Here is a 115,343-nt window from a genome sequence, read left to right on the forward strand (position 1 = left end):
TTCCACGAGATCGGCGCCTCGGCCGGGCGCAATATCATCACCGGCTTCGCCAGGGTGGACGGCCGCAGTGTGGGTGTGGTCGCCAACCAGCCGATGGTGTACGCCGGGGCGCTGGACGCCCGCGCCTCCGACAAGGCGGCGCATTTCGTGCGGTTGTGCGACGCGTTCGAGATTCCGCTGGTCTTCGTGGTGGATACGCCCGGCTTCCTGCCCGGTGTGGAGCAGGAGAAGATCGGCGTGATCAAGCGCGGCGGCCGGTTCCTGTTCTCCTTCGTCGAGGCGACCGTGCCGAAAGTGACTGTGGTCATTCGCAAGTCGTACGGCGGCGGCTACGCGGTGATGGGCTCCAAGCAGCTCGGTGCCGATGTCAACCTGGCCTGGCCGACGGCGCGGATCGCGGTGATGGGCGCCGAGAGCGCGGTGAGTCTGATCGGCGGCAGGCAGATCGAGGCCGCGCCGGAGGATCAGCGCGCGGCCGTGCGCCAGCAGATGATCGACTTCTACAACGCCACCATGGCCACGCCGTGGGTGGCCGCCGAGCGCGGCTACATCGACGCGGTGATCGAGCCATCGAGCACCCGGCTCGAGCTGCGCCGCGCGTTGCAGCTGCTGCGGGACAAGACCCAGGCGCGCAACCCGCGCAAGCACCACCTGCTGCCGCTCTAGCGCCTGCGGGAATCGGGCCACATCCGTTGTGACGCAGCCCGATTCTCCCGTATGGCGGGTCTCAGGCGATGCTGGCGGACTCGATCACGACGTCGTCCTTCGGCACATCCTGGTGCCCGGCGTTGCTGCCGGTGGCCACGCCCTCGATCTTGTCGACCACGCTCTGTCCCTCGACCACCGCACCGAAGACGGTGTAGCCCCAGCCCTGCGGGTTCGGCGCCTTGTGGTTGAGGAAGTCGTTGTCGCTGGAGTTGATGAAGAACTGCGCGGTGGCCGAGTGCGGGTCGTTGGTCCGCGCCATTGCCACGGTGTACTTGTTGTTCTTCAGCCCGTTGTCGGCCTCGTTCTGAATGGGCGCCTGCGTCGGCTTCTGGCGCATGCCCGGTTCGAAGCCGCCACCCTGGATCATGAAGCCCGGGATGACGCGGTGGAAGATGGTGCCGTCGTAATGGCCTGCCCGCACATAGCTGACGAAGTTCTGCACCGTGGTCGGCGCCTTCTCGTCATCGAGTTCCAGCACGATCGGGCCGTAGTTGGTCTGAAGATTCACCTTGGTCATACCCACACCTTGCCAGCTCGCGCCCGCGCGCCTTTTGCCGGTCATGTGTACAGGCTGCGAACCCCCCTTGACCATCACGGCGCGCATTTGCAAACAATGGCGTGCTGCGGGCGCGGCATATTGAACACCGCTAGCATTGCCAATCGTGCCCGACGCCGCTACCGCTGTTCTGACGAAACCGCCCGCCGTACCGGCGGACTCCCCGGCCGATTTCCGGACCGCGCGAATTATCGCGCTGGTCGCGGGTCTGCTCGGGGCGCTGTTCGCCATCGCGACCCCGTTCCTGCCGGTCACGCAGACGACGGCGGTGCTGAACTGGCCGCAATCGGGCACGTTGGGCAACGTGCAGGCGCCGTTGATGTCTCAGGTGCCGATCGACCTGAAGGCCACCATTCCGTGTAGCGCGGTCGCGCAGCTGCCCGAGCGCGGCGGCATGCTGCTGGCCACCGCGCCGCCGCAGGGCGACCGGGCCGCGCTGGAGGCCTTGTTCATCCGGGTGTCCGAGACCTCGGTCGACGTGGTCGACCGCAACGCGGTGGTGGTGTCCGCGCCGCGGGCGGACATGGAGCAGTGTTCGTCGCTGGTGCTCACCTCCGATCACGACCGCACGCGCGCGGTCTTCGAGGGACTGACCACCACGATCACCAAGCCGGTCCCCGGCGGCGGCGAGGAGCAGGTCCAGGTGCCGGTCGAGGGCGCGCTCAACGGTGACCTGCGTCCGCAGGTCGTCGGCGTCTTCTCCGAGCTCAAGGGCGCCGCGCCGGCCGGCCTCGGCTTCACGATGACGGTGGACACCCGGTTCTCCACCAGCCCGACCGCGATCAAGCTGATCGCGATGATCGCGGCGGTGCTGTGCACCCTGATCGCGCTCGCGGCGCTGGCCCGGCTCGACGGCAGCGACGGGCGCGGGCACCGCCGCTTCCTGCCGTCGAACTGGCTGAAGCCGACCTGGGCCGACGGCGCGGTGGTCGGCACGCTGCTGGTGTGGCATTTCGTCGGCGCCAACACCTCCGACGACGGCTACATCCTCAGCATGGTGCGGGTCGCGCCGCACGCCGGCTACATGGCCAACTACTTCCGCTGGTACGGCGTCCCGGAGGCGCCGTTCGGCTGGTACTACTACGTGATCCAGCTCTTCGCGGAGATCTCCACCGCCAGCGCCTGGGTCCGGGTGCCCGCGCTGCTCTGCGCCGTGCTCTGCTGGATGGTGATCAGCCGCGAGGTGGTGCCCCGGCTCGGGCGCGGTGTGCGCCAGAGCAAGGTGGCGTTGTGGACCGGCGGTCTGGTGTTCCTGGCGTTCTGGCTGCCGTTCGACAACGGCCTGCGGTCCGAGCCGATCGTCGCGCTCGGCGCGCTGCTGACCTGGGTGTCGATCGAGCGGGCCATCGCGACCGGCAGGCTGGTGCCCGCCGGTGTCGCGGTGCTGGTCGCGGCGTTCACCCTCGCCGCGGCGCCGACCGGTCTGATGTGTGTGGCGGCCCTGCTCGCCGGTATTCGCCCGCTGGTCTGGATCGTGGTGCGCAAGCGCCGTCAGTTCGCCGAGCACGGCGGAAAGTGGTGGGCCACACTGCCGTTGCTCGCACCCATCGCGGCGGCCGGATTGCTCGTGCTCATCGTGGTCTACAGCGACCAGACGTTCGCGGGCATCCAGGAGGCGAACCGGGTCCGTCAGGCGACCGGACCGAACCTCGCCTGGTACGAGGACTACCTGCGCTACTACTACCTGTTCGTGGAGACCGTCGACGGCTCGCTCTCGCGCCGGTTCGCGTTCCTGGTGATGCTGCTGTGCCTGTTCACCACCATGCTGGTGTTGTTGCGGCGCAGGCGTGTTCCCGGCATCGCGAGCGGGCCGACGTGGCGGTTGATGGGCGTGGTGTTCGGCACCATCTTCTTCATGATGTTCAACCCGACCAAGTGGACCCACCACTTCGGCGCGTACGCGGGCATCGCCGGATCGCTGGCCGCGGTGACCGCGGTCGCGGTGTCGGCCTCGGCCCTGCGCGCGCGCAAGAATCGGGCGATCTTCCTGGCCGGGTTGTTGTTCGTGCTCGCGCTCGCCTTCTCCGGCATCAACGGATACTGGTACGTCTCCAGCTTCGGCGTGCCATGGTTCGACAAGCGCATCTCGCTGCACGGCTACCAGTCGAACACCCTGATGCTCGGGCTGTTCGGGCTCGCGCTCGCATTGGTCGCCTGGCATTCGTTGCGGGAGGGCTACGCGAAACCGGAGGCCTCGCCGCGCTCGGCGCGGGGCAGGCGGATCCGCAAGTTCGCCGCGATCCCGTTGACCGTCGTCGCCGCGCTGATGGTGGCGCTCGAGGTGCTCTCGCTGGTCAAGGGCGCGGTCGCGCAGTACCCGGCGTACTCGCTGGCGCGCTCGAACTTCGACGCGCTCAGTGGCAAGAGCTGCGGGCTCGCCAACGACGTGCTGGTGGAGGCCGATCCGAACGGCGGGCGGCTGCAGCCGATCCCCGATCCGGCGCTCACCGATCCGAATGATCCGCTCGCCGGTGTCGACCCGGTCGGCTTCGATCCGAACGGTGTGCCCAACGACCTGTCCGCCGACAGCGTCGAGGTGAAGCCGGGCACCGGCAACACCTCCACCCAGTCGGTCGGCGCCGCGTTCGCCGAGGGGCAGAGCGCGGGCACCGGCGGTGGCCAGGGCGCGCGTGGCGTCAACGGCAGCACCGTGGCGCTGCCCTTCGGGCTGGACCCGGCGACCACCCCGGTCCTCGGCAGCTACCAGAACGGGGTGCAGCAGCCCGCGCACCTGACGTCGAGCTGGTACGGCCTGTCGCCGCGGTCCGCGGACAGCCCGCTCGTGGTGATCAGCGCGGCGGGACGCATCCTGTCCGTCGACGACACCGGTGACACCCGCTATGGGCAGTCGCTCACCGTCGACTACGGCAGGAAGCTGCCGGACGGCAGCGTCGAGAAGCTCGGCACCTACCTGCCGCGCGATATCGGCCCGTTCCCGTCCTGGCGTAACCTGCGCGTCCCGCTGGCCGAGATCGCGCCGGAGGCCGACGCGGTCCGCATCGTCGCCAACGACCCGATCCTGATCGGGGACCAGTGGCTGGCGTTCACCCCGCCGCGGATGCCGAAGTTGCAGTCGCTCAACACCTTCATCGGCTCCGAGCAGCCGGTGCTCGAGGACTGGGCCGTCGGTCTCCAGTTCCCGTGCCAGCGTCCGTTCAACCACAAGAACGGCGTGGCCGAGGTGCCCGGCTACCGCATCCTCCCGGACCGCCCGCTCGCCATCAGCTCCACCAACACCTGGCAGGCGGAGGAGTTCGGCGGCATTCTCGGCTTCTCCCAGATGCTGGCGAAGTCGGTCACCGTCCCGACCTACCTGAAGGACGACTACGCCCGCGACTGGGGCTCCCTGGAGCGCTACGACCAGTACGACCGCAGTGCCACCCCTGCCAAGCTCGACACCGGCACCGCAACCCGCTCCGGCTTCTGGACCCCCGGAAGGCTCCGCGTCTTCTAACCCCGCACCCAACCACCCGCAGGCCCGCCGAGCCCAGCTCGCCGGGCCTGCGGTACCGCCGAACTCGGCTCGGCTGCGGGTGTGTGGTGGGTTGGCGGTGCGGGCCGATGACGTGTTTGGGACCTGTGGCGTGGTGGGGCGGGTGTGGCCTGAAAAGGGGGCTCCCGCATCGGGTTCGGGCTGGGATGCGGGGCCGGTGTCCTGGGTGCCGGTAACTGACGCCGGGTGTGGGGCGGCGGGGGCGGACAAGGGGTGGCGCGAGTTGTTCGATCGGGGCCGGTACGGGCGGGCGGCGCTGGTCGCGGGGCCGATCGGGCTAGCCGGGGAGTTGCTCGGGTCCGTGGGCGGCCGGTGCTCAGACCTTGGTCATCCGCAGGCCGAGTTCGCGGCGCAGCACTTCTTGGGAGGGGAGGCGGTTGAGTACGCGCAGGATCGCTGGGCGCAGTTCGCGTTGCTCGTCCTCGGTCAGGAGGCCGACGAGATCGCGCAGATCCATCTGATCAAAAGCCGACGTCATAGTGCACAGATTACGGTTTTTCGCTGAACTCGTCCTGTGATCGCGCCGTGAATTTGCCGTCCAACCGGTCTGTTTACGATATTTTTTCGCCGCCGCAACACCCAACCGGTTGGTTCGGGTGGTGCGGCGGCGACCATTTATCCCCTGGCGCGGATCGGATCGTCCTTGGCGAAACCGCTGCGCGTTTCGACCGTGCCGCCGATAACGGCGGGACGGGCATTCGGGTCATACGGGGTGTATTTCTCGAGCGAACCCCAGTCCCGTGCCCAATCGTGGTCGAGATAGCTGGGGACGGTCTCGGATGCCAGCAGCAGCCCGGTCCAGCCGAGCGGCCCACCGCCGATGTCGTCCTGCCAGGCGTTGGAGGCATCGGAGCCGACCCGGTCGGGCAGGATGCGCCAGCGCGGCACCTCGGCGACCCCGTCGTGGTGGTCGAACGGCCGCTGGCACGGGAACGCGAGCCCGACGTGCCAGTCGAGCAGGACCGGATTCGTGTTGCCGACAACGGAATTCAGCGTTGCCAGTTTGGGCAGCCGGGGCGGGGTGACGGCGAGCCACTGCTTCGGCGTGATGTCGTTGTCCACCGCGACCAGCCGCACCGCGTTCGCCTCGGTGGGCAGCTGGTCCAGTGGCACCCGCAGGTTGCGCCAGGACGGGGCGGGGCCGATGTCGAGCGGGTCGATCGAGCCGAGCTTGCGCACCGCGCCACCCGCCTCGCGCACGCCGTATTCGAGGTGCAGTTCCTGCCCGTAGGTGAGCACGCCGTCGGCGTCGACGTGCCGGATACGGCCCGCCGCGGTGATCGCGAGCACCTGGTAGGCGGGATCGTGGCGCATGCTGTCGGTCAGGTCGAGGCCGTACCACTGCGAGGTCAGCGCCGCCTGCTGCTGCTCGTTGTCCTGGTAGCTGCCCATGACCGGGGTCGTCGCCGGGTCGAGGCCGAAGGGCAGCGCGACCGTGCTGCCGTTGATGCCGGTCGCCGCGGTGGTGCCGCCGCCGGTGCCGGCACCGGTGGTCTTGGTGGTCTTGTTCTTCGCACCGGAGTTCACCGAGTTCGCGCCGCCGGAGACGGTCTCCTCGGCATCGGCGGTCAGGTCGTCGGCGACGCCGTTCGGGGTGAATCCCTTTGTCTCGGCGGCCAAACCGTCGGCCGGGGCACCCGCCAGCGGCAGCAGCAACGAGTCCTTCGTGTCCGTCTCGACCAGCACCTCGTTCGCGAGGGCGCACGAATCACCGGCCAGAGACTGGAGATTCGACTTCGCGATGGAGTAGGCCGGGTACTGTGCCACCGCGGCCTTGGCCAGCGACGCGACCTCGAACAGCACCAGCGCCGCGGCCGCGATGGTCAACGGCGCGCCGGCGAACCGATCGAACCGCGTCGGCGTCGACCGTTCCCGGCGATAGGGCTCCCGGTAGTGCGCCCACACCGCGACCAGCAGCGCGACGCCGCTCAATCCGAGGAACAGCGTGGAGAATCCCTTGCCCGCCACCAGCGGCGCCTTGTCCCACCACGGCACGCCGTAGCTGGACACGTACCACCAGCCGTTCGATCCGGTGAAAGTGATCGCGAGCAGGAACAGCACCGCGGCGGCGAACAGCGCCCGATTACGCGGCGAGCGAATACCGTTGGTGCCCACCGCGACGGCCGCGAGCGCGGCCAGCGAGCCCGCCAGGCCCGCGTACACGCCGAAATGGTGGGTCCACTTGGTCGGGGTGAACATCATCAGCAACAGCGAGCCGAAGACGATGCCGAGAATCCGCACCGACGGCCCGCGCGAGGTGCCGGGAATGCGGCCCTTGCGCAGCACCTGCAGCACGCAGACCAGCAGGCACAGCAGCATGACGAGCACGCCGAAGCGCCGGGCCAGCGAGCCGTCGGGGGAGAGCATCAGCAGCGAATCCCAGCGGGTGCGCTCGTCGAACCAGGCCACGTTCGGCCCGACCAGGGTGCGCACCCTGGTCGCCTCCAGCACGGTGGACAGCGTCTGGTCGGCGAAAACCACCACGAGCACCAGGGTTCCGGCGCAGAGGCCGGGAGCGAGCAGGGCCAGGTAGCGGAAGATCGAGGCGGGCAACGACGTTCGCCGCGCGACCTGCGTCGTTCCCGTATCGGCCGCGGCCGTCGGGCTTTCGGCGACACCACCGCCCGGCGCCGGCACCACGCCGCGCGCCCGTTTGACGATGAGCTGCAACACCGGCCGCGATCCGGCGATCAGCGCCGCGATGCAGATGAGCCCGGTCGGACCCGCGGCAAGCGAGAATCCCGCGATCAGCACGGCGACGGCGGCGGGCAACAGGCGTCCGGTGGCGATGGCGCGTTCGATCGAGCACCAGGTGAGCAGCGCGCCGGCGGCGATCAACGGCTCCGGCCGCAGGCCGTTGTCGTAGGGCAGCCAGAAGGCGAGGAACACCAGGCCTGCGGTCCACAACGCGACCCTGTCTCGCCGGACCCGAGCGCCCAAGCGGGGCAGCACTTCCCGGCTGATCACCAGCCAGCAGGTGATGCCGGCGAGCAACGCGGGCAGCCGCATCCACGGGCTGGCGTCGGAGATCCGCGTCATCCACGCGAGCACCTCGTAGGACCAGCCGAACGGCGCCTCGGGCACCCCGAACCAGCGGTAGTAGTTCGCCATGAACCCGGCGTGCTCGGAGGCCCGTGCCATGTTCAGGATGTAGCCGTCGTCGGAGGTGTTGGCGCCGATGAAATGCCACAGGCCGAGGGTGCCGAGCACCACCGCGTCGGCCGGGCCGAAGCGCCACCAGCCCGCGGGCAGGAAGCGCCGGGCCCGCCGTCCGTCGCTGGTGTCGAGCAGGTGCAGCGCGAGCAGCGCGACGACGGTGCTCAGCGCGGCGACGATGATCGCGGCGAGTTTCAGCACGGTGGGGGAGGAGGAGAAGCGCGAGTCGATATCGGCGTGCACCCGCGCGCCATCGAGGCGTTCGGCCGCGAGATCGGTGAAGACACCGACGATTTGCGGCCGGATATCGCGAGTCACGGTGTTGCGGAAGGGCGTACCGTCCTGGCGGGTCGCGCCGGTGATCTCGGTGCTGGTCGCGGCGGCGGTCGAGTCGATGGTCAACGCGGTGCAGCCGGGCCCGGCGGTGATCTCCTCGACCGGCGCGGACAGCAGTGGCACATCGCGCAGGATGACCGACAGCACGCCGTCGGCGACCGAGACCACCAGTCCCTTGGTGGCCGCCTGACCCGAGGCGACCGGCACGGTCGACACCACGGTCCCGGCCGGCCCGACCGCCTGCACCAGCGTGCACGGCAGCGTCGCGTGCATCCGCAGCGGCACATAGGACACCAGCGGCGCCTCGACGCTGCTCGTCCCGGCCTGCGGCCAGTCCAGTGTCGCCCGGTCCTGTTTCACCGGCAGCACGGGCGTGAGCAACGCCAGCACGAACCCGAGCAGCCCGGCGACGATGGCGATCAGGCGATATCGAGCGGCCCGATCCCGGCGCCGACCATCGTCGGCCCCCTCGCTGTCGTCGGGTCGGGTGAACGCTCGAGTTGCTCGGTCCGCTCGCACGGTCGTTGATGCTAGCTACTCGACCGGCCGGTGCCGATGATCACCATCGATACAGCGGACGTGCCCGCGCGTTCGACCAGGCCGCAGCGGTTCCCTGACGCCGGCGCGGCACACGAGGCGACCGAGCCACCGGCGTAGTTCACCTAACCGGCCTGCTGAGCACGCGGGGGCAGCTTCCATACCCAGACGTCGTCGACCCGGGCCGGGGCGAAGCCGAGCAGTTGGGTCACGGTGGTGCGCAGGGTGTCGCCGTTCCGCGTTGCGGGCAGCACCAGCACGTCGGCCTGCCAGAACTTCAGGTCCTCCTGCGCGGCGGCGCGGGTTTCGTCGGTGATCGGCGGCACCGTGCCGCTCTGTTGCGCCTGCACGAGCAGCTCGGTGGTCGGACGCAGCTCCGGCCCGTAGATCCCCTTCTTCTGCGCGCCCGTCGGACCGACGAAATACCCTCCGGCGAGCGGGAACTCGAAGTCCGCGTCGGCCTGCCAGCGCAGCGCGCCCGCGTCGAGCGGCCGCGGCGGCGGCACCATGACCACCGACCCGTCCGCGACGTAGTCACGCACCGTCCCGTTCGCGAAGAACGCGGGCGTCGCCGGGCGCTGCACCACCGGCAGGATGGTCGGCGTCAACGGCACCAGCGCGCACAGCAGCGCGCCGAACCAGGCCAGCGGCCGCCAGTCGCCCGGCGATGCGCGCCACCAGTCGATCGCCCGCTGGGTGGCCAGGGTCAGGATCGCCGCGATGGCCGGGATAGCGGCCATGGTGAGCCGGGTCTCCAGCACCGTGCTCAGCAGCGGGACGTGTTCGGCCCAGCGCCAAGGCAATTCGACCCCGGTGTCGGCCTTGCCGAACCTGGCCACCGCGCCGAGGGAGAGCACACCGAACACCACGATCACCACGCCCGCCGCGCGCACTACCCGATGCCGCCAGTACAGCCCGAGGGCGGCGATCAGCACCAGTAGCAGCGGCCAGCCGAAGTAGGCGTTCTGCTCGGTCTCGTTGATCGCGACGTTCTGTCCCGGCGCGAAGAGCCCGCCCAGCGATTCGGACGGGAACTGCACGATCGCCTTCAGGTCGTTGCCCATCGGCCCGTGATCGATGGAGCGATAGCTCTGCGGCCCGAAAAACTGCCACCACAGCGGGATTTCGGTCAACATGAGCGCGATCACCGCCGCCAGCGTCAGCGCGGGCGCGATGCCGCGCAGCACGCGCAGCCCGTGCCGTGGCGTGTGCAGCAGGTAGACCACCGAGAACAGGCCGAAGGCGAGCGCGAAGATCAACAGCGGTTCCTCGCCGAGCGCGATCTGCAGCGCGGCAAGGAATCCCAGCCAGACCGCGTCCCTGATGCGCCAGCGCCGCCCGGCCGTCGCGCGCCCACCCGCACGCCGGGCCATCCGGATCAGCAGCCCGGCCATGATCGGAAGCAGGAGCAGCACAACGAAATTCGGGTGCGCGTTGGCATGGGAGATCATCGCGGGCGCGAAACCGCAGAACAGGCCGCCGATCGCGGCCGCGGCCCTGGATTCGACCAGTTCCCTGGAGAACAGCCAGTACCACGCCGCGGCGGTGGTGGCGAGGCCGAGCGTGAGCACCAGGACGAAGGTCACTGTCGGCCCGAACAGCAGGGTGATCGGCGTGAACGGCACCCCGACCCCGAACATGGCCGTATTGGCCATCATGTTCACCCCGGCGGGGAAGTTCTGCAGGTTGGTGCCGAGCGGGTTCTCCAGGTGCGCCACCGAGTGCGCGGTGACCGCGAAGAACCATTCCCACATGGTCTGGTCCTGACCGCTCTTGATCAGGTAGCCGCTCTGGGTGTTGCGCCACTGCCCGGACAGGACCGTGGCGGCCAGGGCCAGGTAGCCGACCGTGACGAGCAGGTCGGCCCGGCTGACCCGGATGCGCGGCAGTCTTCGGCGGCGCGCCGGAGCCGACGGCTCCGCGGTGAGCACTCCGATCGCGCTGGCTTCCCGTTCCGCGATCCCTACCGCCGACCCGTCGGTGACGACCGGGTCGGCCTGCCGTGCCCCTACCACCTGCAAACTTCTCCTCGGCATAGCTGAAACTCAGCCGCCGACCCTACCCAACAACACTGTGCTCTGCCTGGCAGTCGGGTATGTAAGTGATGAACGGGACCCGGCCGCTCCGGGTGCCGCCAGGTCGCTTCCGTCCCTACTTGTGCAGCGTGACCAGGGTGAACGGACCGATAGCCGTGCTCGTGAAGCGTGGATCGGCGAAGAGTTCCTTGGGGAAGGCCACCGAATAGCGCCGCACGTTCGGATCGTTCGGGTAGACGTCCTCGGCCAGGCGCAGGGTATAGGTGTCCCCGCTGCGCCGGAACAGGAAGGCGTCCGGCGCCCGCCACGGACAGGCCGCCAGCGCGTCGAGCAGGGCCGCGGACGACTTCAGCTCGCTCCAGCTCTTGATGGTCGCGGCGCGGCCGGGGAAATCGGCGAGCATGTTCGCGTAATGCGAGGTGAGCGCCTGGAAGCCGTAGTACGGGTAGAAGGAAAGGAAGCTGGTGTCAGCGGTGAGCAGCACCGTGTCCGAGCGCGGCCTGCCGGTCTGCGCGAGCAGCGCGGCGTCGATCTCGCGGTAGTGCGCGACCGCCGATGGGTCGCGTTTGTCGGCGCGTTTTCCGTCACCGTCGGTGTCGGTGTAGGCGGTGGTGATCTCCGGCGCGAGGATGCGCGGGATGTGCTGGGCGAACGCGAGTGCGCCGACGATCGCGACCGCCACCGCGGCGATCCGGAACCGGCGCGGCTCGTTCATCGCCTGATAGATCGCCCGCGCGCCCTCGGCGAAACCGAACGCACCGGCCGCCGCGAGCAGCGCGAGCAGCACCGACTCCAACCGGAACGAGAGCAGCGTGGTGCCCGCGGCCGTCGCCGCCATGGACAGCAGCGTCCACAGGTACACGGCGAGCACGCCGATGCCGAGCGCCTGCGCCCGCCGCGACGAGCCGGCCCGCACCACCAGCCAGATGAGGCCGACCAGGCACAGCGCGCCACGCAGCGAGAACTCGGCCATCGGCAACGGCAGCTCGGCACCGGATTCAGGCAGATAGTGGAACGCCGAACCCGAGGTCGCGACCTTTCCGCTCAGCGTCTTCAGCAGGTAGGGCAGCCAGACGAGCAGCGCGACCAGTGCCGCGATGGCCGCGATCAGCACCAGCCGGGCCAGCGGCGGCAGCGCGGCACGCCACGGCGGCCGCGTCTCGGCGCATTCGCGCGTGCGCCGCGGCCGCGCGGCCCGTCGTTCCCGCACCGCGAGCCCGGCGGCGAGCAGACCCATCAATCCGACGGCGAACGCCGCGAAGGCCGCGTACAGCGTGTAGAACGTGGCGGACCAGCCGAGGAACAGTCCGGTGCCGAGCGCCGCGCCCCAGCCACCGAGGGTCGTGCCCGCCGCGGCGGGCCGGTGCAGCGCACCCCAGGCGAGCACGAGGGCGGGCGGCAGCAGGATCACGATCACCGCGCTGTAGGCCTCCGGCGAGGCGTAGGCGAGCGCGAGCGCGGTCACCGCCGCCGTCACCGCCACGGCCCAGTCCGCGCGAATCAGCTTGGACCACAGCACGAGCGAGATCACCGCGGCCACCGCGATCGAGCCGATGGCGTAGGGCTTGAAGGTCTCCCAGCCGGTGAGGCCGAGCACGTTGGCGACCCGGCCGCCGATCCAGAACCAGCCTGCCGGGTAGAACGGCGGCAGGTCGGCGTAGGTCATATCGCGCAGCGCCGCGGTGTCGGTGAGCCGGGTCAGGTACTCGGTGCGGAACTCCTGGTCCACCGAGACCCCGAGCAGATACAGCTTGGTCGCGGCGAGCGGCATCCCGAGGGTGAACGTGACCAACGTCGAAATGCCGACCCAGGACAGTGCTTTCGCCGCCAGCGGCCAGATCCGACGCCGGATCAGGACGATCGACACGATCAGCATGACCGCCGCGACGACCTGTCCGACGGTGGTCAGCGCCCGAGTCACGTTGGACGAGTTGAACGCAGGCCACTGCACCCGCGAGAACGCCACCAGCCCAACGCCGGTCACCACGGTGGCGACCAGCGCCGCCAGCAGTGCCTCGCCCACCCCGGCGCCGAGATAGCGGGCGAGCAGTGCCGCCTTACCCGGCGTCGGTTCCGGCGTGCCGTGTCCGGTCGATGCACCGCTCGGTGCGGTCGCGGTGGTCACCGCGGCCCGCCGCGGTCGTCACGGTCGAACACTCGCATGGCATCTCCGGCTTCGTTCGGGCTCGGCTTTCACGTCCGCGAACATGCTGCCAGGTCCGGTGTCGGATGTGTCGACCCATGCCGGTGACGCCTGATTACGCGCACGCTCGGGCGATCCGCACGGCCCGCCCGTCGCCGGTCCGCGACAAAGCCGCGCGGACCGGCCGGGGTGCGTCAGATGGGGAGCTTGCGGAAGATCGGGCGCGGGATGTGGCGCAGGATCATCATTACGTAACGCCAGGTGCCCGGCGCCCAGATGAGCTCCCTGCCCTTCTGCGCGGCCGAGACCGCCAGCTCGGCGATGACTTCCTTGTCTACGGTGAGCGGGGCCTCTTTGACGTGCGCGGAGAACTTGGTGCGCACCATGCCGGGCCGGATCACCAGCACGCGCGGCCCGTGCGGGCGCAGCGCCTCGCCGAGTCCGAGGTAGAAGCCGTCCAGGCCGGCCTTGGTCGAGCCGTAGACGAAGTTCGTGCGCCGGACCCGCTCACCGGCGACCGAGGACATCGCGATGATCCGCCCGAAGCCCTGCGCCTTCATCTTCTCGCCGACCAGCACGCCGACGGAAACCGATGCGGTGTAGTTGATTCCGGCGACCTGCACGGCCTTGCGCTGGTTCTGCCACAGCTCTTCCGGATCGCCGTCGAGCGCGAACGCGACGATGGCGATGTCGACGTCGCCGCCGCTCCACGCCGCGTCGATCACCTTCGGATGCCCGTCGGTGTCGAGCGCGTCGAAGTCGATCAGCTCGACGCTGCTCGCGCCCGCCGCCCGCATCTGGGCGACGGCGTCCTCGCGCAACGGATCGTTCGGTAGCGCGGCCAGGATGATCCGCGCGGGGCCCTTCTTCAGGTATTCCGCGCAGATCGCGAGGCCGATCTCGGAGGTACCGCCGAGCAGCAGAATGGCCTGCGGGTTACCCACGGCATTGATCACTGAAGCTCCAGCCTTCTCGCCATATCGGACATGAAAACGCCTGTGGGATCGACACTTCGGCGGATCTTGATCCACTCGTCGATCCGCGGGTACATCTGGTGGAAGGTCTCCGCGCTGGTGCGCGAGTCCTTCGCGGTGTAGAGCCGCCCGCCGAATTCGAGCACCCGCCGGTCCAACTCGCTGACCAGCTCGTTGAGGCCGGGCTTGATCGGGAAGTCGACGCAGATGTTCCAGCCCGGCATCGGGAAGCTCAGCGGCGCCGGGTTGCCCGCGCCGAACAGCTTGAACACGTTGAGCGCCGAGTAGTGACCCGAAGCCTGGATGTCGATGATGATGCGCTTGAACTCCTCGACCGCCTCGGTCGGCACCACGAACTGGTACTGCAGGAATCCGTTGGATCCGTAGCCACGGTTCCACTCCGCGATCATGTCGAGCGGGTGATAGAACTGCGTCAGGTTCTGCACCTTGCCGGTGTAGTTCCCGCCCATCGCGTAGTACGCCTCGCCGATGGAGCGCAGCGTCAGCTTGTTCATCGTCCAGTTCGGGAAGATGTCGGGCACCGTCATCAGTTGCGGCGCATCGAATTTCAGCGGCTTCTTCCGCAGGCGCTTGGGTAGCTCGTCGGCCTTGGCCAGCCGCCCGCGGGTGATGGTCGCGCGGCCGAGCTTGGGCAGCGGGCTGATCACGTCGAACCACGCGCTCGAGTAGGTGTAGTTCGCCTCGCTGCCGTCGCTGTGCGCGGCGATGGTCTCGTCGAGGGTGGTGGTCTTCACGCCGTCGTTGAGGAAGTACGCCGACTCGGTCGGCGTCATCTCGATGGTCGCGCGCAGGATGATGCCGGTCAGGCCGTTGCCGCCGACGGTCGCCCAGAACAGCTTGGCGTTGCGCTTGGGCGTGAGGTGTTGCACCTGCCCGTCGGCGGTGAGCAGCTCGATCGAGCGCACGTGGTTGCCGAAGCTGCCCTCGCTGTGATGGTTCTTACCGTGGATATCGGAGGCGATGGCGCCGCCGATCGTCACCTGACGGGTGCCAGGCAGCACCGGCACCCACAGCCCGAACGGCAGCGCCGCCTTCATGAGCTGGTCCAGGCTGACCCCGCCGTCCACGTCGACGATCCGCGTGTCGCGATCGATCCGATGGATGTTGTTCAGCGCGGTCATGTCGACGACCAGGCCACCGGCGTTCTGCGCGTGGTCGCCGTAGGACCGGCCGAGCCCGCGCGCGATGACGCCGCGGCGCAGGTGTGGCGGCTTGCTGTCGTTGTCCTCGGCGACCATGGCGACGGCCTTGGCGATCAGTTCCGGATCGCCGGTCGAGAGCACTTCGGATGAGGTTGGTGCGGTGCGACCCCACCCGGTCAACGTGCGGGTTCGCGTCGGCAAAGCGAACGCGGTCCCGGCGTCGGCGTCGCCGTTCGTGGCGGTGGCGCCGCTCTCGTTCCCGGTCGTCGTGGTGGCGGTCGGAGCTTTCGTGGACATCGGCATAGAGGCTACAGGCATGACCGGACATCCGGTCGATGTCGCCTACTCCTGAGTAGTGACATATACGTCGCTATGGCGCTGGACACGCCCGCCGCCCACATCGCGGGTTCGCGGCCGTGGCCGGTCCACGCGCCGCGGCGGCGGCGCCCGGCTACGCTCGTGCGCGTGCATGCCGAACCCCACCTGCCGCTGCCGGCCGAGCTGCCGCTGGTCGACGAGCCGGGCGGTACCGATGTCGACCTCAAGACGCAGGTCGTCCGGTTCACCCTGACCGGCGGCCTGTCGGCGATCGTCGACTTCGGGCTGTACAGCCTGCTGTTCAACCTGATCGGCCTGCCGCGCGAGGCGGCCAAGTCGCTCAGCTTCATCGCGGGCACCACCACCGCGTACCTGATCAACCGGCGCTGGACCTTCCAGGCTCCGCCGAGCCGGGCTCGTTTCGTCGCGGTCGTGCTTCTCTACGCCGTCACCTTCGCCGTGCAGGTCGGCATCAACGCGGTCCTGTACGAGGCGCTGCCGGACGCGCCGTGGCGTCAGCTGCTCGCCTTCGTGGTGGCACAGGGCACCGCGACGGTCATCAACTTCGTCGTCCAGCGCCTGGTGATCTTCAAGATCAAGTGACGGTGCCGCGCATCGGGGGCAGGGTCGCTCAGCGGTTCGTGAGCAGTGCCTCGGCGAGGTCGCGGCCCTGTGCCTTGGCGCCGAAGTAGTCCCCGCCCTTCGCGCGGGTGCTGTCGGTGCCCCATTCGCGCTGTTCGCGGGCGGCGGGCACGAGGTGGGGAATGTGCTTGCGGCAGTGGATATACGCCTCTTCGATATCGACGACCACCCAGCGCTGCGCGGTGCGGCCCTTGGCGTTGGCGGGCAGCGCCGGGGTGAGCTTGCGCAGCGTATCGTCGGCGACGATCCGGGCCGAGCCGTTGATGTGCAGGCCGATCAGATCGCGCACGAAATCGATTAGCAGGATGCCTACGTGCGGATTCTCCAGGATGTTGCCCAGACTGGCGAGCACGCCGTTGCCGCGGTATTCGGGATAAGCAATCGTGCGTTCATCGATGACGTGCAGGAAACCGGGTTCGCCCGCGCGGAAGCTGGCATCGCACTCGCCGTGTTTGTCCGCGGTGGCGATGAACGCCATCTCCATCCGGCCGATGAACTCGATCATGGTGGGGTTCAGGTGATCGAGCACCTGATCGTTGTAGAAGCGTGCGGCTCTGTCCTGGGTGCCGTACCTATCCTGTAGCTCGCGTTCGCCGTCGCTGCCGTGCTGGGCGCCGGGCATTGGTGCTCCCTCTGGTAGGCGGAATCGGGCTCCGTCGAGGGTTGAGATCGCGCCCCGCGACTAAACCGAAATCCTGCCCATCCTATTCCGATTCGGCTCGGCAAAACTACGAAATCCACGTTGAGAATGCACTGAATGCCTAATTAGCGCAAGGGTTTCCATGAGATAGCCGCATTCCGACCGGCCGGAATTCTTCGTCCGAATCGGGCTGCGGGAACGGGTGTTTTCTGCGCGTGGTTCAGGCCGGCGTCAAGGTGACGGGCACGCCGTTGAAGACCGCGTTGCCGGACGGGACGTCGACCACCGAGTCGTCGGTCAGCACGTTCGCGTTGACCCCGGCGTGCTCCTTGGCGACACTCTGCGTGCTGTCGATGTGGCCCCAGCCGTGCGGCAGGCTCACCACCCCGGGCATGATCGTGTCGGTCGGCTCCAGCGGCACCGTCAGCATGCCCGCCGCCGACTTCACCACGGCGTGCTCGCGCAGTCCGAGCCGCGCGACATCGACCGGATTGATCTGCAGCGTACAGCGATTCGAGCCGCTCACCAGCGTCCCGATGTTGTGCATCCAACTGTTGTTCGAGCGCAGCTGCCGCCGCCCGATCAGGACCACCTCGGGTGCGGCGTCGGCCAGCCGGGCGTGCATCCTGGCCACGTCGTCGAGCAGTTGCCGCGGCGCGAGTTCCACCTTCTTCGACTCGGTCCGCAGCGCGCCCGGCAGCTTCGGCCGCAGCGGACCGAGGTCGACGCCGTGTGTATTATCAAGCAGCACTTGCAGATTCAGATGTCCACCGGCCCATTCGCCGTAGGGCCCGAGTCGCAGCATCAGGTCGATGCGCTGCTCGGTGGTGTCGGCTCCGATCAATTCCGCGCGCCGATGCGACATGCCCGCCTTGTGCAGCATGCCCGCGATGATCAGCTCGTCGACGCCGGTCAACGGGTCGACCCCGTCGGCGCCCGCGTGCGGCATGCCCGATACCGCCGCGGCCAGCCTGGTGAGCACCGCCGACTCCGACAGCTGCGCGCCGAGCGGCACCAGCGGCCGCGAGTACCGCGCATAGTTGTGCACCGCGAACTGCAACAGCGCGAAGTCGTAGTGCGGCGACTGCACCGGACGCGGCGGCGGCAGGATCACGTCGGCGTGCCTGGTGGTTTCGTTGAGATACCGATCGACGCTGACCATGAAATCGAGCTGGGCGAAGGCGACGTCGAGCCGGGCGCCGCTCGGCGCGCACAGCACCGGATTGCCCGCGACCGTCACCAGCGCGCGGATCTGTCCCTCGCCCGGGGTCAGGATCTCCTCGGCCAGGGTCGCCACCGGCAACTCGCCCATCGCCTCGGGCAGGCCGCGGACCCGGCTGGTCCACCGGCCGGGCCGGAACGGCTTGCTGCGCGCGATGCCGCCCGCCGCCGCGGTCGCGAACATCGCCCCGCCCGGCGCGTCCAGATTGCCGGTCAACACGTTGATCGCGTCGACGAGCCACTGCGTGATGGTGCCGAATTCCGCTGTGCAGGTGCCGATTCGGGCGTAGACGGCGGCGCTCGGCGCGGCGGCGAGTTGGTGGGCGAGCCGGATCACCGTCGCGGCGGGCACCCCGGTCCGCGCCGCCACCGCGTCCGGGCTGAACGCGGCCGCGGCCGTGCGCAGTTCGGCCAGGCCCGCGACCTCGAGCCGGATATCGACGAGCTCCTCGGCGAACAGCGTGTGCACGATGGCGAACAGCAGGTAGGCGTCGCTGCCCGGCCGGATGAACAGGTGCTCGTCGGCCAGTTTCGCGGTGCGCGTCACGCGTGGATCGACCACCACGAAGCGCCCGCCGCGGCGCCGTAGCGCCTTGAGCCTGCCGGGGAAATCCGGTGCGGTGCACAGGGATCCGTTGGATTCGAGCGGGTTGGCGCCGAGCATCAGCAAGTAGTCGGTGCGATCCAGATCCGGCACCGCGACGGTGAGCGGATCGCCGAACATCAACCCGCTGGCCACCTGTTTCGGCATCTGGTCCGCGGTGCTCGCGGAGAAGATGTTGCGGGTGCTCATCGCCCGCAGCAGCACCGGGACATACAGCGCGCCCGCCACGGTGTGGGCATTGGGATTGCCCAGATACGCCGCCGCGGACTGCTTTCCGTGCTCGGCGACGACCTGCGGGAAGCGCTCGGCGATCAGATCGAATGCCTCGTCCCACGTGGCGGTGCGCCAGGTGCCGGTGGCCCGATCGCGGATCATCGGCTCGCGCACCCGGTCCGGGTCGTCGTCGAGATGGCCGAAGCTGGCGCCCTTGGGGCAGAGGAATCCCTTGCTGAACGGGTCGGCCTTGTCGCCGCGCACCGAGGTCACACGGTCGTCGGGATCGAGCGTGAGCTCCAGTCCGCACACCGCCTCACACAGGGGGCAGGTGCGCAACAGGTTGCGGTGATCGCTGACGTCGGCCATGCTCGTGCGCCTCTTTCGAGAGTTCCGGCTGGACTCGAGCGTCGCGGCGTGGCCGCGGTGCGCGGCGGGGTGGCGCATCGGCCGGGCTGACCCGCGTGCGCGCGAATTCAGTCGTGACGTCCCGAGTGTCTCAATCCATAGCGTAATCGAGATCGCCGTCACACCGGGGCGGCAACGCGAAACGACCGATATCCGCACGCCGGTGCAGGCCGGCTGGTTGGCGGATATCGGTCGTGCAGTCCGGGCAGTCCCAGTCCCGGTCTGTGTTCAGCAGGTAGTGCGGTTCAGCAGGTAGTGCGATATGTCAGCAGGCGACGCTGGTGAGCTGCGTCTTGCTGCCTGCGGTCGCGGCACGAACGGCCGCGCTGAGCGCAACCACCGGCGGAACCCAGCGGGCCTCGGTGGGTGCGACCCCCCAGCAGGCCGAGCCTGCCGAGAGCTGGGTGGGCGGCAGCGGGACGCCCGCGCCGTCGGTGTGTACAACGGCACCCGCGGCGGTCAGCGCCGCCAGCGCCATGGCGGCCTTGCGGACGCCGGTGACCAGGTGGATCTCGCGACGCTCGGTGCCGGGGATCTCGATGACCGGTCCGGACAGGTTGTTCGCTCGCAGGAAGCGGCGGACCTGGCCGGCCAGGTCGCCGCTGACCTCGATGGCCGAAAGGTCGTCATCGGTGATCAGGCAAAGACCGTTGGCCGTTTCGGCGACCGTCCATCCGCGCTGGGTGTATTCCTGCGCTGCGGCGGTCATGGCAGCCGCCGAGACGGAAGTCGGAAACGTGGTGCGCACTGTCTTTCTCCATTCCCCGGTAGATCTGGGTCCTGCATTCATGGGTCGTATCGGTGGTGGCCATCCACTGCGTTACGCGATCTTCAAAACTTCTTCACGACTGTTGCTCACGTCTCTTCCAGAGGTATCTGAAAGCCGCTCGCTATAACGTGGGTTTTTCCATCCGGAATCGTTGTCCCACCACCACTTTCGGTCGCTGACCTTTCCTTTCCCTGGGAGCTCCCTGAGTGAATCCTGGGTATCGGGTGACGGTGGTGTGAGGATGATGTGACGTATCGGCAGGCCCGGGAATCCCCGCTGGCCCGTGCGCGCGATTGCGGGAAGGATTTCCTGCCATGAGTGATGGACCCCACGGCACTCCGCTGCCGGACCCGGCGGAGTTCGACGCCGAATCGCGCTCGATCACCTGGCGGGAATCCGCGGCACGGAAGTTCGCGCGCACCGATCCCGTCGCGCCGGAAGTGGCGCCGGAACCCTTCGAGAGTCCGCGCGCGTTCGGGCAGTGGAGCGTCGCGGCGGCTCGCGGTTTGCTGGACGTGCAGTTCCGGCGTCCCGCCACCCGCACCCTGCTGCCGCTGGCCTACATGCTCGGGCTCGTGTTCGCCTTCGCCGTGCCCATCGCGCTCACCGTGCTCATGTGGCGGGTGTCGGCGGTGCTCGGCGTGCTGGCCGCGCTGCTCGGCGTGCCGCTGGGGCTGACCATCGCCGCGACCGTCCGGCTGCTGCTCGAGTTCCTGGTGAACGCCTCGCGACTGGCGACCAGGGTCGAGCACATCAGCGAGCTGGCCGACGATCTGTTCCAGGCGCTCTCCGATGTCGCCGAGCCGGTCAATCAGCTCTCCGAAGACGTTCGCGCGGTGCAGTTCTGGCGATTCCGCAAACGCGGCACCCGGCGATAAGCCGCCGCGCCGCGCCGCGCCGCGGCCGCGGTCTGCCGGTTCCCCGGGTTGTGGTGTCGCCCATGCTGACCCGGGCTTGTTTCGCTGTGAAACAATGCCGTTTGGACGCCACGGCCGCGGCCGGATGGTTGTCTGATAGTGCGGGGCACGCTGCCGGTCATTCGGAGTGGATCGGCCGGGGTGCCCGATGCTCGGCGACAAGGGGGGAACACCTATGGCATTACCGCAGGGGACAACTGGATCGACCATGCCCCGGCGGCAACTCGGCCGCCATCTGCGCGATCTGCGCAATCGCGCCAGGATGACCACGAGAACCGCTGCCCAGCAACTGGAATGGTCGGAGGCGAAGATCTGGCGGATCGAGACCGGCCAGACCTCGCTGCGCAGCCTCGACGTCGAGGCGATGTGCAAGGTCTACGGCGCCCCATCCGATGTGATCGGACCGCTCACGGCCCTGGCGCGGGAGACCAAGGCCCGTGGCTGGTGGACCGCGTACGGCGACGTGATCCCGGAGGGGTTCGAGGTCTACATCGGGCTGGAGGAGGCGGCCGCGCGGCTGTCGACCTACGAGAGCGAAGTCGTGCCAGGCCTCTTGCAGACCGAGGCCTACACGCGCGCACTGCTCAGCGCGGCGCGCCCCGACATGCCGGCGAACGAGATCGACCGGCGGGTGCAGCTGCGCATGGCGCGCCAGGCCATGGTCACCCGTGCCGACGCGCCACTGCACCTCGACGTGGTGATCGGCGAGTCGGTGCTGTGGCGGCGCATCGGCGGCGACGCGGTGACCGCGGCTCAGCTGGAGCATCTGCGGCGCATGTGCGACCTGCCGAACGTGCGAATCCAAGTGGTGCCAACGGATTCCGGCTATCACGACGGCATGGACTCGGGACGGTTCGTCCTGCTCGAGTTCCCCGAACTGCGCGCGGGTCAGGCGCCGGAGCCGCCGGTGGTCTACGTCGAGGCCTTCACCGGACCGGTCTACCTGGACAAGGAAAACGAGATCGACCGCTACCGAAGGGCTTTGGCGAACATCAAAGCGGCCGCGGTGGACGCGCGCGAGGACATCGAGCAGGCGCGCAGCAGTCGCGTGTTCTGACGGCGGGGCGGGCACGGCGCCGAATCGTGCGGCGGCTCAGCACTTTCGGCCGGGCTTGCCCCAGCTCTCGGCCAGCACGCTGCGATGGGTCGGCAGCGCCCGCTCGTACACCGCGCGGCCCTTGTCGGTGAGGCAGACGAACACGGCGCGCCGATCCTCGCGGCACATGGTGCGCTTGACGAGGCCGTCGCGCTCCAGCCGGGCGACCGCCCGCGAGAGTGCGCTCTGACTCAGATAGATGTCGTTGGCCAGATCGCTCATTCGATAGTCGCCACAGTTGGCATCGATCAGCCGGTCCAGCGTCTCGAACTCGCTGAGCCCGATTCGATGCTGTCCCTGCAGCGCTTTTTCGAGCGCGCAACTCACCGTCGCATGCCGGTCGAGCAGTACACGCCACTCGTCCACCAGCCCGGACGGCGCGACGGTGCACCGGGCTGTCTCGATTGCCGACGGCTTCGACATGGCCCCATCCTAGTGACCCCGGGCGATCTATGCAACCGCATTAGATGTGTTGGCATTTAATGCGTGCGCATGTAATGTACCCCGCATGACTTCACCAGCAACCCTGGCGGCCGCACCCGCGACCGATCCGACCCGATGGACTACCCGCCTGTGGGGCATGCTGATCACGCTGTGCATCGTGCTGTTCCTCGATGGCCTCGACGTATCGATGATCGGTGTCGCGCTGCCGTCCATCGGCAACGAACTCGACCTGTCGACCTCGACTCTGCAGTGGCTGGTGAGCGGCTACATCCTCGGCTACGGCGGCCTGCTGCTGCTCGGTGGCCGCACCGCCGACCTGTTCGGCCGCCGCAAGGTCTTCCTGATCGCCCTGGCCGTGTTCGCCCTGGCCTCGCTCGCCGGTGGCCTGGTGAGCAGCGGACCGCTGCTGATCCTCACCCGTTTCATCAAGGGTCTGGCGGCCGCGTTCACCGCGCCGACCGGCCTGTCGATCATCACCACCAACTTCGCCGAGGGCCCGGCCCGGAACAAGGCGCTGTCCATCTACACCGTGTTCGGCGCGGGCGGCTACTCGTCCGGTCTGCTCTTCGGTGGACTGATGACCGGCGTCGGCTGGCGCTGGACCTTCCTGTTGCCCGTCCCGATCGCGCTGGCCGCGCTGGCCGCCGCCTGGTTCCTGGTGCCCAAGGACAAGCCCGCCGAGGAGGGCGGCCACGATCTGTTCGGCGCGCTGCTGTCCACCTCCGCCATGCTGCTGCTGGTCTACACCGTGGTCACGGCGCCGGAAGCGGGTTGGGCGTCGGCGCGGACCCTCGGTTCGTTCGTCGCGGTGCTCGTGCTGTTCGCCGCGTTCATCGCGGTGGAGCGGCGGGTCAAGCACCCGCTGGTGCGCCTGGGCATCCTGCGTAAGGTTTCGCTGGTCCGGGCCAGCCTGGCGATCGTCGCGGTGGCCGGTTCCTACTTCAGCTGGCAGTTCATCGTGACCCTGTTCATGCAGGACACCCTGGGCTGGTCGCCGCTGAAGCTGTCGATGGCGCTGCTGCCGGTCGGCCTGATGGTCGCGCTGTCCGCGGTGTTCTCCGACAAGCTGGTCGACCGGTTCGGCACCGGCCCGATCATCGGCGTCACCATGGCCGTGATGGCCGTCGGCTACCTGCTGTTCCTGCGGCTGGACACCGCGCCGTCCTACTGGACGATGCTGCTGCCCGCGATCCTGCTGATCGGCATCGGCTGGGTCGGCTTCCCCGCCATCAACATTCAGGCGACCAACGGGATCGACGACGAGGAACAGGGCCTCGCGGCGGGCGTGCTACAGACCTCCATGCAGGTCGGCGCCGCCATCGTGCTCGCGGTGACCACCGCGATCATCGCCTCGGGCGCACACGGCGGAACCTCGCCCGCCGCGATGCTCGACACCTACCGTCCCGGCCTGATCTTCGCGGCGGCGGTCTCGATCGTCGGTGCGCTGGTCGCGCTTTCGGCCTTCTTCGGCAAGCGGAGCAAGCAGGCCGAACCGGCCGCCGAACGCGAGCTCGAGCTCGTCGGCTGACCTGTTCGACCGTGATACCGCCGACCGGCGGCACCACTGGGTGCCGCCGGTCGGCTGTTTTGTGTCCAGGGTCAGGAAAAGGGCGGCGCCGCCGCGTCTTTGGCGGAACGGATGAACGTGAGCGGAGTGCCGTCCCGCCCGACGGTCGGCCAGTCGATGCCCAGCCGAGGATCGAAAGCGTCGATCTCCCTGTCGAATTCGGGCGTGTACTCCAGCGAGCACAGATAGGTCACCGTGGAGTTGTCCGCCAGCGACAGAATGGCGTGACCGAGCCCCTCGGACAGGAACATCGAGCGCCGGTCGACATCGTCGAGCAGCACGCTGTCCCACCGGCCGTAGGTCGGTGAGCCGGGGCGCAGATCGACCACTACGTCGAGGAACGCACCGCGCACACAGGTGACGTACTTCGCCTGTCCCGGTGGGTCTTCGGTGTAGTGGATGCCGCGCAGCACGCCCGCCGCGGAGACCGAGCAGTTCACCTGGCGCAGATCGAGCGCGCGGCCGGTCGCCTTCTCGAACTCCGAGGCCTTGAAGCTCTCCAGAAACATCCCGCGGTCGTCACCGAGCTGGCGCGAGGTGATCACCCATGCGCCGGGCACGGCCAGTTCACGGAACTCCATGCTCACCAATCCCGTCCACGCTGCAGCAGATCGAGCAGGTAGCTGCCGTAGCCGGAGCGCACCAGCGGTTCGGCGAGCTTGCACAGCTGTTCGTCATCGATGTAGCCCATCCGCCAGGCGACCTCCTCGGGCACCCCGATCTTGAGGCCCTGTCGTTCTTCGATGGTGCGCACGTAGTTGGCGGCGTCCAGCAGCGAGTCGAAGGTGCCGGTGTCGAGCCAGGCGGTGCCGCGCGCGAGCACGTCGACCTGGAGCCGATCCTGTTCCAGGTAGGCCCGGTTGATATCGGTGATCTCGTACTCGCCGCGCGCCGAAGGGCGCAGCGTGCGGGCGATCTCGACCACGTCGTTGTCGTAGAAGTACAGCCCGGGTATCGCGTAGTTCGACCGCGGCGCCTTCGGCTTCTCCTCGATGGACACCGCGCGGCCGCCGGTGAACTCGACCACGCCGTACGCGGTCGGATCCGACACCCAGTAGGCGAACACCGCACCGCCGTCGATGGCGGTGAAGCGATTCAGATTGGTGCCGAGGCCCGGCCCGTGAAAGATGTTGTCGCCGAGCACCAGCGCCGCGGTGTCGGTCCCGATGTGCTCGGCGCCCAGCACGAAGGCGCGCGCCAGCCCGTCCGGCTCCGGCTGCACCACGTAGCTGATCGAGAGCCCGAACTGGGTGCCGTCGCCGAGCAGCCGGGTGAACGCGGCGGCGTCGCCCGGCGTGGTGATGACGAGGATGTCCCGGATGCCCGCGAGCATCAGCGTGGACAGCGGGTAGTAGATCATCGGCTTGTCGTAGACCGGGACCAGCTGTTTGCTCACCCCGCGCGTGATCGGGTGCAACCGGGAACCGGTGCCGCCCGCCAAGATGATTCCGCGCATGCCGAGGAGTCTGCCAGGGGAGCGCGGGTTTCGTACGGGCGGCCTTTCGAATTGGTCACGGAATCGGTTTTCGTGGTTTCGCGGGCCGGTGGGGTGGTGATTCTGTTGCTTAGGTCACACAACACATGTTGTTTTGAAACAACATCGTGTGAGATGTCAGCGCCGACAGCTCGCCTGAGACCGTCCGGTCGGGAATCGGCGCGCCAGTGGGTGAGGTAGGTGCGCGATGGCTACCAGTCGAGCCGGCGATCCCGGCATGGTCATGAATCCGGAAACCCTGAGCGCGCCCGCCCGGCTGCTGCTCGCGGCGTGCCTCGGCGTCATCCGTCCCGCCCTGCGCGCGGCGCCGATCACCCGCGCCACCATCCCGATCGGTGCCGCCGCGATCGATACGCTGGCCCGGCTGCGACCGGAGCCCACCGGCATCGACCGGGAGCGGGTGTCGCTCAACGGTTTCCGGATGGAGATCGTGCGGCCCGCAGGCGCGGCACGGGCGCTGCGGCACGGGGCGGTGCTGTACATGCACGGCGGCGGCTTCGCCGTCTGCGGACTGCGCACCCACCGCCCGGTCGCCGCGAGTCTGGCCCGGCGCACCGGCCTGCCGGTGGTGAACGTGGACTATCGGCAACTGCCCGGTCGCCGCATCACCGATTCGGTCGAGGACTGTCTCACCGCGTACCGCTGGCTGCTGGCGCGCGGGGCCGATCCCGGCCGGATCGTCTTCGCCGGTGATTCCGCGGGCGGCTACCTGACTTTCGCGACCGCACTGCGCGCGCTGGCCGTCGGCCTGCCCGCGCCTGCCGGGTTGGTCGGACTGAGCCCGCTGCTCGATCTCGACTACGCGGCCAAGCGCGGGCACGTCAATGTGCGCCGTGACCCGTACATTCCGTTGCTCGCGCTGGCGGCCGTTGTCCGGATCGGCGCGGAGGTGGACGGCAAGCTCGATCCGCTGCTCTCCCCGGTGAACGGGATGCTGGCGGGATTGCCGCCGGTGCTGCTGATCGCGGCCGAAGACGAGGTGCTGCGCTACGACTGCGAGCTGATGGCCCAGCGCCTCACCGCGGCGGGCGTGCCGAACGCGGTGGAGCTGTGGCGCGGTCAGGTGCATGCCTTCATGAGCATCGCGCCGAACCTGCCGGAGAGCCGGGCCGCGCTGGCGCGGGTGTCGCGGTTCGTCCGGGCCAGGATCGAGGAGAACCAGCAGGCGCGGACCGCATAGCGCGGCCCGCCCTGTCGAGGCGAGCCCCGTTCCGCTGTGGCCGGGACGGGGCTCGTCGCCTGCCCGGACACCTTCGGTGGCAAGCGGTTTCGTGCGACGTGGCGATACCCGGACGGCGCCGGGCCGTCCGGGTATCGCGGTATTCGGTTGTGCGTGTTCGGCTTCGCCTACTTGGCGGGCAGCGGCGGCTCGTTGATGGTGGTGAAGTACTGGATGGCCGCGCCGATGGCGACCGGGGCGGTCACGAAGATCTGGCCGGCGACGGTGCCGAGCGCGCCGACCGCGATGATGCCGCCGAGGCAGCCGACCGCCGCGGCCGGGATGAACGGGCCGAACAGGCCGACGATGGTGGCCGAGGCCGCGGTGGCGCCGAGCAGGCCGCCGAGCACGCAGCCGACGGCCGCGCCGCCGAGGCCGCCGACCAGGGTGCCGATGGTGGCGCCCATGCTGATGGTGCTGGTCATCCGGCTCCAGGCCGCCTGCTCACGGTCGTATTCGGTCTTCCACGGCGCCTTGTCCTCGAACGGCAGGGCGACCGGCTTGTAGGTCGCCTGCGCCATGTCGAGCTGCGGGGTCAGCGTCGCGGTGTGCCCGGAAATGTCGGCGGCGATGGGGAATTCGAAGTCGTCGACCCGCAGGTGCAGCGGGGTGCCCGCGACCACGGTGCCGTCGGCCGCCTTGATCTTGAAGATGCCGTCCTCGACGACCATCGAGCCGGCATCGGTCTTGATGATCGAGCTCGAGTCGACGGTCTCGGCGGTGAAGTTGATGGCCTCCTCGGGGGCGGGCGCCGCGTGCACGGTGCCCGCGGTGACGCCGAGCGCGGCGATGAGCAGCGCCGAGATCGAAGCTAGTTTCTTGATGAACATTTCCACGTCCTTATCCAGGTGTCGGCGGCAGGCCGGGGTTATCCGGTTGTGCGCGTCAGGGATCGAGCTACTTCGCCGGTGGTGTGAAGGGGCTGGTGGTGGTGGCGAAGTACTGGATCGCCGCACCGATGGCTACCGGGGCGGTGATCAAGATCTGGCCCGCGATGGTGCCGAGCGCGCCGACGGCGATGATGCCGCCGAGGCAGCCGATGGCGGCCGCGGGAATGAACGGGCCGAACAGGCCGACGATGGTGGCCGAGGCCGCGGTAGCGCCCATGATGCCGCCGAGCACGCAGCCGACGGCCGCGCCGCCGAGACCGCCGACCAGGGTGCCGATGGTGGCGCCCATGCTGATGGTGTCCTTCAGCCGGTTGAAGGCGGCCTGCTCGCGGTCGTACTCGCTCTTCCAGGGCGCCTTGTCCTCGAACGGCATGGCGACGGGCTTGTACACCGCCTTGGCCATGTCGAACTCGGGCGTCAAGGTCGCGGTGCGCTCGGAAATATCGGCGGCGATGGGGAATTCGAAGTCATCGACCCGGAAATGCAGATCGGTGCCCGCGATGGTGGCGCCGTTGGCGGCTTTGATCTTGAAGATGCCGTCCTCGACGGTCATGGAGCCGGCGTCGGTGGAGATGATGGTCTGCGTGTCGGTGGCGTGCGCGGTGAAGTTGACGGCCTCGTTGTCGGCCGCGGCGGCCGGTGCCGCGTTACCGGCGCCCGCGGTGACGCCGAGGGCGGCGATCAGCAGTGCCGAGGTGGCGGCGAATTTCCTCATCAGCATTTCTTGGAGAACCTCGATGCGAAGCGTTGGAGGGGACCAGATGATGGAAATCCAGACCAGCTAACGAGTGGTGAACCGGTTGTGACGCTTAATTCAAATTGTGTTCACCGCGGCGCCTCGTGCATCGGTGCGTTGTCCGAAATGTGCACTACTGTCTGGGTTTTGGCGCTGCCGCCCGACTGGGCATCGCCTCGGGGCCTCGATGCGGGGAGACGAAGGTCACAGAGTGCAACTGTGGCAATTTTTCGCGCGGATTGCCATGTCTTCGCGTTGTGCCCGACCTGCCCCCACTGGCCGACGTAGAGTCGGGGGGTGCGATTGCTTGTCACCGGCGGAGCCGGATTCATCGGGGCGAACTTCGTCAAGTCGACCGTGGTCGATCGCCCGGACACCACCGTCACCGTTTTGGACGCGTTGACGTATGCCGGAAATAAGGCATCCCTGGACGAAGTGGCCGACCGTATCGATTTCGTCCACGGCGATATCGCCGATCTCGACCTGGTCGACGAACTCGTCAGCGGTGTGGACGCGGTGGTGCATTTCGCCGCCGAATCCCACAATGACAACTCCCTCGCCGAACCATGGCCGTTCGTGCAGACCAATATCGTCGGCACCTATTCACTGCTGCAGGCGGTGCGCCGATACGACGTGCGCTACCACCACGTCTCCACCGACGAGGTCTACGGCGACCTCACCCCCGACGCGCCTGCGTTCACCGAGCAAACCCCGTACAACCCGTCGAGCCCGTACTCGGCCACCAAAGCCTCGAGCGATCTGCTGGTGCGCGCGTGGACCCGATCCTTCGGCGTGCGCGCCACACTGTCCAACTGCAGCAACAACTATGGGCCGTATCAGCACGTGGAGAAGTTCATCCCACGCCAGATCACCAACTTGATCGACGGCGTGCGCCCCCGGCTCTACGGCGCCGGGCACCAGGTGCGCGACTGGATCCACGTCGACGACCACAACCGCGCCGTATGGGATGTGTTGGAGCGCGGCCGCATCGGGCAGACCTACCTGATCGGCGCGCAAGGCGAACACGACAACAAGACCGTCGTACGCCTGCTTCTGGAAGCCTTCGACCGCGACCCCGACGACTTCGACCACGTCACCGACCGCCCCGGCCACGACCAGCGCTACGCCATCGACGCCACCCTGCTGCGCGAGGAACTCGGCTGGACCCCCCGCTACAGCGACTTCCGCGCCGGCCTGGCCGCCACCATCCAGTGGTACCGCGACAACGAGGCCTGGTGGCGCCCCCAGAAGGCGATCACCGAACAGGCCTACGCCGCCGCGGGCGAGCAGACGGTTCAGCCCCAGACGATGTCGTAGTACTTCCAGACGGCGGCGGTCAGGGCGATGACGGTGGCGACGATGATGGTGACCGCGGGCCCGAGGGTGGGGGTGCGGCCCGCGATGTCGGTGAGGCGCAAGGACATCCAGCGCAGCAGGACCGCGAAGGCGACGATCGCCAGCGGCACGAAGTAGCGGCCCTGTACGCCGTCGATGATGTAGTAGCCGACGGGGGTGAACGACATGTACAGCGTCACATAGATCATCGCGACGCTGGCCGCGACGGTGAGGGCGACGATCAGGGTGCGGCGGAAGGTGGCCGCGGTCATCCGGTCGGCGATGCCGATGCTCACCGCGAAGGCGAACAGGCAGGCCAGCATGGTGAGCGCCGGGACGTCGATGTAGGCGAAGCCGAGCTCACCGAAGAACTGGCTGAACCACCGCTGGTCGCGCAGCGCGATGCTCTCGCCGAACACGCTGACGAAATGTCCTGGGTCGGTGAGGATTCCGTGCAGCTGATCGGCCGGTCGCACCGAGCGCCACTGGTGCTCGGGGCGCATCAGGCCCATGCCGTCGCCGGTGGGGGCCGCGATCTTCATCCACACGGCGAAGGCGATGCCGCCCACCGCCGCGAAGATCCAGGGCAGCGCGCGCTGCCAGCCCGCGAAGCCGAACCGCTGTGCAGGCACCAGCACCACCAGCATCGCGAGCAGCACATAGGTGGGCTTGCTGACGGGCAACAGCACCGTCGCGGCCAGCAGCGCACCGGTTTCCACCCGGCCGAGCCGCGCACCGAGGAACAGCGCCTTCACCAGCAGCGCCGATACCAGGATGGCCAGCGCGTTGGTCATAGTGTCGGCGGTGACGGTGCCCGCCTGGAACACCGCGATCGGCAGCACCGCGACGGTGAACGCCAGCCACTGCACCCGGTGCTCGCGCAGCGCGTACAGCCCGAAGCCGACCACGGCGAGATAGCAGAGCAGGCCGGCCAGCCTGGTCAGCGCGATCATCCCGCCGACGTCGAGGCCGAACGCCTCGGCCAGCCGAATACCGATGGCGGCGGGGATGTACGGCACCGGCGAGTACGCGGCGGTATTGGTGAACCAGACCGGTTCGGTCGCCTCCGAGACCGCCGCGGCCCCGAGCCGGTCGTAGGCGCCGGGGTCGGCGACCATGTTGTCCGGCTCGTCGGGGTTGGTGGTGTAGTCCGTCAGCGCGTAGCCCATCAGGGCGGTGATGCTCTCCGGGACCTCGCCGCCATAGGCGACACCGCGGTCGTCGTGGATGCGCTGCGGCAGGAACCCGCCGTGCGCGACCTGATAGGCGCGGCCGAACTGGGTGATCTCGTCGTGGCCCCAGAACGGTGGGGTGAGCACGGTGAACAGCCCGCCGAAGATCGCGACGAGCACGGTGAAGGCGATGGTCGCCGCCCCGCAGCGTTCGACAACGCGCGCGCCGATCGAGGACCACGCGGCCTTCGGCGCCTCGGGTGTCGACGGCGCGCCGTCGGTCGTCGCCGTCTCGGCTTGCGCCGGAGCTGGATTCGCTTCGCTGGGCGCGGCCGTCGTGCTGTCCGCCGAGGCGGTCACCGTCCGGCTCCGCCGGTGCCGCCGTCGCCGTTGGGATGGATATCGTCGGCGCTCACCGCGGAGTAGCGCAGGTACACCAGGCGCGCGGCCTCGTGCCGCGAGCGCCGGATGCCGTCCAGGATCAGGCCCGCGGTCCAGGCGAGGCTGCCGAGCAACAGCAGGGTGAAGCCGAGGAACAGTGTCGGGAACCGCGGCACCTCACCGGTGTTGTAGAACTCGACCACGATCGGGATGCTCAGGATGATCGAGACCAGCCAGCTCAGCGTGCCGAACAGGCCGTAGAACGCGACCGGCCGCTCGTGCCTGGCCAGGCCGATGATCAGCGCCAGGATCTTGAATCCGTCGTGGTAAGTGCGCAGCTTGCTCTCGCTGCCCGCGGGCCGGTCGCGGAAACCCACCGGCACCGCGGTGCGCGGCACCCGCAGATGCAGCGAGTGCACGGTCAACTCGGTCTCGATCTCGAACTCGCGTGAGACCGCGGGGAAGCTCTTCACGAACCGGCGGGAGAACACCCGGAACCCGCTCAGCATGTCCTCGACGTTCTCGCCGAACACCTGCCCGACTACGCCGTTGAGCACCTTGTTCCCGGTCTCGTGGCCGGCACGGTACGCCGACCCGCTCTCGTCCTGCCTGCGGACGCCGAGCACATGGTCGTAGGGGCCGTCGAGCAGCGTCTTGATCATCAGCGGCGCGGCCGACGCCTCGTAGGTGTCGTCGCCGTCGATCATCAGATAGACATCGGCCTCGATGTCGGCGAAGGCGCGGCGAACCACATTGCCTTTGCCCTTGGTGTTCTCGTGGCGCACGATCGCCCCGGCGGCGCGGGCGCACTCGGCGGTCTTGTCCGTACTCAGATTGTCGTAGACGTAGACAACGATCCCCGGCACGGCGGCCTGAAGGTCGGCGACGACCTTGGCGACCGAAGCCTCTTCGTTGTGGCACGGCACCACTGCGGCAATACGAAGCTCGGTGGAGTCCACCCGGGTCAATCCTCGCGATCGGTGGTGAATGTGGGAACACCGGGAGGGTACAGGGAACCTACCCGCGACGCGTGCCCGACCTCACCGCCGCGACCGAGGAATTTCGCGGCGTGCTCGGTAGCCGCGGCCCTGCGGTACCGTCGGGCCGTGCCAACCAGTGAGTCGACCGCGCGGGCGGGCGAGACCGTGTCCGCCGAGGGATCGATGGTCCGCAAGGTGCTGACCGCGCTGCGGCAGGGCAGTGCGTTCCTGGTGGTCGGCGCGATCGGGTTTCTCGTCGACGCGGGCACCTACAACCTCCTGGTCTTCTGGGGCGGCGAGGGTCTGCTGTATCGCTACCCGCTGCCCGCCAAGATCATCGCGATCGCGGTGGCGACGGTGGTCACCTACTTCGGCAACAAGTGGTGGACCTTCGCGCACAAGAAGACCGACAATCCGGGGCGCGAATATCTGCTCTACGCCGTGTTCAATGTCGTCGCGATCGGCCTGCAACTGGGTTGCCTCGGCTTTTCCCGGTATGTGCTCGACCTGTCCTCGCCACTGTCGGACAACATCTCCGGCACTCTCATCGGGCAGATCGTGGCCGTGGTGTTCCGCTACTGGGCCTACGACAAGTTCGTTTTCACCGGCGCGGACAAGCGCGCCGACGCGACCGACGGTGCCGGCGCAGCGAATTCTCAGCAATAGCATGGGGTGCGGTGGCACCCCGCCTGAGCAGGCAGCTATAGCGGGTGATTGATATTCTCACCCCCGCCGCGAACGGCATCCAGGGGCGTGTTTGTCCCGTCCGGCACGATAAACGATTTCGAGGACTTCATGGAGCAGTCGGCTACCCAGGCCGTTACCGAAACGAAAGATCGAGCGATGGCCGTTGACGCCCCGGCTTCGCTGCGCTCCGACCATCGGGCGCCGGACCGGCTGGTGCTGCAGCGCGGCATCTTCACCGGCCCGTCGGCCAAGGTCAGCGACGAGCTGTATGCCGTCGTCAAGGGACGCGCCCACCGGGAACGTCAGGTGCTGCGGTTGGAAAAGGGCGCCGCCGCGCACACCAATACCTACTTCGGCCGTTTCGCGGCCAGCTACTGGCAGCGCTGGACCACCGTCACCGAGGTGCGGGTGGACATGGTGCTGGACGTGGTCAAGAAGGCGAAGATCCGGCTGGTCGCCTCCGACATCGCGGGGCATCGCCGGATCATCGACACCGCCCAGGTCGGCGCGAGCGGGCCGGTGACGTTGGCGGCCACCCTGGATCAGTACGTCGACGGCGGCGCGATCTGGCTCGAATTCGACGCTGTCGGTGGCGATCTCGGCATCTCCGAGGTGAGCTGGAGCACCGCGGCACCCGAGCGGATCCGCCCCGTCGCGATCGCCATCTGCACCTTCAACCGTGCCGAGGACTGCGCGCACACCGTGGCGGCGCTGGCCTCCGACGCGGTCGTGCTCGGCGCGATCGACGCGGTGTACGTCGTCGATCAGGGCACCGACCTGGTGCAGGATCGGCCGCTGTATCAGGAGGTAGTGCCGACCTTCGGGGACAAGCTGCGCTACATCCGGCAGCCGAATCTCGGTGGGGCCGGCGGTTTCACCCGCGGGCTTTACGAGGTGTCGGCTGCCAACGAGCACGCCGACGTCATCCTGATGGACGACGACATCCTCTGCGAGCCCGAAACCGTGCTGCGGCTCAACGCCTTCGCCAACATGACGGTGGAACCGACCCTGGTCGGTGCGCAGATGCTGTTCCTGCTCAACCCCGACTACCTGAACGTCGGCGCCGAAGAGGTGCACCTGCAACAACTGCGGCACGGGCAGAAGGTGCCGAAGGCGTTGCGCAACACCAGCATGCTCAAGCGCAACCAGGAGCGCCGGGTGGATGCCGGCTACAACGCCTGGTGGACCTGCCTGATCCCGGCCGAGGTGGTCGCGAAGATCGGGCTGCCGGTGCCGATCTTCTTCCAGTGGGACGACGTCGAATACGGCATCCGGGCCAGGGAGCACGGCTTCGTCACGGTCACCCTGCCGAACGCGGCGGTCTGGCACGCGGACTTCTACTGGAAGGACTACGACGACTGGGCGCGCTACTTCAGCACGCGCAACTCGTTGATCGTCGGCGCGCTGCACGCCGACCTGGACGGAAAAGCGATCACCCGCAAGCTGTTCCGGGAGCTCGGCGAGCAGTTGGTCGCCATGCAGTACGGCCTGGTGCACACCACGTTGCAGGGCATCGAGGACTTCCTGCAGGGGCCGAAGGTGTTGCGGGACGGCGGTATCGCCGCGCTCGCGGCGGCGCGCACCAGCCGCGCCGACTACGCGGAGACGATCAAGCATCCGGCCGCGACCCCGCCGGTGCGTTCCGGTGACATCCAATTACGCCGCGCCACCGGCGAACCGAGCCGTCCGCTGCTCGTGCTGTTCAAGCGGGCCATCAACCAGTGGTTCGGCCGCACCCAGCACGGCGTCATCGGCGTCACCCGCGAGGACGCGCACTGGTGGCATGTCTCGCTGTTCGACCACGTCGTGGTCACCGACGCCTCCCAGTCGGGCGTGCGCGTCCGGCAGCGGGACAAGGCCCGTGCCCGTCAGCTCCTGCGCCGCACCATCCGTGTCCTGCGTCGGCTGCGCAACGAACTGCCGACCCTCCAGGAACAGTACCGCGCCGCGGTTCCGGAACTCACCAGCCGCGCCAACTGGGAACGCCTCTACGGCATCAAGCCGCAATAGCCCCTGCCCCAACCGATCTCACCCGTGAGCCGCCCGGCCCCGTGCCGGGCGGCTCGCTTCGTCTCCCGAAAGCCGGTGCTAGAGGAAGAGGTCGGTGGTCAGGGGGCCGTCGCCGGGGACTACGCGGTACTTGTCGAGGTCGGTGATGCCGTGGGCGGCGAGGACGTCGTCATCGATGAAGAAGTTGCCCGAGGTGTCCTTGGCCGGGGAGGTGAGCACGAGGTAGGCGGCGTCGGCGTAGATGTCGGGGGTGCGCGAGGTGGCGATCATCTCCTCGCCGCCGAGCAGGTTCTTGACGGCGGCGGTGGCGATCGTCGTGCGCGGCCACAGCGAGTTGACACCGATGCCGTCGTTCTTCAGTTCCTCGGCCAAACCCAGTGTGGTGAGCGACATTCCGTACTTGGCGATGGTGTAGCCGAGCGAGGCGCCCGCCCACTTGGGGTCGAGGTTGAGCGGCGGCGACAGGGTCAGGATGTGCGGGTTGCGTGCCGCGGCCGCCGACGCGCGCAGGTGCGGGATGCTCAGCTTGGCGAGCAGGAAGCTGCCGCGGCAGTTGATGTCCTGCATCAGGTCGTACTTCTTCATCGGCAGCAGGTCGGTGGGGGACAGGTCGATCGCCGACGCGTTGTTCACCACGATGTCGATGCCGCCGAACCGCTCGACGGTCTGTCGCACGGCCTCGGCCACCGACTCGTCGCTGCGCACATCGCCGACGAACGGCAGCACCTGGCCGCCCGCCTGCTCGAGTTCGGCCGCGGCGGTGTGGATGGTGCCGGGCAGCTTCGGATGCGGCTGATCGGTCTTGGCGATCAACGTGATGTTCGCGCCGTCGGCCGCGGCCCGCTTGGCGATCTCCAAGCCGATGCCCCGGCTACCGCCGGACATGATCATCGTCCTGCCCGCGAGCGGCTTCGATCCCGATTCCGTCATGTGACCTGCTCCTGTCGTCCATGCCGCAGGTGGGCCCCGCGGCCTTCCGCACTTCGCACACTAAGCGTAACCCGCATTACTATGCAACCAGTTGCATAGGGGTGGGGGCGTGAAGTTCCTCTCGCGTGACGCGACGGCCGGGCGGGTGGTAGCGATCGCCGCCGCACCACCCGCCCGGCTATGCGATCAGCGCCGGGAACCGCGTTCCCGATACATCTGCCGCTGCTGCTTGCTGATGTCGCGCCACTGGCGCTGCCGCTCGGCCTGCAACCGCCGGTCGGTGCGCGCCGCCATCCAGGCGTTCTCCTTGGCCAGCCGCTGATAGCTGTCGAGCCGGCGCTGGGTCAGCTCGCCGCTGTCGATGGCCGCCGCGACGGCGCACCCCGGCTCGCCGCGATGCGCGCAATCGCCGAAACGGCATTGCGCGGCAAGGGATTCGATATCGCTGAAGGTCTTCTCGATTCCTTCGGCGGCATCCCACAGTCCGACCCCGCGCAGCCCGGGTGTGTCGATGAGGGTGCCGCCGTTGGGCAACGGCCGCAGCTCTCGATGCACCGTGGTGTGCCTGCCCTTCTTGTCCACCGAGCGAACGGCGTTGGTGGCGAACACTTCCTGTCCGAGCAGTGCGTTGGCCAGGGTGGACTTGCCCGCGCCGGACGGGCCGATCAGCGCGACCGTCCCGTCGAGCATGGCGGCGAGCACATCAAGACCGATCCCGGTCTCGACGCTCACCGCGAGCACGGCGGCGCCGGGCGCGACGGCCCGCACCACGTCGAGCGGAAGATCCGCCGCCGCATCGGCTTTGGTGAGCAGCACGACGGGCTGGGCGTTGCTCTCCCAGACCAGCGCGAGCATCCGCTCGATCCGTCCGAGATCGACATCGCCGTCGGCGGCCGCGCAGATCAGCACCGTGTCGACATTGGCGGCCAGCACCTGTCCTTGGGAGCGCCGGGAGACCGAGGAGCGCGTGACCGCCGACCGGCGCGGCAGCAGTCGCCGCACGTTGGCGTCGGCGTCGATGCTCACCCAGTCGCCGGTGCACAGCCCGCTGACCTCGGCATCGGGCCGGGGACAGCGCGCTCGCGCCGGTCCGGTGGGTGTCGCGACATCGCATTCGCTGCGGTCCATCCGAATCACCCGGGCGGGCACGCAGTTCTCCTCGATCAGCGAGGCGTATTCAGCGGCTACGGCTTCGGTCCAGCCGTAAGGGACTAGCAGGTCGTACTCGACCATGATGGGGGAAATCCTTCGTCGGGCACTGAGCCCGCACCGGACTCAGCGACTGGAGATGGGGGTGGAGGTCCGTGCGGCGGCGTGCTTTCGCACAGCTCGTCCGGGCACGGCAATCCGAACAGTCCTTGTCACGGTCCACACCTCCTCACCTGTCTCGCAGTTGATCCCCACCATCGCACGCGCGCCGACGGCGCGCAATCGAATTAAATCCGGCTACTTGCGCGGGTCCGGCTTGCCGAACTGCTCGTGCCTGCCGAGCGAGCGCAGGTGGAACCATTCGCGCAGGCCGGCCGGGTCGCGGCGGGTCACCAGGAAGAACCAGGAGAAGCGAATCCATTCCTGCGGCAGCAGCTTGCGCATGCCGGGCTGCGACATCAGGTAGCCGCGGTTGCGGTAGGTGAAGTAGCGCTTGACCGGATCGTCGGGGTACTGGGTGTGCATCCGCCCGCCGAGGATCGGCTTGAACTCGGCGGCGCCGTTGGGGTGCAGGTACGCGGTCTGCAGACAGGTGCCGAACGGCAGCCCGGAACGGACCAGCCTGCGGTGCACCTCCACCTCGTCGCCGCGCACGAACAGGCGCAGGTCCGGCACGCCGATCACATCGACGGCCTTGGCCGAGATCAGCGCGCCGTTGAACAGCGAGGCGATACCCGGTAAGAAGTCCTCCTCGCCCAGCTCGGAGCGCAGCCTGCGCCACACGACGCCGCGGCGCAGCGGGAAGGCGAGCCGGTCCGGCTCGTCGATATCGCACACCACCGGCGACACCTCGACGAGTCCGTGCCTGCGCGCGCAATCCAGCAGGGTGGCAAGCACTTCCGCGCCCTCGGGCCTGCCGTCGTCGTCGGCCAGCCAGACCCAGTCCGCGCCGAGGCTCAGCGCGTGCAGCATGCCGAGCGCGAAACCGCCAGCGCCGCCGAGGTTGTGTGCCGAACCGAGATAGGTGGCCTCGATCGGCTGGTCCCGCACCAGGTCGGCGACCTCGGTTTCGTTGGCATTGTCGACCACGATCAGGTGGTCGACCGGACGAGACTGGGAGGCAATGACTTTCAGCGACTCGGCGAGCAGTTCGCGGCGCTTGTGCGTGACGACCACGGCAACGATGCGCGCGTCCGGCCCGGTCGGCTCACTCATACCTGGTTCCGCTCCAGTTCTCTTCCGTTTTCCATGGCCCGTTCGGCTTCCAGTTCGCGCAGCACGGTCGCGACGTGGTTGCCCGCGTCCGGACCCTCATAGGCTCGCACGACTTCTTCGATGCCGCCGCGCAAACGGATCTCTCCGTGATCGATCCACAGCGCGGTATCGCAGAGTTGTGCGAGAAATTCATTGGAATGGCTGGCGAATACCAGGATGCCCGATCGGGCCACCAATTGCTGCAGGCGCAGCCGAGCTTTCTTCATGAATTCGGCGTCCACCGCGCCGATGCCCTCGTCGAGCAACAGGATCTCGGGGTCGATCGAGGTGACCACGCCCATGGCCAGGCGGACCCGCATACCGGTGGAATAGGTGCGCAGCGGCATCGACAGGTACTCGCCGAGATCGGTGAAATCGGCGATCTCGTCGATCTTGGACATCATCTGCTTACGCGTCTGCCCGAGGAAAAGGCCGCGGATGATGATGTTCTCGTAGCCGGAGATCTCCGGGTCCATGCCGACGCCGAGATCGAACACCGGCGCCACCCGGCCGCGGATGCGCGCGCTGCCGCGCGAGGGCTCGTAGATGCCCGAAAGCAGTCGCAGCAGTGTCGATTTGCCCGCGCCGTTGTGCCCGACCAGGCCGACCCGGTCGCCCTCTTTCAGCGAAAGCGTGATGTCGCGCAGCGCCTCGACGACCACCACGTCGGACTTGTTGCGCCCGATGGCGCCGCCCGCCTTGCCGAGGAACGCCTTCTTCAACGACCGCGATTTCGCGTCGAAGATCGGGAATTCGACCCAGGCCTGGTGGGTTTCGATACTCACATGCTCGGTCATCGATCCGCTCCTAAACCCAGTACGGCACGCGCGAACGGAATTGCTTCATCGCGAAGATGGCGACGATCCAGCCGACCACGGTGATGGCGCCGACGATGAGCCAGTGATACAGGTGCTGGTCGTCGCCGAGCAACGGGGCGCGAATGATCTCCAGGTAGTGGAACGTCGGAATGATCTCGGCCAGTTTCGCGCGCTCGCTGACCTGCCCGCCCTGCGCCTCGAGGCTCTTGGTGTTCCACATCACCGGGGTCAGCACGAACAACATCAACGTGAGACTGCCGAGGATCGGGGCGATATCGCGGTAACGCGTGCTGAAGATGCCGAACACGATCGACACCCACATCGCGTTGAGGAACAGCAGGCCTAGCGCCGGAATCGCGAATATCGCGGTCCAGTGCAGCTTTTGCCACACCCCGAACGCGATCAGCACCACGAGGTAGATCAGCATGTTGTGCGCGAAGAACAGCAGCTGCCGCCAGACCAGGCGATAGACGTGCACGCTCAGCGCCGATGGCAGCTGTTTGATCAGTCCCTCGTTGGCGATGAAGACATCGGAACCCTCGAGAATGCTGGCGTTGATCACATTCCAGACGATGATGCCGACCGCCACATACGGCAGGTAGTCCTTGACCGGCTGGCCGAGCAGCGCGGAGTACAGCAGGCCGATCGCCGCCGCCTGCACACCGGTCGCGATGGTGATCCAGAACGGCCCGAGCACCGAACGCCGGTAGCGCTGCTTGATGTCCTGCCAGCCGAGCGAAAGCCACAGCTCGCGCTGGCCGAAGCCGACGCGGAAGTCCTTGAACGCCCGCCGGAAGGTCTGCGAGTCCGAGGTGATCGGCGCATCGTCGACCGGTTCGTTCGATGCGGGCGCGGCCTCGTCGGGCGCGGTCTCGTCCGCACCGGTCCGCGCCGCGACGGCGGGCGCCTCCCCGGCGCTCACCGGATCCGCTTCCGGCGCACTGTCGCCTGCGCGCGCCTCGGCGGTGTCTGGGCGCGCGGGTACGTCGGAACGCTCGGACTCATCGGAACGCTCCGGGTTTTCTGAACGCGCTGAGGTGTCATCTGAACGCACTGAGCTCTCTTCACGACGCCCCGGGCTCTGATTCGAGTCGGGACGAGCGGCAGCGGCGGGCACGGTGCCCGAGCCTACCCTTGGACATTCGTACCGGCCCGCGTGGCACACGCGGGCCGGTGCCTCTCAAAGCCGCGCTTCGGAGCTCACAAATACTGCCCGGACCCGCCCGTGACGTGATTGGGCTGCCCGCCGCGCGGGTCCGCGGCGTGGATGCCGGGCGGCAGCGCGCCCTGTCGCATCTGCTCGAGCTGGGCCCGCGCGGCCATCTGCTGGGCGAACAAGGCCGTCTGGATGCCGTGGAACAGGCCCTCCAGCCAGCCGACCAGCTGGGCCTGGGCGATCCGCAGCTCCGCGTCCGAGGGAATGGCGTCGTCGGTGAACGGCAGCGTGAGCCGCTCGAGCTCGTCGCGCAGTTCCGGGGCGAGGCCCTGCTCGAGTTCACGCACCGACGATTTGTGGATATCTTTCAGCCTGCTGCGGCTCGCGTCGTCGAGTGGAGCGGCGCGCACCTCCTCGAGCAGCTGCTTGATCATCGTGCCGATGCGCATGACCTTGGCGGGCTGCTCGACCATGTCGGCCAGCGACTCGCCCGCGTCGTCGCGGTCGTCCGACTCGTCTTTCTTGTCCTCGTCGGTCACCACCTGCGCGGTGAAGGGCGCGTCCGAGGCGACCTCCGCCGGGATGACCAACGGGCGGCCGTCCGGTCCGACGACGACGATGTGGTCCGGTGACTCATCCGATTGCGTCATGGTCCCTATCATGTCGCGTTGCCGCCGAACGCGCTAAAGGGGCTGCGCCGTGCCGTGCGCGGAGCCGGCGGACCGGTGTACCCGGTCCTCGCCCTGCCGCGGCGGCGGCGTTCTATCCTGTTCGGGTCGTGTGGTTCGGATTTGCTGAAAGTCGGTTGCCATGCTGAGTCCCAGGTCGCTGTGCCCCCGTGCGGAAGCCGAGGGGAACACGGTTACACAGGCTCGCCCGCTGCCCTTAGAGTGGCCAACATGACTTACGACGTCGCGAGGGTTCGGGGCCTGATACCGTCCCTCGGCGACGGCTGGATCCATCTCGACCCGCAGGCGGGCATGCTGGTGCCCGATGCGGTATCCCGCGCGGTCTCAACGGGTTTCCGAACCTCATCTTTTTCCCATATCGGTCGTAACGGCGCGGCCGTGCGCAGCGCCGCCATTCTGGACGCGGCGCGCGAGGCGGTGGCCGACCTCGTCGGCGGCGATCCGGCGGGCGTCGTGCTCGGACCGGACCGCGCCGTCCTGCTGGCCTGGCTGGCCGAATCGCTGAGCTCACGGCTCGGGCTCGGCACCGGCATCGTGCTGTCCCGGCTCGACGACGAGGCGAATGTCGCGCCCTGGCTGCGCATCGCCAATCGCTACGGCGCGCACGTGCGCTGGGCCGAGGTGGAGATCGAGACTTGCGAGATGCCCTCGTGGCAGTTCGAGGAGCTGATCGGCCCCACGGCGCGGCTGGTCGCACTCACCGCTGCCTCACCGATCGTCGGCTCCGCGCCCGCGGTCCGGGTGGCCGCCGACCGGGTGCACGAGGTGGGCGGACTGCTCGTCGCCGACGCGTTCGGCGCCGCGCCCTACGCGCTCATCGACATCGATGAACTCAACGCCGACGTGGTCGCGCTCAGCGCACCCGCCTGGGGCGGTCCGCAGATCGGTGCGCTGGTCTTCCGCGACCCTGCCTTCCTGGACCGGATCCCGTCGATGTCGTTGAACCCCTACGCCAAGGGCGCCGAGCGGCTCGAGGTCGGCGGGCACCAGTACGCCCTGCTCGCCGGGTTGACCACCTCGATCGACTTCCTGGCCGGCCTGGACGAGCGGGCGCGCGGCAGCAGGCGCCAGCGCCTGGAAATGTCGATCACCTCGCTGCAGGACTACCACGATCAGCTGTTCGAGCATTTGATGGACGTGCTGGAGAAGATCCCCGGCTTGACCGTCATCGGCCGGGCCTCCACCCGCATCCCGACCGTCAGTTTCACGCTGGCGGGCATGCAGGCGGAGAAGGTGGCGGCCAAGCTTGCCGACAACCGGATCGGCACGGTCAGCGGCGTGCACGGCGGCAGCAGGCTGCTCGACGCGCTCGGCGTCAACGATGAGGGCGGCGCGGTCACGATCGGCCTCGCGCCCTACACCACCAAGTTCGAGATCGACCAGCTCGGGCGCGCCCTCGTCGCGCTGGAATGAGGCTCGCAAGCCGCTGCGCGCCGCGCGCGTAATCGCCTGCCGCGCAGTTGATCTACCGACGAATTCGGGCGCGGCAGGCGGGTCTACGCGCCGGGAGTCATGGCTCGCGGATCCGCAAGATCACCTTGCCGAAGGCGTCGCCGGCTTCCAGCAGCCGGTGGGCCTCGCCCGCATCGGCGACCGGCAATTCGGCGTCGATGACGGGGACTACGCTGCCGTCGGCGACCAGCGGCCACAGCTCACGTCGTACCTCGGCGATGATCGCGGCCTTGCTGCCGACCCCGGTGGCAGGCCGATTGCGCAGGTTGGTCGCGTGTACGCTGCCCCATTTCCGCAGCAGCGCACCGAGATTCAGCTCGCCGGTCGCGCCGCCCTGCATCCCGATCACCACCAGGTGACCGAAGTTCGCCAGCGCCTCGACGTTGCGGGACAGGTAGGCCGCGCCCATCAGATCCAGGATGACGTCGGCCCCCGCGCCCTCGGCGCGCACCGCGGCGACGAAATCGTCGTCCCGATAGTTGATCAGCAGCTGCGCGCCGAGTTCCTGGCAGCGCCGCAGCTTCTCGGCCGAGCCCGCGGTCACCGCGACGCGCGCGCCGAGCGCACGGCCCACCTGGATCGCGTGGGTGCCGATGCCGCTGCCGCCGCCGTGGATCAGCAGCAGTTGGCCTGCCTGCAAGCCCGCCGTCAGCACCAGGTTCGACCACACCGTCGCCGCCACCTCGGGCAGTCCCGCTGCTGCGCTGAGATCCAATTCCGCTGGAACCGGCAACAATTGCGCCGCGGGCGCGACCACCCGCTCGGCATAGCCGCCGCCGGACAGCAGCGCGCACACCCGGTCGCCGACCTGCCAGTCCCGCACACCCGCACCGAGTTCGGCGATGACGCCGGAACATTCGAGCCCGAGCACCGTGCTGGCTCCCGGCGGCGGCGGATAGTGCCCTTGCCGCTGCAATAGATCGGCCCGGTTCACCCCGGCCGCCGTCACCTCGATCAGCACCTCGCCGGGCCCGGGTACCGGATCCGGCGCGGCGGCCCACCGCAGCACCTCGGGGCCGCCGAAACCGTTGAGTTCGATCGCATGCACGAGGTCCATACTGCCCTTCGGGTCCGTGGCGCGGGCGGCGAACCCGATCGCCGCACCGCAAACCTCGCGCTTCGATTGTGGGATAGCACAAAATCTTGCTGTGGCGAACGGCCTGCGGACCCACTCCGTCGGTTGTCGGCCACAGCTTTCCCGCACCGCGGATATCCCCAGTTCGCCCGGCTTAGAATGGGCACCGTGCACCCCGAACCGAGCAGTTCCGTTGCGGCCGAACCGAGGTGGCTCACCCCGGCGCAGCAGCGGGCCTGGCGGGCGTATATGGACGGACATCAGCGCCTGATGACCGCGCTGAACCGGCAACTGCAACGGGACAGCGACCTGAGCGTCGCCGAATACCGCATCCTCGTCCTGCTGTCCGAGGCGCCGGGCCGATCCTTGCGCATGAGCGAGCTGGCCGACGGCGTGCTCTCCTCCCGCAGCCGCCTCACCCACCAGATCCGGCGGTTGGAGGCCGAGCGGATGGTGCGGCGCAACACCTGCCTCGAAGACGGCCGCGGCGTCCTCGCCGAACTGACCGACGAGGGCATGCGCCGCCTCGAAGCCGCCGCCCCCGGCCACGTCGACGCCGTCCGCCGCGACTTCGTCGACCTGCTCACCCCGCACCAGCTCGAGGTCATCGCCGAGGTCTTCGCCCGCGTCGATCAGGAAATCGGAACGCGCCCCCTCTGACCCGTCCGCTACGATCATGGTCCTGGAGACGTGGCAGAGCGGCCGAATGCACTCGCCTTGAAAGCGAGCGTCGCGAGAGCGACCGGGGGTTCAAATCCCTCCGTCTCCGCAACAGACGCCCAGGTCACAACGTTGGCCTGCGGCGTCTTCGAGCCGAGCGCACACCGGCCGGTGTGTCACAACGGACGGCGCACGTTCCTAGCCTTCTCCCGCGCCGCCGAAGTCGCGGCGGACGAAATTGGGCCGGATATCGAGGTCGGGCGGGTCGTAGTAGCGGTGGAAGGTTGGGGTCAGGCCCGCGGAAAGAGGCGGGTTGATCCAGCTCCAGTCGGTGGGGCAGGCGCGGCCCGCGGCTTCTTCCCGTTTGACGTGATCGCAGAACTGTTTTGCCACGGTGTGGTGGTCGACCATGTACACCCCGGCTTTGCGAAAGCTGTACAGGACAGCACGATTCAGCTCGACCAGAGCCAGATCCCGCCACAGGTTGCGCTCGGATCTGGTGTCCAGGCACATCATTTCGGCGATGAGCGGCAGCATGTTGTATCGGGTGGTGTCGCTGAGGTTGCGCGCGCCGATCTCGGCGCCCAGGTACCAGCCGTTGAACGGCGCGAACGGGTAGGTGACGCCGCCGACCTCCAGGTTCATGTTGGACACGGCGGGCAGCGCGTGCCAGCGCAGGCCGAGACCGGCGAACCAGTCGAACTCCGGGTGCTCCAGCTCGACCTCACGCGCCAGTTCGGGCGGGACCTCGAACCAGCGGATCGGCTCGTCCGGTGTGCTGATCAGCAGCGGCAGAATGTCGAAAGGTGTTCTCGCGCCACGCCATCCAAGCTTCATCGCGAATTCGGTCAGCGCGATGTTGGCCGGATCGCCGGTGACCGTGCCGTCACCGTTGCGATAGCCCGCGTAGCGGATGAGCTGCGGACTGACGATGCGGAACTCGCGTCCGTCGGGCTGACGCGGCGGGCCGACGGTGATCATCGATTGAATGGCGCCGCCGTTGGTGGCGAGGCGCAGGTGTTCCCAGCAGACCTCGGCCAGGTCGCGCGCGGAGCGCACCTGGCGCGCGTCGAGTAATTTCAGTGAGCGCCAATGCTTTCGGCCGACACAGCGGGCGTGGTTGCGCCAGGCGAGCTTGGCTCCGATCAGGATTTCCTCGGCGGTCTGCAGGTAGCAGCCGGTCCGTTCGAGATGCTCCAGCACTGTGCTGCGCCGCTGTGCCGGGAGATGGGCCAGCTCGGGCAGGCGGAAGAATTCGTCGCACTCGCGCAGTCGGCGCTGTAGATCGTCTCTGAAAGACGATGTGTCCGTGTTTGTTTCGAGCGGTGATGCGGGCAAAGCAGGGTTCACGGTGTTCTCCGGTCGGGCATAGGTACTGCGGTGAAACAGACAAGTTCGAGCAGGAGAATCGCGCGGATGCGCGGCCGATACCGCCCTACTCCGGTGGCCCGCGCAGGCGGGGTGACACGCTGATGCCGTGAAATAGCTTCAGCCGTGCAACGGCGCTCATATTCGTCCTCATTCATGCCCGGATAAGGCCCGGACAGTAGCGTACGGCCCGTGTGCTGGCGGTGTGCCCGGATTTGCTGGATTTGCTGCGTCGGCCCAAGTCGGCGGCGCGTCGACGGTGTCGAGTGCCGTTGACATGGCCCGGCTTTCGCCGCCACGGCGGCTCGAAGGTCGTCCATGGCCGGCACGAACACGCGGGTGATCTGGACTACGGCACCGGCTGTGGACAGACGCGGAACCGAGCGGCGACTACGCCTGTGTACGGCTTCGCTATCGACATAACTACTGGCAGCGCTGCTAAGTCTGCTGCCTGTGGATGAACGTGGCTCTGGTCACAAATCATGGCCACCCGCTATGGCTGCGCCGGCAAACCGGGCGTTTCTGGCAGGATGGGTCGCATGCTGTCTCAGCGTGGGGTGCGGCGCTGGGTGTCCAGCGTCTTGGTCAGCGTGGCGCTGGTCTCCGGTGCCGCGGCGTTCGGCGCTCCTCAGGTGTCGGCGGAACCCGTGGACCCCCAGAAGCCCGGCACCGGTTCATCCGATGGTCCGGCTCCGGCCCCGGCCACGACGGAGCGACCCGCACGGCCGGGCATCGACCGGATCGAGCCGATCACCGATCGGTGGCTGCGCGTGTTCGTCGCCTCGCCCGCCATGAGCCGCACCGTAGAGGTGCAAGTGCTGCTCCCGCGGGATACGTCCAAGCCGCGGCCCACCATCTACATGCTCGATGGCCGCGAGGCGAACCCGACCACCAACAACTGGACCCAGAAGGGCCACGCCGACGAGTTCTTCGAGGACAAGGACGTCAATGTCGTGCTCACCGTCGGCGGGCCTGCCAGCTTCTACACCGATTGGCAGCAACCGGACCCGGTGCTCGGCACCAACAGGTGGGAGACGTTCCTGACCAAGGAGCTGCCGCCGCTGCTCGACGCGAGATTCAAGGGCAACGGCCGCAACGCCGTGATGGGTGTTTCGATGGGCGCCGAGGCCGCGATGATGCTGGCGTTCCGGCAGCCGCGGCTCTACACGGCGGTCGCGGCGCACAGCGGCTGTTTCTCGATGGGCACCGACGTCGGGCAGGCGCAAGCCAGAGCGGTCGTCGCGACCTATAACGGCGAGCCGGACAACATGTTCGGCGCGCAGGACGATCCGGCCTGGCTCGACCACGACGTCACGTTGCACGCGGAAGCGTTGCGCGGCAAGACGATCTACATGTCGGTGGGTAGCGGCCTACCCGGCATTCATGATGTGCCGGGTGAGCCGGACGTCGATCTGCCCAGTGCGATCACCTTCGGCGGACCGCTGGAGGCGGCGACCAACGTCTGCACCCGCCGCCTCACCGATCGGCTGCGCACCCTTGGCATCCCGGTGACCGCGCATTTCCGGCCGACCGGCACCCACGCGTGGCCCTACTGGGCCGACGAGTTGGCGCGGTCGTGGCCGGTCATCTCGGAAGCGCTCGGGGTTTAGGTCCGATCTAATCCAGGAAGCGCGCGACCACCGCCGGGTCGGTGGCGAAGCTCAGGAACAGGTCGTTCTCGTGCGGATCGCCGGTGGTGACCCGCACGCCGTCGGCGCCGTAAGGACGGACCAGCACCCCCGCCTCCGCGCTCGCCTCGCCGTACTCGGCGCTGCGCGCGCCGAGCGGCAGCCAGACGAAGTTGGTCTCGCTCGGTGGCACCTGATAGCCGGCGGCGAGCAGCGCCTCCCGCATCCGATTCCGCTCGAGCACCAAAGCGTCGGTGCGGTCCAGCAATTCGTGACGCGCCTCCAGCGAGGCGATCGCGGCCGCCTGCGCGACCCGGTTCACGCTGAACGGGATGTGCACCTTGTTCAGCGCGGTGATCACCGCGGGATCGCCCACCGCGTAGCCCGCGCGTAGCCCGGCCAGGCCGTAGGCCTTCGAGAAGGTGCGCAGCACAAGGACATTCGGCCGGGTGCGGCCCAGCTCGATGCCGTTCGGGTAGTCCTGCGGCGCGAGCCGCATGTACTCGAAGTACGCCTCGTCGAGCACGACCAGGATGTGGGCGGGCACCGAATCGAGGAAGCGGGTCAGTGCGGCCTTGCCGACCGCGGTGCCGGTCGGGTTGTTCGGGTTGCAGACGAAGATCAGCTTGGTGCGCTCGGTGATCGCCGCGAGCAACGCGTCCAGATCGTGCACCAGGTCCGGGGTGAGCGGCACCTGCACGGCGGTCGCGTTACCCACCTTGGTGACGATCGGGTACGCCTCGAACGAGCGCCAGGCGAACAGCACCTCGTCGGTCGGTGTGTCACAGGTGATCTGCACCAGTTCCTGGCACAGCGCCACGCTGCCGCAGCCGACCGCGATGTTGGCCTGCTCGACACCGAGGAACTCGGCCAGCGCGGCCCGCAATTCGACGGCCTGATTGTCGGGGTACCTGTTGGCCAGCTCGGCCGCCTCCGCGATGGCCTTGGTCGCCGAAGGCAGCGGGCCGAACGTGGTTTCGTTGCTGGCGAGCTTGACCGCGCCGGGATGGCTGCGGCCTGGAACGTACGCCGGAATCGCCTCGAGGTCCGGCCGGGTTGACGCTGTCACCCCCCAACCATATGTCGCAAAGTCATGGGATCTTCTGGGTATCGCACACAAAGCCGGGCTTGCGTACCGAAAAATATCTGGCCGATGGGCTCTCAACAGCAATTTCTACCGAAGATCACGAAGTCGCCCTACCCTGGATTCATGTCGGGCACTTACAACGACCTCGCCCCCCTACGCGGTGACGACCTGACACCCGAGCGCCGAGCCGGGTCCGCACAGGCGTCCACCGACACACAGGTGCCCATCATCGTGGTGGAGCCCGAGGGTAACGCGCGCGGCGGCATCGTGATGCTGCACGAGTCTCGTGAGTTCACCGGTGCGCTGCTCGCGCTGATGAGCGCCCTGGCCTCAGAGGGCTGGACTGTGGTCGCGCCCAACCTCTTTCACCGAAGCGGGCACGAACCGGTGCAGGAGGTGTTCGGCGACGAACTCTTCGACGACTTCGACGCCTGCTTCGACTGGCTGACCCGTCGTGGTGTCTTCCCCGACACTATCGGCGTGCTCGGCTTCGACACCGCGGGCACCGCCGCGTTCCTGGTCGCCACCAACCGCCCGGTCGGCGCCGCCGTCAGCGTCGCGGCGCCGGGCATCGTCGAGCCGCTCACCGAACAGGCCGACGCCCTCGTCCGAGTGGCCCCGCGCCTGCAGGCCCCGTGGCTCGGCCTCTTCGGTGCCGACGATCCCGCCACCCCGCCGGCCGAGGTGGAACGACTCCGTGACGCGACCGGCCGGGCCGCCGTCGCCAGCCTGGTCGTCAGCTATCCGGGACTGCGGCACCGCGCCGACCATCCCGACCTCGACGACGACAACACCCTCATCGACTCACAGACCCGCATTTTCGACTGGTTCGACAGCAACTTACGCTGATAACCAGCCGTTTTGCGATCTGGACAGCGGCTGCTGTAACCTTCATGCTCGGCGGTTCGAAAGGACCGGTGCCCTCGAAGAGAAGGCTCCAGGAGGCGTGCCAGAGCGGCCGAATGGGACTCACTGCTAATGAGTTGTCCCTTCACGGGGACCGGAGGTTCAAATCCTCTCGCCTCCGCCACACCCGGGAAACCGGGTACACAACTGAATAACCATGCGGCTGTAGCTCAACGGATAGAGCATCTGACTACGGATCAGAAGGTTAGGGGTTCGAATCCCTTCAGCCGCACATACGAGCAGCGGACACGCTGCAAGCGCAAACCGCGAACAGGAATCTTGTTCGCGGTTTGTTCGTGTTGTGGGCTCGATCGCCGTGTACGCCGGCCAGCTTCCAGGGCCTCGGAGTAGTTCGGTCCTCTCCTCAGGGGCGTTGCGGTAGAACCGCTCAGCGATCATCTTGGGATTGTGGCGTAGTTGCTCCGAGACAGCCGCCGAGTCTTGGCGCGCTTGATTTAGGTGTCGATCGTCATGTGGAAATTCTCCGGATCCATCCGTGCGAAATCCTCGCCCAAGCAGTACCACGAAGCTGGTGACCACGATGCTCCACTGCCGTCCTTTGGTCTTCGGCGTGGCCCATGCGACGTCTGTTCCGTGCGCCTGCCGCCACGTGCGTCGGAGTGATGTGGGCAGGATGTTGCCGTCGCGGTCCGGGTTTCGGCTGCAGGAGGGACGATCACGGCGAAGCGGGACACCGTGAGACTGTGGGTGTCTGGCTTTCGGTCCTGGCCAACTCCTGACGGTCTAGTCTCCTTGTATTCGATAGCTGCCTGAGATGGTCACCAGACGGATCATGGCGGCAAGGTCGAGGCTCGGCCACCGCTTGGTTGCGATCACTTCGGGGCGGGCACCGGTACCAACACGATCTCCGTGGTGTCGAGGAGGGTGACCCGGCGCCGCTTGGCGGCCGCTGAAGCAGGTGATGGCAGCAGTCGATCTTCTGGCCCGACAACCCATTCCATCTGTGCCGAGCAGTGTTTAGCGGCTTCCATCGGTGCGACAACAGCACTACATACCTGTGGTGCCTATGGACCGGGCTTCGCGTAGCCCATGACCGCGTCGAATTCGCTGCAATGCCAGGCGGAATCATTGACCGCGCGGTCATCTCCAAGTAGTGCGCTTACGTGCTCCGCCGATTAGCCCAGCAGGTCGCCCCTTTGCATGCGGTCGACTACGGCATCGGTGCCGAGCTCGTGCCGGGCGTCCGGATGCTGCCAGTAGAAGCGGACCAGGTGCAGAAACAACGCAGGGTCCATTCCGAGAACCCATACCGGCACATCCAAAGACCTCTCCAGCAATCCGCGTTGTAAGCGGTCGAATATACTCGTAGTGGCGACGTCGATCTGCACGCCTGAGATAGGGGTCAAGCGCACAACATGAGTATTGTTCACCATATTCGCAGACACGCTGCCGATATTGGACCACGAGATAGATTTCTTGGTATGGCCAGAGCGTTGTAAAACCCCGTGATCTGTAACCGCGACGAAACTTCGGCGATTGCGTGCAGAATGCAAATAGTAACCCAGAAAAGCGGCCATAGTTAAGGCGATGAGAACGATCGATATTCCACCGATGGCAAGTCCTGACCTTGCTGTGCTAAAGTCTCGGTCCGTCAGTTGCGCAAAGAAGGCTAGACCTCGGATGGCGAGAAAAGCCGATCCAGCGGCGAGCCACAGGTACAGCGCATTCTTCCATGAAGACAGGTAGAAGATTTGGAGCCCTGGCTCGTCGTGGACGGATGCCGCGGCATCCATATCGTGCGGCAAGGTTTTGCGTCGAACGCGAAGTATTGGTATCAGGGCAATCATGGATGTCAACCCGACAAGTGTGCCGGCTAGTCCCAGCGATACTCGTAATGAATTATCGTTTTCGGCTGCATCGACGGAAAACGGTATGAAAATTACTGTCAATATAAAAGAAAATACAAATGCGAACACCAGTTTGCCGCGAGGGCGCTCCTTGCCCCACTCGCCAGCCCATGGCAATAATGGGGCAGTCAATTTCTCCGAACGGCGCTGGAACAACAGAAATCTCCTCACTAGTCGGGCGACCTACTTGAATGGTTGCTCAGCGCCCCATGCTCCAGCGGCGCCACCGCCCAGACCTAACGCTGCCGCGCCGATACCGGCGCAGAAAGCCTGTCCGATGGGCGTAAGCGGTGTGCAGATAGCGGCTCCTAGCCAGGCACCTGTTGCGGCTCCTGCCCAGCCTCCAGCGATGCCTCCGGCAGCGTTTGCGATTGCTTCGTCCGCCGGTTTGCCGTGTCTCCAGTCGTCCCAGTTCACGTAGGTATTGACGCCGACCAGTGCCGGCCAACCGGCCAGCTTGGCATCGGCTTTGAAGACGTTGGCTAGGGTGTATTCGCCTTTCGCTATTGTGGCGGAGTCCATGGCATCAACGAATGCTCTTCCTGCGCCGGGTGTTCCTGAATCGAGCATCTGGAGTGCCCGAATCTGGTTTACGGTTGAGTCTCCCGCTGTCTTGGCCGCCTGCTGGGCCATCGGTTCGCCCATGCGCGACGCCCACTCGCTGGTCGCGGTGGCTCCTGTGCCTATCTGAGTGGCGATGGGATGCTGCTGGAAAGTTCCCTGAGTGGAATCGGCGAGACTGTTCCATTGGGTTCCCGACCAGGACTTGACGTTATCCCAGATTGTTTGCTTAGGTGCGCCGGGGGGTGCTTGGCTCGGGTCGTATTCGAGTACCGAGCCGTCTTGGAATTTGGTGACCACTCGTCCATCGGCAAGTTGTGTCGTTTGGGCTGTTCGACCGTCCGGATATGTGGTGTTTATGGTGCCATCCGTGCCCATCTCCGATCGCATCCCAGCAGAATTAGACGTCCCCGCAAGATGGGGCTGACCATCCGGACCCGGCACGTACTGCTCAAAGGATCGGAACCCGTCCGGTCGCTGCCATTGACGGTCGATGACACCGTTCTGGCCGTACATGTCGGTGGTTGTGCCGCCGTTCTGCGAGTAGGAATCCGCTATCTTCGCGCCACGTGATCCATCCGCGTTGACCGCGTAGGTGGCGGTCCTGCCATTTCCCTCCGGAACTTTCTGGAACTGCTGTTGCTTACCATCAGCCCCCGTGACCGTGGTGTCGATGATCCCGGAACCATCCGGCCGTGTCTTGGTCACGGTCGTCGTCGGCGGGCCGTCCCCGGTAGTCGAGGTCGTGACGGTCGAACCGTCCGGCCCTTGCACCGACTGAGCGACGGTGGTCGTGCCGTCCGGATTGGGAGTGATCGTGGTGACCTTCCCGTCCGGGGTCGTGGTTGTCGATGGAATCCCGTTTTCGATGAGAAGTGCGGTCGTGAGCGGGTTTCCGTTCCCGTCGAGACTGGTTGGTGCCATTGTGCCGGCCGTTCCCGGCGCGAGCCCAAGGGTCCGGAGCGCCTTCGAGGGTGCCTCCTGAGTCACGAGCGTGTTCAGCTCGGACGCCGCTGCTGCGAGCTTCGCCTGCACGCCATTGGCTACGCCCTTTGCGTGCTGTAATGCTTCCAGCATTTCGAGGGTATAGCGCCCTGCTTCAGCCATGACCGCGAAACCAGCGGATATGACCTCGGAACGGTCACCACCAGCCGCATGGATTTGCTTGACCTTCTCGTTGGCGGTGACGATGCCACGATCATCGACTTCGAAACCCGAATCAACGATGTTGGTTCGCTTGGTCAGAACAAAGGTCTTCGCGTCCTGGAGTTCGGTCTGGCCGAAGGTGAGTACTCCCTTGATGCTGTCGATCTTGCCCGCGATGTGGCTTCCCGCGGTCTTCTCGTTCACTACCCGTCTAGCGGCGGCATCGGCTCCGGCACCGTTCCATGACTCGGCGAGGTCGTCTTGCTCGATCAGCATCGACTGCATCAGGCCGTCCAGCTTGGTGACCAGCCTGCCCAACGATGCCGCGTCGAGGCCCAGATCCTCGGGCTTCCATCCGTTGACCTCGGAGATACGGAGGCCAGGACCGGTCACTGCAAGCCGCCCATCGCTTGCAATCGCGCCGCGAAGTCGACATCGGTGATCTCGTACCTCTTGCCGCTGCCGTGCGCGATCTCCGACATCTCGGCAGGCCGTGTCGCAAAGCTGCTCAGTGCGCCTTTGATGGAGTCTCGCGTGTCGGTGAGTGCGATGCTCAACTCGGTCCCGGGGAACGATGCGGCGTATCCGACGGTGACGTCATCGGCCATTTGCTTGATGTCCCCCGACAACCCATCCAGCCACTTCGACCACGCTCGTAGCGCGTCCGGATCAACCTTGAACGTCACGATAATCCCCCTCGTTTACACCGTCGCCCGGTGCGCACGGGCGCTTGCAAGCTGCACCGATGCTACACATCGGCGACACCGAACGGGCCTCCTGGCCGGTTTGGATCGCTGAGAGCGCGATAGATGGCAGTCCACGGTGAGGGTTGTGGGCATTGGGGTTGTAGCGGACTCTGGTGACCGCCTTGTGCGCGGATACGCAGATGGAGTCCTGCATCGTGACCCGATGCGTGGCGACCGTGAGGTGCCGGGCTTTCCCGGGATCTACTCGGGCCAGGTGCCGGTGAGGGATTGGTAGCCGGTGGCTCCTGCTCGGTCTATCGCGGCCTTGACGAGACCGAAGATGGCGCCCTGGAGGGCGGCGGCGAGCAGGACCTCGCGCCAGGTGTGGTTGCGGGCGGTGGCGGTGGGGGCGTGGGAGTCGCCGCTGACGGTGCGCCAGATGCGGCTGAAGGCGGCGTTCGCCGCGAGGCCGCCGATGATGCTCACCACCATGCCGAGGGGCTTGTAGAGGGTCTTCACGCGTGCCGCCTTCGAACGATCCACCACACCAGCAGGGCGGCGAACGCCGCCGCGGCGGCGACCGGGACGGGTTGCCTGCGGGCGAGATCGGCCGCTTGCCTGCCGCCGGACAGCACGGCGTCGGGGGTCGCGGATTCGGCCTTGTCGGCCAGCCTGCGGGCCTCGTTTCCGGCCTGCGCCGCGGCGATGCCCGCGACCTCTTTCGCCTCCGCGGCCTTGCGATCGACGAGTTCCGCTGTCTGCGCGGTCTTTTCGGCGGCGGCGGACTTCGCGTTACCTGCTACCGAGGCTGCCTTGGCGCGGGCGGTTTCGGCGGTGTCGTGCAGCTTGTCCTTGGTCCGCGCTTTGACGTCGAGCTTGTCGGTCAGCTCCGAAACCGTCTCGCCCAGTTGCTCTCTGGCCTCGTCGCGGTCACGGCGCAACGCTTCCTCGTCGATCGGGCCCGACACGATGGGGTCGGCTTCGGTGTGCGGTTTCGAGTCGCTCATCAGTGGCTCCCGTGCTTGATGGTTTCGATGTCACGTTTGACGCCCGCGGCGGCTTCCTGGGGTACCGGCGGCACGGCACGCTGGACGTCGTTCTTGCCGAGGACGGCGAATAGCGCGGCGGCGATCAGCAACACCGCGCCGACAATCAGCGCCGCGGCCCATCCCGGTAACGGAATCGCCAGCGCGAAGACGGCCGCCGCGACCAGGGCCGCGCCGCCGTACAGGCCGAGCAGCGCGCCCACCCCCGCAAGCCCGGCGCCACGCCCGATCAGCTTGCCTTTCCGCTGCACCTCGAGCCGGGCCAGCTGCATCTCGTCTCGCACCAGCCTGCTCACCTGTTCGGTGGCGTCGTTGACCAGCTCTGCCACGGACCGGGTGTCACCCGGCGATCCGGTATGCGTTTCTGTCATGTGAGACCTCCCAGTCGACGGCCGGGTACCCGGCCGTCGCGATGTCACACCCGGCTCGTGTGCGGCGTCTATCCGGTGTCCGACTCAGAACACCGTCGAGGAGCACGATCCGATGTTTATCGCATATGTCACCGTCACGATTTTGGCCGCCGCCTGGGTGGGTTTCTCGGCCGCGTCGATATTCTTCCGTGCCGCGTGGGTGGTGGATCCGCTGGTGCAATACGGCGTGCCGCAGAGCTGGTGGACCTGGCTCGGCGTTGCCAAAGCCGCTGGCGCGGTGGGGCTTGTTGCCGGGTTGTTCCTTCCGTTCGTCGGGATCGCCGCTACTATCGGGATCGTGCTCTACTTCGGGGGAGCGGTGATCACCAACATCAAAGCCGGTGCCTACGCGCACATTCCGTTTCCGCTGATGTACATGATCCCCGCGCTGATTGCCGCAGGTTTGGGAGCCGCCGTCTGAACACCTCTTCGCTCATCCAGCAAAGCCTCGCGCTCGGAAGTATCCGAAGGCGGGGCTTAGCTCGGTTGAAGCGATAACCGACGATAAGGAGATTTGCATGGCAGGCAGCTGGGTTCGTCTGGTCAGTGGGTCCACTCTGCTCGCGGCGGTGGTGGCCTCGGCCATCGTCACCGCCGGTCCGGCGGCGGCCGAGCCGCGCGACTGTACCCTCGATCGCTCGTTGACCGGCGCGACGGGCTTCTGTCCTGGCGGCGACGGCTTCTTCACGGTCGAAGCGGACTGCATCGGCATTTCTATCGGCCGCGATCCGGGGATCGGCCCCTACCGGCAGTCGAGCCAGCGGCACGCGTACGCGGGCCCGCACCCGGAAATGGACGCCACACAGACGCATCCGCACGCCGAATGCAATGAGTTCATCACCGGACACTTCGGCATTCTGGTCGACGCGCGACTGTACGAAACCTTCCGCTGATCGCCGGAGCCGCCGCGCTGAACTTTATTTGCACGCGTCGCTCGTGCTTGCCCTGGCCCCGGCATGCCGTCCAGGCTGGCGGGATGGTTAACGATTCCCGTATCCGCCTCGGCGTTATCGGCCTCGGCGTGATGGGCACGGAGATGCTCGAGGTGGCGCGGCGGCATCCGGAATTCGATGTGGTCGTGGCGGCGGATCCCGGCGCGGCCGCGGCGGAGCGGATTCGATCGCGGTACCCCGATCTCTCGGTCGGGTCTGATCCCGTTGCGCTGGTTCAGGACCCGCGGCTGGACGCGGTCTATATCGCGTCACCGCCGAATACCCATGCGGCCTACGCGATCGCGGCGATGAACGCGGGCAAGGCGGTGTTCTCGGAGAAGCCGCTGGCGGCCCGTCTGGCCGACGGCGCGGACATGGTGCGGGTCGCCGCGGAGACCGGCGCGGTGAACGCGCTCAATTACACGCTGTCCGATCGCGCGGCCGCCGTCGCGGTGGCGCGTGCGGTGCACAACGGTGACGCGGGTGAAATCGTCGGCGTGGACATGCGTTTCACGTTCCCGGAATGGCCGCGCGCGTTCCAGAGCGAGGCCAAGTGGGTCGCGGGTCGCGAAGAGGGCGGCCTGGTCCGCGAGGTCGGTTCGCACTACCTGTTCCTGACCGACCGGCTGCTGGGTCCGTTGACGCCGGTGCACACGCGAATCGCCTACGGCGCGGCCGCGGAACGCAGCGCGCACGGACTGTTCACCGCGGGCGATGTTCCGGTCACCATCACCGGGTTGGTTGCCGCCGTTCCGGAAACTTATGAGTGGATCCTGTACGGCACCAAGCGTTCCTATCGGATCTCGGCGTGGTCCCGCGTCGAGGTCAGCACCGGTGACGGCTGGGCGGAGCTCCCGCTCGACGGACCGCACGGCACCGAGCACACACGCTTGACCGCCTTCGCCGCCGCCATCCGGGGCGAGGCCTCGACCCTCGCGGATTTCGCGGCGGGACTGCGTGTTCAGGAAGCGGTGGAGCACTTCCATCGGGCGGGATAGGAATTGGTCGGCTGATCACCAGGTAACGGTGTTGGCATCGGCCGAGAGGCTCCCGCCACCATTACCTGGTGATCGCTTGTCCAGCTGCTACTTCCAGTCCGGGAGGGTGGGCAGCTCACCCGTCAGGTCGCTGCCGTCGGAGCGTCCGAGCAGCCAGGCGGCGAGGGCGGCGGCCGGGCCGGTGATGGTGTGCGCCGGGGTGCCGGTACCCACCAGGCCGACGAAATCGGTGTCTGTGGAACGGATTTCGAACGCGGGCAGGGGCTCGGCGGCCGCGGCGGTGAGCCGGTTCATGTCGACCGTGGCCTGGGCCAGGATGCGCGCGACGAACGCCGCGGGCCAGTCCGCGGGGGAGAACCCGGCATCGAGGTCGACGTGGTGGATCTCCACCTCTTGCAGGCGCATCCAGCGCACCTCGGTGGCCGGGATCGGGCGGCCCTGCCGGGTGCGGACTTCCGCGTGCCAGGTCGCTTCGGTCAGTGAATTCGCCACGGCCGCCCAGCGTTTCGCGGCGGCCTCGTTGTCGGCGAGCTGCGCGTCGAGTGGTCGTGGCGCGCCTGCCTCGATGTCGAAGTCGCGCAGGAACATGCTGGCGTACTGCGGGATCTCCACGCCGGTGTGCGCCCACAGCAGCAGGTTGAGCAGGCTGTCGGCATTGCGGGCGAGATGGGCGAGCACGTGGCCGCGGGTCCAGCCCGGCAGCAGCGAGGGACCGGTCAGGTCGTCCGCGCTCAGCTTGCGGAGGGTGTCGAGGAGACGGTCGGTCGCCTCGGCGAGTACATCTAGTGATACTGGGGATTGCTCAGCGTCGCTGGTCACGGTTGCGAGCCTAGTGCCGCGTTCCGGAACTTCGATACGTTTCTCGACGGCCGGGGATGCCCGTTGGCGTCGTTGCCGATACGGCCTCGGTATCGGCTGCTCCGGCTCGGCGGTGGCTGTCCTGGCCGGACGATAGACCCGTCTGGACGCGGCACCGGTGGCCGCGAGCGCGGCACACCTGCGGGCCGAGGTCTATTCGCTGATGATCGCGTCGGCTTCGATCTCGACCAGCAGTGCGGGCGTGATCAGCGCGCTGATCTCGTACATCGAGGCGGCGGGACGGATATCGCCGAAGACCTCGGCGTGCGCCTTGCCGACCTCGGCCCAGCGGGAAATATCGGTGACGAAGATGCGGGTGCGCACCACGTCGGACAGGCTCGCGCCGGCCTGTTCGAGCGCGGTGGCAATGCGGCGCAGGACCTCTCGCGTCTGCTCGCCGATATCGTCCCCGCCGACCGCGGTGCCGCCGTTGATCGAAGCGGTGGTGCCGCTCACGGCGACGGTATTGCCGACCCGGACGGCGCGGCTGTAACCGACGATGTCTTCGAATTCGGCGCCGGAGCAGATGTTCACACGAGCAGTCATGGCCACAGCATCGCATGCCGGGAACGCCGTGGGCATCGGCATTTTCGCCAGGTTCGCCGAGGGGTAACCGGCACCGAGTTGTCACCCGCTCGTCGTCCGGATTTCGGATCGGCGCGGTAGGCATACCGGGTGAAAGATCGCTTTCGTCCCAGTCTCACCGCCGTTGCCGTCCTGTGTGGCTGCGTATTGGCCACAAGTTGCTCCGCCTCGGATGCCGCGGCGGATTTCACCGCTACCGCCGGGCAGCCGCTGGTGATCTCGCTGGACGACCTGCTCGCCAAGACGGGCGGCAGTGCCGCCGTCGGTCTCGCTGACCCGCGACACGGCACGCTGAGCCGCCGCGTCGACGGCGCCGTCGTCTACACGCCGAACCCCGGCTACACGGGCGACGACGCGTTCGAGGTGACCACCACCGACGCGGTACGCCTGTACACCACCGACATCGCGGCACTCGGCGAGTTCGGTGGAACGACGGTGCAGGGCAGCGGGTTCGGCTCGGCGTGGACTCCGGTGCCGGGCAGCACGGACGAGTTCTACGGACTGACCGATCGCGGTCCGAACGTCGACGGTCCCGCCAAGAACGAAAAGCTCTCGCCGACACCGGCGTTCGTGCCGCAGATCGGACGATTCAAGCTGGTCGGCACGCGCGCGGTACGGCAGTCCGCCATCGAGCTGCGCACCAAGGCGGGCGTGCCGTTCAACGGGCAGGTCGACCTCGCCGCGAGCACCGGCGAGACGATCAAGGATCTCGCCGGAAATGTCTTGCCGCCCACCGATCACGGGCTCGACCCCGAGGGGCTGGTCGCACTGCCGGACGGCACCTTCTGGGTGTCCGATGAGTATGGCCCCTTCCTGGTGCACTTCGACTCGAACGGAACCGAGATCGAGCGCCTCGCGCCGGGCGCCGGTCTGCCCAAAGAACTTTCGCTGCGGACACCGAACCAGGGCATGGAGGGCCTGACGGTCACCCCGGACGGCAGCACCCTCGTGGGTCTCATGCAGAGCGGGCTCAACACTCCAGGCCTGAACGGCTCCGCGAAGGAGGTGCCGCTGACCCGCATCGTGACCGTCGATCTGAAGACGAAGGCGCTGAAGGAATTCGTGGTGCCGCTGGCGGATCCGAAGCGCAGCAAGGTCGCGGACTCGGAGATCACCGCGCTGAGCGCGACCACGTTCCTGGTCGATGAGCGCGACGGCAATCTGGCGCCGAAGGCGGACAAGAAGCTGTGGACGGTCGACATCGCCGCCGCGACCGATGTCGGCCCCGACTCGAAGGTCCCTGGGGCGCAATATGATCCGGAGCGCGGTGGGATACTGGTCGACGGCAAGCCACTGGAGACCCTGGTCGGCCCGGTAAGCGCCGAGCAGGGGATCGCCACGCTGACCAAGGTGGGTATCACCCCGGCCGCCAAGCCGAAGAATCTCGATCTCGGCGCCCTGGTGCGCGAACTCGACGCGGACGGAAAGTTCTTCGGCCACGACAAGATCGAGGGCGTCGCCACCACGGACGGCGGCAAGACGCTCTACATCGCCAACGACAGCGATTTCGGCCTGGCCACGAGCAGCGGCGAGCAGCCGCCCTTCGGCCTGAAGCCCAAGACGCTCGCGAATGGCGTGCAGGACAGCGGCGAGATCCTCTTCGTCGACACCACCAAGCTGCCCGCGCGGACCGCCACCCGCACCGTCAAGCTGACCGTCCGTTAGTTGGGTTCGTCTCGAATTCCATCCGGCGCCTCCGGACTTCGAGACAGACTAGGGGTCGGACTCGGTCCACTCCCGGCCCTCCAAGATCACCGCGGCGGCCAGCGTGACCAACCACAGCGACATCGAGCTGACCTGGATGCGCTGCGCGATGCCCAGCGCGTAGCTGCCGGGCAGGTTGTCGGCAACCAGCATCCACACGGTGGCCGCCGCCCCGAGTACCAGGACGACGAGCCCGAACTCGCGCAGGATCCGCCAGCGGTGATAGCGGAAAGCGGCCAGGCTGAACGCGAACGTCGCGACCGCGATCGAGGTCACCGCGATGGTGCTCGACAGCGCGTGCGGCTGGTGCAGCTGCGGGAACAACTCGCTGCCGCCCCCGCCGCACGAGCTGTCGCCCTTCGCGCAGTCGCGCAACGGCAACAGCACATCGGCAATGGTGGCGGCGCCGAAACAGAACAGCGCGACCCAGCCGACGGTGGTGAGCCTGCGGCGCGGGAACAGCAGCAGGCCGCCGATCGCCGCGGGGATCAGCAGCGCGCCGACGATCTTGTCGGCGGTCGCGAACACCTGCCGGTAGGGCTTGCCCTCGGCGTCCAGCTCGCTGAGGAACGAGTTGACGGGGTCGATATCGAGCTTCAGGAAGAACTCGAGCACCCAGGACGAATAGCAGACCCCGGCGATGACGATGGCCGCCGCGATCACCAGTGACGCCACCCGCGCGCGTCGCTCGGCGATCTCTCGGCTACCAGTCACGAAACCATTCTCCTGCCTACTGTTGGACCCTTGACCACGGTAGGTCGGCGTGTCTCGGCTGTCACACGGCATTGCCAAGCGATACACAGGCTCTTGTCAGGTTCGATGGCCACGCTGGGCAGGGAAGCGTTCCCAAGGAGGTTCCCATGATCGGCTACGCAACCGCCGCCGCCGCGATCGCGGTGATGTCACTGATGGTGGCGTCCAGCTACCTGGCCGCGCACGCGCCACGCAGCCTCGTCCGCGTCCGGCACCGCTAGTCGCGCGCAGCGATCAAGATCAGGAGGAATTGGCGGCGGCATCGCCCGAGAAGCCGACGCCACCAGTTCCCCTTGATCTTGAAACGACGCCCTGGACCCGATCCGCCGCGAGGGCCGCGTCCTCGTGCTCCCAGACGCGGATCACCTGCCAGCCCGCCGCGGTGAGCGCCGCGTCGGTGGCGCGATCGCGGGCCACGTTCCCGGCGAGTTTCGCGGCCCACCATTCGCCGTTGTTGCGCGGGTCGGTGGCGTGTTGCGGGCACCGGTGCCAGAAGCAGCCGTCGACGTAGACCGCGACGCGCAGCCGCGGGAATACCAGATCGGCCCGGCGCCGCTGTCCGCGAATCGGCGCCCGATCGACGAAATACCGCAGCCCGCGTCGATGTAATTCCTTGCGCAGAGCCAACTCCGGCTTGGTCCCGCTGCGTCGCTGCCGCGCCATCCGCGCACTGGTCGCCGCATCCGTCGTCGGCCGCCCCCGCCCATCGCCCGCATGCGGGTGCGCCGACGACTGGGCCTCGTCGTTAGTCGGCTTGTTGCCTGCGTGCGGGTGCTTCGACGATTTCGTCTCGTCGTTAGTCGGCTTGTTGCCTGCGTGCGGGTGCTTCGACGATTTCGTCTCGTCGTTAGTCGGCTTGTTGCCTGCATGGGGGTGCTTCGACGATTTCGTCTCGTCGTTAGTCGGTTCGTTGCCTGCATGCGGGTGCTCCGACGATTTGGCTTCGTCCTTCGTCAGCCGGTTCCCCGCGCGCGGGCGCCCTGGCGACTCATCCGCGGGTGCCCTAGCTCGCGTTGGCTTGTCCGCTTCGGTAGGCCGGTCGGCCCGGGACTGTCGCCGATCCGCCGCAGCCACCGGCTCGTCGTCCGCGCGCGTATCCGGCGACGCACCCCGCTCGGTGTGCCGTGTCGCCCGGTCGCGGCTCATGCCGCCCAGCCGCCCATGCGGTCGAGGTGGCTTTCCACGTCGTCGAGGAAGCCGGGGGGAAAGCGCAGGCTGCCCATGCTGGTGCGGCGCAGGAAGCCGGCGGTGGCGCGGGCGGAGAGCAGGCGTGAATCGGTGAGGAAGTACCGCAGGTCCTCGTACGGTTCGTGGACCGGCCAGGTCGACACCGGCACGCGATAGGCCACGCCGTTGTGTCCCCACGCCGCGGTCGGCCACGGGGTGCCGGGCGGCAGTGGCTGATCGCCGGGGATCGGGTCCAGCGGCGCACTGAGCCGCGACCCGACCCAGCCCGCCATCCGGACGCTCACCGCGTTGCCGACCAGCTTCCACCGATGGCCTTTGCGCACCCCGGGCACGTCCTCGGCGGGTGCGGTCCATTCCGGTTCGAAGCCTTGCAGCCGTTCCACATCCACCAGCCCGGGCGTGACGATCTCGCCGGACGGCAGCCGCACCGCGGGCGGGCTGGCGATCCCCAGCGCTGAGCCGCCCTTCAACGTCGGCACCGCGTTCACCGCCCAGCCCAGGCCGCGCACGCCCTCGGTCCAGTAGAAGCCGCACGGGTCGTGCTCGGCGTCGCCGACGACGCGCGGCCCCGCGTCGTCGCCGAACAGCACTGCGCGCGGGTCCTCGGTCCGCGAGGCGAGCATCAGCACCCGCTGGCGACGCTGTGGCAATCCGAAGGCGCGGGCGTCCACCACCCGGTAGGCCCAGGTGTAGCCGAGCTCCTCCAACGCCGCGGTGATGTGCCGCATCGCCGCGCCCCGGCCGAGCTGCAGCATGAACGGCACGTTCTCGATCAGCAGCCAGCGCGGGCCGCGGCGGCGGCGCACCAGCCGGAACACCTCGTCCACCAGGCCGGATCGCTTACCGGTGATGCCGGCGGTGCGGCCCGCCTGGGACAGGTCCTGGCAGGGGAATCCCGCCGCGACGAGCTCGGTCCCCGCCGGGATCGCGCGCAATGTGGTGATGTCCGAATGCAACGGCACATCAGGGAACCGCGCGGCAAGCACCCCCTGCGCGCCTGCGTCGATCTCGCACAGCAGCTCGGTCTGCCAGCCGTTGTGCCCGAGACCGAGCTCGAGCCCGCCGATCCCGGCGAACAGCCCGACCATCCGCGCGCCCGTCACCGACCGTCCCTTCCTCGCCTCTGTGGTCGGGTCGCGCCGACCTCGCGCCCCGTGCCCGGGGTAGCAGGTTACTCGAGTTGCCCGATGCCGTCCGCGAACAACGCGATGACGGGCAGCGGACGGCGCCGTCGGTGGCGCGCCTGGTACCGTCCGCGTGTCAGCAAGATGATCGGTCTGCTGCTCCTCGATAATGCTCATCGGCCGATCACATGCGGCCCTGATGACAGGCTCGGCGGGCGATCTGCCTGCGTTCACGCGTGCTCCGCGCGGATGCCGCCCCGGGTGCTTCCGGCGCGTCCGCGGACGAAATGCCAATGCTTCACCACGTTTTCGGCTCGACAGATTTCTTAGTCGTCACGCTAGGGAAAGTGAGCGAACATGCAGGTACCTTCGAAAAACAGGGGCTTTCCCAACGTGGTCGTCACCAGCCTGGCGGCTACCACGTCGATCGCCGGTGATGTCGATTCGACGTGGAAAGGCCTGCTCAACGGTGAGAGCGGCATCGATGTCCTAGAGGACACCTTCATCGACCAGTTCGAGCTGCCGGTGCGCATCGGCGGGCATCTGAAGGTCTCGCCCTCGGACTGCCTGACCCGCACCGAGGTGCGCAACCTGTCCTACGTGGAGCAGATGGCCACCGTGCTGTGTCGCGAGGTGTGGCGCAACGCGGGCAGCCCCGAGGTGGACAAGGACCGGCTCGGCGTGTCCATCGGCACCGGCATCGGCGGCAGCGAGTATCTGGTCGGCGCCAGGGACCGGCTGGAACACGGTGGCTACCGCAAGGTTTCGCCGCTGACCATCCAGCGGATCATGCCGAACGGCTCGGCCGCCTGCGTCGGCGTCGAGCTCGGTGCGCGCGCGGGTGTCGTCACCCCGGTGTCGGCCTGTTCGTCGGGTTCGGAGGCGATCGCGAACGCGTGGCAGATGATCGTCATGGGCGACGCCGACATGGTGGTCACCGGCGGCGTCGAGGGGTCGATCCAGGCGGTGCCGATCGCGGCGTTCACCATGATGCGTGCGATGAGCACCCGCAACGACGCCCCGAAGCACGCCTCGCGGCCGTTCGACAAGGACCGCGACGGGTTCGTGTTCGGCGAGGCAGGCGCGATGATGGTGATCGAGACCGAGGAACACGCCAAGGCCCGCGGCGCGACCATTCACGCGCGGCTGATGGGCGCCGGCATCACCTCCGACGCGTTCCATCTGGTCGCCCCCGAGCTGGAGGGCAAGGGCGCCGCACGGGCGATGACCAAGGCGATCGAGAAGGCGGGGCTGTCCAAGCGTGACATCACGCACGTGAACGCGCACGCCACGGCGACCCCGATCGGCGACACCGCCGAGGCGAAGGCGATCGCCGCCGCGGTCGGCGACCACACCTCGGTGTACGCGCCCAAGTCCGCGCTCGGCCATTCGATCGGCGCGGTCGGCGCCCTCGAATCGGTGCTCACCGTGTTGTCGATTCGGGACGGGATCGTGCCGCCGACACTGAATTTGGACAATCAGGACCCGGAAATCGACCTCGACGTCGTCAAAGGCCAAGCCAGGACCGGCCGGATCGATTACGCCGTGAACAACTCCTTCGGTTTCGGAGGGCACAACGTGGCGATCGCCTTCGGGCGGTACTGAGCAACGGAAGGCGGCGCACCTGCTAGCCTTCCCGACGCTTCGTTATCGACCTGTGTTCGGTGTAACTGCACGGCCTGAGTGCGTGCTTTGGCAAAAGGATAAGGCGATGATCGACGAGACTTTCGACGACTATTTGGATGACCAGGGCCATATCAAGATCCGCGGTGACAAGACCCTCATCGACTTCGTCGACAAACACAGTGCGGAGAACGGCGACGACCTCGCTTACCGCTATATCGACTATTCGCGGGAACGCGACGGTGATTACCACGAGCTGACCTGGCGTCAGTTCGGTGTTCGATTGCGTGCCGTCGCGGCGCGCCTGCAGCAGGTGACCGAGCCGGGCGATCGGGTGGCGATTCTGGCGCCGCAGGGACTCGACTATGTCGTGTCCATCTTCGCCGCCGTCTACGCGGGCAATATCGCTGTGCCGCTGTTCGATCCGGAGGAGCAGGGGCACACCGACCGGCTCACCGCGGTGCTCAGCGACTGCACGCCTGCGGCGATTCTCACGGTGGGTTCGGCGGCCGGCGGTGTGCGGAACTTCTTCCGGCACCTGCCCGCGCCGCAGCGACCGCGAATTATTGCGGTGGAGGCGATTCCGGACAGCGTCGGCGCGACCTGGGTGCGGCCGGATATCAACATCGACAGCGTGGCGTATCTGCAATACACCTCCGGTTCCACCAGAACGCCTGCGGGCGTGGAGATCACGCACCGCGCGGTGGGCACCAACCTGCTGCAGATGATCGACGCCATCGGCGTCACCGCGAATTCCCGCGGCGTCACCTGGCTGCCGCTGTTCCACGACATGGGTCTGCTGTGCGTGATCCTGCCTACGGTGGGCGGCGGATTCATCACGATCATGTCGCCGAGCGCCTTCGTCCGGCGGCCGTATCGCTGGATCAAGGAGCTGGCCGCAGCCTCGGATGGGGCCGGAACCTTCGCCGCCGCACCGAATTTCGCGTTCGAGCACGCGGCGGCGCGCGGTAAGCCCAAGCCGGGCGAGGAACTGGACCTGTCGAATGTGATCGGCCTGATCAACGGCAGCGAGCCGGTGTCGGTGTCGTCGATGAAGAAGTTCAACGAGGCGTTCGCCCCGTACGGGCTGCCGAAGACGACGATCAAGCCCTGCTACGGCATGGCGGAGGCGACGCTGTTCGTCTCGGCGACCAAGGCCGAGGACGAGGCGCGGGTCGTGTACGTCGATCGCGCGCAACTGAATTCGGGTCGGATGGTGCAGGTCGAGGAGGGTACGGAGAACTCGATCGCGCAGGTGTCCTGCGGATATGTCGCGCTGTCGCAGTGGGCCACGATCGTCGATCCGAGCACCGGCGTGGAGCGCGCCGACGGCGAGGTCGGCGAGATCTGGCTGCACGGCGAGAACATGGGTATCGGCTACTGGGGTCGCCCGGAGGAGACCGCGGCCACCTTCCGCGCCAAGCTGACCGCGCGGCTGCCCGAGGGCAGTCACGCGACCGGCACCGCCGAGGACGCGAACTGGATGCGCACCGGCGACTACGGCGCCTACCTCGACGGCGAGCTGTACATCACCGGCCGGGTCAAGGACCTGGTGATCGTCGACGGACGCAACCACTACCCGCAGGATCTGGAGTTCTCCGCGCAGGAATCCAGCACCGCGCTGCGGCCCGGTTTCGTCGCCGCGTTCTCGGTGCCTGCGAACGAACTGCCAGCGCTGGTCTTCGACAAGAACAGCCACTCCGGGCTCCGGTTCGACGCCGACGACAATTCCGAGCAGTTGGTCATCGTCGCCGAACGCAACACCGGTGCGGGCAAACTCGACACCCAGCCGGTCGCCGATGTGGTGCGCGCGGCGGTGTCGCAGCGCCACGGCGTCACCGTGCGGGACGTGCTGCTCGTGCCCGCCGGTTCCATCCCGCGCACGTCGAGCGGCAAGATCGCGCGCCGGGCCTGCCGCGCCGCCTATCTGGACGGCACGTTGCGTGGCGGATATCAGCAGCAGGCGTTCCCGGACGCCCCGCAGGAGCGCGAGGCCGAGAGCGCGGGCGTCGGCTAGCGCCGCGCCCCACCCCGCGACCCGGCCGGGCCGCTGTCCACATCGGACAGCGGCCCGGCCGGTTTTCTTGACCTCGAGGTTACTTCGGGTTGTTGACTGGGTCGATGACGGCGACAAGGTGCCCGGCAGGGGTGATATCCAGCACGAATGATGAGGAGCGTGCATCGTTCGACGCGGAAAATCGGTTGGCTGATGTGGATGTTGCTGCCACGCTGGATTGTCGGACCCCGGTGCGATCATCAGCGGGCGTCCCATCTCATTCCATCGCCAGTCACGGACCTCTAGGGGGAGCTATGTCAGTCGCACTGGACGTCGCGGCAGCCGATCCGGAGGCCGATAGACCGGAGCGGCCCGCGGCGTCGACGCCGGGCCGCCTGTACTCGCTGCGGCGTTTCTGGCCGTATGTCCGCCCGCACCGGCACGCGCTGCTCGGCGCGACGGTGCTCGCGATCCTCTCGTCGCTGACCGCTATCGCCATTCCCCTGGTGATCGCTCGCATCGTCGACGGTCCGATCGCCAGGAAGGATTTCGGCGGGGCCCTGTGGCCCGCGCTGCTCGTGCTCGTGCTCGGTTTGCTGGACGCCGCGGGTGTGTGGGGCAGGCGCTGGCTGGTCGCCAGGCCTGCGACCGAGTTCGAGATCACCATGCGCGCCAAGATCTTCCGCAAGCTGCAGACGCTCTCGATCGGGCGCCATGATGCCTGGGAGTCGGGCCAGCTGCTGTCCCGCGCGGTCGACGACATGGCCACCATGCGCCGGTTCGTCGCGTTCGCCGGTCCGTTCCTGATCCTGCACATGGTGCTGATCCCGGTCGGCCTGCTCGCGCTGCTCTGGCTGAACTGGCAGATCGGCCTGCTGTTCCTGATCATCTCGATTCCGTTGACCTACATCTGCGTTCGATTCGAGCGCGAGTACGCCAAGGCGTCGCGTCGCTCGCAGGACCAGGCGGGCGACCTCGCGACCACCGCCGAGGAGTCGGCGCAGGGCGTGCGGGTGCTCAAGGCGTTCGGCCGCGGTGTGTTCTTCGGCGGCCGGTTCCGTGCGCAGTCGCTGGAATTGCAGAAGACCGAGCTGTACAAGGTCCGGTTGGACGCGCGGCTGTGGTCGTCGATGACGGGCTTGCCGCAGCTGGCCATCGTGTTCGCGCTCGGTTACGGCGGTTGGTCGGTGGTGCAGGGCACGATGACGCTCGGCACCCTGGTCGCGGGCATCACGCTCGCGAATTTCCTGCAGTGGCCGATCATCTGGACCGGCTTCCTGCTCGCCGAGTGGAACGACGCGCGCACCGCCGGTGACCGCTACTGGGAGATCATCGATACCCCGGTGGACATCAGCGATCCGGCCGACCCGGTCGAGCTGCCCGAGCAGATCGTCGGTGAATTGCGGTTGGAGGGTGTGAAGTTCGCCTTTCCTGATGCGGAAGCCGAAGTGCTGCGAGGTGTTTCGCTCAAGATTCGACCGGGCGAGACCGTCGCGCTGGTCGGCGCCACCGGCAGCGGTAAGACCGCGCTGCTCAACCTGATTCCGCGGCTCTACGACCTGACCGGCGGCACCATCACCATCGACGGCATCGACATCGCGCGGATGCGACTGTCCGAGCTGCGCTCGCTGGTCTCGGTGGCCTTCGAGGAGCCGGTGCTGTTCTCGGCGAGCGTGCGGGAGAACGTCGCACTGGGCGATCCGTCCGCCACCGACGCCGACGTGCGCCGCGCGCTCGACGTGGCCCAGGCGAGCGAGTTCGTGGACGAGCTGCCCTGGGGGCTGGACACCAGGATCGGCGAGCAGGGACTGAGCCTGTCCGGCGGTCAGCGCCAGCGGCTCGCCCTGGCCCGCGCGGTGCTGAGCGGTGAACACCGGGGGACGGCAGGAGGCGGAGCCGACGGGGTGGGTGGACACCGGGGGACGGCAGGAGGCGGAGCCGACGGGGTGGGTGAACACCGCCGCGCTCGGATCATGGTGCTCGACGACCCGCTGTCCGCGCTGGACGTGGAAACCGAGGAGCGGGTGCAGGAGCGGCTGCGCACCGTGCTGGCCGGCGCGACGACCCTGCTTGTCGCGCACCGGCCGTCGACGGCGGCGCTGGCCGATCGGGTCGCGGTGCTCGCCGATGGCCGCATCGTCGCCGAGGGCACGCACGACCAATTGCTGCACAGCAGCAGCCGATATCGCGAACTGATGGGAGGTGAGTAGCAGTGAGCACGGAAACCGTGACGTCGAAAGACGCAGTGCCGACGCCGGATTCGTCGGTGACCGAGTCAACGCGGGACGAGGCCGCCGACTGGCGTGGCATCGCGAGCGAGGACAAGGAGGTCACCCAGGCCGGAAACCTGGTGCTGGCCGGTCGATCCCGGCGTCTGCTGCTCGACCTGGCCCGGCCGTACCGCAAGCTGGCGGCGCTCGCGCTGGTGCTCATCGTGGTGGACAACGCCGCGATGGTCTCGGCGCCGCTGTTCGTCGCGCACGGCCTCGACACCGGTATCAGCGAAGGGCGCAAAGGCAATTGGGGCCCGCTGACCTGGACGGTCGGCGGGTACCTCGGCGCCGTCCTGCTCGGGGTCGCGACCACCTTCCTGTTCCTGCGGGTGTCCGGCAGACTGAGCCAGAGCGTGCTGTTCGACCTGCGGGTGCGCTCGTTCACGCACATGCAGCGGCTCAGCGTCTCCTTCCACGAGAAGTACACCTCAGGCAAGGTGGTCGCCCGGCTCACCGGTGACATCGAGACACTGCAGGAGCTACTGGAGAGCGCGCTGAATCAGGCACTCAGCGCGATCCTTTCGGTGCTCACCATCGCGGTGCTGCTGATCTATCTGAACCTGACACTGGCCGCGATCGTGCTGATCGGTTTCGTGCCGCTGGTGCTCGTCACCCGCTGGGCGCAGCGCAGGCAGCGGGCCGGATACCGGCGCACCCGCGGCGCCATCGCGAAGGTGGTGGTGCAGTTCGTCGAGTCGATGGGCGGCATGCGCGCGGTGCAGACGTTCCGGCGCGAGCAGCGCAACGAGTCGGTGCTGGCCTACGAGGACGCCGAGTACCAGCGGGCGACCACTGCGGCCATGCGCGGCATGGGCGACTACGCGGGTCTGACCAGGGTGATCGGCAACGTGACCCGGGTGATCATCATCGTGGTCGGCGCGTGGCTGGTGATCGAGGGCAATCTCGCGCTGGGCGTGCTCGCGGCATATCTGTTGTACCTCAACGAGTTCTACGGTCCGCTCGACGAGCTCGCCCAGGTGTTCAACTCGTATCAGTCCGCGGCCGCGGCGCTGGAGAAGATCTCCGGCGTGCTCGAGGAGGAGCCCTCGGTGCGCGAACCCGCCGAGCCGGTGGCGCTGACCAAGGCGACCGGCGCGGTCCGGATGGAGCGGGTGTCGTTCGGCTACGGCGAGCGCGAGGTGCTGCCCGAGTTCAGCCTCGACATTCCGGCGGGACAGGTCGTCGCCCTGGTCGGTGCCACCGGCGCGGGCAAGTCGACCCTGGCCAAGCTGCTGACCCGGTTCTACGACCCGACCAGCGGCAAGGTCACCCTCGACGGCATCGACCTGCGCCGGATCGCCGACACCGACCTGCGCCGCAATGTCGTGATGGTCACCCAGGAGTCCTACCTGTTCTCCGGTTCGGTGGCCGACAACATCCGGCTCGGCCGGCCGGACGCGTCGGACGCGGAGGTGTTCGCGGCGGCCCGCGCGGTCGGCCTGTACGAGTTCGTGCAGGCGCTGCCGGAGGGCTTCGACACCGACGTGCGCAGGCGGGGCGGGCGGCTGTCCGCCGGCCAGCGGCAGTTGGTCGCCTTCGCCAGGGTGTTCCTGGCCGACCCCGCGGTGATCGTGCTGGACGAAGCCACGTCCAGCCTGGACATCCCGGGCGAGCGACTGGTGCAGCGGGCGCTGGAGACGGTGTTGCGCGAGCGCACCGCGATCATCATCGCGCACCGGTTGTCCACCGTGGCTATCGCCGACCGGGTGTTGGTGCTGGAAGCCGGACGTATCGCCGAGGACGGCACTCCGGGCGAGCTGATCGCGGGTACCGGCAAGTTCGCCAGCCTGCACGCGGCGTGGCGGGAATCGTTGGTGTGATGCGAGCCCCGTGTGGTGCGGGCAACGGCCTGGCGTCGCTTACGGTAGAGACGTGACGATCCCAGCCCCCGAGAGCCAAGCCACCGGCAACGAGACGCCACCGGCCTCCCGCTGGCCGGCGATTCTCACCTGGCGTGCGCACAACGCGTCCCGGATGGAATCGGTGCGCGTGACCCTCAACGGCAACCGCATCCGCGCCGCCGGTCGCATGATCGGCGGCGCGTGCGACGACCACCCGGCCTTCAGCGCGTCCTACGACCTGGTGACCGACGAGAGCGGCGCAACCAAGCGGCTCTCGCTGCGGACCACCACGGCCGCGGGGGAGCGCCACGCCTCCATCGCCAGGGACGAGGAGAACTACTGGCTGGTGGACGCGGGCGGCAGTCACGTCCGCTCCACCTTCGCCGGCGCGCTCGACGTCGACGTGGTGCTCAGCCCGTTCTTCAATACGCTGCCGATCCGGCGTTTCGACCTGCAGCACGCGGTGCACGACGTGCAGGTGCCGGTCGTCTACGTACGGCTGCCGGATCTGCTCGTCCAGGAAGCCAGCCTGACCTACAGCGCGGCGGCCGACGGCATCAGCGTGCTTTCCCCGGTTTCCAGCGCGACCGTCACCGTCGACGCCGACGGTTTCCTGCTGGACTATCCGGGCCTGGCCGAACGCATCTGATATTCGCGCGCCGGAAATCGGGCGCCCGACTCGGTGCTAGTTCAGGTGCGTGATCACGCCACCGCGTTGTCCCGCATCGCGCAACTTCGCCAGCCAATTGTGGTCGCCGGGGCGGATATCGGTGATTTCCCAGCGTTGCGCGGTTTCATAGCGGTCCCTGGCGTCGTGTCCCGCCTCGACGAGCTCCGCAAGGGAATTGTCGGCGCGCAGACTGTCGCGGGCCGCGCCGAGCAGTGCGATCGTTTCCTCGAGCACGTCGAGCAGCGCGCCGGAATTCGGTTCACAAATGGCACGCACCAGTTCGGGCGCGGTGCCCGCGACCCGGGTGCCGTCCCGGAACGACCCCGCCGCCAGGCCCAATGCCAGCTCGCCGCCCGCAGCGCCGGCCACCGCCAACGCCTCGGCCAGGACGTGCGGCAGATGCGAGATCCTGGCCACCGCCCGGTCGTGCTCCTCGGCGACGACAGGGACCACCACCGCACCGCAGTCCAGGGCCAGCTCGCTCACCCTGATCCACGGCTCGGCCCTGGTGCCCTCGTCCACGCCGACCGCCCAGACGGCGTCCCGGAAAAGGTCGGGATCGGTAGCGGCCCAGCCGGATTCGGCGGTGCCCGCCATCGGATGGCCACCGACGTAGTGGGCCGCCAGCCCCTGCTTGCGCACCGCGGCCACGACCGGGCCCTTGACGCTGACCACGTCGGTCAGCGCGCAGTGCGGCGCGTACGTCGCGATCGCCGCGAGCATGGGGTCGACCGCGGGCATCGGCACCGCGAGGACCAGCAGCGCGTCGGCGTCGGCGGCCCTGGTGAGTGCCGCGGGCAGGTCTTCGGTGACATCGAATCCGTCCGCCCGCGCGGCGCCCGCGCCCTGCGGCGAACGGTTGAAACCCCACGCGTCATAGCCGGCCGCGGCAGCGGCACGCAGCAGAGAACCGCCGATCAAACCGGTTCCGAGGACGCAGACGGAGGCTTTCAGGGCAGCAGTCACCCCAACAGATTCGCACACGACTTCAACATTTCCCCTCGAGCAGACTACCGTTGCGGCCATGGCAGCACAGCGCTCGGGCACGAATAGGGCGACGTCGGACGATTACGACGACGTAGAAGGGTTCGCAGTGGCGGTTGTCCGCGAAGACGGCAAATGGCGGTGCAGCCCGCTGAGCCAGGCGGCACTCACCGATTTGTCCGCGGCCGAAAACGAGTTGAAGGCTTTGCGCAGCTCGGGTGCCGTGTTCGGGTTGCTCGACATCGATGACGAGTTCTTCATCGTGGTTCGGCCCGCGCCGAGCGGTACCAGGATGCTGGTATCGGACGCGACGGCCGCCATTGATTACGACATCGCCGCCGACGTGCTCGAGGCACTGAACGTGGAAATCCCCGACATCGACCCCGACGAGCTCGACGACATCGAGCCATGGGAGGAGGGCGACCTCGGCGTGCTCGCCGACCTCGGTCTGCCCGAGCCGGTGCTGAGCGTCATCCTCGCCGAGACCGACCTCTACCCGGACGAGCAGCTCGGCATGATCGCCCAGCGCCTCGGCTTCGCCGACGAACTCTCGGCGGTGCTGGACAAGCTGCCGCGCTGACGTGGCCGGGCAACCCTTCCCCTCGGACACCGACATGGTGCGCGCCGCGATCGCCGCGGCCGCTGCGGCGGACCCACGCGACGTACCCGTCGGTGCCGTCGTATTCGATTCCGAGGGAAGGGAACTCGCCCGCGCCGCGAACGCCAGGGAAGCGCTCGGCGACCCCACCGCACACGCCGAGGTGCTGGCGCTGCGGCGCGCGGCCGAGCGCAACGGCGACGGCTGGCGTCTGGAAGGCGCCACCCTCGCTGTCACCCTCGAGCCCTGCACGATGTGCGCGGGCGCGCTCGTGCTGGCCCGCGTCTCCCGCCTCCTGTTCGGCGCGTGGGAACCCAAAACCGGCGCCGTCGGCTCCCTGTGGGACGTCGTCCGTGACCAACGCCTCAATCACCGCCCCCAGGTCCGCGGCGGCATCCTCGAGCCCGACTGCACCACCCTGCTCACCACCTTCTTCCGTGCCCAACGCTGACCGCCCCTTCCTGCGGATTTAACGATCAGCCCAGGGTCCGGTATGGTTGTCGGCGGTGGCGTGTCCGAGCGGCCTAAGGAGCACGCCTCGAAAGCGTGTGAGGGGTAACCCCCTCCGAGGGTTCAAATCCCTCCGCCACCGCCAAAGCCCCTCCCTGTCCGAACAGGCGAGGGGCTTTTTCTATGCCGTGGCCGCGTCCGAACCCGCTGGTTTGGGCACGAATTAGGCACACTGACTGCCGTAGCCGAGCGAGGGGGAGAGGTGCCGATTTCTTGAGCCGTTGTCCCACGTGAAGGGCCGCATATTGATCTCGGCCGCTGGGATGGCGCTACCGTCGACCTTGTGAGCCGCGCCCAGTGGACGATCCACGGTGAGAACGTCGTGGACGAGAACCGACACATCAAGCTCTCGACCGTCGACATCGAGTTGCCCGACGGCGTGAAGTTCACGCAGTACGTTGCGCGGATGCCTCGGTGCGCAATGACGTTGGTACTCAACGACAAACGTGAAGCTCTGCTGATGTACCGGCATCGGTTCATTATCGACCGTTGGGTATGGGAACTGCCCGGCGGTTATGTCGACTATGCCGAGGATGTCGCCGTTGCGGCCGCGCGTGAGGTCGAGGAGGAGACGGGATGGCGGCCGAAGACCATGGAGCACCTGGTCACCTATCAGCCGTCCATCGGCTCACTGGACCAGCCGCAAGAGATCTACCTAGCGCGGGGCGCGGATCTGACCGATACACCGCCGGACATCAACGAGGCCGAAGATATCAGGTGGATTCCACTGGAGGAAGCGGTCGCGATGATTGATCGAGGTGAAATCGTCGGCGCTGCAACGGTTGTCGCAGTGTACCGAGTCCTCAGTCTGTCTGCGTAGTAATGGCGAGGACCTGCCGCCGGAAGTGGTCGACGTCGGGCAGGGCCGTGTACGCCGCGAGTCGGTGGCGCACGTCGCGAAGGTAGGCGTGGGTCCGGTGCGATTCCAGCCCGCTGATGATGTCGAGTGCTTGGCCCGAATCTTCGCTCGCGGGAAGATGATTCGCTGGGAGACGGGCACGGCGGAAAGCCTGCCGGTCTCCGACGGGGCGGTCACGGTGGCGTTGGCGGTGGCCACGGTGCATCACTGGCCCGATGTCGCCGGCGCGCTGCCGGAGGTGCTGCGGGTGCTGCGACCGGGCGGCCGTTTCCTCACCGTGGAGCGCGCGGTGGCTGCCGACGCCACCGGCCTCGGCAGCCACGGGTGGACCGAGGCGCAAGCCAAGGCGTTCGCGAACCTTTGCCGTGCAGCGCATTTCACCGAGGTGCGGGTCGACCGGCACGCCATGGGCCGCTTCACGATGTGGGCGGTCCACGCTGTTCGTCCTTGAAATACCCAGTTCTGCAACAACTTCCGGGGGTGTCACACGGACGCGCATATGCACCCGAGGCAGGGAACCGTCAGGAGATGCGCAGGCAGGAACTTCCGGTGTCGAGTCCGGTGCCGTTGACCTCGATGGAGGTGAACTTGGTCGAGGTGTAGCGCCCGGGTTCGCTCTGGATGGCGACGAGGTTCTGCCTGCCCACGCGGGTGGGCGTCCAGGAGATGGTCACCGTGTTGTGTTCCGGATGGTGCACGGCCTCGCCGGGGATGCGCTCGCCGTTGCCGGGGATGACGCCACCGGAGAGCACGAAGAACACCGAGCCCGGCGCGATCTCCGCATCGGTGACCGAGGCCGTGACCGTGTAGCGGCACCCGGTCAGCAGGCCTTCGGCGCCGACGGCGACGCTGACGTCGGCCACGTCGGCGGTGGCGGGCGTCGCGAATCCCGCGCACAGGCCGGCCAGGGCGAGACCACCTACAACGGTTCGAGCAATGGACCTACGCATCGTGCTACCTCCTCGGACAGGTGGGTATACGGGCGATCCAGGCGGTTCGGGACACCGCGTGAGAAGAGCCTAATCGGCGGCGGATCCTGTCGCATCGAACTCGGCAAATGGCCAGGACCCCGTCACGCCGGTGCGCGTCCTGACCCGGCTGACCAGGCCGAGATATGGGGCGCGCGTGCGGTTTCGAGCCGGCGAGCAATAGTTCGGGCGGAGCGGATATTTCCGGCGGACCGGGGTATACGCCGGATAGCAAGTTGCGGGAAGGACGAGATGCCGTATGCGCCGTCGAACTGTCCGCTCGAGACCGATGAGCGAGAGAAATATGAGAATCGGAAGCATTATTGTCTTGGTGTGGTTGCTGATCGGCGTCGTCGCCGCGGCCCAGCGGGACTACTTCGACAGTGGCCCGGTGAACTGCGCGGGCTTCGGCACCATCGCGGTGACGGTGATCGCGGGTCCGCTCAACTATATGGGCGTGAATCCGAAGGTCGACGATTGCAATGTGCCGCAACCGAGTCCGTAACCACCGTGCCGTGACGCACTGAACCGGCGCAATCGCTCCGCGACGACCTCGCATCCATTTCCGGGTGCGAGGTCGGCCGCGTCTCGACGGGGCAACAGACCGTCCTGTCGTGTTGGGCGCGTCGCGGCGGACCGCCGGATAATGGCCCTTGTTCGAGACGCGCCGACGAACGAGGCAGTGATGAGACTTGGAAGCGTGATCGTCGTGCTCTGGTTCGTGATCGGCGTGATCGCCGCGGGCCAGCGCCACTACTTCGACAGCGGCCCGATCAATTGCGCTGGCTTCGGCAACATCGCCCTGACCGTGCTGGCCGGCCCGCTCAACTACGTCGGCGTGAATCCGAAGGTGGCCGACTGCACCGTGCCGCAGCCGAGCCCGTAGGAACAGCCCAGCATAAGTGGGGCGCGCGGGGGTATCCCCAGGTGGGGAGCACGGAAGGAAGCGATGCCATGCGCGACCGAAACACCCGAGAGACCCGCGATATCCGTACCCGGGGCTCCCGCCGCACGGGTAGCCGATTGTTCAGCACGCTGTTGCTGGTCTGGCTGGCCATCGGCCTGTTGGCGGCAGGGCAGCGTGACTATTTCCAGAGCGGTCCGACCAATTGCGCGGGCTGGGGCACGATCGCCGTCACCACCATCGCAGGCCCGCTCAACTACTTCGGTGTGAACCCGAAGGTGACCGACTGCGTCCTGCCCGAGCCCAGTCAGTAGCGCACCGGCGCGCCCCCATCCGGTCCACGGATGGGGGCGCGTTCGGATCGATCAGCCGACCGGCGCCTTGTCGGTGTTCGGGTGCTCCTGCCCGCGCAGCGCGAACAGTTTGGCGCCCTCCACGTCGATGTCGGGCACGATCTTGTCCAGCCAAGCCGGCATCCACCACGCCCGCTCGCCCAGCAACGCGAGCAGCGACGGGATCAGCACCATCCGGACCAGGAACGCGTCGAACAGCACGCCCGCCGCGAGCGCGAAACCCATCATCTTCGCGGTGACATCGGCTTCGAGCAGGAACGAGCCGAACACCGAGATCATGATGATCGCCGCGGACGCGACCACCCGCGCACCATGGTGGTAGCCGCTGATCATCGCCTCCCTGGGTGGTTTGCCGTGCACGTATTCCTCGCGCATGCGGGTCACCAGGAACACCTGGTAGTCCATCGCGAGCCCGAATACCAAGCCGATCAACATGATCGGCAGGAAGCTCACGATCGCGCGCGGGTCCTCGATCAGGCCGAGCTTGCCCTCCTGGAAGATCAGCACCGTCGCGCCGAACGTCGCCGCCATGGAAAGCAGGAAGCCGAGCGCGCCGGTGAGCGGCACCAGGATCGAGCGGAACACCAGGATCAGCAGCACGAACGCGGCGCCCGCGACGATCGCCATGTACGGCACGATCTTGCTGAGCAGCACGTGGTCGATGTCGGCGTAGATCGCGGTGGTTCCGGTGATGCCGTATTTCATCCCGTATTCCGATTCCAGCCTGCCCTCGGCGTCGCGCGCGTCCCGGACCAGGTCCTTGGTGGACTGGTCGTTCGGGCCGGACTTGGGCACACCGTTGATCAGCGCTCCTTGTCCGTCTTGGCTCGACCGCGGCTCGGTCACGTAGTCCATATCCGGATACGAGGTGAGTTCGGTGCGCAACGCGTTGAGCGCCTCGGTGCGCCGGTCCGGTGCGACGCCGGTGAGGTCGGCCGCGACATTCAGCACGCCGTTGCTGCCCTCACCGAATCCGGCGGTGCGCAGCTCGTAGGCCTTCCGGACGGTCGAGGTCTTCGGCATGCTGTCCTCGCCGGGCAAGCCGAGGTTCATGTGCGCCGCGGGCAGTGCGAGCAAGCCGAGCACCACCACGCTCACTACCAGCGCGACCGCGGGCGCCTTGCCGATGAGCTGCGCGAAGCGCATGCCGTTGGTGACCGAGTCGTCGTCCTCCGGGTCGTGCTGGGCGATGATCGGCAGCTTCGGCTTGAACAGGAAGCGGCCGAGCGCGCCGAGCAGCGCGGGCATCAGGGTGATCGCGGTGAGCACCGCGAACCCGGCCGCGACCGCGCCACCGAGACCCATGAAGGTCAGGAATCGCACGCCGACGATGGCCAGGCCGACCAATGCGATGATGACCGTCAGGCCGGCGAACACCACCGCCGAGCCCGCGGTGCCGAGTGCCGTGCCCGCCGCCTCTTCTGGTGAATCCTGTACTGCCAGTTCGTGTTTGTAGCGGGAGACGATGAATAGCGCGTAGTCGATGGACAGCGCGATGCCGATCATCGATGCCAGAAACGTGGTAAAGCTCGGGATCGACAGGAACGCGGTGCCGAGGAAGATCAGCGAGGTGGCCGCGCCGAGGCCGACGATGGCGGTCACGATCGGCACGAAGGCGGCGACGATCGCGCCGAACGCCACGATCATCACGACCAGCGCGACGCCCATGCCGATGAGTTCGGACTTACCGCTCGGCGCCTGCTGTTCCATCGCGATCGTGCCGCTCATCTCCACCGTCAATCCGGCCGCCCGCGCCTGGTCGGCCACGTCGTAGGCGGCCTTGCGGTTCTCGGCGGTGATCTCGGTGAATTCCTTGATGGTGAACGGGACGCTGAAGTAGGCGACGGTCTCCGGCTCGGTCTTGTTCAGCACGTTCAGCGGTGCGCCACTGCATTTGGCCGGATCCGGTTGGGCGACGAGACAACCCATTTCCTCGGTGGCCGCGAGCGGGTTGGCGATCGGTTCGGCGTGATCGACGATGTCGAGCTGGTTCAGCGTGTCGAGCAGTGCGTCGATGGCTTGCCGATTGGCCGGGTCGGTGAGCTTCTGCCCGGGCGGTGCGCCGATCACATATGTGCCCGTGACGGCATCGAATTGAAAGGCCGCCGACATGCCGGGGAAGTGCTGGTCGAGAATCTGCGTCGCCCGTTCCGATGGCAGGTTCGGCATGCTGAAGTCGTCGCTCATCGGCTCCTTCAGCTGGGCGCCGAGTCCGCCGAGCACCAGGAACAGGGCGATCCAGATGGGCAGCACCAGCCACTTGTGCCGGAATGCGAACTTTCCCCACCGGTATAGATACACGGACACAGGGTTCTCCTCGCGGTGATCGGGTCGTGCCGGATCGGATCGAGCGACAAGCGCGCGGGCCGACAGCGCCCGCGAACAACCGAGCTGGAGAGTCGAACTTCCTCTGAGTGTGCTGTGGACTGGTCACAAGATCAAGAACCGGCACCGGATATGACTCGGCCCCCCATTCGAATTCCCGAATGCGGGGCCGAGTCCTGGACGGGTCAGCTGACGCCGACCGGTTCCTTAGCCGGTGTGGTGGCGCGCTGCTGCAACTCGCGCAGCTTGGTGCCTTCCACGTCGATATCGGGCAGGATCCGGTCCAGCCACTTCGGCATCCACCAGCCCCACTTGCCCATCAGGACCAGCAGCGACGGGATCAGGATCATCCGGACGATGAACGCGTCGAACAGCACGCCCGCCGCCAGCGCGAAGCCGAACGACTTCGCGGTCACGTCGGTTTCCAGCAGGAACGAGCCGAACACCGAGATCATGATGACCGCGGCCGAGGTCACCACGCGGGCACCGTGGTGATAGCCGGCCACGACCGCCTCGGTCGGCGACTTGCCCTTGACGAACTCCTCGCGCATGCGGGTCACCAGGAACACCTGGTAGTCCATCGCGAGGCCGAACACCAAGCCGATCAACATGATCGGCAGGAAGCTGACCAGCGGATGCGGGTCTTCGATCAGGCCGAACTTGCCCTGCTGGAAGATCAGCACGGTGGCGCCGAAGGTGGCCGCCATGGAGAGCAGGAAGCCGAGCGCCGCGGTCAGCGGCACCAGGATCGAGCGGAACACCAGGATCAGCAGCACGAACGCGGCGCCCGCGACGATCGCAAGGTAGGGCACGATCTTGCCGAGCAGCACGTGGTCGACGTCGGCGTAGATCGCGGTACTGCCGGTGATGCCGTACTCCACCCCGAATTCGGCCTTCAGCTGGGCCTCCGCGTCGCGCGCTTCGCTGACCAGGTCCTTGGTGGCCTGGTTGTTCGGGCCGGACTTCGGCACGCCGTCGAGCAGCACGCCCTGCTTGTCCTCGCTCCACTTCGGCTCGGTCACGTAGTCCATGCCGGGGTAGGCGGCGAGCTTGTCTCGCAACGCCTTGACCGCGGTCTCCCTGACCTCGACCGGCACGTTGGACAGGTCGGCCGCGACATTCAGCACGCCGTTGCTGCCCTCGCCGAATCCGGCGGTGCGCAGCTCGTAGGCCTTGCGAATGGTCGAGGTCTTCGGCTGGCTGTCGTCACCGGGCAGGCCGAGGTTCAGCCCGGCGGCCGGCGCGGCGAGCGCGCCGAGCACCACGACGCTGAGGATCAACGCGACCCACGGCGCCTTGCCGATCAGCCGGCCGAAGCGCATGCCCATGGTGACCGAGTCGTCGTCCTCGGGGTCGTGCTTGGCGATGAGGGGCAACTTCGGCTTGAACAGGAAGCGGCCGAACGCGCCGAGCAGCGCTGGCATCAGGGTGATCGCGGTGAGCACCGCGAATCCGGCGGCGATCGCGCCACCAAGGCCCATGAAGGTCAGGAACTGCACGCCGACGATGCTCAACCCGGCGAGCGCGATGATGACCGTCAGGCCGGCGAACACCACGGCGGACCCGGCGGTGCCGAGCGCGGTACCGGCGGCTTCTTCGGGTGAGTCCTGTACTGCCAGTTCGTGTTTGTAGCGGGAGACGATGAACAGCGCGTAGTCGATGGACAGCGCGATGCCGATCATCGATGCCAGGAAGGTGGTGAAGCTCGGGATCTCGATCACCGAGGTGCCGAGCATGATCAGCGAGGTGGCCGCGCCGAGGCCGACGATGGCGGTCACGATCGGCACGAAGGCGGCGACGATCGCGCCGAACGCCACGATCATCACGACCAGCGCGACGCCCATGCCGATCATTTCGGACTTACCGCTCGGCGCCTGCTGCTTCATCGCGATCGAGCCGCTCATCTCGACGTCGAGCCCGGCATTGCGCGCGTCGTCGGCCACCGCGTACGCCGCGTCGCGCTCCGTGTCGGTGACGTCGGTGAACTTCTTGATGGTGAACGGCACGTTCAGCACCGCGACCGAGTCCGGCGCGGTCTTGCTGAGCACGTTCAACGGAGCGCCACTGCAGGTCCCCGGGTCCGGGTTGGCCAGGCAGCCCATCTTCTCGGCCGCCACGACCGGATTCAGGAGCGGCTTGCTGTGATCGACGATGTCGAGTTCGCCCAGTTTGGCGATGAACGCGTCGAGCGCGGCGCGATTGGCCGGATCGGTGAGTTTTTGTCCCTCGGGCGCGCCGATCACGTAGGTGCCGGTGACCGCGTCGAATTTGAAGGCGGCCGATGCGCCGGGAAAGTGCTTGTCGAGAATGTCGTTCGCGCGGGCGGACGGCAGATCCGGCATGCTGAAGTCATTGCTCATCGGCTTGCTCAGCTGTGCGCCGAGACCGCCGAGCAGCAGGAAAAGCAGAAGCCAGACGGGAAGCACGATCCATTTTCGGCGGAAGGCGAACTTCCCCCATCTGTACAGATACACGGACACGAGGGGTCTCCTAGCGGTGCTGAGGCGTGATGAATTCAGAGCCGGAGACAGCTATTCGCGGGGTTGCCCTGCCGTCCCCGCCTCCACTGACGCTTTCTGCCTACCGTGCGGTAGGTAGACTATCCGAGCACTAAGTGGAGGTACAACCTCAATTTCTGCGGCATGGTTAGCCAGGCGCACAAGTGGTGAGAGGATCATCCGATGGCCGCCCGTTCTACCTCCGCCAGCGTTTTTGCTGGTCGGGGCACTAAATCCGCGATTCGCGATGCCGCGGTGAAGCTTTTCGGCGACAAAGGATTCGAGCAGACGAGCCTGCGCGAGGTCGCCGATGCGGTGGGAATCACAAAGGCGTCGCTCTACTATCACTACGCTTCCAAGCTCGAGTTGCTGCATGCCATCATCGATCCGATCATCGACCACCTGCGCGCGGTCGTCGTCGATATCGAGCAGCGCCCGCACGACCCGGAAACCATCCGTGACGTGCTGCGAAACTACCTGCGCGGGATGGTCTCGCACCGCGACGCGGGCGCGCTCGTGCTGCGCGACACCGTGACGATCGTCAACGCGGTCGCCGATCGACATCCGGATCTCGTCGACGACGACCAGGCGTTGCGGGAATGGCTGGCGGGCCCGAACGCGACCCACGAGGCCAAGCTGCGCGCGAGCGCGGCACTGGCGATGCTCGGGGTCGCGTTGATGTCCAAGGAGTTCGCGCCGGGCGCCGACGACGACCTCGTGGAAGCCACGTTGCTCGATGCGGCGACGTGTGTGCTCACCGCACGGGACAGCGCGTAGATTGCAGCTACTTGACCGGAAACGCCGTAACTCGCCAGGAGTCGCAGTGCACATCACCGCGAAGGTCGACTACGCGGTGCGGACGTTGCTCGAGATCGCCCGCGCATCGCAGCTGAGCCGGACCCCGGCCGAGCTCACCCCGGCCGCGCCCGTCGTCAAGGCGGACGCCATCGCGACCGCGCAGGGCATTGCGCCCAAGGTGCTCGAGACCGTGCTCAGCGACCTGCGCCGGGCCGAACTCGTGATCAGCAGGCGCGGGCCGGACGGCGGCTACTGGCTGGCTCGCCCGGCCGCGGAGATCTCCATCGCCGACGTGATCCGGGCGATCGAGGGGCCGCTCGCGTCGGTGCGTGGTGAACGTCCGGAGGACGTGACTTATCCTGGCGCTGCCGAATCTTTGCAACGGGTCTGGATTGCGCTGCGCGTGAATATTCGTGCGGTACTGGAAAATGTATCGATCGACGACATTGCCGACGATAGGCTTCCTGAGTTCATTGATGCGCTCACCGAGGACGCGGGTGCATGGGCGCGCAGGGAGCGTCCGCTGAATCAGACCTAGTATCCGCTGAATCCGCGATCAGCATCGGCTGGATTAGAACGAGCGGCCGCTGGATACAAGAACGAAGGCCCGGCGATGTAGCCGCTGCACGTCACCACCTTAGGCGCGAAATGCGCCCCGACGGGAGGGTATTCATGCTGGTCAGGAGTCATCGTGACGCGCGTCACGTCGTCCGGGTAGCCTGCGATCCGACATGCTGATCCGACTGCTTCGTACCTATCTGCGCCCCTATCGCGCCCAGCTGGCCGGGGTTGTTGTGCTGCAGCTGATCTCGGTGATCGCGATGCTGTATCTACCGAGTCTCAACGCCGACCTCATCGACTACGGCGTGACCAAGGGCGATATCGGCTACATCTGGAGTACCGGACTGCGCATGCTCGCGGTCACCGGCGTGCAGATCCTCGCGTCGGGCTGTTCGGTGTATCTCGGCGCGCAGGCGGCGATGAGCGCGGGCCGCGACCTGCGCGGCGCGCTGCTGCACCGGGTCGGCACCTTTTCCGCGCGCGAGGTCGGCATGTTCGGCGCGCCCTCGCTGATCACCCGCAACACCAATGACATTCAGCAGGTCCAGCTGCTCATCGCGATGTCGGCGACCATTCTGGTGATGGCCCCGATCATGTGCGTCGGCGGCATCATCATGGCGCTGCGCGAGGACTTCAGCCTGTCCTGGCTGCTGCTCGTCGCGGTGCCGGTGCTCGGCCTGTCGATGGCGTTCATCATCAGCCGGATGGTGCCCGGCTTCCGGGACATGCAGACCCGGATCGACGAGGTGAATCGGGTGCTGCGCGAACAGATCACCGGCATCAGGGTGGTGCGCGCCTTCGTCCGGGAACGCCAGGAGACCTGGCGTTTCGGCGTGGCCAACAACGAACTCACCGAGACCGCGCTGCGCGTGGGCAGGCTGATGGCGTTGATGTTCCCGACCGTGATGCTCATCAGCAACCTGACCGCGGTCGCGGTGATCTGGTTCGGCGGCAAGGCCGTCGACGAGGGCACCATGCAGATCGGCTCGCTCACCGCGATGCTGTCCTACATCATGCAGATCCTGATGGCCGTCATGATGGCCTCGTTCCTGGCCATGATGGCGCCGCGCGCGGCGGTCTCGGCCGACCGGATCGGCGAGGTGCTCGCGACCGAGTCGTCGGTCGTGCCGCCGAAGCTGCCGCAGCCGTTCGCGGGTGACCCGGCCGAGGTCGATTTCCAGTTCGCCGAATTCGCCTTTCCCGGCGCGGAGAAGCCGGTGCTCAAAGCCATTCGCTTCCAGGTGAAGCCGGGCACCACCACCGCGATCGTCGGCTCGACCGGCTCCGGAAAGACCACGCTGCTCAATCTCGTTCCGCGGTTGATGGATGTCACCGACGGCGCGGTCCACGTCGGTGGTACCGACGTGCGCCATCTCGACCTCGAACTGCTGCGCGCACAGGTCGGACTGATCCCGCAGAAGGCGTACCTGTTCTCCGGAACGGTCGCCAGCAACCTGCGCTACGGCAATCCCGAGGCCACCGACGAGCAACTGTGGCGCTGTCTGGAAATCGCGCAGGCCGCCGACTTCGTGCGAGACATGCCGCAGGGCTTGGAAACTCCGATCGCGCAGGGCGGCACCACGGTCTCGGGTGGTCAGCGCCAGCGGCTCGCGATCGCGCGGGCACTGGTGAAGGCGCCGCGGGTCTACCTGTTCGACGACTCGTTCTCCGCACTCGACGTGGCGACCGACGCGCGGCTGCGCGACGCGCTGCGGCCGGTGACCCAGGATGCCTCGGTCATCATCGTGGCCCAGCGCATCACCACCATTCGCGACGCGGACCAGATCGTGGTGCTCGAGGACGGCGCGATGGCCGGTGTCGGCAGCCATGAGCAGCTGATGCGTGACTGCAAGGAATACCAGGAGATCGTCGCGTCCCAGCTCAGCGCGGAGGAGGTCCGATGAGGCCAGGAATGCCGGGTCCCGGCGCACCGGACGCCAAGGCGAAATCGTTCGGCCCCTCGCTGAAACGCCTGCTGCGCAGGCTCGCCCCGGAGAAGAAATACGTCTGGGCCGTCGTCGTGCTCGCCATCGCCTCGGTGGTGCTGAACACGCTCGGGCCCTACATGCTCGGCAAGGCCACCAACCTGGTCTTCGACGGTGTCGTCGGCAAACAGCTGAAGTTCCCGCCGGGCACCACCAAGGAACAGGCGGTCGAGTTCCTGCGGTCCAGGGGCGACGACACCTTCGCCGACATGCTCAGCTCGATGGACGTGGTGCCCGGGGTCGGCGTCGACTTCGACGCGGTCGGCCGGGTGCTCCTGGTGGTGCTCGCGCTGTACATCGGCGCGTCGGTGTTCGGCTGGTTGCAGGCCTTCCTGCTCAACATCGTGATCAACCGGACGGTGAAGCGGCTGCGCAGCGATATCGAGGACAAGATCCATCGGCTGCCGTTGCGCTACTTCGATTCCCAGCCGCGCGGCGACGTGCTCAGCCGGGTCACCAACGATGTGGACAACGTGTCGCAGAGCCTGCAGCAGACCATGAGTCAGCTGATCGTCTCGGTGTTCACCGTGCTCGGCATCCTGGGCATGATGTTCTGGATCTCCTGGATGCTCGCCCTGATCGCGCTGCTCACGGTGCCGGCGGCGATCATCGTCACCGCGCAGATCGCCAAGCGGTCCAAGCCGCATTTCGTGGACCAGTGGAAGTACACCGGCCTGGTGAACGCCCAGGTCGAGGAGTCCTACACCGGCCACGAGATCATCACCGCGTTCGGCAGGAGCCGCGAGGTCGGCGCGGAGTTCGACAAGCGCAACGAGCAGCTCTACCAGTCGAGTTTCAAGGCGCAGTTCATCTCCGGTCTGATCATGCCGGCGATCATGTTCCTCGGGAACGTGAACTTCGTGCTGGTGGCGCTGGTCGGCGGCCTGCGGGTGGCCACAGGTCAGCTCTCGCTCGGTGAGGTGCAGGCGTTCATCCAGTACTCGCGCCAGTTCAGCCAGCCGCTCACCCAGATCGGCGCGATGGCCAACCTGCTGCAGTCCGGTGTCGCCTCGGCGGAACGGATCTTCGAGATCCTCGACGCCGAGGAGGAAAGCCCCGACCCGGCGCAGCCCGACGTGCGTCCGGTGGACCGCGGCGAGGTCGAGTTCGAGGGCATCTCCTTCCGCTACGACCCGGAAAAGCCGGTGATCGAACGGCTTTCGCTGATCGCGGAACCCGGTCACGTGGTCGCCATCGTCGGTCCGACCGGCGCGGGCAAGACCACGCTGGTGAATCTGCTGATGCGGTTCTACGAACTGGACTCCGGCACGATCACCATCGACGGCGTCGACATCACCCGGATCACCCGCGACCACCTGCGCTCCCGCATCGGCATGGTGCTGCAGGACACCTGGTTGTTCAAAGGAACCATCCGGGAGAACATCGCCTACGGCAACCCGAACGCCAGCGAGGAAGACATCCTCGCCGCCGCTCGCGCCGCCTACGTCGACCGGTTCGTGCACGCGTTGCCCGATGGCTACGACACGATCATCGATGAGGAGGGCTCCGGCGTCAGCGCCGGTGAGAAGCAGCTGATCACCATCGCGCGGGCGTTCCTCGCGAAGCCGTCCATCCTCATCCTGGACGAGGCGACCAGCTCGGTCGACACCCGCACCGAACTGCTGGTGCAGCACGCGACCGCGGCCCTGCGCCGCGACCGCACCAGCTTCGTCATCGCCCATCGCCTGTCCACCATCCGCGACGCCGACCTGATCGTCGTCATGGAGGCGGGACGCATCGTCGAACACGGCACGCACGAGCGCCTGCTCGAGGAGCGCGGTCCCTACTACCGTCTCTACAACGCGCAGTTCGCCGCGGCGGCCGCCGACGCGTAGGACACCCGAGCGCGCCGTACCTCGGATCCGTCCGTGGTGCGGCGCGCTCGTTCGTTCCGGCGCCGACCTGTGCGAACGGGCGCGAGGGTGCGGGAGATCGAAGGGGGTGCGCCTGGGAAGATGTCGGAGTGTCTGATCCCGGAAACTTCTCGTTCACCGTTGGTAGCCGCCTCGACGGACGGCACGGCCGCTCGGGTGTGATCAGCACGCCGCACGGGGAGATCGCCACGCCCGCGTTCATTCCGGTGGGCACCAAGGCGACCGTGAAAGCCGTGCTGCCCGAGACGATGCGGGAGATCGGCGCGCAGGCGCTGCTGGCCAACGCCTACCACCTGTACCTGCAGCCGGGGTCCGACATCGTGGACGAGGCAGGCGGCCTGAGCAAGTTCATGAACTGGCCCGGCCCGACCTTCACCGACAGCGGCGGTTTCCAGGTGATGTCGCTGGGCGTCGGGTTCAAGAAGGTGCTCGCGATGGAGGCCGTCGACGTCCGCAGCGACGACGTGATCGCGAAGGGCAAGGAGCGACTTGCCACGGTCGACGACGACGGCGTCACCTTCCGCTCACACCTGGACGGATCAAAGCATCGGTTCACCCCCGAGGTGTCGATGGGGATCCAGCACGAGCTCGGGGCCGACATCATGTTCGCCTTCGACGAGCTCACCACGCTGCTCAATACCCGTGGCTACCAAGAGAAGTCGTTGCAGCGCACGCACGAGTGGGCGCAGCGCTGCATCGACGAGCACGAGCGGTTGACCGCGGCCCGCACCCACCGTCCCTACCAGGCGCTGTTCGCGGTGATTCAGGGTGCGCAATACGAAGACCTGCGGCGCAAGGCCTGCCGCGAGCTGGAGGCGATCCGCGGCAGTGCCGGAACGGGTTTCGACGGCTACGGCATCGGCGGTGCGCTGGAGAAGCACAACCTGGGCACCATCGTCGGCTGGTGCTGCGACGAACTGCCCGAGGACAAGCCGAGGCACATGCTCGGCATCAGCGAGCCGGAGGACATCTTCACCGCCGTCGAGAACGGCGCCGACACCTTCGACTGCGTGAATCCGTCCCGGGTCGCGCGCAACGCCGCCATCTACGTGGCCGAGGGCCGGTTCAATATCAACACCGCGCGCTTCCGCCGCGACTTCACACCCATCGACGAGACCTGCGACTGCTACACCTGCGCCAATTACACCCGGGCCTACCTGCACCATCTGTTCAAGGCGAAGGAAATCCTCGCCGCCACGCTGTGCACGATCCACAACGAGCGCTACACGATTCGGCTCGTCGACCGGATCCGCGCCAGCATCGAGGGCGGATACTTCGACGAGCACAAGGCCGAAACCCTCGGCCGCTGGAAGGGACGCATCGCGACGCCGTAGCCCGCGGTGCGGCCGGTCCGCGGCCGAGGACGCATCAGCTGAGCAGCGCGGGGGTTTCGCTGGGCGCGTAGGTCGGTTCGTGCTTCTTCAACCAGGCGATCACGCGGTAGGTGATCGGGAGCACGATGACCTCGGCGAGGGTCTTCCACAGGAAGCCGACGACAACGTAGTTGACGAACTGGCTCCACGAGTCGATGCCGATGGCGGTGGCGGCGATCGAGCAGAAGATCAGGGTGTCACCGAACTCGCCGACCACGGTGGAACCGATCAGCCGCGCCCACAGGTGCTTTTCCTTGGTCTTTTCCTTGATCAGGACCAGCGTCGCCGAGTTGAGCAGCTCGCCGACGAAGTAGCCGGCCAGGCCTGCGGCGACGAGCTGGGGCGTGGTGCCGATGACGGTGCGGAACGCGTCCTGGTTCTCGTAGAACCCGGCCGCGGGCAACTCGATCGCGATCTTGAAGCACACCACGGTCAGCAGCAGGACGCCGAAGCCGTAGTAGATGGCCCGGCGGGCCGACTTGAAGCCGTAGATCTCGCTCAGTACATCGCCGAGGATGTAGGCGAGGGGGAACAGGAACCAGGCGCCGTCGGTGCTGATCGGCAGCACCTCGATCGGGCCGATCCGCACCGAATGGTCGGTGAAGAACTGCACGCCCTTGGTCGCGCAGATGTTGGAGATGATCAGCGTTGCCGTGAACAACGCCACGATCGGTGTGTAGTACCCCCGCGCCGCCTGGGCAAAAGCCGCATGTTCCGGTGCGGGGCGCCCAGGTTCTGGGACTTCGGTTTCATTGAGCTGACTCACGGCTTCATCCAACCAGGTTGTGGAATACCCTGTAGCAATGACGAATCCCGGCGATTCCGACGAATGGTGGAAGCAGTACGGCGGTCAAGGCGTGTCGCCGGAATCCGGTGCGTCCAGCTCGGTTCCGCAGTACCCGAACGCTGAGCAACCCTCGGGATACCCGTCGGCGCCGCAGTACCCGCAGCAGCCGGCCCAGCCGATGACGCCCCCGCCGCAACCGCAGTACCAGCCGGGATATCAGCAGCCGCCCGCCCAGCCCTACGGGCAGCAGCCGAACTACGCCTACCAACCCGCCTATCAGCCGTACGGGATGGCCCAGCCGCAAGGCACCAACGGCATGGCGATCGGCGCCTTGATCTCCTCGCTGATCGGCTTCTTCACCTGCGGCATCGGCTCGATCGTCGGCATCATCCTCGGCGTCGTCTCGCTGGGACAGATCAAGCAGACCGGTCAGGAAGGCCGCGGCATGGCCCTGGCCGGCATCTGGATCGGCGTCGGCATGATCGTCCTCGGCCTTCTCTGGTTCCTCTTCGTGATCATCGCGGGCGCCTCCGGAGTCTGACCGGGAAAGCGTCAGGGGCGCACCCGAATATCGGGTGCGCCCCTGTTCGCGTTCTATGACAGGTCGGCGTCAGGCCTTGACGACCTGGGTGCCGCCGGCGAACTTGTCGTGCCAGCCCTGCTTGTTCGGGTCCTGCGAGATGGTGACCATGATGTAGATGGCCAGCACCAGCGAGACCAGACCGCCGACGCACGGGATGATGTTCGCCGCGACGAACACGTTGCGCTTCAGCGAGGTGACCGGCTCGATCTTGGCCGCGCCGCCGGGCGCGAGCACCTTCAGGCCGAGCACCTTCTTGCCGAGCGTAGTGCCCTGCGAGGTCTCCATGCCGACGAAGTAGCCGAGCTGCACCACGGTCCAGAGCAGGCCGAGGCCGATGGTCAGGCCCAGGCTGTTCTTCACCAGGAAGTAGATGATCAGGTACGGGATGTAGAGGATGAGGGCGTCGATGACGCGCGCACCGATGCGGGTGCCGAGGTCGCCCGGCTGGCCGCCGTAGTTGAAGCCGCCCGGCTGCTGCGGGTACTGGCCGTAGGGATCCTGGGGCTGCTGCCCGTACTGGGGCGGCTGGCCGTATTGCGGCTGCTGGCCGTACTGCGGCGGCTGCTGGCCGTATTGGGGCTGCTGACCGTAGGGCTGACCGCCCTGCGGGAACTGCTGACCGCCTTGGGGGTATTGCTGGCCGCCTTGCGGGTACGGCTGCCCATACGGCTGCCCGCCCTGCGGATACTGGTTGGGGTCGTACCCACCGCTTGTCATAGTTGTGTCCTCGTCGAGTGATCAGTAGTTGGACGAATGCGTACGTTACGGACATCGACTGCGTTGCAACAACCCATTCCCGTCGAGTATCCACGGTTCGCGCGGCAGATGTGCCGGGTCGAAACTGTCGAGGAGCTCCGCCGACGAGGTTGCCGCATAGCCCAGCGAGTCGGCGATCGCGGCCACTACCCGTTCGGGCGTGTTGCCGAGCGCCAGCTGGTCCGCGAGGGTCACCGCGCCGTCCCGCTTGGCCAGTCGCCTGCCCTCGGTGTTGAGCACGAGGGGAACGTGGACGTAGCGCGGGACCGGTAGTTCGAGCAACGTCGCGAGGTAGGCCTGGCGCGGGGTGGAGGAGAGCAGGTCGTCGCCGCGCACCACCTGATCGACGCCCTGTTCCGCGTCGTCGACCACCACCGTGAGGTTGTAGGCGGGGATGCCGTCGCCGCGGCGCAGCACCACGTCGTCGACCGCGCCGCGATAGCGCCCGTGCAGTTCGTCGAAGATCTCGAACTCGCTGGTCGCCGCGCGCAGCCGCAGCGCGGCCGATCGTCCTTCGGCCACGAACGCGGCGCGCGCCCGGTCGGTCAGTGTGCGGCAGGTGCCGGGGTAGGCGCCCATCGGACCGTGCGGCGCCGTCGCGGCCTGCTGTATTTCCCTTCGCGTGCAGAAACATTCGTAGGTGCGCCCGGCCGCGGTGAGCCGGTCGATCGCGGCCTGATAGCGCGGGAGCCGCTCGGATTGCCGGACCACCGGCCCGTCCCAGTCCAGCCCGATCGCGATCAGATCGGCGAGCTGGCGTTCCTCTGCGCCGGGGCGCACCCGGTCCAGGTCGTCGATCCGGAGCAGGAATCTGCGGCCGGTCGACCGCGCGAAGGCCCAGGCGAGCAGGGCGGTGCGCAGATTGCCCACGTGCAGGTCCCCCGAGGGGCTCGGGGCGTACCGGCCCGCGCCCGGTTCAGGCACGAGCCCGATTCGTCGGGAACGTCGTGTGCACGCAGGCCATCGTAGAGGTCAGCCGCACAGCCGCGGCTTCAGCTCCGCGGGGCCGATCGGTCGCCGCGTGTCGAGGGCGGCGAGCAGCGTTTCGGCGTAGCCGATGAGCCCGGAGCGGTCGATGCCGTAGGGCGCGTCGGCATCGCCATCGGGCCGGAACTCGCTCAGCCGGGTCGCCGCGCGGGTCAACAGTGTGCGCGCGCCCTTCGGATTACCGCGCTGGATGTGTGTGACACCGACAGCGAGCTGGGCGAGTGCCTGCCACAGCATCCGTTCGGCGAACGGCCCGTTCTTCCACGCGGCCTCTAATACCTCGTGCGCGTTGAATGCCAAACCGTCATCCAGCAGTTGCTGAGCGAAGGCGAGCGTTTGCTGCGGGGGTAATTCAAGATCATCGGGAATTCGGGCAACTCCGACACTTCCGGAGGGTAGTGGGCGCCCAAGGCGGTCGCGCGGACGAGAGTTCCTGGCGCGACCTGCGTCGTCGCGATCGCGGTCAACCATGCCTTCCATCATGCCCGCCGGCTGCGGTGTCGTCGATGAGACGTTGTCCAAAGAAAGCAAAATTGACGGATCACAGAGCAATAACAGCACCCCAATTGTTACCAGAACGGTGTCGGGCAGAATGACCGCTCCGAGCTGGCAATGCTCCCGCAACTTCCCATCTTCGCAAACGTGGCAGATGCGATGATTTAAAAAGCAAGAATCGGGCAAACTTTCGATAGACCTGCTACTGTTTAGCGCGCGGGGGCAACCTCGTGGGGCGCATTCGCCTCGAACGTACCGTGCGATGACGACGCACCGTGGAGTTGCGCGCTTTCATCAGGCGCACAGGGGATTCGGCGTTCTGGCCGAGTGCCGGTGCTAGTTAGAACGATGTCAGAAGAAATCTCGTTCTCGACGCAGCAAAGGAGCTAGTGCCGTGGAAGTTGATTTGACTGATGCTGTGTGGCGTAAGAGCACATACAGTGGCCCCGACGGGAACTGTGTGGAAGTCGCATTTCTCGTCGACGGCGAAGTCGCGGTTCGCGATACCAAGGACAACGGATATGGCCCGGTGCTGGCCTTTGCGCCGGGACAGTGGGATGCGTTCCTAACCGGAGTTGCGCAGGGGGAGTTCGGGCGCGCCTGAAAACAGCAGGTCACCGAACTAGGCATACGGGCCCCGGGTCGCACGGACTCGGGGCCTTCGTATTGCCTGTCCAATTCTCAGCTACCGGACGAACCGTTGCGGTGGGAACCATTGCCGTTGAGCCGGTCTCGTTCCTGGTAATCGTGCAGCACCGCCAGTTGCCTGCGCTCTTCGGCGTGGTCGGTTTCGTGATTGAGTTCCGACTCGTGCTGGGGGTCGGCGCGGAAGAAGCTGCCGGTGCCCGGCTTGCCCGCCAGGCCGAGCTTGCTCATCTTCTTGGGCACCGGGGCGCCCTGGTACTCCAGCGGGATCGGGTGGCCGTGGTCGTCGACCGGGCCGAGCGGTTGGTGGATCTCGATGTACTCACCGTGCGGCAGGCGCTTGATCACGCCGGTCTCCACGCCGTGCTCCAGCACGGCCCGGTCGCTGCGCTGCAAGCCGAGGCACACGCGGTAGGCGATGAAGTAGGCCAGTGGCGGCAGTAGGAGCAGGCCGATGCGTCCGGACCAGGTGGTCGCGTTCAACGAGATGTCGAACTTGTAGGCGAGGATGTCGTTCACGCAGGAGAGCGTGAGCACCACGTAGAAGGCGATCGCCATCGCGCCGATCGCGGTGCGCACCGGCACGTCACGCGGACGCTGCAGCAGGTTGTGATGCGGCGCGGTGTCGCGGGTGAGCCGCTTCTCGATCCACGGGTAGGTGATCAGCACCGTGAACACCAGGCCCATCAGCAGCGCGCCCCATACCGGTGCGGGCACCGTGTAGCGGCCCAGATACAGCTCCCACGGCGGGATCAGGCGCATCATGCCGTCGGTCCACATCATGTAGAAGTCCGGCTGCGAACCCGCGGAGATCTGTGCGGGGTTGTACGGGCCCATGGTCCAGATCGCGTTGATCTGGAAGACGCCGCTCATGATCGCGACGATGCCGAGGGTAAAGGCGAAGAACGCGCCCTGATCCAGCGAGAACACCGGGACGATGCGCGCGCCGATCACGTTCTTCTCGGTGCGGCCCGGCCCGGGGAACTGGGTGTGCTTCTGGTACCAGACGAGTGCGATGTGCGCGGCGATCAACGCGAGCATGATGCCGGGGAACAGCAGCACGTGCGCGATGAACAGGCGCGGGATGATGATGGTGCCCGGGTAGTCGCCGCCGAACATCAACCAGTGCAGCCAGGTGCCGACGATCGGCATGCCGAGCGTGATGGACGAGAACGCGGCGCGCAGGCCGGTACCGGAGAGCAGGTCGTCGGGCAGCGAGTAGCCGAAGTAGCCCTCGAACATGGCCAGGATCAGCAGTAGTGAGCCGATCACCCAGTTCGCCTCGCGCGGCTTGCGGAACGCGCCGGTGAAGAACACGCGGAACAGGTGCACGATGATCGATGCCGCGAAAAGCAATGCGGCCCAATGGTGTACCTGTCGGACGAACAGACCGCCGCGTACCTCGAAGGAGATGTTCAGCGCGGTCTCGTAGGCCCGCGACATGGTGACACCACGTAACGGCTGATAGGACCCGTTGTAGACCACCTCGGTCATCGACGGATCGAAGTACAGGGTCAGGTAGATGCCCGAGAGCAGCAGAATGATGAAGCTGTACAGCGCGATCTCGCCGAGCAGGAACGACCAGTGGGTCGGGAAGACCTTGTTGATCGACCGCTTCAGGAAGGCGGCGGCCCGATATCGCTCGTCGGCGGAGTCCGCCTGCGCGCCGACCTTGCTACCAAGTTGAGTTGCCATATCCGACACCCCGCCCACGAGAAGTGATTTGCTTCTACTACAGACGGTAGCAACCGATCGTGCCCGAATCGATGGTTTTCCCGGATGATCTTGTAAATCAAGATCATTCGATAGTTTCATGCGTCTTGGAACAGGGCGATACCCTGCGGTTTTCCGGGATCTGACACAGTACGACGGAGTTCGCCAATGGCCACTGGTTTGCGTGCGGACGGACTGGGTATTGCCTTGCGCTGTCAAATAATTCGGCCATTAAATGTCATGTCGAGTTCGGGCTCGGTGAGCAGCGCGTTCCGGGCCCAGGATGCTCCGTGCCGAACGCGGATAGGGGCGCGATCCGGCGACTTCGCTACTGTCGGACGGTGCGCAGGATGGCCCCGCAGGACGCGACGATGTATTGGTTGGCGGACCGTACGCGCAATGACCTGTTCCTGCTGTACTGCTTCGACGACGCCGGTCAGAGTCTCGCGCGACTGCGTGCCCAGATCGCCCGGCGCGCCGCCGCCAGCGCCGCCCTTTGCGTCAGGGCCCGCGATGTGCCCGGCGATCTCGACTACCCGTCCTGGGCGCCGTGTGTCTTCGATGCCGAGCAGGTCGTGGAACACCCACTAACACAGCCGGATTGGCAGCACCTCGAGCAGGCGCTCGGGTCGCTGGTCGGCACCGTGCTCGATGCGGCGGTCCACCCGTGGCGACTGCATGTCTTCCGGGGCATCGCCGGTGCGCCGGAGCCGCGGGGCGGCGAACCCGAAGCGGACCGGAACGAGTGGGCGCCGATCGAACCCGCGCTGGTGCTGGTGCTGCAGATGTCGCACGCACTGGCCGACGGCCAGCGGGCGGCCGAGCTCGCGCGGACACTGTTCACGGGCCCCGAGGATGCTCCGGCCGGGCGACGGCGGGGGCTGATGGGGAAGGTCGTCGACGCGTCGCGGGCGTACGCGGACGCGGTACTCGCGGTGCCCAGGATTCCGATCGGCATGGTGCGCACGGCCTATCGCGGGTACGGGGCGTTCCGGGCGCAGCGCGAACTCGCGGCGCTGACGGCGGCAGGCGAATTGCCGCAGCCCGGTGCCGGTTTCGCGCCGAACCGGGTCAACGGGATCGGGGCCGCCGGTGGCGGCGCGCATCGGGTGCGGATGCTCGTCTACGCCGCGTCGGCGTTGCGGGTGCCCGGCCGCACGGTCACCGTCGTGGTGCTCACCGCGGTGTCGCTCGCGCTGTCGCGCTACCTCGAAGCCCGTGGCGAGCGGGTGGCTCGCCTGGGCGCGCAGGTGCCGATGGCGCTGTCGGACGAGGCAAAGGCCGAGGCGCACAACAACTATCGCAGCCTCAGTGTCGACCTGTGCGCCGACGTCGCCGACCTGTGCACGCGCGCCGACGAGATCGCGGCGACGCTGCACGAACGGCGCCGCCGCGCGCGGCATCCGCTGCTCACCGCGCAGGATCGGGTCACCGCGGTCGTCCCTGCCCCGCTGCTGCGCCGCGACATCGCCCGCTATCCCATCGACATCGTCCCCGATTCGGTCGCGGGCCACACCGTGGTATCCAGCGTGCACCGCGGTCCGGCCGATCTTGTCTTCGGCGCCGGTCGCGTGCGCTTCACCGCGGGCTTTCCCGCTATCGGCTCGGTCATGCGCCTGACCCACGGTGTGCACGGACTCGGCGACACCATCACCGTCTCTGTGCACGCCGACGACGCGACCGTCCCGGACCTCGACGTCTACACGGAACTACTCCGCGCGGCCCTGGACGAGGTGGTCCACCGCCTGCGGCGGTGACAACCTCGGTGGTCTATCGGTCGAGCGGTTTGTGCCAGACCAGGGAGTAGCGCCAGAGCAGGCGCCGACGGACGCGCGCGCCGGGAAGCAGCGCGGTCACCTGTTCGCGCACCTGGCGGGTGGTCAGAGACGGATCGAGCATGACCGGCATGGCGGCGTGCGTGGGATCGATCGCGTGCCAGTCGCCGGGGCCGAGCGTGCGCAGCAGCGCGAAAACACCGCCGAGCACGCGGTGGGCAAGAGCGGCAAGGAATTCGATGGGCAACTCGCGGGGCAGGTCGGTGCGCGGCAGCGCGACGGCCGCGAGCACGCCGCCGGGACGTAGCGCGTCCGCCAGCACCGGAAGCACCTCGTCCAGCGGCAGGTGGTGCAGCGTGCTGATCGAGACGATCGCGTCGTAGCTCGCGGGCGGGAACCGCTGTGCCAGGATGTTGCCGAGCACGCAGGTGACGTTGGCGGGCACGACCTGTTTCGCGGCCTCGATCATCGCCGGGGATCGGTCGATGGCGTCGACCCGCTCCGCGTGCCCGGCCAGGACGACGGCGAAAGCGCCTGTACCGCAGCCGACATCGAGCACGCGGGTGGCGTTGCCCGGCAGCTGCCGCACGAGGAACCGATGGTAGAAGCTGTTGTGGTTCCAATCGATGCCGGTCACCGCATCCACTCTGCCACGGGATCGCGCGGGCCTCACCGATGTTCCACAGGGTGCCGACGCGTCCCTGTGCGACCTGTGGACGAACTCGGGGCAGGGTACGCGGGCGGGTTCAGTCCAGATCCACTGTCGCGGTGACGGTATCGCCATCGATGGTCGGCGCGTCGGCGGCCAACAGCTTTCGTGCGGCGATGTTGCCGACCGTGGTGACCGCGACGACCCGTCGTGCGCCGATCTCGGTGGCGGCGACGCGAAGCTGTTCGGCGACGGCGCCGCCGATGCCCTGGCCGCGCCGGGACCGGCCGATCCACACACCCGCCTCGACGCCGTGCTCGCCCGGCTCCAGCCGGGCCGCCCCGACCACCCGGCCACCCACCGTGATCACGTAGGTGTACTCCACCGGCGTTCCGTCGCGCAGCGCACGACCCCGGTGAAACTCCAGAAACGCCTGCTCGCTGCTCGCATCCCACCCGGATGCCCCGGGCACCGGCGGCATCACCTCGAGCGGGTCGGCGTCCGCGACCGCCGCTGCCAGCAGCTGCGGCAGATTCGCCGCCGTCAGCGGTTCGAGCCCGACCGGCTCCGCGTTCCTGTGCACAACTGTGAGCCTGCTCGATCGGACAGGTCGCGGTCAAAGGGTTTCCTTCGAGGCGGGGATCACGGCAAATCCGCAGGTTACGATGGCTGGGCCGACGGTCGGGTCCAGGTGGGAGAGGACGCAATGCTGCGCGCTGGTGAGATCTTCGCCGGGTACGTGGTCGAGCGGCGGCTGGGGCGGGGTGGGATGGGATCGGTGTACCTGGCGCGGCACCCGCGGTTGCCGCGGCGGGTCGCGTTGAAGTTGCTCAGTTCGAACCTGCACGCCGATCCGGAGATGCTGGCCCGCTTCGAGCGGGAGGCCGAGCTGGTCGCGCGACTGGACCACCCGAATATCGTGGCGGTCTACGACCGCGGCATCGAAGAGGACACCAGCTGGATCTCGATGCAGTACGTGGACGGCACCGATGCGGGCGCGCTCGATCCGCGCACGCTGGCGCCGCGGCGAGCCGTCCACATCGTCGCCGAGACGGCGAAGGCGCTCGACTACGCGCACGCGGTCGGCGTCCTGCATCGTGACGTGAAGCCGGCGAACATCCTCCTGGCCCGCGCTACGGCGGCCCAGGAAGAACGAATCCTGTTGACGGACTTCGGTATCGCCCGCCTGCGCGACGAGTCCCAGCAGCTCACCCGCACCGGAATGTTCGCCGCCACCCTGGCGTACGCGTCGCCCGAGCAGCTGTCCGCCGCCACCGTCGACCATCGAGCCGACCAATACGCGCTGGCCTGCACGCTGTTCTGGCTGCTGACCGGTTCGGCGCCGTTCGCCGCGGACAACCCGGCGGGCTTGATCGCCGGCCATCTGCAACAACCGCCGCCGCCCGTCGCCGACCGGCGGTCTGGGCTTCCGTCGGCGTTGAACGCGGTGCTGGCCAAGGCATTGGCGAAGGACCCCGACGAACGGTTCGGCTCCTGCACCGAATTCGCCGACACGGCCCGGCGCGCTCTGTCCGCCGCCGTGCCGGGTGCGGCCGCGGCACCGCCGACTACTCCGCAGGCGTGGGTGCCGCCTGCGGCATCGCCACCGCGACAGGTCGATTCGCCCGCGCGCGCCGCAGCTGTTGCCGGGCAGGCGGAAACCCGGGCTTCGGATCCTGCGGGTGAGGCAACCCCTGGGTCTCGTGCGGAGCCGCGGCCACCGCTGTTCCACGGCGCGCGGTCTCCGGGCGCATACCCCGAAACCCGCCCCGCCGAGTGGCCCGCGACAGCGCCGGCGCACCCGCCCGCAGCCACACGTGCACCGGAAACCACATCCGCCGACGAGCTGCCGACCGGAAGTCTCCCGGTCGAGCGGCCAGGACCGCCGCCAGGCGATCGGGATGCGGCGTTCAACCGGACTTCCGCGTCGGATCAGGAACAACAACGCCGAGCCGAATCATCTGACGCATCAGCGCAAGACGAGCGCGAGGCCGCACCACCGGCGCCGAACCGGGCGCTGCGCCGGACCGGCATCGTCGGTTCCGCGCTTGTCATCGGGACCGCCGCGGTGCTGGGCGCCGTCTGGGCGTTCGGCGGATTCACCGGCGAGCCCACGGCGCCGCGCAGCGTCACCACGGCCATCGCGTGGGCCGGTGCGACCGCGCCGGGTACCGCCGGTGCACCGAGAACCGTTGCGCCATCGAGTCAGATCGATGCACAGGGCCGAGAACAGGCCAGGGCGACGGCGGCCGCCGACCCCGCCGGCGACGGCGCCGCGACCTGCGCACCGCTAACCATCGCGGCGCCCGGCCGATCCGGCGCGAACCGATACACCTCAGGTGCGGTCGAGTTGGCGGTCGACCGGTTCACGAAGGCCAACCCAGGTTGCGCGGTGACGGTGCGGGAGGTCGACACCGCGGCCGCGAGTGCCGCCGAACAGATTTCGCGGGACCAGTCCACGGTCGCTCTGGTCGGTCCGATGGTGTCCGACGAAATCAGGGCTGCCGGCGCGGTTTTCGACGGCGCCGGGCTGCCGTTCCTGACGCCGTCGGCCACCGACCCGACACTGTCGGCCAACGGCTGGACCACCTTCTTTCGCGGTCTGGCCGCCGACGACGCGCAGGGCGCGGCGCTGGCGAAGTACCTGCTCGGCACCGCGCAGTTCCGCAAGATCTGTGTGGTCGAGGACAAGTCAGGGTACGGCAGGAGCCTGGCGGGCAGTGTCGTCGCGGGCATCGGCGCCGCGGCCACCTCGGCCTGCGCCGCGGAAATCGGCCGCGGCGAGCGCGATTTCGCCGCTGTCGTGGCCGATATCGCCGCCGCGGCACCGGATGCGATCTTCTATTCGGGTCTGTACGAAGAAGCCGCCGCGCTGCTGCGACAGCTGCGCGGTAAGGGGGTCACGGCACCGTTCGTGTCCGCCGAAAGCACGGTGACCGCCGACTTCGTCGCCGCGGCAGGGGATGCGGCCGCTGGTGCGTTGATCTCCTGCTCGTGCGGACCGGTGCTCGGCGACTTCGCCGCGGAGTACCAGGCGCTCAACGGCGAACCGCCGGGTCCGGGCTCCACCGAGGCGTACGACCTGACCACGATCGTCCTGTCCGGTATCGCCGCCGGCCACGTCACCCGCCCGAAACTCCTGGACTACCTGCACAACTACGAGGGCGCCGGCCTGGCGCGCGCCTATCGCTGGACCGCCGCGGGGGAACTGGCCGCCCCGCACATCTGGCTCTACAAGGTGGACTGATACCGCCGCCCGATTGATCGGTACGTCCGGCGAACCCCCGGCAGGACGCGCTGAGCGCTCGCCCGTTCTTTCACCGGTGGCAGGGGACCGCGCCCCGCACGGCGGCCGCGCTTCCGGCCGAAATCGGGTGCTGGGCAATAACTACGCGATGACCACGGTGAATCCGGCTCCGCCGCACCGAGTTCCACCGCTCGATGTGCATGACCCACATATTGTCACTTATGGTCGGCTGGAACCCGATATACCTCCGATCTGTTCCGCCGCATGTGACCGAGGTGCGTGACCGGCCTTACCCCGTATGGAGCTCACTGTTTTGACGACGTCGCAGAACCCCGCAGCCAACACCACCGCCCGAACCGGCCTTTGCCCGGTGCCACACGGGTCGTCGATCGATACCGACGGGCCCCGGGTGCGGTTGCACACCGCCGAGTTCGCCGCCGATCCGCACCGGGCCTACGCCGACATGCGGGCAGGCTACGGCTCGCTGGTGCCGATCGAGGTGGCACCGGACGTCCCGGCAACGCTGGTGGTCGGATATCAGGCCGCACTGCGAATCCTCAACGACCCGGAGCACTTTCCGGCCGATCCGCGGACCTGGCAGCAGAACATTCCCGCGGACTCCCCGGTGAAGCCGATGATGGAGTGGTATCCGAACGCGCTGCGCAACAGCGGTGCGGCACATGCGCGCTATCGCCAGGCCTACACCGCGGCCATCGATGGAATCGACCTGCACGCACTGCATTCCACCGTTGAACGGATCGCGATCCCGCTGATCAACACCTTCTGCGCGGCGGGCTCCGCGGATCTGGTGACCCAGTACGCGTTTCCGCTCGTCTTCGAGGTGCTCAACCAAATGGTCGGCTGCTCGGCGGAATTGGGCCAGCGGGTAGCCACCGGCATGGCCGCGCTCTTCGACACGGTCAACGCCGCCCAGGGCATGCAGATGCTCAGCGAGGCGCTGATGGAACTGATCCAGCTGCGCCGGGCCGAACCCGGTGACGACGTCACCTCGCGTTTGGCACACCACCGCGCCGAACTCGACGATGTGGAGATGCTGTCCCAGCTGATCAGCTTCTACGGGGCGGGCATCGAACCGCAGCAGAACCTGATCACCAACACGCTGCTGCTGATGGTCACCGACGATCGCTTCGGCGGCGATGTGCTCGGCGGCAGCATGTCCACCCGGGACGCGTTGGACGAGGTGCTGTTCAACGACCCGCCGATGGCGAACTTCTGCACGTCCTACCCGCGCCAGCCGATCCTGATCGACAACAACTGGTTGCCCGCGCACCAGCCGGTGCTGATCAGCCTCGCGGGCTGCAACAACGATCCCGAGATCCGCGGCGGCGACCGCACCGGCAACCGTGCGCATCTGGCGTGGGGTGCCGGTCCGCATGCCTGCCCCGCGAAATCCGTTGCCTACCTGGTGGTCCAGGACGCCATCGATCAGTTGCTCGATGCGCTGCCCGAGCTGCGACTCGCCGTACCGGCCGCCGAGTTGACGTGGCGGCCAGGTCCTTTCCACCGTGCGCTGGCCTCGCTCCCGGTCGTCTTTCCCAAGTCCCCTCCGTTGAACATGATGTAAGGAGCCTCCGATGGCGCATGAACCGATAGTCCTCGACACCACCGGTGCCGATATCCAGGGTGAGTGCGCGCGGATTCGCGCCACCGGGCCCGTGGCGCTGGTGGCGTTACCCGGTGGCGTGCCCGCGTGGTCGGTGACCGACGCCGTCCTGCTCAAGACCCTCCTGGCCGACCCGCGCGTATCCAAAGACCCACGCCAGCACTGGTCTTCGTTCATCAACGGTGAGATCACCGAGGCATGGCCGCTGCTGCCGTGGGTGGCGGTGGACAACATGTTCACCGCCTACGGCAGCGAGCATCGGCGGCTGCGCAGGCTGGTCTCGCCCGCGTTCACCCACCGGCGCAGCACCGCCCTGCGTCCGCGCATCGAGGAGATCACCGCGCATCTGCTCGACGCGCTGGCCGCGACGCCCGCGGGCGAATCGGTGGACCTGCGTGCCCGTTTCGCCTACCCGGTGCCGATCAAGGTAATCACCGAGATGATGGGTGTGCCCGAGCATCTCGGACCCGATCTGCACCGGTGTGTAGACGGCTTCTTCGACTCCTCGTTCACCGCCGAGCAGGCGCAGGCCAACTACCTCGAAATGTACGGCCTGGTCAGCGAATTGGTCGCGTTCCGGCGGGCGCAGCCGGGTGACGACGTCACCAGCGTGCTGATCGCCACCCGCGACGAGGACGGTTCGCAGCTCGTCGAGAAGGAGCTCGTCGACACCCTGATGCTGGTGATCAACGCCGGGCACGAGACAACGGTGAACCTGCTCGACCAAGCGATATTCGCGTTGCTGACCCACCCCGACCAGCGCGCCGACGTGCTCGCGGGCCGGGTGCCCTGGTCGGACCTGGTCGAGGAGACATTGCGGTACGAGGCGCCGGTGGCGCACTTGCCGCTGCGCTACGCGGTCGAGGACATCGACCTCGGCGATATCCGTATTCCCAAGGGGGAGGCCATTCTCGCCTCCTACGCGGGCGCTGGTCGCGACCCGAAGGTGCACGGCGCGAGCGCCGACACGTTCGACGTGCACCGGACAAACAAGGAGCACGTGTCCTTCGGGCACGGCGCCCACCACTGCATCGGTGCGCCGCTGGCGCGGCTCGAGGCGACGATCGCCTTGCCCGCACTGTTCGAGCGGTTCCCGAAGCTCAGGTTCGCCGTCGACCCGGCCGAGCTCGCGCCGATGGGCAGTTTTATCTCCAACGGGCACCGCACGCTGCCGGTGTACCTGACGTAGGCGCGGGGCCGTGCCGCCCCCGCGTGGGCGGTCCGGCAACGCGTTTCAGTCGAGCGTGCAGATGGCGTTGGCCTGCGGCCCCTGCGCCGATCGCTCGGTGCGCACGCTGCCGTCGACGGTGATGCGGCAGGTCAGGTCGGCGTCGTCGTCGCCTTGCGCCGTGAGTGTCAGCAGGACGTCCTTCTGCGACGTCACGACCTCTTTGGACCAGGGTGAGGGGGCTTTGATCTCGGTATGCGGGCCCGCGTCGTCGATGTAGTGCAGCCGCGGCACCATCCCGGTCGACGAGAGGACCTCGTAGCGCACCATTTTCGGGGTGGCGCGGTGTTCGGTCCTCGGGCCGGCCGGTGGCGGCGTCGGTCGACCGGCTTGCGGTGGTGTCGGTCGACGCGTCTGCGGTGGTGTCGGTCGATGGGTTCGCGGTGTCGTCGGTGCTGGGGTGGCGGTGCCGCTCGTGTTCTTGTCGGCCACCACCGCGGCCGCGACCACACCACCGCCCGCCACCAGTGTCACCACCACGAGCAGCACCCACAGCCAGGTCGGTAGTCGCGGCGGCCGGTACTGCGGGTTGGTCATGGTGCGCCCATCGTTTGCACTGCTGCCGCCGCGCCGAGGTCGGGAGAACGGTTCCGAGTCGGCCGGCGGCGGGTCTGCCGCGCAGGACAGTACTGCGCGGCGCGGCACCCCGCATCCGCCGGCACGGCTACGGCGACGGTCGCGGCGGCACCAGCAGCGCGGTGAGTAAAGCGGCCGAAAGACTTTCGGCGTTGGCGCGCTCATCGAACCAGGATCGGGTGGTGATCGTCATGGCGTGCGGCGCGGGTGCGCCGAGGCAGTGCGGTGCGAGCGCGGCGAAGAAGTCGTCGGGGTCGACCAGGGCTTCCGGGGTGTGCACGCCGGGGGGCGGCGGGCAGCGTGGTCCGTTGTCGGTGCTTCCGATCGACGGCGCGCTACGTGTTCCAGGTATGCGGGAAATCCGCGTGGGTGGCCAATGTTAGTGCGGCATCGACCGTCACGCTGTCGCGCGGTCGGTGCTCGTCGACCGTGCGGCTGGTGGAATTGCCTGTGCGGCAATGTCGCATGCTGCTGCGCGAGCACATCGCGAACGGTCCGGAACGGCTGGACGGATGGCTCGTGAAGACCGGGCTCGTCACCGAGGCGACCCCGGAGGCATTGGCCGATGCGGCCGAGCGGATCGCGGTGTTCCGTGTCGAGCCCGTGTGACGCTTATCGAATGACACATTAGGCGCCTGCTTGTCGCTCGTGGTAACCCGGTAAATCAGCTGGTAGCGTTTCATCAGCTGCTCCGGCAATAGCGAATAGTTCGCGTTGGATCATTCCCGGAAATATCGAATCAGGCGGCTGCGCGCACGCGTTGACAGTTCTTACTCATTCGGAGGCGGCATGGACTGGGAGCGGTGGCAGGAGAGCTGGGATCGACAGCAGGAGTTCTATATGCCCGACCGCGAGGAGCGGTTCCGGGTGATGATCGACATGGTCGAGGCCGTGGCCGGCCCGGCACCGCGGGTGCTCGACCTGGCCTGCGGCCCGGCGACCATCAGCAGGCGGCTGTTCGACCGGCTGCCGGACGCGACCTCGGTCGGCATCGATCGGGATCCGGCCCTGCTCGCCATCGCCAGCGGCAGCTTCGCGAACGACCCGCGAATGACCTTCGTGACCGCCGACATCAAGACGCCGGACTGGATGTCTCAGCTCTGCGACGAACCGTTCGACGCGATCGTCACCGCGACCGCGCTGCACTGGCTGAAAGCCGAACCGCTGGTCCGGCTCTACGGTGACCTCGGCAAACTGCTCCGCCCCGGCGGCATCTTCCTCAACGCCGACCACATGCCCGACTCGGGCACCCCGCTGCTCAACGCCCTCGACGAGGTGATCCAGCGATCCCACCGCGCGCGAGTGACCCAGGCGGGCACCCTGGACTGGGACAACTGGTGGCTCGCCGCGGCAGCCGACCCACACCTGGCCCCCGCCGTCGCCGCCAGCCGCGAAATCCTCAACGCCCACGTCACCGGCGAGGTCCACCCCGCCGACTGGCATCTCACCGAACTACGCGAAGCAGGCTTCCTCGAAGCCGCCGTCATCTGGCGCTCCGTAACCGACGCCCTCACAGCCGCCATCCGCTGAAGTGTGTCGACGCGAAAGCCGTATGGGTGCCTCAGGTTTCGGTGCGCCGTCGGGATAGTAGGGCGCGGACTATGCGGAGGTGCGCGGCGGAGCGGGGGGTGTCTGGTGTCTGGGGTCTGGTGCGGGGGCGGGTCGGCCATGGTCTGCCGGGTTCGCCCAGTACGTCGCGTTCGTAGACCAGGTACCAGTGTTCGTGGTCAGGCATTGCTGTCTCCTCGATGGCCGGACGCGGATCGCGTTCTTGGCGTCCCGGATTCGAGGGTCGGCCGACACCCGCCGACGCGGCAACGTGCGGTGCCGGTTTTGCACGTGCAGCGTGCCGTGCGCGTAGGCGACGTTAGGTATGGCTGCGTGATCTCGCCGGTTCAGCCCTGGTCGACCGTCATCACCTCTGGCAGCCATTGCCCCCGCCCAGCCGAAAACGGCTGGGCGGGGGCATTTGTCGGCCGGGATGTTGTTCAGTGCGACTTCGACAGGGTCGGGAGGGAGGTGGGGAGGGGCATGTACAGGGTGAGTTGGCCTTCGCGGATCACGCTGGCCGAGATGATCTGCTGGGCGTGCACGGATCGCAGATCGTCGCTCATTCGCCCGGATCCCAGGGTCAATTCGATCTCGCGGGGTAACGCGACGCTGCCCGCGGACAGGATGTTGGTCTGGTTCCTGTTCTCGCCCCAGACTCCGTCGAGCTGGGTGAGGGAGGTCCAGGTGGTCATGTTGGTGCCGGAGGGGTAGTCCTCGATCGGAGGGAGGGGCAGATCGATGGCGAGGTCGGTGCCGCCGTCGTCGTTGCCGATGCGTGCGGTGACGCGCCGGTCGATGTCCAGGTCGACGTCGGTCAGCCACTTCGGCAGTCCGTAGTTGTATACGCCACGCACACGCGCGATCTCGGAGGTCACCGGTAGGGAGAGGACGTACGAGTACGCGGTGCCGTTCGCCAGCGCGGCGGCCGCGTCGATCTCCGGCGACCCGCCGTGCCGCGGGGGCCGGACGGGGATCGTCACGGCGGCCTCGCGGTAGGGGTCGATATCGCTCACCCGGTAGTTGTAGACGGCGATCGCCACCATGCCGATGCCGGGCATGAGCGCAAGGGGCTCTAGCGGTTCGGGCAACCGGTCGTGCAGCGCGTCCAAGGGCGCGAGCATCGTCAGCTGCAGAATCGATGCGCTGTAGTAATAGGTGGGATTCGCCGTCTCGCCGAGCGGCGAGTCCATCACGCGCTTGCGCAGCGATCGGAAGTAGTCGACGCTGCGGACCTGTGGATCGCGAGCGACCTCGTCGAGGTCGGCCCGCATACGGTAACGATCGAAGTAGCCGCCCTTGGGAACCTCGACGGCGTGGGTGCCCAGTTTCACTTCGACGAACTCGGTCATGATCGCACCTCCAAAGCTATGTGGATTTCGTTGTCGGTTGCTTTCTTTCGGTTGCCATTCAGGTGCACGGGTCAGCTCCCCATACCGTCGAACTCGTAGGGGCCCCGGGTATTCACCCCCTTGGCCAGCGCTTCGCGCGCGATCTCCGCGGCGATTTCCGGTGACTCGCGCAGCTTCTTGAAGTCCTCGCCGGCCCGCAGGAAATCCTCGAGCGGGGGCAGATAGCGTCGATCCACGCTCGCTTTCGTCACCTCTACCGCGGTCGCGTCGAACCCGGCGATGCGGGCGGCCAGCGTATCGACGAATTCGTCCAGTTCGGAGTCGGGAATGGCGCGGTTGACCACGCCGTAGCGTTCGGCGGTCACGGCGTCGATATCGCGTCCGCTGAGGACCATCTCCAATGCCCGCGCCCGTCCGATCAACGCCGGTAGCATCTGCGTGCCCGCGCCGCCGGGCGGCAGGCGGAACTTGATCTCGGGCTGCCCCAGCAGCGCGGTCTCGGTGGACGCGAAACGCATGTCGCACAGCAGGGCCAGTTCATGTCCGCCCCCGCGGGCGCGGCCGCGGATCTTGGCGATGCTGACCAGTCGTGGCGACCGCAATGCCGCACGGGTCCGGGCGTATGCGCGCATCGCCACGTCGTTCTGCTCCAGGCTGAGCGTGGCATCGAGGTGCGCGACGAAGAACTCCGGATCGGCCGATTCCAAGACGACGACCCGGGTCTCGGGATCGGCTTCGAGACGCTCCAAGGCGTCGGCCAATTCGGTGTGCACGCGATCGTCGAGCACGTTCACCGGCGGGTTGTCGATGCGCAATGTGACCCAACGGCCGGGATGTTCGACGGTCAGCACGGTTGGCGCGTGGCTGGTGGTCATTACACTCCCTTCGGTCAGCGACCGGCTGGGTCGCTGTCGGCTTCGGGGTTGCTGCTCAATCGTTCGTCCGGCATCAGTTGCCGCCGGACCGATCTGCCGTCATCGGCAGTCCTGCGTTGTCCGGTCGGGCGAAACCATTTGTGCCGACCGGATGTTCGGGTGCGTGTGCGAGATGTTCGGTGAACCAATCGACGGCTGCTTGCCGAGCCGGCTCGCTGGCATACAGGTCCCAGTGGGTCCCGGGCAGCAGGACGAGCCGCTTGGGTTCCAGCGCCCGCTCGTAGGCGGCGAGTTGGAGATCGGTGTAGGTGGTGGTGTCGTCGGTCGCGACGATCATCAGCAATGGTGTCGGTGCGATGCGGCTGATGTAGTAGCCCGGCTCGTTGTTGCCGTCCGCTTCCAGGGAGCGCAGGGTGACCTGATTGAGCCAGTTCGGCGCCGGGTCGCGGGTGTAGGTGGCGATGGAGTCGGGGTCCTGCCACGCGGCGGGCTGCTCGGCATGGGCCACGGCGATCACGGCGGGGTCGGCCCCGTGGAAACGGGCCCGCCGGTCGCGCAGAAAAGCGGCGCGGAAGGCGGCGAGCTGCTCGCCACCCCTGCGGCGCAGAATTTCCGAGCCGCTGATCGTCGGGACCTGAGCTACTACGCAGCGCACGCGGGAATCGATGGCGCCGAGCATGAGCACATGCCCGCCGCCGAGGCTCCAGCCCCAGGCGCCGATCCGGTCGGGGTCAACCTCGGGTCGGTCCTCGAGAAACGAGATCGCGGTCTGTGTATCGGCGAGCTGCTGCGGGGGATTGATGTCCTGCCGGGGTCTCCCGTCGCTGCCGCCCCAACCGCGGTGGTCGTGCACCAGCACCACGAACCCGGCGTCGCTGACCCGTCTGGCCAGCGCATCCACCGCATCGCTGCGGACACCGGCGAATCCGTTCACCAGCGCGATAGCCGGCCACGGCCCTGCCGCCGCAGCGGCCGGCGCATACAGCCAAGCCCGCAATACGGTGCCGTCGTCGGCAGCGAATTCGACGTCTATACGGTTAGCCATGATTCACACCTCTCACTTTGTCGAAGGCAGCCGAAACGACCTGACTTGCGAGATGCCGATCACCTGATCTTAAGATGGCAACTAATTAGTTAACGTCCATATTCCCAATCCATTGCCCGGCAAGTAGGAATTCAGCGCGTGGACAGCACTGGCGCACCGCCTCGGTATTCGTGATGGGAACACCATGACTTCATCCAAGGCGCGGCTGGCGGCGGGCGCGAGGAGAGCGCGAGCTGTGGCGTCCGCAACTGTTTGGCAGCGGGGGATGTCTCGCGATGTGTGGGGTGCGCTGAAGCGAGCCTCGGGTGCACCGGTCGTGCCGAGCGCAAGGGCGTGGCAATGCGAAGCGCCCCTGATCGGCAGTCGCGTGATCAGGGGCGCTTCGTGGCGGAGGATAGGGGATTTGAACCCCTGAGGGCGTTAACCCAACCCGCGTTCCAGGCGAGCGCCATAGGCCACTAGGCGAATCCTCCGTGGAGCAGCATACCGGTAGGGGGAGGGCGGACGCCAAATGGGGGCGGCGGACGGGGTGAAGGTCCTGCTCGTTCTGGTTTTCGGCCAGGTTCGAGGACCCGGGGGTTCGGGTGCGGCGCGGGAGCGGCTACACTGGCCGACGGATCCCGCGCGGCGCGCATCCTGTGAACTCCCCCAGGGCCGGAAGGCAGCAAGGGTCAATGGGCTCTGCCGGGTGCGCGGGGTCCCCCTTATATTTCGGGGGCTGCGCACGGACCTGGTCCGGCTGACGGATAACGCCTCCAATTCCGAGCAACACCCGGGTAACGTGAAGGCGGTTCGTCCGCACACGATGCGCTGGACGGATCGAATGCCCGGCCGTCGCACATCGTCCGGCCGAGACCCCACGTCCCCGCAAGCTTCGAAAGGCTGCCCAGGATGCCCCGGCAAACGCAAATCGGTTTGATGAGCCACGAGGAACTCGTGTCCGAGCACGAGACTCAGAACGCGAACTACGCGACGCTCAAGACCGAGAAGCTCACGCTGGACCTGACACGAGGAAAACCCTCTCCGGAACAACTCGACCTGTCCGCTGACCTGCTCACGCTGCCCGGTGCGGGCGACTATCGGGACGGCTCGGGTACCGACTGTCGCAATTATGGCGGTCTGCAAGGACTTCCGGAGCTGCGCGCGATCTTCGGTGAGCTGCTCGGGATTCCGGTGGACAACCTGATCGCGGGCAACAACGCCAGCCTCGAGCTGATGCACGACGTGCTGGCCTTCGCGATGCTGCACGGCGCCAACGACTCCGAGCGCCGGTGGGCGTCGGAGGAGAAGCTGAAGTTCCTGTGCCCGAGCCCCGGCTACGACCGGCACTTCTCGATCACCGAGACGCTCGGCTTCGAGATGATCCCGCTGGCCATCGGTCCCGACGGCCCGGACACGCACGCCATCGCCGAACTGGTGGCGAACGATCCGCAGATCAAGGGCATGTGGGTGGTGCCGAACTACGCCAACCCGAGCGGCATCAACTACTCCGAAGATGTTGTCCGGGAACTGGTTTCGATGCCGACCGCGGCGCCGGACTTCCGGCTGATCTGGGACAACGCCTACGCGGTGCACCCGCTGACCGATACCGCGGCCCCGGTGATCGACGTGCTCGGTCTCGCGGCCGCGGCCGGAAACCCCAACCGGCCCTTGGTGTTCGCGTCCACTTCGAAGATCACCTTCGCCGGCGGCGGGGTCAGCTTCCTCGGCGCCTCGACGGCGAACCTGGACTGGTATCTGAAGCACCTGTCGAAGAAGACGATCGGCCCGGACAAGATCAACCAGCTGCGCCACGTGCGCTTCTTCCGGAACGCGGACGGCGTGCGCGCGCACATGCAGCGGCATCGCGCGATCCTGGAGCCGAAATTCGCGCTGGTGCTGCGGATTCTGGAGGACCGGCTGGGCGCGTCGAAGATCGCGTCCTGGACCGAGCCGAAGGGCGGCTACTTCATCAGTCTCGATGTGCTGGAGGGCACCGCGAGCCGGGTGATCGCGCTGGCGAAGGACGCGGGCATCGCGCTCACCGCCGCCGGCTCGGCCTTCCCGCTGCGGAATGATCCGGAGGACAAGAACATTCGGATCGCGCCCAGCTTCCCGAAGCTGCCGGAACTGGAAAAGGCGATGGACGGCCTTGCCACCTGCGTCCTGCTCGCGGCAACCGAGAAGCTGCTCGGTAAGTAGCGGACGAACCAGCGGGGCGCGTACCGGGGTACGCGCCCCGCTGTGCTGTCGGGCGGCTACTCGGGCTTGTGCGCGAGCACCGCGAACATGGTCACCGAGAGGTGGATGTCGCCGCTGGCCGCGCCCTCCGCCAGATCGTCGAGCAGCCGGTCGCGCTGCTCGTCGGTGATCACGCCGCGGGCCACCGCCATCGCCGAGATGCGGTTGACCAGCGAGCCCGCGCCGACCGTGCGGTCCTGCACCAGCGCGTGCGAGCCGATATCCTCGATCACCAGGCCCGCCTTGGTCAGCTGGCCGGGCAGCCTGCGGCCGGAGAACGGGTTGGTGGTCGCGGAGATCAGCGTGTCGATCACCTCGCGCACCACCGACCGCTCGCCCGGATGCACGATCGCCGTGCCCCAGTCGCTGTCCACCACCACGACCCGGCCGCCTGGTCGCAGCACGCGCGCGATCTCGTTGGCGGCGCGGGCGGGCGCGGTCAGATGCTGGAAGACGCGCTCGCACAGCGCGGCATCGAAGCTGTCCGCGCCGAACGGCAGGCCGTAGGCATCGCCGGAATGGAACTTGGCGGGCGAACCGGTCTGGGCGGCCCGGCGTTCGGCGGCGGCGAGCAGGCTCGGATCGGGCTCGACGCCCACCGCGGCACCTTCGGCGCCGACCACCTCCGCGAAGGCCAGCACCTCCGAGCCGGTCCCCGAGCCGATATCGACCGCGTGCTCGCCGGGGCGCAGCGCGAGCGCGTCGTGGGCCCAGGTCCGCAGCCTGCGGATGCCGGGAAGTGCGGCTTGCAGATCGCGTACGTCTACGAGCTGGTCCTGGCCTGCTCGGTCGAACCGATCCGGGCGCAACGTGTAGGTGTCCATGCTCCCGTTTCCATCTCTGACTGACCCCGTCGTGTGGGGCGCCGATATTGGTACTGCCGTCGTCTGAGGCATGCGCTGGAGCCTACGCGCGACCGTATTGCCCCGCACCGCGCCCCTGTGACCTGACTCACTGCAGGTGCGGGTGCGCGCGTGATCAATAGTGCGCGCCCGAGCCGTCGGCACTAATGAGATGATCGAGGCCGTCCGAGCAGTTTCGGTAGCGGTGGGAAGGAACGGCGATGAGTCGCAAGCTTTGCCTGGCACAGGATGTCGAGGCCGACGAGCTATTGACCGAGGACCACTTCGCCACCCTGCTCGGCATGCTGCTCGACCAGCAATACCCGATGGAGCACGCGTTCCGTGGTCCGAAGAAGATCGCCGACCGGATGGGCGGGTTCGACATCCATCGCATCGCCGAGGCCGATCAGCAGGAGTTCGAAGAACTCTGCGCGACCCCGCCCGCGATCCACCGGTACGGCCGCTCGATGGCGCGCCGCGCGCAGGACCTCGCCCGCTACATCATCGAGAACTACGACGGCAAAACCGAGAACCTGTGGAAGCGGGACAAGCCGGACGGCAAGGAGGTGCTGCGCCGGCTGCGGGACCTGCCCGGTTTCGGGGAGCAGAAGGCCAAGATCTTCCTTTCCCTGCTCGGCAAGCAGCGCGGGGTGCAGCCGGCCGGTTGGCGCGAAGCCGCGGGTGCTTACGGTGACGAAGGGTCGCGCCGTTCGGTCGCCGACGTCACCGACGCCGAATCCCTCGCGCAGGTACGGGAGTTCAAGAAGCAGGCCAAGGCCGCCGCGAAGAAATAGGCACCGCCGCGCACCCAATCCGAGCCAGTGGCGGGGAACTGGCAGCGGACGGGCATTGCCGGGGACAACGGTCTACCGGGATTGTTCTGGGCGGAAAGGAGAGGTGCGATGAGGCGACGACCGGCGGCGATCGGATATCTGCGCCGTGATGTATCCGGTGCGAGGCAGCAGTGGGACGAGGTGCTGATCCGGAGCCTGGCCCAGCGTTTCGGGTACAACTTGACGAAGACCGTGGTGTTCGGTGCGGAGACCGAGGACGTGGTGCGCAGACTGGCCACCATGGCGCGGGGCCTGGGCATCGACGCCGTGATCATCCCCAGCACAGCGCATTTCGAGGGCGACATCCCCGATCGACTGGTGCAGGTGTGCGACGTGATCACCGTGGCGCCGGAGTACACCTACGCCCGCGCGTTGCAGCCGCCCTTCGCCGACGGCGCCTGAGCCTCAGCTCACCGAGCCGGACGGCGCGGTGAACGTATTGCATTGGGCGGCACGGTTTTTGTCGAGGCCGATCTCGAACCATTGGCCGCCGTTCTCGGCGGTGCCGTGGTCGCGCATGTCGCCGGCCTGGTCGCCGCGACCGTAGGCGTCCTTGCGGGCGATGTTCAGCTGGGAATTGGTCAGCGAACCGCCGCCGGACGAGGACGCGATGTACATGCCGTCGAAGCAGTTGGCCTGCAACTCGACTCGGCGCGACAGCTCGAGACCGCGGGTGCTGCGCGGGCCCGCGTCGGCGCGCTCGCTGTTGGCTTTGCGCAGGATGCCGGACATGGCCTGGACGTGGTGGCCGTATTCGTGCGCGAAGACCGACAGGTAGACCACCCAGTTGTCCTTGAAGAAATCGGTCTGCAACTGGCTGATCGGCATGTAGATGGTCTTGTTCGCCGGGCAATAGAACGCAGCGAAATTACTGGTGGTGCCGGTGCACGGGGTGGTGATCCCGGTGGTGGTGGCGCTGACGTTCAGCGCGGGCGGCCGGAACGGCAGATTCGCCTTCTCCAGCACCGGTTTCCACGCAGCGGCCAGGCACGATGCGGCGCTCTCGAAGAACTTGCGCGCCGCGTCCACCTGCGTACCCCACGGCGAATAGGGGCAGCGGGCGGGGATCAGCGTCGCGGTCGGGTCGGCGAGCAGCGGGTTCGCGCCGGTCTCGGCGGGACCGGTCGAACCGTCGGGCGCGAAGGTGAGGCTCGGGGTGACCGTCGACGGGCTGCTGTCGTTGCGACCCACCGAGATCGCGTTGCGCACCAGGCCACCCACCACCAGGAACACCACGACGACAAGCAGCGCGACCCACGCGCCGCTGCCACCGGAACGGCGGCGCGGCGGGTACGGGGGACGACCGGGCGGGCCGTAGGGCATCGGCGGCGGCGCGGGGGTGCGATAGCCGGGTGGCGGCGCGTAGCCGGGCGGCGCCGAATAGCCCGGTGGCGGACCGTATCCCGGTGGGACCTGGCCGGGCGGTGCGCCGTAGCCGGGCGGGGGGCCATAGCCAGGGGGCGGACCGTAGCCGGGGGGTGGGCGGTGACCGGGCGGCGGCTGACCATGCCCCGGCGGTGGACCGTAGCCGGGCGGGGGCGGTACCGGTCGCCCACCAGGCGGAACCGGCCCGTATCCGTACGGTGGTTGTGTCACGCCCCCGTACCCCCTCGTCTCAGTGATCGCCGACAGCCGATGACGCAGAATAGCAAGCTGTCTAAAGTAGGCAGCCATGCTGACTTTTCGGGGGGCCGCCGTAGGCGCGCTGCTACTCGCGTCCGCGGGATTGTTCGCGACGGCTCCGGCAGCTCACCCGCAGCCCGCGCCGGCCGGTGTGGCCATCACCGCCGACCTGAAGCTCAACCGCGAGGGCGTGCTCGAGGTGGTCGAGCAGGTCGAGGTGCCGCAGGACGGGTCGTTCCAGATGTCGCTGCCACTGCGGCTGCAGGTCGGCGACGACGTCGAGCGCCGCTTCAAGGTCACCGACGTCGACACCAAGGGCGCGGGCACCGCGACGGTCGCCAACGACCAGTTCACCCTCGAGGCCAAGCCCGGCACGTCGACCTTCACCTACTCGGTGCACAACCTGGTCAGCGACGCGCCGGGCAGCCAGGTGTTCAACTGGATCGGTGTGGTCCGCAGCGACATCGCCTCGATCAGCGCCACGTTGATCAGTCCCAGCTTCGAGATGGGCATCGTGGACTGCAAACTCGGCCCGCCCGGCAGCACCAGGGCCTGCGCCGACGTGAAGACCGAGGTCGACGGCGTGCTCTATCTGGAGCAGACCGACCTGCGCAAGGGCGACGCGATCGACCTGACCCTGCAGTTGCCGCCCGGCACGGTGCCGAGCAATGCCGACGTGCGCGACGACAGCGCCGCGGGCCCGTTCGCGCTCACCGCGCCGGTGCTCGTCGCGTTCGGCGTGTTGTTGCTCGTGCTGATCGGTCTGGCCGTCTTCGTGTTGCGGGCGCGGCGCCAGGACGCCGCGGCGGGCACGGGTGCGCAGACCCTCGATCCGCTGCTGCGCGAGGGCGAGCGGGTGCAGTTCGTCTCGCCCGACGGCGTATTGCCCGGCGAGGCCGGGCTGCTGCTCGACGAGCATGTCGACCCGGTCGATATCGCCGCGACGGTGGTCGATCTCGCGGTGCGCCGCTACCTCCGGGTGGCTCCGCTCAGCGAAACCGACTGGCGGATCTCCCGGGTCAATACCCCCGATGACCAGCTGCGCGAGTACGAGAAGGCGGTCTATCTCGCGCTGCTGCCCGAGGGCGCCGACGCGGTCACGATGACCGAGCTGCGCGCACCCGGCCGGGTGCAGTCGGCGCCGGTGCGCACCGCACTGCTCGACGACGCGGTCGCCCGCGGCACCTTCGCCGACCGGCGGCGCCTCGGCCTGGCCGGTTGGCTCGGTGGCGCGCTGATCGTCACGGGTATCGCCGCCACCATCGGGCTCGCGATCACCGCCGGGCACGCGCTGGTCGGCGTGGCGATCGCGCTCGCCGGGGTCGCGACGGTGCTGCTGCCGAAGTACCTGCCGGTGCGCACGGCGCACGGTCTGGCACTGTCGGGCCAGATCCGCGCGCTGCAGCGCGGGCTGGAAGCGACTCGGCGCGAACAGGTTCCGCCGATCGATCAGGAGACGGTGTTCTCCCGCGCGCTGCCGTTCATGGTGATCGGCAGCCGCGCCGACAACTGGATCCGCGCCTTCCGCGACCTGAATCCGTCCGCGGACTCCCAGCCGGGGCTCTACTGGTTCGGCGGCTTCGAACGTGACCGCAATCTGCAACGGTTCGCCGGCCACTTCCCGTTCTTCATCACCGCGCTGGAAGGGCTGTTCGCGCCGGAACGCTGAGCGCACCGGCCTTTTCCCGCACCCGATCCGGCGGACGGCATCGGGTGCGGGACAGCGATCGGCGTCCCGCGCAAATCCTCAGTCGGCGAGCGTGGTTCGCCGGATCGCCGCCAGCGGATCCGCGTAGAGCACGCTCAGCGAGGTGACCACGGCGGCGAATTCCTGCACCTTGCCGCCGAATCCGCTGATCCGGATGTCGGTCGGCGGCAGGCTGGAGCCCTGGTTGAAGGCGCGGGCCACGTGCGCGACGGCGGGCCGGTAACCGGTGAAGGCCTGACCACCGAGAATCACCCGGTCCGGGTTGAGCATGTCGCGCACCATGGCCACGGTGTTGCCAAGGATGGTGGCGCGCTCGGCGAGCAGCTCGCGCGCGGGCTCGGAACCTGCCTCGGCGGCCCGGT

103 protein-coding genes, 5 tRNA genes and 1 other RNA gene (2 of these 109 running past the window's edge) are annotated in these 115,343 nt (G+C 67.6%); 52 read left to right on the top strand and 57 right to left on the bottom strand.

What is annotated here, in order from left to right; all coding sequences use genetic code 11:
• Positions 1-666, top strand: the final stretch of a protein-coding gene (locus tag F5X71_RS01075) for an acyl-CoA carboxylase subunit beta (RefSeq protein ID WP_167460254.1). 879 nt of this gene lie to the left of the window's left edge; the window shows 666 of its 1,545 coding nt (coding positions 880-1,545); its start codon lies beyond the left edge, outside the window; its stop codon occupies positions 664-666.
• 61 nt (positions 667-727) lie between these two features.
• Here the strand turns inward: F5X71_RS01075 and F5X71_RS01080 are convergent, their stop codons facing one another.
• Positions 728-1,270: a peptidylprolyl isomerase gene (locus F5X71_RS01080; RefSeq protein ID WP_428981434.1), complete on the bottom strand. Its 543-nt coding sequence runs from the start codon at positions 1,268-1,270 to the stop codon at positions 728-730.
• 100 nt (positions 1,271-1,370) lie between these two features.
• On the opposite strand from F5X71_RS01080, the gene F5X71_RS01085 reads away from it, so the two are divergent.
• Positions 1,371-4,718, top strand: coding sequence for an arabinosyltransferase domain-containing protein (locus F5X71_RS01085; protein ID WP_167460255.1), 3,348 nt, complete (start codon positions 1,371-1,373; stop codon positions 4,716-4,718).
• Positions 4,719-5,073: 355 nt separating this feature from the next.
• On the opposite strand, the gene F5X71_RS01090 is transcribed toward F5X71_RS01085, so the two are convergent.
• The 6 genes from F5X71_RS01090 to F5X71_RS01115 form a co-directional block, all read right to left on the bottom strand.
• Positions 5,074-5,235, bottom strand: a complete 162-nt coding sequence (locus F5X71_RS01090) for a hypothetical protein (RefSeq protein ID WP_167460256.1) — start codon at positions 5,233-5,235, stop codon at positions 5,074-5,076.
• Positions 5,236-5,372: 137 nt separating this feature from the next.
• A complete protein-coding gene (locus F5X71_RS01095; protein ID WP_428981435.1) occupies positions 5,373-8,768 on the bottom strand; it encodes an arabinosyltransferase domain-containing protein in 3,396 nt (1,131 codons plus the stop codon).
• A gap of 143 nt (positions 8,769-8,911) precedes the next feature.
• Positions 8,912-10,747 (bottom strand): glycosyl transferase, encoded by a 1,836-nt coding sequence (locus tag F5X71_RS01100; RefSeq protein ID WP_428981518.1) that lies wholly within the window; start codon positions 10,745-10,747, stop codon positions 8,912-8,914.
• Positions 10,748-10,937: 190 nt separating this feature from the next.
• Positions 10,938-12,947 carry a galactan 5-O-arabinofuranosyltransferase gene (locus F5X71_RS01105; protein ID WP_428981436.1) on the bottom strand — a complete coding sequence of 670 codons (2,010 nt, stop codon included), beginning with the start codon at positions 12,945-12,947 and terminating at the stop codon, positions 10,938-10,940.
• A gap of 212 nt (positions 12,948-13,159) precedes the next feature.
• Positions 13,160-13,921 carry a decaprenylphospho-beta-D-erythro-pentofuranosid-2-ulose 2-reductase gene (locus tag F5X71_RS01110; protein ID WP_167460258.1) on the bottom strand — a complete coding sequence of 254 codons (762 nt, stop codon included), beginning with the start codon at positions 13,919-13,921 and terminating at the stop codon, positions 13,160-13,162.
• Positions 13,918-15,405: an FAD-binding oxidoreductase gene (locus F5X71_RS01115; RefSeq protein WP_238816092.1), complete on the bottom strand. Its 1,488-nt coding sequence runs from the start codon at positions 15,403-15,405 to the stop codon at positions 13,918-13,920. Before F5X71_RS01115 ends, F5X71_RS01110 begins: the two co-directional genes overlap by 4 nt.
• 162 nt (positions 15,406-15,567) lie before the next feature.
• Between F5X71_RS01115 and F5X71_RS01120 the strand changes: the two genes are divergently transcribed.
• Positions 15,568-16,023 (top strand): GtrA family protein, encoded by a 456-nt coding sequence (locus F5X71_RS01120; RefSeq protein ID WP_238815666.1) that lies wholly within the window; start codon positions 15,568-15,570, stop codon positions 16,021-16,023.
• Positions 16,024-16,051: 28 nt separating this feature from the next.
• Here F5X71_RS01120 and F5X71_RS01125 read toward each other — a convergent pair whose 3' ends face one another.
• The 3 genes from F5X71_RS01125 to F5X71_RS01135 form a co-directional block, all read right to left on the bottom strand.
• On the bottom strand, positions 16,052-16,684 hold the full coding sequence (locus tag F5X71_RS01125; protein ID WP_167460259.1) for a pyridoxamine 5'-phosphate oxidase family protein: 633 nt from the start codon (positions 16,682-16,684) through the stop codon (positions 16,052-16,054).
• A gap of 238 nt (positions 16,685-16,922) precedes the next feature.
• On the bottom strand, positions 16,923-19,109 hold the full coding sequence (locus tag F5X71_RS01130; RefSeq protein ID WP_167460260.1) for a molybdopterin-dependent oxidoreductase: 2,187 nt from the start codon (positions 19,107-19,109) through the stop codon (positions 16,923-16,925).
• Between the two features lie 304 nt (positions 19,110-19,413).
• Entirely contained in the window at positions 19,414-19,896 is a 483-nt protein-coding gene (locus F5X71_RS01135) for a hypothetical protein (protein ID WP_167460261.1), read from the bottom strand.
• A 335-nt stretch (positions 19,897-20,231) separates the two neighbouring features.
• Between F5X71_RS01135 and F5X71_RS01140 the strand changes: the two genes are divergently transcribed.
• Together F5X71_RS01140 and F5X71_RS01145 are read left to right on the top strand one after the other, a co-directional pair.
• Positions 20,232-20,795 carry a DUF4282 domain-containing protein gene (locus F5X71_RS01140; RefSeq protein WP_167460262.1) on the top strand — a complete coding sequence of 188 codons (564 nt, stop codon included), beginning with the start codon at positions 20,232-20,234 and terminating at the stop codon, positions 20,793-20,795.
• A 214-nt stretch (positions 20,796-21,009) separates the two neighbouring features.
• Positions 21,010-21,891, top strand: a complete 882-nt coding sequence (locus F5X71_RS01145) for a helix-turn-helix domain-containing protein (protein ID WP_167460263.1) — start codon at positions 21,010-21,012, stop codon at positions 21,889-21,891.
• A 36-nt stretch (positions 21,892-21,927) separates the two neighbouring features.
• On the opposite strand, the gene F5X71_RS01150 is transcribed toward F5X71_RS01145, so the two are convergent.
• Positions 21,928-22,353: a MarR family winged helix-turn-helix transcriptional regulator gene (locus F5X71_RS01150; RefSeq protein WP_167460264.1), complete on the bottom strand. Its 426-nt coding sequence runs from the start codon at positions 22,351-22,353 to the stop codon at positions 21,928-21,930.
• A gap of 85 nt (positions 22,354-22,438) precedes the next feature.
• Between F5X71_RS01150 and F5X71_RS01155 the strand changes: the two genes are divergently transcribed.
• Positions 22,439-23,902, top strand: coding sequence for an MFS transporter (locus tag F5X71_RS01155; RefSeq protein WP_167460265.1), 1,464 nt, complete (start codon positions 22,439-22,441; stop codon positions 23,900-23,902).
• A gap of 71 nt (positions 23,903-23,973) precedes the next feature.
• Here the strand turns inward: F5X71_RS01155 and F5X71_RS01160 are convergent, their stop codons facing one another.
• Positions 23,974-24,522 (bottom strand): dTDP-4-dehydrorhamnose 3,5-epimerase family protein, encoded by a 549-nt coding sequence (locus F5X71_RS01160; protein WP_167466104.1) that lies wholly within the window; start codon positions 24,520-24,522, stop codon positions 23,974-23,976.
• A 2-nt stretch (positions 24,523-24,524) separates the two neighbouring features.
• Positions 24,525-25,397: a glucose-1-phosphate thymidylyltransferase RfbA gene (rfbA, locus tag F5X71_RS01165; RefSeq protein WP_167460266.1), complete on the bottom strand. Its 873-nt coding sequence runs from the start codon at positions 25,395-25,397 to the stop codon at positions 24,525-24,527.
• 226 nt (positions 25,398-25,623) lie between these two features.
• On the opposite strand from rfbA, the gene F5X71_RS01170 reads away from it, so the two are divergent.
• Positions 25,624-26,616 (top strand): alpha/beta hydrolase, encoded by a 993-nt coding sequence (locus F5X71_RS01170; RefSeq protein WP_167460267.1) that lies wholly within the window; start codon positions 25,624-25,626, stop codon positions 26,614-26,616.
• Between the two features lie 167 nt (positions 26,617-26,783).
• On the opposite strand, the gene F5X71_RS01175 is transcribed toward F5X71_RS01170, so the two are convergent.
• Together F5X71_RS01175 and F5X71_RS01180 are read right to left on the bottom strand one after the other, a co-directional pair.
• Positions 26,784-27,485 carry a hypothetical protein gene (locus tag F5X71_RS01175; protein WP_167460268.1) on the bottom strand — a complete coding sequence of 234 codons (702 nt, stop codon included), beginning with the start codon at positions 27,483-27,485 and terminating at the stop codon, positions 26,784-26,786.
• Positions 27,486-27,552: 67 nt separating this feature from the next.
• Positions 27,553-28,266 (bottom strand): hypothetical protein, encoded by a 714-nt coding sequence (locus F5X71_RS01180; RefSeq protein WP_167460269.1) that lies wholly within the window; start codon positions 28,264-28,266, stop codon positions 27,553-27,555.
• 312 nt (positions 28,267-28,578) lie between these two features.
• Between F5X71_RS01180 and rfbB the strand changes: the two genes are divergently transcribed.
• Positions 28,579-29,598, top strand: coding sequence for a dTDP-glucose 4,6-dehydratase (rfbB, locus tag F5X71_RS01185; RefSeq protein WP_167460270.1), 1,020 nt, complete (start codon positions 28,579-28,581; stop codon positions 29,596-29,598).
• Here the strand turns inward: rfbB and F5X71_RS01190 are convergent.
• Both F5X71_RS01190 and F5X71_RS01195 read right to left on the bottom strand, forming a co-directional pair.
• Positions 29,577-31,148, bottom strand: a complete 1,572-nt coding sequence (locus F5X71_RS01190) for a DUF2142 domain-containing protein (RefSeq protein WP_238815667.1) — start codon at positions 31,146-31,148, stop codon at positions 29,577-29,579. The genes rfbB and F5X71_RS01190 overlap by 22 nt on opposite strands.
• The gene (locus F5X71_RS01195) at positions 31,145-32,128 is read right to left on the bottom strand and encodes a glycosyltransferase (protein ID WP_167460271.1); all 984 of its coding nucleotides are present in this window, start codon (positions 32,126-32,128) and stop codon (positions 31,145-31,147) included. The genes F5X71_RS01190 and F5X71_RS01195 overlap by 4 nt, the downstream gene beginning before the upstream one ends.
• Before the next feature lie 147 nt (positions 32,129-32,275).
• Here F5X71_RS01195 and F5X71_RS01200 point away from each other — a divergent pair, with 147 nt between their 5' ends.
• Together F5X71_RS01200 and F5X71_RS01205 are read left to right on the top strand one after the other, a co-directional pair.
• The gene (locus F5X71_RS01200; protein ID WP_238815668.1) at positions 32,276-32,815 is read left to right on the top strand and encodes a GtrA family protein; all 540 of its coding nucleotides are present in this window, start codon (positions 32,276-32,278) and stop codon (positions 32,813-32,815) included.
• A gap of 129 nt (positions 32,816-32,944) precedes the next feature.
• Complete coding sequence (locus F5X71_RS01205; RefSeq protein WP_167460272.1) at positions 32,945-34,846, top strand: glycosyltransferase; 1,902 nt, start codon at positions 32,945-32,947, stop codon at positions 34,844-34,846.
• A 78-nt stretch (positions 34,847-34,924) separates the two neighbouring features.
• On the opposite strand, the gene F5X71_RS01210 is transcribed toward F5X71_RS01205, so the two are convergent.
• The 6 genes from F5X71_RS01210 to F5X71_RS01235 all read right to left on the bottom strand — a co-directional run bounded on the left by F5X71_RS01210 (position 34,925) and on the right by F5X71_RS01235 (position 40,803).
• Entirely contained in the window at positions 34,925-35,776 is an 852-nt protein-coding gene (locus F5X71_RS01210) for an SDR family oxidoreductase (protein ID WP_167460273.1), read from the bottom strand.
• A 186-nt stretch (positions 35,777-35,962) separates the two neighbouring features.
• A complete protein-coding gene (gene rsgA / locus F5X71_RS01215; protein ID WP_167460274.1) occupies positions 35,963-37,009 on the bottom strand; it encodes a ribosome small subunit-dependent GTPase A in 1,047 nt (348 codons plus the stop codon).
• A 213-nt stretch (positions 37,010-37,222) separates the two neighbouring features.
• Complete coding sequence (gene glfT1 / locus F5X71_RS01220) at positions 37,223-38,140, bottom strand: galactofuranosyltransferase GlfT1 (protein WP_167460275.1); 918 nt, start codon at positions 38,138-38,140, stop codon at positions 37,223-37,225.
• Positions 38,137-38,976 carry a galactan export ABC transporter ATP-binding subunit Wzt/RfbE gene (gene wzt, locus F5X71_RS01225; RefSeq protein WP_167460276.1) on the bottom strand — a complete coding sequence of 280 codons (840 nt, stop codon included), beginning with the start codon at positions 38,974-38,976 and terminating at the stop codon, positions 38,137-38,139. Before wzt ends, glfT1 begins: the two co-directional genes overlap by 4 nt.
• Before the next feature lie 10 nt (positions 38,977-38,986).
• Complete coding sequence (wzm, locus tag F5X71_RS01230) at positions 38,987-39,814, bottom strand: galactan export ABC transporter permease subunit Wzm/RfbD (RefSeq protein WP_167466108.1); 828 nt, start codon at positions 39,812-39,814, stop codon at positions 38,987-38,989.
• Positions 39,815-40,197: 383 nt separating this feature from the next.
• Complete coding sequence (locus F5X71_RS01235) at positions 40,198-40,803, bottom strand: bacterial proteasome activator family protein (protein WP_167460277.1); 606 nt, start codon at positions 40,801-40,803, stop codon at positions 40,198-40,200.
• 249 nt (positions 40,804-41,052) lie between these two features.
• Between F5X71_RS01235 and F5X71_RS01240 the strand changes: the two genes are divergently transcribed.
• Entirely contained in the window at positions 41,053-42,255 is a 1,203-nt protein-coding gene (locus F5X71_RS01240) for a cysteine desulfurase-like protein (RefSeq protein ID WP_029894056.1), read from the top strand.
• 97 nt (positions 42,256-42,352) lie between these two features.
• Here F5X71_RS01240 and F5X71_RS01245 read toward each other — a convergent pair whose 3' ends face one another.
• Complete coding sequence (locus tag F5X71_RS01245; RefSeq protein WP_167460278.1) at positions 42,353-43,342, bottom strand: NAD(P)H-quinone oxidoreductase; 990 nt, start codon at positions 43,340-43,342, stop codon at positions 42,353-42,355.
• Positions 43,343-43,528: 186 nt separating this feature from the next.
• On the opposite strand from F5X71_RS01245, the gene F5X71_RS01250 reads away from it, so the two are divergent.
• Together F5X71_RS01250 and F5X71_RS01255 are read left to right on the top strand one after the other, a co-directional pair.
• Positions 43,529-44,029 carry a MarR family winged helix-turn-helix transcriptional regulator gene (locus tag F5X71_RS01250; RefSeq protein WP_167460279.1) on the top strand — a complete coding sequence of 167 codons (501 nt, stop codon included), beginning with the start codon at positions 43,529-43,531 and terminating at the stop codon, positions 44,027-44,029.
• A 24-nt stretch (positions 44,030-44,053) separates the two neighbouring features.
• Positions 44,054-44,138: transfer RNA gene (locus F5X71_RS01255), tRNA-Ser, on the top strand.
• A gap of 89 nt (positions 44,139-44,227) precedes the next feature.
• Here the strand turns inward: F5X71_RS01255 and F5X71_RS01260 are convergent.
• Positions 44,228-45,301, bottom strand: coding sequence for a nitric oxide synthase oxygenase (locus tag F5X71_RS01260; RefSeq protein WP_167466110.1), 1,074 nt, complete (start codon positions 45,299-45,301; stop codon positions 44,228-44,230).
• 635 nt (positions 45,302-45,936) lie between these two features.
• On the opposite strand from F5X71_RS01260, the gene F5X71_RS01265 reads away from it, so the two are divergent.
• Positions 45,937-47,007, top strand: coding sequence for an alpha/beta hydrolase (locus F5X71_RS01265; RefSeq protein ID WP_167460280.1), 1,071 nt, complete (start codon positions 45,937-45,939; stop codon positions 47,005-47,007).
• Positions 47,008-47,014: 7 nt separating this feature from the next.
• Here F5X71_RS01265 and hisC read toward each other — a convergent pair whose 3' ends face one another.
• Entirely contained in the window at positions 47,015-48,094 is a 1,080-nt protein-coding gene (gene hisC / locus F5X71_RS01270; RefSeq protein WP_167460281.1) for a histidinol-phosphate transaminase, read from the bottom strand.
• A gap of 141 nt (positions 48,095-48,235) precedes the next feature.
• Between hisC and F5X71_RS01275 the strand changes: the two genes are divergently transcribed.
• The 3 genes from F5X71_RS01275 (at position 48,236) to F5X71_RS01285 (ending at position 49,250) form a co-directional block, all read left to right on the top strand.
• Positions 48,236-48,961 (top strand): dienelactone hydrolase family protein, encoded by a 726-nt coding sequence (locus tag F5X71_RS01275; RefSeq protein WP_167460282.1) that lies wholly within the window; start codon positions 48,236-48,238, stop codon positions 48,959-48,961.
• Between the two features lie 91 nt (positions 48,962-49,052).
• A tRNA-Ser gene (locus F5X71_RS01280) sits at positions 49,053-49,142 on the top strand.
• Between the two features lie 35 nt (positions 49,143-49,177).
• Positions 49,178-49,250, top strand: a tRNA-Arg gene (locus tag F5X71_RS01285).
• A 904-nt stretch (positions 49,251-50,154) separates the two neighbouring features.
• Here the strand turns inward: F5X71_RS01285 and F5X71_RS01290 are convergent.
• The 6 genes from F5X71_RS01290 to F5X71_RS01315 form a co-directional block, all read right to left on the bottom strand.
• The gene (locus F5X71_RS01290; RefSeq protein ID WP_167460283.1) at positions 50,155-51,042 is read right to left on the bottom strand and encodes a hypothetical protein; all 888 of its coding nucleotides are present in this window, start codon (positions 51,040-51,042) and stop codon (positions 50,155-50,157) included.
• Between the two features lie 27 nt (positions 51,043-51,069).
• Complete coding sequence (locus F5X71_RS01295) at positions 51,070-52,986, bottom strand: hypothetical protein (protein ID WP_167460284.1); 1,917 nt, start codon at positions 52,984-52,986, stop codon at positions 51,070-51,072.
• A complete protein-coding gene (locus F5X71_RS01300; RefSeq protein WP_167460285.1) occupies positions 52,983-53,279 on the bottom strand; it encodes a hypothetical protein in 297 nt (98 codons plus the stop codon). The genes F5X71_RS01295 and F5X71_RS01300 overlap by 4 nt, the downstream gene beginning before the upstream one ends.
• Before the next feature lie 261 nt (positions 53,280-53,540).
• Complete coding sequence (locus tag F5X71_RS01305; protein WP_174816999.1) at positions 53,541-53,798, bottom strand: DUF4235 domain-containing protein; 258 nt, start codon at positions 53,796-53,798, stop codon at positions 53,541-53,543.
• Positions 53,795-54,286: a DUF3618 domain-containing protein gene (locus F5X71_RS01310; protein WP_167460286.1), complete on the bottom strand. Its 492-nt coding sequence runs from the start codon at positions 54,284-54,286 to the stop codon at positions 53,795-53,797. The genes F5X71_RS01305 and F5X71_RS01310 overlap by 4 nt, the downstream gene beginning before the upstream one ends.
• Positions 54,286-54,696, bottom strand: a complete 411-nt coding sequence (locus tag F5X71_RS01315) for a phage holin family protein (protein WP_167460287.1) — start codon at positions 54,694-54,696, stop codon at positions 54,286-54,288. Before F5X71_RS01315 ends, F5X71_RS01310 begins: the two co-directional genes overlap by 1 nt.
• A 142-nt stretch (positions 54,697-54,838) precedes the next feature.
• Here F5X71_RS01315 and F5X71_RS01320 point away from each other — a divergent pair, with 142 nt between their 5' ends.
• The 3 genes from F5X71_RS01320 (at position 54,839) to F5X71_RS01330 (ending at position 56,665) form a co-directional block, all read left to right on the top strand.
• Positions 54,839-55,156: a DoxX family protein gene (locus tag F5X71_RS01320; protein WP_238815671.1), complete on the top strand. Its 318-nt coding sequence runs from the start codon at positions 54,839-54,841 to the stop codon at positions 55,154-55,156.
• A 97-nt stretch (positions 55,157-55,253) separates the two neighbouring features.
• On the top strand, positions 55,254-55,628 hold the full coding sequence (locus tag F5X71_RS01325; protein WP_167460289.1) for a hypothetical protein: 375 nt from the start codon (positions 55,254-55,256) through the stop codon (positions 55,626-55,628).
• A gap of 83 nt (positions 55,629-55,711) precedes the next feature.
• Positions 55,712-56,665, top strand: coding sequence for a Gfo/Idh/MocA family protein (locus F5X71_RS01330; RefSeq protein WP_167460290.1), 954 nt, complete (start codon positions 55,712-55,714; stop codon positions 56,663-56,665).
• Positions 56,666-56,752: 87 nt separating this feature from the next.
• Here the strand turns inward: F5X71_RS01330 and F5X71_RS01335 are convergent, their stop codons facing one another.
• Complete coding sequence (locus F5X71_RS01335) at positions 56,753-57,484, bottom strand: maleylpyruvate isomerase family mycothiol-dependent enzyme (RefSeq protein WP_167460291.1); 732 nt, start codon at positions 57,482-57,484, stop codon at positions 56,753-56,755.
• Positions 57,485-57,676: 192 nt separating this feature from the next.
• The gene (locus F5X71_RS01340; protein ID WP_167460292.1) at positions 57,677-58,069 is read right to left on the bottom strand and encodes a RidA family protein; all 393 of its coding nucleotides are present in this window, start codon (positions 58,067-58,069) and stop codon (positions 57,677-57,679) included.
• Positions 58,070-58,255: 186 nt separating this feature from the next.
• Between F5X71_RS01340 and F5X71_RS01345 the strand changes: the two genes are divergently transcribed.
• A complete protein-coding gene (locus tag F5X71_RS01345; protein WP_203218251.1) occupies positions 58,256-59,773 on the top strand; it encodes an esterase-like activity of phytase family protein in 1,518 nt (505 codons plus the stop codon).
• A gap of 48 nt (positions 59,774-59,821) precedes the next feature.
• Here the strand turns inward: F5X71_RS01345 and F5X71_RS01350 are convergent, their stop codons facing one another.
• The 3 genes from F5X71_RS01350 to F5X71_RS01360 all read right to left on the bottom strand — a co-directional run bounded on the left by F5X71_RS01350 (position 59,822) and on the right by F5X71_RS01360 (position 62,841).
• Positions 59,822-60,526: a DUF998 domain-containing protein gene (locus F5X71_RS01350; protein ID WP_167460293.1), complete on the bottom strand. Its 705-nt coding sequence runs from the start codon at positions 60,524-60,526 to the stop codon at positions 59,822-59,824.
• Positions 60,527-60,805: 279 nt separating this feature from the next.
• Positions 60,806-61,228 carry a very short patch repair endonuclease gene (locus F5X71_RS01355; protein ID WP_167460294.1) on the bottom strand — a complete coding sequence of 141 codons (423 nt, stop codon included), beginning with the start codon at positions 61,226-61,228 and terminating at the stop codon, positions 60,806-60,808.
• A gap of 479 nt (positions 61,229-61,707) precedes the next feature.
• Complete coding sequence (locus F5X71_RS01360; protein WP_174817210.1) at positions 61,708-62,841, bottom strand: DNA cytosine methyltransferase; 1,134 nt, start codon at positions 62,839-62,841, stop codon at positions 61,708-61,710.
• Between the two features lie 393 nt (positions 62,842-63,234).
• On the opposite strand from F5X71_RS01360, the gene F5X71_RS01365 reads away from it, so the two are divergent.
• The 5 genes from F5X71_RS01365 (at position 63,235) to F5X71_RS01385 (ending at position 71,259) form a co-directional block, all read left to right on the top strand.
• A complete protein-coding gene (locus F5X71_RS01365) occupies positions 63,235-64,482 on the top strand; it encodes a KasA/KasB family beta-ketoacyl-ACP synthase (RefSeq protein WP_167460296.1) in 1,248 nt (415 codons plus the stop codon).
• A gap of 106 nt (positions 64,483-64,588) precedes the next feature.
• The gene (fadD32, locus tag F5X71_RS01370) at positions 64,589-66,517 is read left to right on the top strand and encodes a long-chain-fatty-acid--AMP ligase FadD32 (RefSeq protein WP_428981437.1); all 1,929 of its coding nucleotides are present in this window, start codon (positions 64,589-64,591) and stop codon (positions 66,515-66,517) included.
• 293 nt (positions 66,518-66,810) lie between these two features.
• Positions 66,811-68,706: an ABC transporter ATP-binding protein gene (locus tag F5X71_RS01375; RefSeq protein WP_167460297.1), complete on the top strand. Its 1,896-nt coding sequence runs from the start codon at positions 66,811-66,813 to the stop codon at positions 68,704-68,706.
• Positions 68,707-68,741: 35 nt separating this feature from the next.
• A complete protein-coding gene (locus F5X71_RS01380) occupies positions 68,742-70,589 on the top strand; it encodes an ABC transporter ATP-binding protein (protein ID WP_174817211.1) in 1,848 nt (615 codons plus the stop codon).
• Positions 70,590-70,641: 52 nt separating this feature from the next.
• Positions 70,642-71,259 carry a putative glycolipid-binding domain-containing protein gene (locus tag F5X71_RS01385; protein ID WP_167460299.1) on the top strand — a complete coding sequence of 206 codons (618 nt, stop codon included), beginning with the start codon at positions 70,642-70,644 and terminating at the stop codon, positions 71,257-71,259.
• Between the two features lie 36 nt (positions 71,260-71,295).
• Here the strand turns inward: F5X71_RS01385 and F5X71_RS01390 are convergent, their stop codons facing one another.
• Positions 71,296-72,264: a prephenate dehydrogenase gene (locus tag F5X71_RS01390; RefSeq protein ID WP_428981438.1), complete on the bottom strand. Its 969-nt coding sequence runs from the start codon at positions 72,262-72,264 to the stop codon at positions 71,296-71,298.
• Positions 72,265-72,304: 40 nt separating this feature from the next.
• On the opposite strand from F5X71_RS01390, the gene F5X71_RS01395 reads away from it, so the two are divergent.
• The 5 genes from F5X71_RS01395 (at position 72,305) to F5X71_RS36775 (ending at position 74,682) form a co-directional block, all read left to right on the top strand.
• Entirely contained in the window at positions 72,305-72,844 is a 540-nt protein-coding gene (locus F5X71_RS01395; protein ID WP_029894770.1) for a tRNA adenosine deaminase-associated protein, read from the top strand.
• Positions 72,845-72,878: 34 nt separating this feature from the next.
• Positions 72,879-73,313, top strand: coding sequence for a nucleoside deaminase (locus F5X71_RS01400; RefSeq protein WP_167466116.1), 435 nt, complete (start codon positions 72,879-72,881; stop codon positions 73,311-73,313).
• Between the two features lie 54 nt (positions 73,314-73,367).
• Positions 73,368-73,457: transfer RNA gene (locus F5X71_RS01405), tRNA-Ser, on the top strand.
• A gap of 198 nt (positions 73,458-73,655) precedes the next feature.
• Positions 73,656-74,192 carry an NUDIX hydrolase gene (locus F5X71_RS01410; RefSeq protein ID WP_167460301.1) on the top strand — a complete coding sequence of 179 codons (537 nt, stop codon included), beginning with the start codon at positions 73,656-73,658 and terminating at the stop codon, positions 74,190-74,192.
• Positions 74,131-74,682, top strand: a complete 552-nt coding sequence (locus F5X71_RS36775) for a class I SAM-dependent methyltransferase (RefSeq protein WP_238816093.1) — start codon at positions 74,131-74,133, stop codon at positions 74,680-74,682. The genes F5X71_RS01410 and F5X71_RS36775 overlap by 62 nt, the downstream gene beginning before the upstream one ends.
• Positions 74,683-74,752: 70 nt before the next feature.
• Here the strand turns inward: F5X71_RS36775 and F5X71_RS01420 are convergent, their stop codons facing one another.
• Positions 74,753-75,181: a hypothetical protein gene (locus F5X71_RS01420; protein WP_167460302.1), complete on the bottom strand. Its 429-nt coding sequence runs from the start codon at positions 75,179-75,181 to the stop codon at positions 74,753-74,755.
• Between the two features lie 322 nt (positions 75,182-75,503).
• On the opposite strand from F5X71_RS01420, the gene F5X71_RS01425 reads away from it, so the two are divergent.
• The 3 genes from F5X71_RS01425 (at position 75,504) to F5X71_RS01435 (ending at position 76,417) form a co-directional block, all read left to right on the top strand.
• The gene (locus tag F5X71_RS01425) at positions 75,504-75,704 is read left to right on the top strand and encodes a hypothetical protein (protein WP_167460303.1); all 201 of its coding nucleotides are present in this window, start codon (positions 75,504-75,506) and stop codon (positions 75,702-75,704) included.
• 180 nt (positions 75,705-75,884) lie between these two features.
• On the top strand, positions 75,885-76,085 hold the full coding sequence (locus F5X71_RS01430) for a hypothetical protein (protein WP_167460304.1): 201 nt from the start codon (positions 75,885-75,887) through the stop codon (positions 76,083-76,085).
• 101 nt (positions 76,086-76,186) lie between these two features.
• Positions 76,187-76,417 carry a hypothetical protein gene (locus F5X71_RS01435; protein ID WP_428981519.1) on the top strand — a complete coding sequence of 77 codons (231 nt, stop codon included), beginning with the start codon at positions 76,187-76,189 and terminating at the stop codon, positions 76,415-76,417.
• A 51-nt stretch (positions 76,418-76,468) separates the two neighbouring features.
• On the opposite strand, the gene F5X71_RS01440 is transcribed toward F5X71_RS01435, so the two are convergent.
• Positions 76,469-78,763, bottom strand: a complete 2,295-nt coding sequence (locus F5X71_RS01440) for an MMPL family transporter (RefSeq protein ID WP_167460306.1) — start codon at positions 78,761-78,763, stop codon at positions 76,469-76,471.
• 203 nt (positions 78,764-78,966) lie between these two features.
• The gene (locus F5X71_RS01445) at positions 78,967-81,261 is read right to left on the bottom strand and encodes an MMPL family transporter (RefSeq protein ID WP_167460307.1); all 2,295 of its coding nucleotides are present in this window, start codon (positions 81,259-81,261) and stop codon (positions 78,967-78,969) included.
• A 201-nt stretch (positions 81,262-81,462) separates the two neighbouring features.
• Here F5X71_RS01445 and F5X71_RS01450 point away from each other — a divergent pair, with 201 nt between their 5' ends.
• From F5X71_RS01450 to tgt, 5 genes are all read left to right on the top strand, one after another.
• On the top strand, positions 81,463-82,056 hold the full coding sequence (locus F5X71_RS01450) for a TetR/AcrR family transcriptional regulator (protein ID WP_167460308.1): 594 nt from the start codon (positions 81,463-81,465) through the stop codon (positions 82,054-82,056).
• A 46-nt stretch (positions 82,057-82,102) separates the two neighbouring features.
• On the top strand, positions 82,103-82,615 hold the full coding sequence (locus F5X71_RS01455) for an RrF2 family transcriptional regulator (RefSeq protein WP_167460309.1): 513 nt from the start codon (positions 82,103-82,105) through the stop codon (positions 82,613-82,615).
• 193 nt (positions 82,616-82,808) lie between these two features.
• Positions 82,809-84,542, top strand: a complete 1,734-nt coding sequence (locus tag F5X71_RS01460; protein WP_167460310.1) for an ABC transporter ATP-binding protein — start codon at positions 82,809-82,811, stop codon at positions 84,540-84,542.
• Positions 84,539-86,458 (top strand): ABC transporter ATP-binding protein, encoded by a 1,920-nt coding sequence (locus tag F5X71_RS01465; protein WP_167460311.1) that lies wholly within the window; start codon positions 84,539-84,541, stop codon positions 86,456-86,458. The genes F5X71_RS01460 and F5X71_RS01465 overlap by 4 nt, the downstream gene beginning before the upstream one ends.
• 128 nt (positions 86,459-86,586) lie before the next feature.
• Entirely contained in the window at positions 86,587-87,831 is a 1,245-nt protein-coding gene (gene tgt, locus F5X71_RS01470) for a tRNA guanosine(34) transglycosylase Tgt (protein WP_167460312.1), read from the top strand.
• Positions 87,832-87,865: 34 nt separating this feature from the next.
• Here the strand turns inward: tgt and F5X71_RS01475 are convergent, their stop codons facing one another.
• On the bottom strand, positions 87,866-88,636 hold the full coding sequence (locus tag F5X71_RS01475; protein ID WP_167460313.1) for a queuosine precursor transporter: 771 nt from the start codon (positions 88,634-88,636) through the stop codon (positions 87,866-87,868).
• 37 nt (positions 88,637-88,673) lie between these two features.
• Here F5X71_RS01475 and F5X71_RS01480 point away from each other — a divergent pair, with 37 nt between their 5' ends.
• Positions 88,674-89,198: a DUF4190 domain-containing protein gene (locus F5X71_RS01480; protein WP_167460314.1), complete on the top strand. Its 525-nt coding sequence runs from the start codon at positions 88,674-88,676 to the stop codon at positions 89,196-89,198.
• Positions 89,199-89,267: 69 nt separating this feature from the next.
• Here the strand turns inward: F5X71_RS01480 and F5X71_RS01485 are convergent, their stop codons facing one another.
• Genes F5X71_RS01485 through F5X71_RS01495 form a run of 3 tightly spaced genes read right to left on the bottom strand, consistent with a single transcriptional unit; the run spans position 89,268 to position 91,454 of the window.
• Positions 89,268-89,957, bottom strand: coding sequence for an RDD family protein (locus tag F5X71_RS01485; protein WP_167460315.1), 690 nt, complete (start codon positions 89,955-89,957; stop codon positions 89,268-89,270).
• 45 nt (positions 89,958-90,002) lie between these two features.
• Positions 90,003-90,920 carry a tRNA glutamyl-Q(34) synthetase GluQRS gene (gluQRS, locus tag F5X71_RS01490; protein ID WP_167460316.1) on the bottom strand — a complete coding sequence of 306 codons (918 nt, stop codon included), beginning with the start codon at positions 90,918-90,920 and terminating at the stop codon, positions 90,003-90,005.
• Between the two features lie 48 nt (positions 90,921-90,968).
• Positions 90,969-91,454 (bottom strand): DUF309 domain-containing protein, encoded by a 486-nt coding sequence (locus tag F5X71_RS01495; RefSeq protein ID WP_167466119.1) that lies wholly within the window; start codon positions 91,452-91,454, stop codon positions 90,969-90,971.
• Positions 91,455-91,872: 418 nt separating this feature from the next.
• On the opposite strand from F5X71_RS01495, the gene F5X71_RS01500 reads away from it, so the two are divergent.
• Entirely contained in the window at positions 91,873-92,082 is a 210-nt protein-coding gene (locus tag F5X71_RS01500) for a DUF397 domain-containing protein (protein WP_167460317.1), read from the top strand.
• A 77-nt stretch (positions 92,083-92,159) separates the two neighbouring features.
• Here F5X71_RS01500 and qcrB read toward each other — a convergent pair whose 3' ends face one another.
• Positions 92,160-93,818 (bottom strand): cytochrome bc1 complex cytochrome b subunit, encoded by a 1,659-nt coding sequence (qcrB, locus tag F5X71_RS01505; protein ID WP_167460318.1) that lies wholly within the window; start codon positions 93,816-93,818, stop codon positions 92,160-92,162.
• 368 nt (positions 93,819-94,186) lie between these two features.
• Here qcrB and F5X71_RS01510 point away from each other — a divergent pair, with 368 nt between their 5' ends.
• Complete coding sequence (locus F5X71_RS01510) at positions 94,187-95,593, top strand: WS/DGAT domain-containing protein (RefSeq protein WP_238816094.1); 1,407 nt, start codon at positions 94,187-94,189, stop codon at positions 95,591-95,593.
• Between the two features lie 13 nt (positions 95,594-95,606).
• Here the strand turns inward: F5X71_RS01510 and F5X71_RS01515 are convergent, their stop codons facing one another.
• Together F5X71_RS01515 and F5X71_RS01520 are read right to left on the bottom strand one after the other, a co-directional pair.
• Positions 95,607-96,248: a class I SAM-dependent methyltransferase gene (locus tag F5X71_RS01515; RefSeq protein ID WP_238815674.1), complete on the bottom strand. Its 642-nt coding sequence runs from the start codon at positions 96,246-96,248 to the stop codon at positions 95,607-95,609.
• Positions 96,249-96,357: 109 nt separating this feature from the next.
• Positions 96,358-96,843 carry a GNAT family N-acetyltransferase gene (locus F5X71_RS01520; protein ID WP_167460321.1) on the bottom strand — a complete coding sequence of 162 codons (486 nt, stop codon included), beginning with the start codon at positions 96,841-96,843 and terminating at the stop codon, positions 96,358-96,360.
• A 123-nt stretch (positions 96,844-96,966) separates the two neighbouring features.
• On the opposite strand from F5X71_RS01520, the gene F5X71_RS36780 reads away from it, so the two are divergent.
• The 3 genes from F5X71_RS36780 to F5X71_RS01540 all read left to right on the top strand — a co-directional run bounded on the left by F5X71_RS36780 (position 96,967) and on the right by F5X71_RS01540 (position 102,320).
• Entirely contained in the window at positions 96,967-99,507 is a 2,541-nt protein-coding gene (locus tag F5X71_RS36780) for a bifunctional serine/threonine-protein kinase/ABC transporter substrate-binding protein (RefSeq protein WP_238815675.1), read from the top strand.
• Between the two features lie 298 nt (positions 99,508-99,805).
• Positions 99,806-101,092, top strand: a complete 1,287-nt coding sequence (locus F5X71_RS01535; RefSeq protein WP_167460322.1) for a cytochrome P450 — start codon at positions 99,806-99,808, stop codon at positions 101,090-101,092.
• 10 nt (positions 101,093-101,102) lie between these two features.
• The gene (locus F5X71_RS01540; RefSeq protein ID WP_167460323.1) at positions 101,103-102,320 is read left to right on the top strand and encodes a cytochrome P450 family protein; all 1,218 of its coding nucleotides are present in this window, start codon (positions 101,103-101,105) and stop codon (positions 102,318-102,320) included.
• A gap of 45 nt (positions 102,321-102,365) precedes the next feature.
• Here the strand turns inward: F5X71_RS01540 and F5X71_RS01545 are convergent, their stop codons facing one another.
• Both F5X71_RS01545 and F5X71_RS01550 read right to left on the bottom strand, forming a co-directional pair.
• Positions 102,366-102,896, bottom strand: coding sequence for an MmpS family transport accessory protein (locus F5X71_RS01545; protein ID WP_167460324.1), 531 nt, complete (start codon positions 102,894-102,896; stop codon positions 102,366-102,368).
• Between the two features lie 127 nt (positions 102,897-103,023).
• Positions 103,024-103,215: a hypothetical protein gene (locus F5X71_RS01550; protein WP_203218253.1), complete on the bottom strand. Its 192-nt coding sequence runs from the start codon at positions 103,213-103,215 to the stop codon at positions 103,024-103,026.
• A gap of 158 nt (positions 103,216-103,373) precedes the next feature.
• Between F5X71_RS01550 and F5X71_RS01555 the strand changes: the two genes are divergently transcribed.
• Together F5X71_RS01555 and F5X71_RS01560 are read left to right on the top strand one after the other, a co-directional pair.
• A complete protein-coding gene (locus F5X71_RS01555; RefSeq protein ID WP_167460325.1) occupies positions 103,374-103,544 on the top strand; it encodes a hypothetical protein in 171 nt (56 codons plus the stop codon).
• Between the two features lie 180 nt (positions 103,545-103,724).
• On the top strand, positions 103,725-104,465 hold the full coding sequence (locus tag F5X71_RS01560; protein WP_167460326.1) for a class I SAM-dependent methyltransferase: 741 nt from the start codon (positions 103,725-103,727) through the stop codon (positions 104,463-104,465).
• A 458-nt stretch (positions 104,466-104,923) separates the two neighbouring features.
• On the opposite strand, the gene F5X71_RS01565 is transcribed toward F5X71_RS01560, so the two are convergent.
• From F5X71_RS01565 to F5X71_RS01580, 4 genes are all read right to left on the bottom strand, one after another.
• Positions 104,924-105,835 carry an acetoacetate decarboxylase family protein gene (locus tag F5X71_RS01565; protein WP_167460327.1) on the bottom strand — a complete coding sequence of 304 codons (912 nt, stop codon included), beginning with the start codon at positions 105,833-105,835 and terminating at the stop codon, positions 104,924-104,926.
• A 71-nt stretch (positions 105,836-105,906) separates the two neighbouring features.
• Entirely contained in the window at positions 105,907-106,710 is an 804-nt protein-coding gene (locus F5X71_RS01570; RefSeq protein WP_167460328.1) for an enoyl-CoA hydratase/isomerase family protein, read from the bottom strand.
• A gap of 73 nt (positions 106,711-106,783) precedes the next feature.
• On the bottom strand, positions 106,784-107,755 hold the full coding sequence (locus F5X71_RS01575) for an alpha/beta hydrolase (RefSeq protein WP_167460329.1): 972 nt from the start codon (positions 107,753-107,755) through the stop codon (positions 106,784-106,786).
• Positions 107,756-108,140: 385 nt separating this feature from the next.
• A tRNA-Ser gene (locus F5X71_RS01580) sits at positions 108,141-108,228 on the bottom strand.
• A gap of 139 nt (positions 108,229-108,367) precedes the next feature.
• Between F5X71_RS01580 and ffs the strand changes: the two genes are divergently transcribed.
• Both ffs and F5X71_RS01590 read left to right on the top strand, forming a co-directional pair.
• Positions 108,368-108,462: signal recognition particle sRNA small type (gene ffs / locus F5X71_RS01585), an RNA gene on the top strand.
• 184 nt (positions 108,463-108,646) lie between these two features.
• Entirely contained in the window at positions 108,647-109,936 is a 1,290-nt protein-coding gene (locus tag F5X71_RS01590; RefSeq protein WP_167460330.1) for an aminotransferase, read from the top strand.
• 56 nt (positions 109,937-109,992) lie between these two features.
• On the opposite strand, the gene F5X71_RS01595 is transcribed toward F5X71_RS01590, so the two are convergent.
• Positions 109,993-110,799, bottom strand: coding sequence for a methyltransferase domain-containing protein (locus F5X71_RS01595; RefSeq protein WP_167460331.1), 807 nt, complete (start codon positions 110,797-110,799; stop codon positions 109,993-109,995).
• Positions 110,800-111,038: 239 nt separating this feature from the next.
• Here F5X71_RS01595 and F5X71_RS01600 point away from each other — a divergent pair, with 239 nt between their 5' ends.
• Positions 111,039-111,611, top strand: coding sequence for an HhH-GPD-type base excision DNA repair protein (locus F5X71_RS01600; protein ID WP_167460332.1), 573 nt, complete (start codon positions 111,039-111,041; stop codon positions 111,609-111,611).
• Positions 111,612-111,719: 108 nt separating this feature from the next.
• Positions 111,720-112,052 (top strand): hypothetical protein, encoded by a 333-nt coding sequence (locus tag F5X71_RS01605; RefSeq protein WP_167460333.1) that lies wholly within the window; start codon positions 111,720-111,722, stop codon positions 112,050-112,052.
• A gap of 3 nt (positions 112,053-112,055) precedes the next feature.
• Here F5X71_RS01605 and F5X71_RS01610 read toward each other — a convergent pair whose 3' ends face one another.
• On the bottom strand, positions 112,056-113,246 hold the full coding sequence (locus F5X71_RS01610) for a neutral zinc metallopeptidase (protein WP_238815676.1): 1,191 nt from the start codon (positions 113,244-113,246) through the stop codon (positions 112,056-112,058).
• A gap of 76 nt (positions 113,247-113,322) precedes the next feature.
• Here F5X71_RS01610 and F5X71_RS01615 point away from each other — a divergent pair, with 76 nt between their 5' ends.
• Positions 113,323-114,942 (top strand): DUF2207 family protein, encoded by a 1,620-nt coding sequence (locus F5X71_RS01615; protein ID WP_167460334.1) that lies wholly within the window; start codon positions 113,323-113,325, stop codon positions 114,940-114,942.
• A 78-nt stretch (positions 114,943-115,020) separates the two neighbouring features.
• On the opposite strand, the gene F5X71_RS01620 is transcribed toward F5X71_RS01615, so the two are convergent.
• A protein-coding gene (locus F5X71_RS01620; RefSeq protein ID WP_167460335.1) for an ROK family transcriptional regulator crosses the window boundary here: on the bottom strand, positions 115,021-115,343 show its end. It continues 967 nt past the right edge of the window; only the last 323 of its 1,290 coding nucleotides appear in the window; its start codon lies beyond the right edge, outside the window — the gene reads right to left on this strand; the stop codon is at positions 115,021-115,023.

This window comes from Nocardia brasiliensis (assembly GCF_011801125.1).
Classification (GTDB): domain Bacteria; phylum Actinomycetota; class Actinomycetes; order Mycobacteriales; family Mycobacteriaceae; genus Nocardia; species Nocardia brasiliensis_C.

Bases quoted from the DNA above. Each gene is read 5' to 3' on its own strand.
- F5X71_RS01615 (WP_167460334.1), top strand. From the start codon at position 113,323: ATGCTGACTTTTCGGGGGGCCGCCGTAGGCGCGCTGCTACTCGCGTCC.
- F5X71_RS01125 (WP_167460259.1), bottom strand. From the start codon at position 16,684: ATGCCCGGCGCCCAGCACGGCAGCGACGGCGAACGCGAGCTACAGGAT.
- F5X71_RS01395 (WP_029894770.1), top strand. From the start codon at position 72,305: ATGGCAGCACAGCGCTCGGGCACGAATAGGGCGACGTCGGACGATTAC.
- F5X71_RS01330 (WP_167460290.1), top strand. From the start codon at position 55,712: ATGGTTAACGATTCCCGTATCCGCCTCGGCGTTATCGGCCTCGGCGTG.
- F5X71_RS01565 (WP_167460327.1), bottom strand. From the start codon at position 105,835: ATGACCGAGTTCGTCGAAGTGAAACTGGGCACCCACGCCGTCGAGGTT.
- F5X71_RS01570 (WP_167460328.1), bottom strand. From the start codon at position 106,710: ATGACCACCAGCCACGCGCCAACCGTGCTGACCGTCGAACATCCCGGC.
- F5X71_RS01360 (WP_174817210.1), bottom strand. From the start codon at position 62,841: ATGGTCGGGCTGTTCGCCGGGATCGGCGGGCTCGAGCTCGGTCTCGGG.
- F5X71_RS01180 (WP_167460269.1), bottom strand. From the start codon at position 28,266: ATGCTGATGAGGAAATTCGCCGCCACCTCGGCACTGCTGATCGCCGCC.
- F5X71_RS01355 (WP_167460294.1), bottom strand. From the start codon at position 61,228: ATGGCGCGGCAGCGACGCAGCGGGACCAAGCCGGAGTTGGCTCTGCGC.
- F5X71_RS01605 (WP_167460333.1), top strand. From the start codon at position 111,720: ATGAGGCGACGACCGGCGGCGATCGGATATCTGCGCCGTGATGTATCC.
- F5X71_RS01235 (WP_167460277.1), bottom strand. From the start codon at position 40,803: ATGACGCAATCGGATGAGTCACCGGACCACATCGTCGTCGTCGGACCG.
- F5X71_RS01325 (WP_167460289.1), top strand. From the start codon at position 55,254: ATGGCAGGCAGCTGGGTTCGTCTGGTCAGTGGGTCCACTCTGCTCGCG.
- F5X71_RS01140 (WP_167460262.1), top strand. From the start codon at position 20,232: ATGAGTGATGGACCCCACGGCACTCCGCTGCCGGACCCGGCGGAGTTC.
- F5X71_RS01090 (WP_167460256.1), bottom strand. From the start codon at position 5,235: ATGACGTCGGCTTTTGATCAGATGGATCTGCGCGATCTCGTCGGCCTC.
- F5X71_RS01400 (WP_167466116.1), top strand. From the start codon at position 72,879: ATGGTGCGCGCCGCGATCGCCGCGGCCGCTGCGGCGGACCCACGCGAC.
- F5X71_RS01430 (WP_167460304.1), top strand. From the start codon at position 75,885: ATGAGACTTGGAAGCGTGATCGTCGTGCTCTGGTTCGTGATCGGCGTG.
- wzt (WP_167460276.1), bottom strand. From the start codon at position 38,976: ATGACCGAGCATGTGAGTATCGAAACCCACCAGGCCTGGGTCGAATTC.
- F5X71_RS01545 (WP_167460324.1), bottom strand. From the start codon at position 102,896: ATGACCAACCCGCAGTACCGGCCGCCGCGACTACCGACCTGGCTGTGG.
- F5X71_RS01205 (WP_167460272.1), top strand. From the start codon at position 32,945: ATGGAGCAGTCGGCTACCCAGGCCGTTACCGAAACGAAAGATCGAGCG.
- glfT1 (WP_167460275.1), bottom strand. From the start codon at position 38,140: ATGAGTGAGCCGACCGGGCCGGACGCGCGCATCGTTGCCGTGGTCGTC.
- F5X71_RS01590 (WP_167460330.1), top strand. From the start codon at position 108,647: ATGCCCCGGCAAACGCAAATCGGTTTGATGAGCCACGAGGAACTCGTG.
- F5X71_RS01460 (WP_167460310.1), top strand. From the start codon at position 82,809: ATGCTGATCCGACTGCTTCGTACCTATCTGCGCCCCTATCGCGCCCAG.
- F5X71_RS01540 (WP_167460323.1), top strand. From the start codon at position 101,103: ATGGCGCATGAACCGATAGTCCTCGACACCACCGGTGCCGATATCCAG.
- F5X71_RS01265 (WP_167460280.1), top strand. From the start codon at position 45,937: ATGCTGTCTCAGCGTGGGGTGCGGCGCTGGGTGTCCAGCGTCTTGGTC.
- F5X71_RS01485 (WP_167460315.1), bottom strand. From the start codon at position 89,957: ATGACAAGCGGTGGGTACGACCCCAACCAGTATCCGCAGGGCGGGCAG.
- F5X71_RS01600 (WP_167460332.1), top strand. From the start codon at position 111,039: ATGAGTCGCAAGCTTTGCCTGGCACAGGATGTCGAGGCCGACGAGCTA.
- F5X71_RS01145 (WP_167460263.1), top strand. From the start codon at position 21,010: ATGGCATTACCGCAGGGGACAACTGGATCGACCATGCCCCGGCGGCAA.
- F5X71_RS01080 (WP_428981434.1), bottom strand. From the start codon at position 1,270: ATGACCGGCAAAAGGCGCGCGGGCGCGAGCTGGCAAGGTGTGGGTATG.
- F5X71_RS01575 (WP_167460329.1), bottom strand. From the start codon at position 107,755: ATGGCTAACCGTATAGACGTCGAATTCGCTGCCGACGACGGCACCGTA.
- F5X71_RS01155 (WP_167460265.1), top strand. From the start codon at position 22,439: ATGACTTCACCAGCAACCCTGGCGGCCGCACCCGCGACCGATCCGACC.
- qcrB (WP_167460318.1), bottom strand. From the start codon at position 93,818: ATGGCAACTCAACTTGGTAGCAAGGTCGGCGCGCAGGCGGACTCCGCC.
- F5X71_RS01450 (WP_167460308.1), top strand. From the start codon at position 81,463: ATGGCCGCCCGTTCTACCTCCGCCAGCGTTTTTGCTGGTCGGGGCACT.
- F5X71_RS01510 (WP_238816094.1), top strand. From the start codon at position 94,187: ATGGCCCCGCAGGACGCGACGATGTATTGGTTGGCGGACCGTACGCGC.
- F5X71_RS01115 (WP_238816092.1), bottom strand. From the start codon at position 15,405: ATGCCGATGTCCACGAAAGCTCCGACCGCCACCACGACGACCGGGAAC.
- fadD32 (WP_428981437.1), top strand. From the start codon at position 64,589: ATGATCGACGAGACTTTCGACGACTATTTGGATGACCAGGGCCATATC.
- F5X71_RS01480 (WP_167460314.1), top strand. From the start codon at position 88,674: ATGACGAATCCCGGCGATTCCGACGAATGGTGGAAGCAGTACGGCGGT.
- F5X71_RS01560 (WP_167460326.1), top strand. From the start codon at position 103,725: ATGGACTGGGAGCGGTGGCAGGAGAGCTGGGATCGACAGCAGGAGTTC.
- F5X71_RS01595 (WP_167460331.1), bottom strand. From the start codon at position 110,799: ATGGACACCTACACGTTGCGCCCGGATCGGTTCGACCGAGCAGGCCAG.
- rsgA (WP_167460274.1), bottom strand. From the start codon at position 37,009: ATGGTCGAGTACGACCTGCTAGTCCCTTACGGCTGGACCGAAGCCGTA.
- F5X71_RS01365 (WP_167460296.1), top strand. From the start codon at position 63,235: ATGCAGGTACCTTCGAAAAACAGGGGCTTTCCCAACGTGGTCGTCACC.
- F5X71_RS36780 (WP_238815675.1), top strand. From the start codon at position 96,967: ATGCTGCGCGCTGGTGAGATCTTCGCCGGGTACGTGGTCGAGCGGCGG.
- F5X71_RS01315 (WP_167460287.1), bottom strand. From the start codon at position 54,696: ATGACAGAAACGCATACCGGATCGCCGGGTGACACCCGGTCCGTGGCA.
- F5X71_RS01210 (WP_167460273.1), bottom strand. From the start codon at position 35,776: ATGACGGAATCGGGATCGAAGCCGCTCGCGGGCAGGACGATGATCATG.
- F5X71_RS01310 (WP_167460286.1), bottom strand. From the start codon at position 54,286: ATGAGCGACTCGAAACCGCACACCGAAGCCGACCCCATCGTGTCGGGC.
- F5X71_RS01250 (WP_167460279.1), top strand. From the start codon at position 43,529: ATGGGCACCGTGCACCCCGAACCGAGCAGTTCCGTTGCGGCCGAACCG.
- F5X71_RS01275 (WP_167460282.1), top strand. From the start codon at position 48,236: ATGTCGGGCACTTACAACGACCTCGCCCCCCTACGCGGTGACGACCTG.
- rfbA (WP_167460266.1), bottom strand. From the start codon at position 25,397: ATGCGCGGAATCATCTTGGCGGGCGGCACCGGTTCCCGGTTGCACCCG.
- F5X71_RS01170 (WP_167460267.1), top strand. From the start codon at position 25,624: ATGGCTACCAGTCGAGCCGGCGATCCCGGCATGGTCATGAATCCGGAA.
- F5X71_RS01465 (WP_167460311.1), top strand. From the start codon at position 84,539: ATGAGGCCAGGAATGCCGGGTCCCGGCGCACCGGACGCCAAGGCGAAA.
- F5X71_RS01130 (WP_167460260.1), bottom strand. From the start codon at position 19,109: ATGGCCGACGTCAGCGATCACCGCAACCTGTTGCGCACCTGCCCCCTG.
- F5X71_RS01420 (WP_167460302.1), bottom strand. From the start codon at position 75,181: ATGCGTAGGTCCATTGCTCGAACCGTTGTAGGTGGTCTCGCCCTGGCC.
- F5X71_RS01375 (WP_167460297.1), top strand. From the start codon at position 66,811: ATGTCAGTCGCACTGGACGTCGCGGCAGCCGATCCGGAGGCCGATAGA.
- F5X71_RS01150 (WP_167460264.1), bottom strand. From the start codon at position 22,353: ATGTCGAAGCCGTCGGCAATCGAGACAGCCCGGTGCACCGTCGCGCCG.
- F5X71_RS01240 (WP_029894056.1), top strand. From the start codon at position 41,053: ATGACTTACGACGTCGCGAGGGTTCGGGGCCTGATACCGTCCCTCGGC.
- F5X71_RS01175 (WP_167460268.1), bottom strand. From the start codon at position 27,485: ATGTTCATCAAGAAACTAGCTTCGATCTCGGCGCTGCTCATCGCCGCG.
- F5X71_RS01425 (WP_167460303.1), top strand. From the start codon at position 75,504: ATGAGAATCGGAAGCATTATTGTCTTGGTGTGGTTGCTGATCGGCGTC.
- F5X71_RS01535 (WP_167460322.1), top strand. From the start codon at position 99,806: ATGGAGCTCACTGTTTTGACGACGTCGCAGAACCCCGCAGCCAACACC.
- F5X71_RS01340 (WP_167460292.1), bottom strand. From the start codon at position 58,069: ATGACTGCTCGTGTGAACATCTGCTCCGGCGCCGAATTCGAAGACATC.
- F5X71_RS01160 (WP_167466104.1), bottom strand. From the start codon at position 24,522: ATGGAGTTCCGTGAACTGGCCGTGCCCGGCGCATGGGTGATCACCTCG.
- F5X71_RS01495 (WP_167466119.1), bottom strand. From the start codon at position 91,454: ATGGTTGACCGCGATCGCGACGACGCAGGTCGCGCCAGGAACTCTCGT.